This window comes from Streptomyces sp. SX-6 (assembly GCF_059089585.1).
On the sequence record NZ_JBTHHU010000016.1, the window covers coordinates 1 to 114,647 of the forward strand.

The 114,647-nt window shown below is 69.9% G+C and carries 104 protein-coding genes and 3 pseudogenes; 64 read left to right on the forward strand and 43 right to left on the reverse strand.

Annotation, left to right across the window (positions count from 1 at the left end; translation table 11 throughout):
• Positions 1-1,600: 1,600 nt before the first annotated feature.
• Entirely contained in the window at positions 1,601-1,900 is a 300-nt protein-coding gene (locus ACV530_RS20230; RefSeq protein ID WP_494334087.1) for a histone-like nucleoid-structuring protein Lsr2, read from the reverse strand.
• A gap of 12 nt (positions 1,901-1,912) precedes the next feature.
• Positions 1,913-3,142: an IS110 family RNA-guided transposase gene (locus ACV530_RS20235; protein ID WP_494333959.1), complete on the reverse strand. Its 1,230-nt coding sequence runs from the start codon at positions 3,140-3,142 to the stop codon at positions 1,913-1,915.
• A gap of 979 nt (positions 3,143-4,121) precedes the next feature.
• Here ACV530_RS20235 and ACV530_RS20240 point away from each other — a divergent pair.
• Positions 4,122-4,478, forward strand: a complete 357-nt coding sequence (locus ACV530_RS20240; protein ID WP_494333960.1) for a hypothetical protein — start codon at positions 4,122-4,124, stop codon at positions 4,476-4,478.
• Positions 4,479-4,920: 442 nt separating this feature from the next.
• On the opposite strand, the gene ACV530_RS20245 is transcribed toward ACV530_RS20240, so the two are convergent.
• Positions 4,921-5,424 carry a glycine-rich domain-containing protein gene (locus ACV530_RS20245; RefSeq protein WP_494333961.1) on the reverse strand — a complete coding sequence of 168 codons (504 nt, stop codon included), beginning with the start codon at positions 5,422-5,424 and terminating at the stop codon, positions 4,921-4,923.
• A gap of 201 nt (positions 5,425-5,625) precedes the next feature.
• On the opposite strand from ACV530_RS20245, the gene ACV530_RS20250 reads away from it, so the two are divergent.
• On the forward strand, positions 5,626-6,327 hold the full coding sequence (locus tag ACV530_RS20250) for an XRE family transcriptional regulator (protein ID WP_494334088.1): 702 nt from the start codon (positions 5,626-5,628) through the stop codon (positions 6,325-6,327).
• Positions 6,328-6,500: 173 nt separating this feature from the next.
• Here the strand turns inward: ACV530_RS20250 and ACV530_RS20255 are convergent, their stop codons facing one another.
• Positions 6,501-6,710 (reverse strand): DUF397 domain-containing protein, encoded by a 210-nt coding sequence (locus ACV530_RS20255; protein WP_494333962.1) that lies wholly within the window; start codon positions 6,708-6,710, stop codon positions 6,501-6,503.
• Complete coding sequence (locus ACV530_RS20260) at positions 6,707-7,543, reverse strand: helix-turn-helix domain-containing protein (RefSeq protein ID WP_494333963.1); 837 nt, start codon at positions 7,541-7,543, stop codon at positions 6,707-6,709. Before ACV530_RS20260 ends, ACV530_RS20255 begins: the two co-directional genes overlap by 4 nt.
• A 112-nt stretch (positions 7,544-7,655) precedes the next feature.
• On the opposite strand from ACV530_RS20260, the gene ACV530_RS20265 reads away from it, so the two are divergent.
• The 5 genes from ACV530_RS20265 (at position 7,656) to ACV530_RS20285 (ending at position 10,954) form a co-directional block, all read left to right on the forward strand.
• Entirely contained in the window at positions 7,656-8,081 is a 426-nt protein-coding gene (locus ACV530_RS20265; protein ID WP_494333964.1) for a hypothetical protein, read from the forward strand.
• Complete coding sequence (locus ACV530_RS20270) at positions 8,078-8,308, forward strand: hypothetical protein (protein ID WP_494333965.1); 231 nt, start codon at positions 8,078-8,080, stop codon at positions 8,306-8,308. Before ACV530_RS20265 ends, ACV530_RS20270 begins: the two co-directional genes overlap by 4 nt.
• A gap of 451 nt (positions 8,309-8,759) precedes the next feature.
• Positions 8,760-9,323 (forward strand): NUDIX domain-containing protein, encoded by a 564-nt coding sequence (locus ACV530_RS20275; RefSeq protein WP_494333966.1) that lies wholly within the window; start codon positions 8,760-8,762, stop codon positions 9,321-9,323.
• Positions 9,229-10,197, forward strand: coding sequence for a hydroxymethylbilane synthase (gene hemC / locus ACV530_RS20280; protein WP_494333967.1), 969 nt, complete (start codon positions 9,229-9,231; stop codon positions 10,195-10,197). The genes ACV530_RS20275 and hemC overlap by 95 nt, the downstream gene beginning before the upstream one ends.
• Positions 10,198-10,228: 31 nt before the next feature.
• A complete protein-coding gene (locus tag ACV530_RS20285) occupies positions 10,229-10,954 on the forward strand; it encodes a hypothetical protein (RefSeq protein ID WP_494333968.1) in 726 nt (241 codons plus the stop codon).
• A gap of 583 nt (positions 10,955-11,537) precedes the next feature.
• Here the strand turns inward: ACV530_RS20285 and ACV530_RS20290 are convergent.
• Positions 11,538-11,801: a GntR family transcriptional regulator gene (locus ACV530_RS20290; RefSeq protein WP_494333969.1), complete on the reverse strand. Its 264-nt coding sequence runs from the start codon at positions 11,799-11,801 to the stop codon at positions 11,538-11,540.
• A gap of 94 nt (positions 11,802-11,895) precedes the next feature.
• Between ACV530_RS20290 and ACV530_RS20295 the strand changes: the two genes are divergently transcribed.
• The 3 genes from ACV530_RS20295 to ACV530_RS20305 all read left to right on the forward strand — a co-directional run bounded on the left by ACV530_RS20295 (position 11,896) and on the right by ACV530_RS20305 (position 13,657).
• Positions 11,896-12,213: a hypothetical protein gene (locus ACV530_RS20295; RefSeq protein ID WP_494333970.1), complete on the forward strand. Its 318-nt coding sequence runs from the start codon at positions 11,896-11,898 to the stop codon at positions 12,211-12,213.
• Between the two features lie 567 nt (positions 12,214-12,780).
• Positions 12,781-13,119: a hypothetical protein gene (locus ACV530_RS20300; RefSeq protein WP_494333971.1), complete on the forward strand. Its 339-nt coding sequence runs from the start codon at positions 12,781-12,783 to the stop codon at positions 13,117-13,119.
• An 82-nt stretch (positions 13,120-13,201) separates the two neighbouring features.
• Complete coding sequence (locus ACV530_RS20305; RefSeq protein WP_494334089.1) at positions 13,202-13,657, forward strand: hypothetical protein; 456 nt, start codon at positions 13,202-13,204, stop codon at positions 13,655-13,657.
• Positions 13,658-14,214: 557 nt separating this feature from the next.
• Here the strand turns inward: ACV530_RS20305 and ACV530_RS20310 are convergent.
• Complete coding sequence (locus ACV530_RS20310; RefSeq protein WP_494333972.1) at positions 14,215-15,336, reverse strand: TolB-like translocation protein; 1,122 nt, start codon at positions 15,334-15,336, stop codon at positions 14,215-14,217.
• Positions 15,337-15,770: 434 nt separating this feature from the next.
• Between ACV530_RS20310 and ACV530_RS20315 the strand changes: the two genes are divergently transcribed.
• The 5 genes from ACV530_RS20315 (at position 15,771) to ACV530_RS20335 (ending at position 19,615) form a co-directional block, all read left to right on the forward strand.
• The gene (locus ACV530_RS20315) at positions 15,771-16,244 is read left to right on the forward strand and encodes a peptidoglycan-binding domain-containing protein (protein ID WP_494333973.1); all 474 of its coding nucleotides are present in this window, start codon (positions 15,771-15,773) and stop codon (positions 16,242-16,244) included.
• 343 nt (positions 16,245-16,587) lie between these two features.
• Entirely contained in the window at positions 16,588-18,003 is a 1,416-nt protein-coding gene (gene uriT, locus ACV530_RS20320; protein ID WP_494334090.1) for a uridine transporter UriT, read from the forward strand.
• A gap of 262 nt (positions 18,004-18,265) precedes the next feature.
• Positions 18,266-18,481 (forward strand): hypothetical protein, encoded by a 216-nt coding sequence (locus ACV530_RS20325; protein ID WP_494333974.1) that lies wholly within the window; start codon positions 18,266-18,268, stop codon positions 18,479-18,481.
• A 41-nt stretch (positions 18,482-18,522) separates the two neighbouring features.
• Positions 18,523-19,152, forward strand: a complete 630-nt coding sequence (locus ACV530_RS20330) for a restriction endonuclease (RefSeq protein ID WP_494333975.1) — start codon at positions 18,523-18,525, stop codon at positions 19,150-19,152.
• Positions 19,153-19,291: 139 nt separating this feature from the next.
• Positions 19,292-19,615 (forward strand): putative quinol monooxygenase, encoded by a 324-nt coding sequence (locus ACV530_RS20335; protein WP_494333976.1) that lies wholly within the window; start codon positions 19,292-19,294, stop codon positions 19,613-19,615.
• Here the strand turns inward: ACV530_RS20335 and ACV530_RS20340 are convergent.
• From ACV530_RS20340 to ACV530_RS20350, 3 genes are read right to left on the reverse strand one after another with little or no spacing between them, the layout of a single operon-like run.
• Complete coding sequence (locus tag ACV530_RS20340) at positions 19,557-20,759, reverse strand: MFS transporter (protein WP_494333977.1); 1,203 nt, start codon at positions 20,757-20,759, stop codon at positions 19,557-19,559. The two genes, ACV530_RS20335 and ACV530_RS20340, sit on opposite strands and share 59 nt — an antisense overlap.
• Positions 20,760-20,787: 28 nt before the next feature.
• Positions 20,788-21,543: a thioesterase II family protein gene (locus ACV530_RS20345; protein WP_494333978.1), complete on the reverse strand. Its 756-nt coding sequence runs from the start codon at positions 21,541-21,543 to the stop codon at positions 20,788-20,790.
• A complete protein-coding gene (locus ACV530_RS20350) occupies positions 21,540-23,228 on the reverse strand; it encodes a non-ribosomal peptide synthetase (protein ID WP_494333979.1) in 1,689 nt (562 codons plus the stop codon). The genes ACV530_RS20345 and ACV530_RS20350 overlap by 4 nt, the downstream gene beginning before the upstream one ends.
• Before the next feature lie 211 nt (positions 23,229-23,439).
• On the opposite strand from ACV530_RS20350, the gene ACV530_RS20355 reads away from it, so the two are divergent.
• The 4 genes from ACV530_RS20355 to ACV530_RS20370 are packed head-to-tail and all read left to right on the forward strand — an operon-like array spanning position 23,440 to position 32,611.
• Positions 23,440-24,192: a TylF/MycF family methyltransferase gene (locus ACV530_RS20355; protein ID WP_494333980.1), complete on the forward strand. Its 753-nt coding sequence runs from the start codon at positions 23,440-23,442 to the stop codon at positions 24,190-24,192.
• A gap of 14 nt (positions 24,193-24,206) precedes the next feature.
• Positions 24,207-28,868, forward strand: coding sequence for a MupA/Atu3671 family FMN-dependent luciferase-like monooxygenase (locus ACV530_RS20360; RefSeq protein ID WP_494333981.1), 4,662 nt, complete (start codon positions 24,207-24,209; stop codon positions 28,866-28,868).
• A 1-nt stretch (position 28,869) separates the two neighbouring features.
• Positions 28,870-31,863: a beta-ketoacyl synthase N-terminal-like domain-containing protein gene (locus ACV530_RS20365; protein WP_494333982.1), complete on the forward strand. Its 2,994-nt coding sequence runs from the start codon at positions 28,870-28,872 to the stop codon at positions 31,861-31,863.
• Positions 31,864-31,876: 13 nt separating this feature from the next.
• A complete protein-coding gene (locus tag ACV530_RS20370) occupies positions 31,877-32,611 on the forward strand; it encodes a hypothetical protein (RefSeq protein ID WP_494333983.1) in 735 nt (244 codons plus the stop codon).
• Here ACV530_RS20370 and ACV530_RS20375 read toward each other — a convergent pair.
• A complete protein-coding gene (locus ACV530_RS20375) occupies positions 32,601-33,515 on the reverse strand; it encodes an NADP-dependent oxidoreductase (protein ID WP_494333984.1) in 915 nt (304 codons plus the stop codon). The genes ACV530_RS20370 and ACV530_RS20375 overlap by 11 nt on opposite strands.
• A gap of 181 nt (positions 33,516-33,696) precedes the next feature.
• On the opposite strand from ACV530_RS20375, the gene ACV530_RS20380 reads away from it, so the two are divergent.
• Positions 33,697-35,265, forward strand: coding sequence for an FAD-dependent monooxygenase (locus ACV530_RS20380; RefSeq protein ID WP_494333985.1), 1,569 nt, complete (start codon positions 33,697-33,699; stop codon positions 35,263-35,265).
• Here the strand turns inward: ACV530_RS20380 and ACV530_RS20385 are convergent.
• From ACV530_RS20385 to ACV530_RS20400, 4 genes are read right to left on the reverse strand one after another with little or no spacing between them, the layout of a single operon-like run.
• A complete protein-coding gene (locus ACV530_RS20385; RefSeq protein ID WP_494333986.1) occupies positions 35,235-36,458 on the reverse strand; it encodes a cytochrome P450 in 1,224 nt (407 codons plus the stop codon). The genes ACV530_RS20380 and ACV530_RS20385 overlap by 31 nt on opposite strands.
• Positions 36,455-38,056 (reverse strand): FAD-dependent monooxygenase, encoded by a 1,602-nt coding sequence (locus ACV530_RS20390; RefSeq protein ID WP_494333987.1) that lies wholly within the window; start codon positions 38,054-38,056, stop codon positions 36,455-36,457. The genes ACV530_RS20385 and ACV530_RS20390 overlap by 4 nt, the downstream gene beginning before the upstream one ends.
• A 5-nt stretch (positions 38,057-38,061) precedes the next feature.
• The gene (locus tag ACV530_RS20395; RefSeq protein ID WP_494333988.1) at positions 38,062-41,292 is read right to left on the reverse strand and encodes a ferritin-like domain-containing protein; all 3,231 of its coding nucleotides are present in this window, start codon (positions 41,290-41,292) and stop codon (positions 38,062-38,064) included.
• Positions 41,292-42,749: a flavin monoamine oxidase family protein gene (locus ACV530_RS20400; RefSeq protein WP_494333989.1), complete on the reverse strand. Its 1,458-nt coding sequence runs from the start codon at positions 42,747-42,749 to the stop codon at positions 41,292-41,294. Before ACV530_RS20400 ends, ACV530_RS20395 begins: the two co-directional genes overlap by 1 nt.
• A 366-nt stretch (positions 42,750-43,115) precedes the next feature.
• Here ACV530_RS20400 and ACV530_RS20405 point away from each other — a divergent pair, with 366 nt between their 5' ends.
• The 3 genes from ACV530_RS20405 to ACV530_RS20415 all read left to right on the forward strand — a co-directional run bounded on the left by ACV530_RS20405 (position 43,116) and on the right by ACV530_RS20415 (position 46,133).
• A complete protein-coding gene (locus ACV530_RS20405) occupies positions 43,116-44,048 on the forward strand; it encodes a DMT family transporter (protein ID WP_494333990.1) in 933 nt (310 codons plus the stop codon).
• A gap of 95 nt (positions 44,049-44,143) precedes the next feature.
• Positions 44,144-44,626 carry an inorganic diphosphatase gene (locus tag ACV530_RS20410; protein WP_494333991.1) on the forward strand — a complete coding sequence of 161 codons (483 nt, stop codon included), beginning with the start codon at positions 44,144-44,146 and terminating at the stop codon, positions 44,624-44,626.
• Positions 44,627-44,648: 22 nt separating this feature from the next.
• On the forward strand, positions 44,649-46,133 hold the full coding sequence (locus ACV530_RS20415) for a hypothetical protein (protein ID WP_494333992.1): 1,485 nt from the start codon (positions 44,649-44,651) through the stop codon (positions 46,131-46,133).
• Positions 46,134-46,149: 16 nt separating this feature from the next.
• Here ACV530_RS20415 and ssgD read toward each other — a convergent pair whose 3' ends face one another.
• From ssgD to ACV530_RS20430, 3 genes are all read right to left on the reverse strand, one after another.
• The gene (gene ssgD / locus ACV530_RS20420; protein ID WP_494333993.1) at positions 46,150-46,563 is read right to left on the reverse strand and encodes a spore wall synthesis regulator SsgD; all 414 of its coding nucleotides are present in this window, start codon (positions 46,561-46,563) and stop codon (positions 46,150-46,152) included.
• 207 nt (positions 46,564-46,770) lie between these two features.
• Positions 46,771-47,946 carry a sensor histidine kinase gene (locus ACV530_RS20425; protein WP_494333994.1) on the reverse strand — a complete coding sequence of 392 codons (1,176 nt, stop codon included), beginning with the start codon at positions 47,944-47,946 and terminating at the stop codon, positions 46,771-46,773.
• Positions 47,947-48,029: 83 nt separating this feature from the next.
• Positions 48,030-48,332 carry a YciI family protein gene (locus tag ACV530_RS20430; RefSeq protein WP_494333995.1) on the reverse strand — a complete coding sequence of 101 codons (303 nt, stop codon included), beginning with the start codon at positions 48,330-48,332 and terminating at the stop codon, positions 48,030-48,032.
• A 50-nt stretch (positions 48,333-48,382) separates the two neighbouring features.
• Between ACV530_RS20430 and ACV530_RS20435 the strand changes: the two genes are divergently transcribed.
• Genes ACV530_RS20435 through ACV530_RS20445 form a run of 3 tightly spaced genes read left to right on the forward strand, consistent with a single transcriptional unit; the run spans position 48,383 to position 50,449 of the window.
• On the forward strand, positions 48,383-49,081 hold the full coding sequence (locus ACV530_RS20435) for an endonuclease V (protein ID WP_494333996.1): 699 nt from the start codon (positions 48,383-48,385) through the stop codon (positions 49,079-49,081).
• Positions 49,082-49,128: 47 nt separating this feature from the next.
• Complete coding sequence (locus ACV530_RS20440) at positions 49,129-50,055, forward strand: dihydrodipicolinate synthase family protein (protein ID WP_494333997.1); 927 nt, start codon at positions 49,129-49,131, stop codon at positions 50,053-50,055.
• Positions 50,056-50,080: 25 nt separating this feature from the next.
• A complete protein-coding gene (locus ACV530_RS20445) occupies positions 50,081-50,449 on the forward strand; it encodes an MmcQ/YjbR family DNA-binding protein (protein ID WP_494333998.1) in 369 nt (122 codons plus the stop codon).
• Positions 50,450-50,490: 41 nt separating this feature from the next.
• Here ACV530_RS20445 and ACV530_RS20450 read toward each other — a convergent pair whose 3' ends face one another.
• Positions 50,491-51,102 (reverse strand): hypothetical protein, encoded by a 612-nt coding sequence (locus ACV530_RS20450; protein WP_494333999.1) that lies wholly within the window; start codon positions 51,100-51,102, stop codon positions 50,491-50,493.
• Positions 51,103-51,271: 169 nt separating this feature from the next.
• Here ACV530_RS20450 and ACV530_RS20455 point away from each other — a divergent pair, with 169 nt between their 5' ends.
• From ACV530_RS20455 to ACV530_RS20470, 4 genes are read left to right on the forward strand one after another with little or no spacing between them, the layout of a single operon-like run.
• Entirely contained in the window at positions 51,272-52,402 is a 1,131-nt protein-coding gene (locus ACV530_RS20455; protein WP_494334000.1) for a CaiB/BaiF CoA transferase family protein, read from the forward strand.
• Positions 52,403-52,415: 13 nt separating this feature from the next.
• Positions 52,416-53,558 carry an acyl-CoA dehydrogenase family protein gene (locus tag ACV530_RS20460; protein WP_494334001.1) on the forward strand — a complete coding sequence of 381 codons (1,143 nt, stop codon included), beginning with the start codon at positions 52,416-52,418 and terminating at the stop codon, positions 53,556-53,558.
• Positions 53,559-53,595: 37 nt separating this feature from the next.
• Complete coding sequence (locus ACV530_RS20465) at positions 53,596-54,810, forward strand: acetyl-CoA C-acetyltransferase (protein WP_494334002.1); 1,215 nt, start codon at positions 53,596-53,598, stop codon at positions 54,808-54,810.
• 36 nt (positions 54,811-54,846) lie between these two features.
• Positions 54,847-57,054, forward strand: coding sequence for a 3-hydroxyacyl-CoA dehydrogenase NAD-binding domain-containing protein (locus tag ACV530_RS20470; RefSeq protein WP_494334003.1), 2,208 nt, complete (start codon positions 54,847-54,849; stop codon positions 57,052-57,054).
• On the opposite strand, the gene ACV530_RS20475 is transcribed toward ACV530_RS20470, so the two are convergent.
• Together ACV530_RS20475 and ACV530_RS20480 are read right to left on the reverse strand one after the other, a co-directional pair.
• Positions 57,020-57,304: a hypothetical protein gene (locus ACV530_RS20475; RefSeq protein WP_494334004.1), complete on the reverse strand. Its 285-nt coding sequence runs from the start codon at positions 57,302-57,304 to the stop codon at positions 57,020-57,022. The genes ACV530_RS20470 and ACV530_RS20475 overlap by 35 nt on opposite strands.
• A 93-nt stretch (positions 57,305-57,397) precedes the next feature.
• Positions 57,398-58,180: a TetR/AcrR family transcriptional regulator gene (locus ACV530_RS20480; protein WP_494334005.1), complete on the reverse strand. Its 783-nt coding sequence runs from the start codon at positions 58,178-58,180 to the stop codon at positions 57,398-57,400.
• Between the two features lie 126 nt (positions 58,181-58,306).
• On the opposite strand from ACV530_RS20480, the gene ACV530_RS20485 reads away from it, so the two are divergent.
• The 4 genes from ACV530_RS20485 (at position 58,307) to ACV530_RS20500 (ending at position 61,384) form a co-directional block, all read left to right on the forward strand.
• Positions 58,307-59,290 carry an ATP-binding cassette domain-containing protein gene (locus tag ACV530_RS20485; protein ID WP_494334006.1) on the forward strand — a complete coding sequence of 328 codons (984 nt, stop codon included), beginning with the start codon at positions 58,307-58,309 and terminating at the stop codon, positions 59,288-59,290.
• A gap of 20 nt (positions 59,291-59,310) precedes the next feature.
• Positions 59,311-60,138, forward strand: a complete 828-nt coding sequence (locus ACV530_RS20490; protein WP_494334007.1) for an ABC transporter permease — start codon at positions 59,311-59,313, stop codon at positions 60,136-60,138.
• A 165-nt stretch (positions 60,139-60,303) separates the two neighbouring features.
• Entirely contained in the window at positions 60,304-60,900 is a 597-nt protein-coding gene (locus ACV530_RS20495; RefSeq protein WP_494334008.1) for a thioesterase II family protein, read from the forward strand.
• Between the two features lie 85 nt (positions 60,901-60,985).
• Positions 60,986-61,384, forward strand: coding sequence for a nuclear transport factor 2 family protein (locus ACV530_RS20500; RefSeq protein WP_494334009.1), 399 nt, complete (start codon positions 60,986-60,988; stop codon positions 61,382-61,384).
• Here ACV530_RS20500 and ACV530_RS20505 read toward each other — a convergent pair.
• Entirely contained in the window at positions 61,371-62,240 is an 870-nt protein-coding gene (locus ACV530_RS20505; protein WP_494334010.1) for an ArsR/SmtB family transcription factor, read from the reverse strand. The two genes, ACV530_RS20500 and ACV530_RS20505, sit on opposite strands and share 14 nt — an antisense overlap.
• 83 nt (positions 62,241-62,323) lie before the next feature.
• Here ACV530_RS20505 and ACV530_RS20510 point away from each other — a divergent pair, with 83 nt between their 5' ends.
• Together ACV530_RS20510 and ACV530_RS20515 are read left to right on the forward strand one after the other, a co-directional pair.
• Positions 62,324-63,616 (forward strand): MFS transporter, encoded by a 1,293-nt coding sequence (locus ACV530_RS20510; RefSeq protein ID WP_494334011.1) that lies wholly within the window; start codon positions 62,324-62,326, stop codon positions 63,614-63,616.
• Complete coding sequence (locus ACV530_RS20515) at positions 63,613-64,419, forward strand: SAM-dependent methyltransferase (RefSeq protein ID WP_494334012.1); 807 nt, start codon at positions 63,613-63,615, stop codon at positions 64,417-64,419. Before ACV530_RS20510 ends, ACV530_RS20515 begins: the two co-directional genes overlap by 4 nt.
• 3 nt (positions 64,420-64,422) lie before the next feature.
• Here the strand turns inward: ACV530_RS20515 and ACV530_RS20520 are convergent, their stop codons facing one another.
• Entirely contained in the window at positions 64,423-64,968 is a 546-nt protein-coding gene (locus tag ACV530_RS20520) for a GNAT family N-acetyltransferase (RefSeq protein ID WP_494334013.1), read from the reverse strand.
• A 257-nt stretch (positions 64,969-65,225) separates the two neighbouring features.
• Here ACV530_RS20520 and ACV530_RS20525 point away from each other — a divergent pair.
• The 3 genes and pseudogenes from ACV530_RS20525 (at position 65,226) to ACV530_RS20535 (ending at position 66,581) form a co-directional block, all read left to right on the forward strand.
• A pseudogene (locus tag ACV530_RS20525) lies at positions 65,226-65,856 on the forward strand (response regulator transcription factor).
• Between the two features lie 4 nt (positions 65,857-65,860).
• On the forward strand, positions 65,861-66,118 hold the full coding sequence (locus ACV530_RS20530; RefSeq protein WP_494334014.1) for a DUF6059 family protein: 258 nt from the start codon (positions 65,861-65,863) through the stop codon (positions 66,116-66,118).
• 301 nt (positions 66,119-66,419) lie between these two features.
• On the forward strand, positions 66,420-66,581 hold the full coding sequence (locus tag ACV530_RS20535) for a hypothetical protein (RefSeq protein ID WP_494334015.1): 162 nt from the start codon (positions 66,420-66,422) through the stop codon (positions 66,579-66,581).
• Here ACV530_RS20535 and ACV530_RS20540 read toward each other — a convergent pair.
• The 5 genes from ACV530_RS20540 to asnB form a co-directional block, all read right to left on the reverse strand.
• A complete protein-coding gene (locus ACV530_RS20540) occupies positions 66,559-67,614 on the reverse strand; it encodes a methyltransferase (RefSeq protein WP_494334016.1) in 1,056 nt (351 codons plus the stop codon). The genes ACV530_RS20535 and ACV530_RS20540 overlap by 23 nt on opposite strands.
• A 65-nt stretch (positions 67,615-67,679) precedes the next feature.
• On the reverse strand, positions 67,680-68,879 hold the full coding sequence (locus ACV530_RS20545; protein WP_494334017.1) for a cytochrome P450: 1,200 nt from the start codon (positions 68,877-68,879) through the stop codon (positions 67,680-67,682).
• A gap of 704 nt (positions 68,880-69,583) precedes the next feature.
• Positions 69,584-71,140: a right-handed parallel beta-helix repeat-containing protein gene (locus ACV530_RS20550; protein ID WP_494334018.1), complete on the reverse strand. Its 1,557-nt coding sequence runs from the start codon at positions 71,138-71,140 to the stop codon at positions 69,584-69,586.
• A gap of 98 nt (positions 71,141-71,238) precedes the next feature.
• On the reverse strand, positions 71,239-72,447 hold the full coding sequence (locus tag ACV530_RS20555; RefSeq protein ID WP_494334019.1) for a cytochrome P450: 1,209 nt from the start codon (positions 72,445-72,447) through the stop codon (positions 71,239-71,241).
• Between the two features lie 27 nt (positions 72,448-72,474).
• Positions 72,475-74,409, reverse strand: a complete 1,935-nt coding sequence (gene asnB, locus ACV530_RS20560; RefSeq protein ID WP_494334020.1) for an asparagine synthase (glutamine-hydrolyzing) — start codon at positions 74,407-74,409, stop codon at positions 72,475-72,477.
• Between the two features lie 198 nt (positions 74,410-74,607).
• Here asnB and ACV530_RS20565 point away from each other — a divergent pair, with 198 nt between their 5' ends.
• A complete protein-coding gene (locus tag ACV530_RS20565; protein ID WP_494334021.1) occupies positions 74,608-75,675 on the forward strand; it encodes a methyltransferase in 1,068 nt (355 codons plus the stop codon).
• Between the two features lie 7 nt (positions 75,676-75,682).
• Here ACV530_RS20565 and ACV530_RS20570 read toward each other — a convergent pair whose 3' ends face one another.
• Positions 75,683-76,822 carry a nucleotide disphospho-sugar-binding domain-containing protein gene (locus ACV530_RS20570; RefSeq protein ID WP_494334022.1) on the reverse strand — a complete coding sequence of 380 codons (1,140 nt, stop codon included), beginning with the start codon at positions 76,820-76,822 and terminating at the stop codon, positions 75,683-75,685.
• A 199-nt stretch (positions 76,823-77,021) separates the two neighbouring features.
• On the opposite strand from ACV530_RS20570, the gene ACV530_RS20575 reads away from it, so the two are divergent.
• From ACV530_RS20575 to ACV530_RS20625, 11 genes are all read left to right on the forward strand, one after another.
• Positions 77,022-77,705, forward strand: a complete 684-nt coding sequence (locus ACV530_RS20575; RefSeq protein WP_494334023.1) for an SDR family NAD(P)-dependent oxidoreductase — start codon at positions 77,022-77,024, stop codon at positions 77,703-77,705.
• Positions 77,706-77,813: 108 nt separating this feature from the next.
• Positions 77,814-78,149: a TcmI family type II polyketide cyclase gene (locus tag ACV530_RS20580; RefSeq protein WP_494334024.1), complete on the forward strand. Its 336-nt coding sequence runs from the start codon at positions 77,814-77,816 to the stop codon at positions 78,147-78,149.
• On the forward strand, positions 78,146-78,613 hold the full coding sequence (locus ACV530_RS20585; RefSeq protein WP_494334025.1) for a cupin domain-containing protein: 468 nt from the start codon (positions 78,146-78,148) through the stop codon (positions 78,611-78,613). Before ACV530_RS20580 ends, ACV530_RS20585 begins: the two co-directional genes overlap by 4 nt.
• Entirely contained in the window at positions 78,610-79,878 is a 1,269-nt protein-coding gene (locus ACV530_RS20590) for a beta-ketoacyl-[acyl-carrier-protein] synthase family protein (RefSeq protein WP_494334026.1), read from the forward strand. The genes ACV530_RS20585 and ACV530_RS20590 overlap by 4 nt, the downstream gene beginning before the upstream one ends.
• A gap of 157 nt (positions 79,879-80,035) precedes the next feature.
• Positions 80,036-81,277, forward strand: coding sequence for a ketosynthase chain-length factor (locus tag ACV530_RS20595; RefSeq protein WP_494334027.1), 1,242 nt, complete (start codon positions 80,036-80,038; stop codon positions 81,275-81,277).
• A 39-nt stretch (positions 81,278-81,316) separates the two neighbouring features.
• Positions 81,317-81,577 carry an acyl carrier protein gene (locus tag ACV530_RS20600; protein ID WP_494334028.1) on the forward strand — a complete coding sequence of 87 codons (261 nt, stop codon included), beginning with the start codon at positions 81,317-81,319 and terminating at the stop codon, positions 81,575-81,577.
• A gap of 1 nt (position 81,578) precedes the next feature.
• Entirely contained in the window at positions 81,579-82,046 is a 468-nt protein-coding gene (locus ACV530_RS20605) for an SRPBCC family protein (RefSeq protein ID WP_494334029.1), read from the forward strand.
• A gap of 40 nt (positions 82,047-82,086) precedes the next feature.
• A complete protein-coding gene (locus ACV530_RS20610) occupies positions 82,087-82,548 on the forward strand; it encodes an anthrone oxygenase family protein (RefSeq protein ID WP_494334030.1) in 462 nt (153 codons plus the stop codon).
• A gap of 50 nt (positions 82,549-82,598) precedes the next feature.
• Positions 82,599-83,351, forward strand: coding sequence for an SDR family NAD(P)-dependent oxidoreductase (locus tag ACV530_RS20615; protein WP_494334031.1), 753 nt, complete (start codon positions 82,599-82,601; stop codon positions 83,349-83,351).
• Positions 83,348-83,701: an antibiotic biosynthesis monooxygenase family protein gene (locus ACV530_RS20620; protein WP_494334032.1), complete on the forward strand. Its 354-nt coding sequence runs from the start codon at positions 83,348-83,350 to the stop codon at positions 83,699-83,701. Before ACV530_RS20615 ends, ACV530_RS20620 begins: the two co-directional genes overlap by 4 nt.
• A complete protein-coding gene (locus tag ACV530_RS20625; RefSeq protein ID WP_494334033.1) occupies positions 83,698-84,009 on the forward strand; it encodes an antibiotic biosynthesis monooxygenase family protein in 312 nt (103 codons plus the stop codon). The genes ACV530_RS20620 and ACV530_RS20625 overlap by 4 nt, the downstream gene beginning before the upstream one ends.
• 167 nt (positions 84,010-84,176) lie before the next feature.
• Here the strand turns inward: ACV530_RS20625 and ACV530_RS20630 are convergent, their stop codons facing one another.
• From ACV530_RS20630 to ACV530_RS20640, 3 genes are all read right to left on the reverse strand, one after another.
• Positions 84,177-86,132 (reverse strand): AfsR/SARP family transcriptional regulator, encoded by a 1,956-nt coding sequence (locus tag ACV530_RS20630; protein ID WP_494334034.1) that lies wholly within the window; start codon positions 86,130-86,132, stop codon positions 84,177-84,179.
• Between the two features lie 757 nt (positions 86,133-86,889).
• Positions 86,890-88,491 carry an FAD-dependent oxidoreductase gene (locus ACV530_RS20635; RefSeq protein WP_494334035.1) on the reverse strand — a complete coding sequence of 534 codons (1,602 nt, stop codon included), beginning with the start codon at positions 88,489-88,491 and terminating at the stop codon, positions 86,890-86,892.
• Positions 88,492-88,505: 14 nt separating this feature from the next.
• Entirely contained in the window at positions 88,506-89,945 is a 1,440-nt protein-coding gene (locus tag ACV530_RS20640) for an MFS transporter (RefSeq protein WP_494334036.1), read from the reverse strand.
• A 131-nt stretch (positions 89,946-90,076) separates the two neighbouring features.
• On the opposite strand from ACV530_RS20640, the gene ACV530_RS20645 reads away from it, so the two are divergent.
• On the forward strand, positions 90,077-90,784 hold the full coding sequence (locus ACV530_RS20645; RefSeq protein ID WP_494334037.1) for a TetR/AcrR family transcriptional regulator: 708 nt from the start codon (positions 90,077-90,079) through the stop codon (positions 90,782-90,784).
• A 20-nt stretch (positions 90,785-90,804) separates the two neighbouring features.
• Here the strand turns inward: ACV530_RS20645 and ACV530_RS20650 are convergent, their stop codons facing one another.
• The 6 genes from ACV530_RS20650 to ACV530_RS20675 form a co-directional block, all read right to left on the reverse strand.
• Positions 90,805-91,254 carry an anthrone oxygenase family protein gene (locus tag ACV530_RS20650; RefSeq protein WP_494334038.1) on the reverse strand — a complete coding sequence of 150 codons (450 nt, stop codon included), beginning with the start codon at positions 91,252-91,254 and terminating at the stop codon, positions 90,805-90,807.
• A 10-nt stretch (positions 91,255-91,264) separates the two neighbouring features.
• Positions 91,265-92,140, reverse strand: coding sequence for an NAD(P)-dependent oxidoreductase (locus tag ACV530_RS20655; RefSeq protein WP_494334039.1), 876 nt, complete (start codon positions 92,138-92,140; stop codon positions 91,265-91,267).
• A gap of 3 nt (positions 92,141-92,143) precedes the next feature.
• Positions 92,144-92,524: a SchA/CurD-like domain-containing protein gene (locus ACV530_RS20660; protein WP_494334040.1), complete on the reverse strand. Its 381-nt coding sequence runs from the start codon at positions 92,522-92,524 to the stop codon at positions 92,144-92,146.
• Between the two features lie 123 nt (positions 92,525-92,647).
• The gene (locus ACV530_RS20665) at positions 92,648-94,273 is read right to left on the reverse strand and encodes an FAD-dependent monooxygenase (protein WP_494334041.1); all 1,626 of its coding nucleotides are present in this window, start codon (positions 94,271-94,273) and stop codon (positions 92,648-92,650) included.
• A gap of 66 nt (positions 94,274-94,339) precedes the next feature.
• Positions 94,340-95,197 (reverse strand): LLM class flavin-dependent oxidoreductase, encoded by an 858-nt coding sequence (locus tag ACV530_RS20670; RefSeq protein ID WP_494334042.1) that lies wholly within the window; start codon positions 95,195-95,197, stop codon positions 94,340-94,342.
• 49 nt (positions 95,198-95,246) lie between these two features.
• Complete coding sequence (locus ACV530_RS20675) at positions 95,247-95,984, reverse strand: SDR family NAD(P)-dependent oxidoreductase (RefSeq protein WP_494334043.1); 738 nt, start codon at positions 95,982-95,984, stop codon at positions 95,247-95,249.
• Between the two features lie 234 nt (positions 95,985-96,218).
• On the opposite strand from ACV530_RS20675, the gene ACV530_RS20680 reads away from it, so the two are divergent.
• Positions 96,219-97,229: a methyltransferase gene (locus tag ACV530_RS20680; RefSeq protein ID WP_494334044.1), complete on the forward strand. Its 1,011-nt coding sequence runs from the start codon at positions 96,219-96,221 to the stop codon at positions 97,227-97,229.
• 746 nt (positions 97,230-97,975) lie between these two features.
• Here ACV530_RS20680 and ACV530_RS20685 read toward each other — a convergent pair.
• Positions 97,976-99,445: a peptide MFS transporter gene (locus ACV530_RS20685; RefSeq protein WP_494334045.1), complete on the reverse strand. Its 1,470-nt coding sequence runs from the start codon at positions 99,443-99,445 to the stop codon at positions 97,976-97,978.
• 80 nt (positions 99,446-99,525) lie between these two features.
• Positions 99,526-101,064 (reverse strand): M1 family metallopeptidase, encoded by a 1,539-nt coding sequence (locus tag ACV530_RS20690; RefSeq protein WP_494334046.1) that lies wholly within the window; start codon positions 101,062-101,064, stop codon positions 99,526-99,528.
• A 212-nt stretch (positions 101,065-101,276) separates the two neighbouring features.
• On the opposite strand from ACV530_RS20690, the pseudogene ACV530_RS20695 reads away from it, so the two are divergent.
• From ACV530_RS20695 to ACV530_RS20715, 5 genes and pseudogenes are all read left to right on the forward strand, one after another.
• A pseudogene (locus ACV530_RS20695) lies at positions 101,277-103,175 on the forward strand (Xaa-Pro dipeptidyl-peptidase); the annotation flags it as partial.
• Positions 103,176-103,285: 110 nt separating this feature from the next.
• Entirely contained in the window at positions 103,286-105,244 is a 1,959-nt protein-coding gene (locus tag ACV530_RS20700) for a Xaa-Pro dipeptidyl-peptidase (RefSeq protein ID WP_494334047.1), read from the forward strand.
• 93 nt (positions 105,245-105,337) lie between these two features.
• Positions 105,338-106,027: an SDR family NAD(P)-dependent oxidoreductase gene (locus ACV530_RS20705; protein ID WP_494334048.1), complete on the forward strand. Its 690-nt coding sequence runs from the start codon at positions 105,338-105,340 to the stop codon at positions 106,025-106,027.
• Positions 106,028-106,087: 60 nt separating this feature from the next.
• Positions 106,088-107,326, forward strand: a complete 1,239-nt coding sequence (locus tag ACV530_RS20710; RefSeq protein ID WP_494334049.1) for a serine hydrolase domain-containing protein — start codon at positions 106,088-106,090, stop codon at positions 107,324-107,326.
• Complete coding sequence (locus ACV530_RS20715; protein WP_494334050.1) at positions 107,323-108,492, forward strand: serine hydrolase domain-containing protein; 1,170 nt, start codon at positions 107,323-107,325, stop codon at positions 108,490-108,492. Before ACV530_RS20710 ends, ACV530_RS20715 begins: the two co-directional genes overlap by 4 nt.
• Positions 108,493-108,518: 26 nt before the next feature.
• On the opposite strand, the gene arsM is transcribed toward ACV530_RS20715, so the two are convergent.
• A complete protein-coding gene (gene arsM / locus ACV530_RS20720) occupies positions 108,519-109,292 on the reverse strand; it encodes an arsenite methyltransferase (RefSeq protein WP_494334051.1) in 774 nt (257 codons plus the stop codon).
• A gap of 83 nt (positions 109,293-109,375) precedes the next feature.
• On the opposite strand from arsM, the gene ACV530_RS20725 reads away from it, so the two are divergent.
• From ACV530_RS20725 to ACV530_RS20750, 6 genes and pseudogenes are all read left to right on the forward strand, one after another.
• Positions 109,376-109,783 (forward strand): ArsR/SmtB family transcription factor, encoded by a 408-nt coding sequence (locus ACV530_RS20725; RefSeq protein ID WP_494334052.1) that lies wholly within the window; start codon positions 109,376-109,378, stop codon positions 109,781-109,783.
• A complete protein-coding gene (gene arsB, locus ACV530_RS20730; RefSeq protein ID WP_494334053.1) occupies positions 109,780-110,868 on the forward strand; it encodes an ACR3 family arsenite efflux transporter in 1,089 nt (362 codons plus the stop codon). Before ACV530_RS20725 ends, arsB begins: the two co-directional genes overlap by 4 nt.
• Positions 110,861-111,274, forward strand: coding sequence for an arsenate reductase ArsC (locus ACV530_RS20735; RefSeq protein WP_494334054.1), 414 nt, complete (start codon positions 110,861-110,863; stop codon positions 111,272-111,274). The genes arsB and ACV530_RS20735 overlap by 8 nt, the downstream gene beginning before the upstream one ends.
• A gap of 101 nt (positions 111,275-111,375) precedes the next feature.
• Positions 111,376-111,573, forward strand: coding sequence for a hypothetical protein (locus ACV530_RS20740; protein WP_494334055.1), 198 nt, complete (start codon positions 111,376-111,378; stop codon positions 111,571-111,573).
• Positions 111,574-111,589: 16 nt separating this feature from the next.
• Positions 111,590-112,261: a YdcF family protein gene (locus ACV530_RS20745; RefSeq protein WP_494334056.1), complete on the forward strand. Its 672-nt coding sequence runs from the start codon at positions 111,590-111,592 to the stop codon at positions 112,259-112,261.
• Between the two features lie 16 nt (positions 112,262-112,277).
• A pseudogene (locus tag ACV530_RS20750) lies at positions 112,278-112,457 on the forward strand (WbqC family protein); the annotation flags it as partial.
• A 78-nt stretch (positions 112,458-112,535) separates the two neighbouring features.
• Here ACV530_RS20750 and ACV530_RS20755 read toward each other — a convergent pair.
• Positions 112,536-112,949, reverse strand: a complete 414-nt coding sequence (locus ACV530_RS20755; RefSeq protein WP_494334057.1) for a DUF7848 domain-containing protein — start codon at positions 112,947-112,949, stop codon at positions 112,536-112,538.
• Positions 112,950-113,406: 457 nt separating this feature from the next.
• A complete protein-coding gene (locus ACV530_RS20760; RefSeq protein ID WP_494334058.1) occupies positions 113,407-114,615 on the reverse strand; it encodes a helix-turn-helix domain-containing protein in 1,209 nt (402 codons plus the stop codon).
• Between the last annotated feature and the right edge of the window lie 32 nt (positions 114,616-114,647).

Genomic DNA, 114,647 nt, shown 5'->3' on the forward strand with positions numbered 1-114,647 from the left:
ACCGCCCTGCGGACGGGACCTGAACGATGGCAGCAACGGAGCGGCCAGTTCCCACAACCCGTCAGGAACCAGCCGCCGCGAAAGATCAACACTCACAAGCGACCATGATGCCGCACGTCACCACAGCGCCACGTGAGACATCCTCTAAGGAAAGGCTGGCGTCCATGCGCGTCTACGCGGCCTACAAGCAGGACGGAACTATCCTCGCCCTTGCGAAAATCGAAGAGAATCCCACTGGCGGCATTGCCTGCCGACCAGTCCCCGGAGATGGTCGGCTTGTAGCCGATGTAGCCGTACCTGAGCAATTCGTCGACCGTCCCCTGTCTCATCTACTCAAGAGCCTCCGTGTAACGGAGGGGCCAGAGGGCGTGAGGCTCACCTCCCTGTAGCGATTGAGTCCCTGAACAGTGCGCAGGAGAAGGCCTCCAGCCGCACCTGGTCGGGGAGGGACTAACCAACTTCGTTCGACGGCCCGCACTCGCGGGCCTTTTCTCGAGGGAGCGCACAGCCCGTCCGTGAACCCGTCGTTGAACGCATCCACGCTCACGCGCTCAACCGCATGCCGCTTGCCCTGCTCACCCATGGCGAAGCCGACCGTGCCACCACCCAGAGCCAGCACCACGCCAGCCATCACACCGGCCACGAAACGAGCGCGAAGGTTCTTGAACATGTCCACCCCTAGGTATCCAGTCGTCCGCCCTACAGGCGGACAACACAGCCGTTTCGCTGGTGCTGCCACCCACCTGAATGAGGAGCACCCAGTTCGTTAGTTAGACAGCCCCGCAGCATCGTGCCCACGGGACGCACACAGCGGCCCGCCACATTCAATGCGACAAGACCACGATCCATTTCTCTTGCACATTCCAAATCCCGCAATACCCAATTCACTGTGAACCGGATCGCGGACATGCCCGAATAGCCAAAACAGCCACACAATATCCGTGTACAACCATTGATTTATTTCCCCTCCCGTGATACAAATACACCCGGGGGTAATGCCTAGAAAGAAAGAAAAAGGACCCACCGGGGGTGCCTCTTTCCGACCGTGTGCGGGTATCAAACTTTCAGAGCCTCTGAGTGCCCGCCTGGCGGACGAACACCCTGGTCAACCCACACGGGGCCCTCCGGGGCTTAAAAACGCCTCACAGGGGTCTTCCGGGACCTTTTTCGAGGCTTGAAAGCTTCAGTCGGCCTTCTAGCGGTGAATTAGTGGCCTCTCGAGGGTCACAGATGTGCCCTCGGTCACACTTCTAGCCTTCGGCGTGCGGTTTCAAGGCCGATCACACCTACTTAATTAGTGCCGGGGGATATATGCCCCCGGCCCCTGACCTGATCTATCTACCCCTACCCTCCCCCTCCAGGGGGGAGGGTAGGGGTAGTGAGTGAGTGGTGAGGTAGTGAGAGTAGTCCCCCCATAGGGGGAAGGTAATCCTCTTAATTAACCCCTCTACCTCTATTTCCTTGAGGGTAGATATCTCATCACCGGCCCTTGAGGGGCCTATCAAACAAACTCAGAAGCTCTCTGATGCTCATTTACTTGTTGTGCCATAAAGCAGAGAGGCCCCCCATGATGTGGGAGGCCTCTCGGTGTTCAAGTAGGTCAGTGGGCCTTGGTGAAGGCTTCGCGGATCTCGGCCGGCACTCGGCCTCGTTCACTCACGTTGTAACCGCTCTCCTTGGCCCAGGCCCTGATCTTCGCCGTGTCCTCGGAGGGAGGAGCGATGCGACCTGCCGACCGCTTGCCCCTGCCCTGCTTGCGGGCAGCGTTCATGAAGGGGCCCATCGCCTGAAGCATCTGCTCGTACGAGTCAGGGTTCAGGTCAATCTCGTACGCCACACCGTCCAGGGAGAAGGTGTGCGTCTGCGCCTCCTGGGTCTCTTCGCCCGTGAGACACCTCAGGCGCCTTACGTGTCAAGCGGCTGCGATGAGCGGGACGGGGAAGGCGGTGTGTTCTTCGAACAGCTTGCGGTGCTGGAGGCAGTGGTAGAGCTGTCCGAGCATGCGGTTGAAGAGGTTGCGCTGGGCGGCGGCATGCCAGTCTCCATGGTCGTCTCGGCGCCGCCGGTAGTGGGCCTTGGCGCCGGGCGAGGCGGTGATCGCGGCGAAGGCCCAGAGGTAGCCGGTGTGGTTGAGCCGGTCGTTCTTCACCCACCTGCGGGTGATGCTCGACTTCTTTCCGGAGGCTCTGGTGATGGGCGAGGCGCCGGCGTATGCCTTCAGGCCGCGGGCATCCGCGAAGCGGGTCCGGTCGTCCCCGATCTCGGCGAGCACCCGGGCGCCGAGCTGAATGCCGAGGCCGGGGAAACTGAGAATGATCTCAGCGTCCGGGTGCTGAGGGAAAGCCTCTTCGACCGCCTCGGCGAGATCGTCGGTTGCGGTGCAGGCGGCCTCCAACTGGACCAGAAGCGCAAGCATTTGCTTGCCCAGCGCGTCCTCGACCAGCAGTGGCTGGTGGGCCCATTCGCAGCGGAAGACGTCACGGAGCCGCTGGGCCTCGGCCGCGATGCCCCGCTTGCGGCCGGCCCGCTTGAGCACGGCCTCCAGCTGCGTGCGGGTCAGCCGCGCGGCCCGGATCGGCGTCGGGGCCGTCTTCAGGAGTTCTCGGGCCTCCGGTCGGCACAGTCCGTTGCGCCAGGGCTCGAAGGCCGCCAAGGCGGACGGGTAGTACTCCCGCAGCAGTGAACGAAGCTGGTTGGACAGCTGCTGGCGATTCCATAAGGAGTCCTGTTGAGCGCGGGCCAGGACGGCGACAGCCCGGCCCAGGTCACTGTCGTCGGGCAGCGGTCGGTGTGCGTGCATGTCGGTGCGCAGGATGTTCGCGAGCACCAGGGCGTCGCCGGGGTCGGACTTCTTGCGCGAGACCGAGTGCCGGTCGCGATAGCGGGCGGCGGCCATCGGGTTGATCGCGAAGACCTTCCGCTTGCCGGTCCGTAGAACCGCCACGATCAGGCCCCGCGAGGTCTCGATCGCGACCGGGATCGGGTTCGCCTCGCTGTCGCCGTACTCGACAAGCAGGTCCAGCAGGATCTTGTAGCCCGCGGCATCGTCGGTGATGTGCCGCTTGGCCAGTAACCGGCCGCTGTCGTCGACCAGGGCGACGTCGTGTGTACGCTCGGCCCAGTCGATGCCGCAGTAGATCAAGAGTTCCTCCCCATGGTGTAGTTCGCGCAGGTCACGAGCTCATGCGGGCCACGCAGCGACCTAATCCCAGGACTCAGCGCAAGAGCCGGTCCGCCACCTCAGTAGCCGTTCGTGGCACCAGCTCACCCCAGGGGCCTCGGTCTAGCCGGGAGCTCGGACGGCTCGGGCTTCTCAAGAGGTCACCATGCAGCGGGCTCGCACCACCAACACCAACGAGTGATCTCGGTAACGGTGTTGACGCCCGAAGGGGCCGGATGCTGCCGCTCTGTGGAAAGGGCTTCCCGACCAGGCGTTTACTGGGCATCCATCCGGCGCCCACGGGCGCCAACACTCATCACCGCACCGTGGTGAACCGCGCGGGCGCCGGGCGCCGCGCGGTCTGCCTGGAGGTATCAGGGCACTGTCAGCGTCAGGCGTCCGTCCGGCGCCCACGCAGCTCACCACGAAACACAAGCCGACCGGCCACGAAGGCGCCGGGCGCCGCCGCTCTAGCACAAGGCGTCGACGCCGGGTCTAGCAAAGGCATTCGCCCGGCACCCACCCGACCAGCAGCTCGTTTCCGGTGGTGACGACCTCGAAGACACCGAACGGCGCCGCTCTCACGGAAGGCTTGGAGAGCCGAGTCGTATGCGGGCATCCGCTCGACGCCCACGTGGTCGCCACCACAAGCACCAGGACCTCGCACCGCTCTGCAGGAAGGCATGGCCTGCCGGGCTGAAACAAGATGTCAACGCCCCAGTACTCGAACAGATCCGAAGAGCCAGAGCCTCGTCGACCTGCTGCTACTAGGGGATTAGGTCGTCTGTGTAGATAGTGATGATCTTTTGTGCCATGCGGGGAGTCTAGGGGCCCCTGGGCAGGCCATGGGCCCTCGGCAAGCTTGTCCCGGTTGCTGCCTGATGAGCATGCAGGGCCCCCACCCGCCAGCCTGCCGTATGGTGGCTGCGGCAGGCCCTTCCACGAAGGCGGAAGCAGCAGCATGTCAAAGCTTATTTCGCTCTCCGGCGACGTGACGTCGACCGAGTTTGCATGGTTTGCAACGCGTGGCCTGTTCGAGCCCGTCGGGGAGTTCATCCTCCAGCGGATCGAGGACGACGCCCTTCGGGAGGACGTCTATGCCTCGATGATGTCCGGCTACATCTTTGTCGAGGAACTTCCCGACCAGGTGCGGCGCAAGGTTCTGTTGGTGCTTCGGGACGAACTTCCGAAGTTCGTCGACACCGTGCTGTACCCGCCGCCACTGGACGAGAAGAACCTTGAGCCGATCTTCGCCGAGCGAGCGAAGAAACTGGCTCGCATGGCGGCGAGGCAACTGGAGAGCGACGCATCCCACTGATCCGCAGGGTCGCAGCCTCAAACTCACAGTTGCTGCCTGTCCTGGTGATGGTTTTCCTGCCTGCTCGAGCAGGCCAAAGTGTGGGAGTGGGCGCCGGCCATGGGTACGGCGACGACAAACAGGTCCTCGTGACGGAGGAGGATCCGCGGGACTGCCCGCCGGCTTCGAGAAGCTCGTCGTCACCGTCTGATGGACATGAAGGAGCCCCGGCCCGCTGATGGCAGGTCGGGGCTCCGGCCGCTGGCCCAGGAGGGGCCTGCTGGGGTCACTCAGTGCTGTCGTGCTCCGTCGGGACGACGAACCCTCTCACCCGCCGGTCGGTACCTTCGCGAGCGGCGAGAGCTCGGGCTTTCCGCATCGCCTCAACGAGGTCGGCATACCTGGGGTCGATCCATTCCACTGGCCCACTGCCCCTTCCGTTTCGGAGCAGCGTACGCCGCCCTCAGCCCTGGGGCTTGGGGATGATGACGATCGGGCCGCCGTCGTCAGAGTGCTGGCAGTTTGCCGCCACGGCCAGGGCCAGGCCTTCCGTAGGACTGCCCCACAGTTCCGCATCGACCGAGAACCCCGCCTCCTCGATCAGAGCCGTGGTGCGTTCGATGACCGCGACGTCGTAGCGACCTGGGTCGGGACGCTCCGGCGTGTGATGGACGAACAGCCCCAGACGATCGCACAGCGTGCCGTACGTCCGGGTGTGAAGGATCAGGGCGTGCCAGCCCTCGTCCACTGTCCTCGACGGCACGAGGCCCGTGTTGGGGAACCTCGCTGCCGTGGCCATGAACTTCAGGGCCTCGTCGACGACACGGCCCGCGGTCTCTTCCGACATGTCGGAGTTGTTGTCCATGACGGTGGCCCGAACAGCGCCGTACACGTCACCGAGCAGTGTGCGCACATCGGTCACCAGGGCCGGCTCGGAAGCCTGCCCAGGCGTCAAAGGAACAGTCATGTTGCCCCTCTTCCTCGTGGTGGAGTGACTGTGCGATGACAGGTGTACCGAGGCCGAGCGGGCCCGCGCGGCGACCGTCAAGGCGTCATATCGGGGTCAGTGACCGGTCAAATCCACTGCCCCACTGACGCCCGGAGCCGTACTGTCGAAGACGTGGCCGAGCCCAACGCGATCTTTCGTGCTGTCAGGATCAGCCTGCGCATGTCGCAAGACGACCTGGCCCGCGCCATACGCCAGGCCGGGAAGGAGGTTGGCGAACCAAACGACTGTGCAAAGCGCAATGTGCAGCGGTGGGAGTCGGGGGCAGTTCTGTGCCCTCGGCCTGTGTACGCCAGGGCCATAGAGCGCGTCACGGGCCTTCCCGTCGAGGCCCTGGGATTCACGCTGCCTATGCCGGGCAGCCACGGAGCAGCGCAACGAGAGGCGGTAGAGGTGGGAGCCACAACAGCCCCAGGAGGTGCTGTCCCCATGACCAAGCACAACGAACACGGCATCCTGTCGGGCATCTGGCTGTCGCGGTACGAGTACCACTCATCAGGCCGCGGAGCCGACTTCACCGGCGAGCACTTCGTTGTCGTTCTCCAGCACGGCAACAAGCTCACTGCGCGATCTCTCCCGGAGGGGTCCTCCAATCCCAACTCCCCGCTGACCATGGACCTGACCGTGGATGGGAACGTCGTCACCGGAACATGGCGCGAGGAGACGGCCCGGGATGGCTACTACGCTGGCGCTGTCTACCACGGGGCGATTCAGCTGCTGATCGAGCCCACGGGCCGGAAGATGGCGGGGAAGTGGGTCGGCTTCGGCAAGGACTTCGATGTGAACACGGGGCCCTGGGAACTGACCTTCAAGGACGCGTCCACTGCCAAGGCCACCATGGACGCCTACAACCGCAAGCCCTGACCACAGGACGCTCATCGTCACCGTCTGACGGACGTGAAGGAGCCCCGGCCGGCTGATAGCAGGTCGGGGCTCTGTTCGTGCCCTTCGGTCTCTCTGCCTGACATGCCAAACCCGCCGCCCCGAAGGGGGTGGAGCGGCGGGCGTCGTAACGTACTTCGGGTAGTCAGGAGTGGTCAGGCGGTGCCGAACTCTCCGGCTTTGACGCCTGCCACGAAGGAAGAGAACGCGTCCGCGGGGAAGTCCATGACGGGGCTGTTCGGGTCCTTGGAGTCACGGACGGGGACGATACCGCGCGTGGTGACAAGGTTGGTGGCGACCTCGAGGCAGTTGCCGCCGTTGTTGCTGTGGGAAGACTTGAACCAGCGGGGGGAATCGGTCGTCACGGTGTGCCCTTTCGTACCTGCTCGATCATGGCCACAGATGCCGCCTGCGACAGCGCTTCGGCCTGTAGCTGATGGTAGGCCGTCAACATGGGCACTACCGAGGTACCCTCTCGGTCTAGGTTTCCTTGAGCTTGGGACTCGGTGTAACAGATCAAGGACCGGTCCGGCAACGTCAAGAGGTTGACGGGCAGGTCAAACGTACGAAGCTCGCCTATCACATACGGCGCTACCTGTAGCAGCGTGTTCGGTAACTTGGCGAACTCGACCAGACGCGCCAACTGGGCGTCCATGACAGCGATCCCACCGACAGTACGACGGATGCAGCTCTCATCCATCGTCACAAACACCATGGGTGGCTGGGGCCGTACCAGTGATGCTTGTCGCTCCGCCAGGAACGAGACGCGCTCCTCTGCTTGTTCGGGTGTAATGGCGCCCCGCCGCACGGCGCTATCAGCCAGCACCCGCGCGTACTCGGGTGTCTGCAACAAGCCAGGGATGATCCCGATCTCATACAGCCGGATCTCTACGGCCCGGCCCTCGTACTTCACGTACTCCGGGAACCCCTCCAGCAGCGCACCGTGCTTGATCTCGCGGTACTGACGCTCGAATGCGTCTGCTGTGCCCACAAGGCCGAAGGCCTTGTCTGCGCTACGCGAGAATCGAAGAGTCGGAGGCTTCCGACCAGTTTCAACTGCCGAAATATGCACACTGGAATACTCCGTGCGCGCGGCAAGGTCGTCTTGGGTCCAGCCGCGAGACTCCCGCAAGCTGCGTAAACGCGCCCCGTAGGCTGCTTGAGGCGACGCATCTGGGTTCAACTCCTTGCGATTCAAGGGCCGTTCGCCAACCTTTCGTTCTCTTCCAACAGCTTGAAGGGTGCCCTGGCGTGGGTCACGCTGAACCTCCCCGGTAGTAGAAGCGCTACGGAGAGGAGCAGACGTGAGCGTGAACTCACCTGACTGTAAAGGCCGTCGGCGCAACATCGCGAACGCGGCCAGCGGCTTACCTGATCAGGTGCATGTCGTCCTCTACGCCTGCATCGACGACGAGCGAGTCGCCAAAGAGGTGTTGGCGTATCTCTGCGCCGATGCCGAGGCCCGCGGCCGGTTCGTGCGCGCCATGTACTACGACGTGGCACCCCTGACCAGCATCCGGACCGACCGGAGGAACTGGTACAAGGCCGAGCGTCTGCTGAGGACCCAGCAGGTCACGGGGCTCGTTGCCCGGAGCGAGGACGAGATCGCCTACTCGGACCTGGGCAAGCTGCACTTCCGGGAATGGATGCTCGCGCTGCCTGCCTTCACCACTTACGTGGGGGAACCGTCGCCTGAGTCACCGGCCGGGGAGTCCCCGTCGGAGGTCATCCGATGACCTACAGCAGCAGTTTGCCGTCCACGAAGATGACGATGCGGGTGTCGCGGAACAGCGGGCGGACCTGGGGGCCGACCATTCACGTGTCGGCGGCCAAGGAGGCCAAGAACGATCAGGTGAGTTGCCGCTGGTCGCCCTGCAAGTGCGCGCGGTGCGTCGAGGAAGAGGGCAAGGAGCGTCAGGCGTCGAATCGGCCGCTGCGTGCTCTGCCGGGGGGACGCTCATGATTCCCCGGCCTCGGCCGCATACGGGCGGGCCGCGCATCAACTGGGCCGCTCAACCGGCGCTCCCGTGCCCCGTGTGCGGGCGCTTTAGCCGCTTGATCGGTGCTGCCGAGCGGAGGGGCAGCCACGAGGAGGCTGACGAGTACCGCAAGGCGAAGGGCGTCCACCTGGCCGAAGACCACAAGGGGGCGCGGTGACTTGGCATTGGGAGGAAGAGTCAATGGGGGTCTCTGCGGACGAGGAAGCCGCGGCTACTTGGCGCTGGCAAAGGGGCCGGGCGAGGGGCTGGGGGGACAGGGAGGTCGCGGTAACGATCGTGTGGGCCTGTGCCGTCCTGGCGGCTGTCTCTGTCGAGTTCGTCTGGATTCTGGTTGACGCGGTACAGCGGTGGTGACCCGGACCCGGCTCGAACCACACCAACTCACCGGCCAATACGACACCATGGGCAGGGCTCATGACCCCGAAGCCTGCACCGGGGCACCCTGTAAGGTCCTCCGTTCTGATCACCAGCCCCCGGGGCGACGTGCTCGTTGTGACCTCTGCGAAGCAGGATGCTTCATGGATGCTTCCCGGCGGTCTCGTCGAACCGGGTGAGTCCCCTCTCGACGCTGCGCAGCGTGAGGTCCGTGAAGAGCTGAACCTTGACCTCGGTGAGCGCATACACGGACTCGTTGCCGTTGAGTGGCTGCAAGCAACCACTCAAGGCCGCCGCGACCGGCTCACGTTCGTCTTCGCCGGTCCCGAACTCCAGCCGGCCGAGGCGGAACGCATCCTCGTACAACCCGATGAAATTGCCGCTTGGCGCTGGATACCCGTGGGTGATCTTGTGCTCGCGCATCCCAGGATCGCGGCTCGCATCGCAGCGTGGCTCCAGCGCCCGGCGCCACCACCTACCGTGAAACCCGGATCCCGGAAGGAACACCATGACCGACTTCCCTGCCCGCCCCCTGCGTATCGGCACCCGCAGTTCACCCATGGCCCTTGCCCAGGTCGAGCAGGTATCCGCCCTGCTGCGTAAGCACGAGCCCGACCTTGATGTTCAGGTTGTGCCCGTCACCACTGAGGCGGACATGTGGCAGGGCGACCTCGCCAAGCTCGGCGGCAAGGGACTGTTCGTCAAGCAGATTGATCAGATGCTGCAACGCGGTGACGTCGACATGGCTGTGCACTGCGTCAAGGACGTGCCCGGAGATGTCCCCCTGCCGGACGGGTTGATCTTCGCTGCCTACCTTCCCCGCGATGACGTGCGCGATGTCCTTCTCTTCCCCGAAGGATCCGACCGGCGCACCCTTGACGATCTGCCTCCCGGCGCCACCGTCGCCACGTCTGCTGTCCGGCGCAAAGCCCAGATCAACCGCGTACGCCCTGACCTCAGCGTTGTTCGTGTCCGCGGCACTGTCGGCCATCGCGTTGAGAAGCTCGACGGCACACGCAAGATCGATACCAGGCTCGATGCGATGGTGCTCGCCACTTCCGGGCTCGAGCGCCTTGGTATCCCGCATCGCGGTCGGCAGGTCTTCACCGTTGACGAGATGCTGCCCGCCGTTGGTGCTGGCGCCCTCGGCCTCGAGTGCCGTCGTGACGATCACCCTGCCGCCAACCTGCTGGCACGGCTGAACGACGAACGCACGATGACGGAAATCGCCGCTGAGCGCGTCATGCTGCACGGCCTACGAGGCCACTGCAACAGCCCCATCGCCGGGCACTGCGTCACCGAGTCCGACGGCCAACTCTCCTTGCGCGGCATGGTCTTCTCCCGCGACGGCTCCAAGTTCGTCCACGCCCACTACTGGGGTGAAGCCAGCAACGACCCCGGCGTCCTGGGCACCCGCGTCTGCGCCAAACTGCTGCGGCAGGGAGCGCGGGACATCATCGAGGGCATCCCTCACTGACATCCGCAGCTCAAGGAAATGAGAGGACAGCATGCGGATTCGCATGACAGCACGTCTGGCGCTCGTCGTCGCGCTGGGGTTCACGGCCGCGTGTAGCGGCGGGTCATCCGGGAGTTCATCGACCGCGGTGCGGTCGTCCGGTTCGCCGGCCGCTGCTGGACGGACGTTTTCCAAGACTGAGTTAGAGAAGATCGTGCTGACCAAGGACGATGTGAAGGGCTTCCCCGTTGGGCCGCTGTCTGGTGCTGATTCCGGGCCCGGCAAGGAGAAGGCCGATACCGCTGCCTGTCAGCCGCTTGTTGCTGTCATCAACGGTGCGCCGGAGCCCGCAGCGTCTGCGTCCGTCTACCGGAGCATCACGCAGAAGAGCCAGACCGAGGACATCTTCCAGGGCATCACTCTGTTCCTCACTGCCCACACCGACGCGCCTGCCGTCGTCGCCCGCCTCCGCGAGGCGGTGAAGCAGTGCGCGGGCGGTTTCACCTCACACGGTGGCGACGTTGGGCCGTCGAAGTACTCCGCGGTCAAGGAGCTGCCCGCGCCCAAGGCCGGAGACGATTCGCTCGCATATCAGGTCACTGGCCAAGTCGAGGGTGATGCCGTCCCGTTGGTGTTCCGGGTTGTACGGTCCGGGTCGATCGTTGCGACGTTCTACGCGCCGAACTTCGCCGGCCGCGGCAAGGCCTCCGAGGTACCGGAGGCCGTCGTCACCGCGCAGCTCGGGAAGATGTCGAACGCGCGTCGGGTGGCCCCATAGACCCCTGCCCCTCTGTCTGAGCCCTGCAACAGCGGCTCGTTGTGGTGCCCTTGCCCCCGCAGAGAGGCAGGACTGCCCGCCCGGGCGGTCCCCCTGCGACGGTCAGCGGCCGGGCGGGTGCACCACTGCTCTTCCGGCGGGCCTCTCGTACAACCGGAAGGCTCTAAGATCCCGCTCAGTCGGATGGGCGGGTGCCACGTCCAGAAGGGAAACACCAACATGGGCGACACGCCGTGTCCTGCCTGTAACGGCACCGGGTACGTGACCAAAGATGGGTTGCAGCACCAATGCGACGGCTGCAACGGAACAGGGCGCATCGAACACAGCTAGGAGGGGTCGAAATGTGCGGCACGTGCAATGGGGTGGGCTACATCACCGAGGAGCTATCGAACGGCACGAAGCTTGTGCACGCGTGCCCCAAGTGTGATGGGACCGGCCAGATGGGCGGCCCGGACAGTCGGCGCGACGACCCGCGCAGGACGCGCAGCTGACCTCGATCCGGCCCCGCTCGTGCGCTTCCCCCCGAGGCGCCGGGCGGGACTCTCGCACCAGATGTCCAGGCTGTAGCGACGGCACAGCCCTTCTACGTTGGGCCGTCCACCTTGCCCCGGTCTCGTACATATGTGCCGCGCTGCGGGACGGTGTAGACGTAGTCCTCTTCCCGGAGGAAGCGCACAGCGTTCCGGGCGGTGTTCCGCGCGACCCCGTACGTCTGCATCAAAGATGCCTCTGAGGGCACCGGGCGGTCAGCCGCGAGTGCACCCGACTGGATGTCACGGATCAGGTCGGCCGCAATCTGCCGATAGGGCGGGACCGGGGAGTCGTAGTCGATGACGCTCGCTGCCATGAGGGCGAGCCTAGACAACTGAGATTCAGCCCGCGCGTCTGAGAACGTACCTGTACGTACCTATAGGAGTTCGCTCGATCGTATCCTCTGCACCTTGGACCGGTTGCTACGGCTGCTGCTGCCCAGCACCCGCCGACACGCCACCATCCCGACCACCACCAAGACGACGACACCCCTGCCCACCCCGGAACCCGTTCCCCTCTCTCCCTGGCTCAGGGGCTGGAGCACTCCGAGTAGCGCTGAGGTCCGCGCGATCTTCAACGCCGAGGAGGACCAGGGCCTCAGCCTGGAGCAGCGGCAGCATCGTTGGGCCGCACGGTTCGCCGCCATCGGCATTGACTACCTGGTGAGGTACGACGGGGACCACTTCGAGCAGTACGCCCGCCGCGCCGGTAGAGGGGTGTCCGCGTGAGCCTTGCCGACTGGATTCCCGTGACCGAGGTCGCTCTCCACCCACCCGTGGCCTGCCACAGTTGTGGCACCTTCACCGTCGCATGGACCATCGTCGGCCACACCCCCGGTATCAGCGGCCCCGGCCGCACTCTCTACGCCTGCCCCCTATGCGTGGCAGGTTCCAGCGACGAGGGGCATGACGTGTAGCTCCTGAGAGCAAGAACCGCCCCGTTCGGCTGCTGCCAGGCGGGGCTTTCTGCTGTCATGACCGCCATGGAGACGGCAGCAGGGCCCTACGTGACCATCCTCGGCGAGGTCACGGAGTGCGAGAGCGGAACCCTGCATGAGGGTCAGTTCGACAGCCCCACGCACGGGAGGGTGGAAGCGGCATGAGACGCCGCTCTTAGCGAGAGGAACCCAGGTAACTCCATCGGGTGAAACGGTCAGTTGTGTGCCGTGAGGAATCCTATGATCGGTCGCCATGACTGATGAGCAAGGCCTTTTGAGCAGCCAGCCTCCATGGGACCAACCCACCCGGCCGCGGCCACATCCGTCCCCGGCACGACCTCCGCAAGAACATCCCACTATGCGTCTGCTGGGGGTGGCGGTCGCCTGCATCGGCTTCATCGTCACTCTGGCGTTACTCCTACTCCCCCTGCCGCCTGTGGAAGCCTTCGGCATGACCGTGGCAACCTGCGGGCCCGGAGCCTCCTCCGACAACGCCGTACAGGTTGAGCTTGACCCCAGCGTGGTCAACCAGGGCAGCGGCGGTAGCGCCCACGAGCAGAAGACCCTGGAACAGGTGTGCACAGGGGAAGCGGACACGCGCATCCAGGAAGGCACCGTCGCTTCCGGGTGCGGACTGCTGATCGGCCTCGGCATTCCCTGGGTACTGCGCCGTGTCAGCACTCGACCGCGTGTCTGACTGCCCGAGAGCTGCCCATTGGGTCACGGTGCGCCCCGTGATCGGCGCGGTGCGCCACTACCCGTGAGGCATGATCGAGATCATGAAGCATCCGCATCTGCCGAGCACCGAGGCTGCTGTCATGGCGATACGTGAGATAGCGCAGGAGCACGGCCTGGAGCTGACCGTCACCGACGACATCGGCGCAGACCAGACGTCCCGTCGCACCTCGGCTGGGGCATTCGCAGTCCTCGACCCGGACGGCTCGCTGCCACACGAGGCATTCCTTGAGCTGGGGGGCTCGCCCGCCGTAACTGTCCGGATCTTCCCAGAGGACGACGCGAAAATCACTCTCGACGGCGTGGACTTCGAAGACGTTCCCCGGGACTCCGTCCCGGCGTTCCTGCGGTCCGTCTACGGCGGTCTGGCCTTCGTCAAGACGAGATTCTTCCCGCCGGGTCAGTGGCTGGTTGTCCCCTTGCCCGGCGATGAGACCTACAAAGAACTGATCCTGCGCAACATGCTCAGCCCCTGGCTCGCCCGTAACGTCCGCAGCTAGGACTCCCGCTGTCCGTAGCGGAGGCTGCGCACGGCCTGGAGCGCCATTGGAGACAAGGCAGTCACGGTCTCTCGTCGACGTCGTGTAGCAGCACCCAGCCCAACCCGCTGCGCGAGAGGACCTCGAGGCGAGCGTCGTACCCCGTGGCCGCAGACAGCTCGTTGACCGAGGGAGTGTTCCCGGCGTCCAGTTGGTCAACGGGCACGAAGAGGAAGGACCTTGTTCCTCCGCTGTGCTCCTGAAGTCCAACCCTCCACTGTGCGCGCCCGCTTCAGAGTCAACACTCTGCCCAGGTCATCAGCGGTGAGCGGTGGCATGACCCTATGACCAACGCGTGACCAACAGCGGTCAGCAACACCCGGAAACCCGCAGGAAAGCCCAGATACGACTGGGCGGCCCCAAGGGCCTCAACGCTGGCGTTTCCGCAGGTCAGGATCCCTTTGGGCCGGTGCCCGAGGCGAGAGTTCAAGTCCCCCCTCGGACACCGACGAAAGACCCCAGCTGAGCTGGGGTCTTTCTGCATTTCCGGGCCTTGTCCGGGCCGGGTGCCCGGGTGGTCAGGAGAAGTGGCGGACGTAGATGTGCGATTTGCCGTTGGTGTTGCCGGGCACGATGTCGGCGGCCGTGGACTGGAAGATCACGTCGTGCCCGTCGGCGCTGACCGCGTTGGTCCCGGCCGAGGCGGGCTGGTTCGAGACGGTCTCGTCGGTGCCTGTTTGCAGGTCGTGCAGTGTGAGCGACGACGGTCCGTTCGTGCCGTTCGGGGCGTACAGCAGATAACGGCCGGTGGGATCGATGGCCACGCCCCGTACGTTCGGCACCAGTTGGTCGGTGCCCGAGCGCACGTCGTAGACGTAGGTGTCGGAGCCCGAGAGGTAGACGACCTTGCTGCCGTCGTTGCTGAGCTGGACCAGTTCCGCCCCCGCGGACGAGTCCTCGATCGGGCCGGAGGTGGTGCCGGTGGTCCGGTCCCACACGAAGACGTCCCCCGCCTCGCTGTCCTGGTAGGCGACGTAGCGGCCGTCACCGCTGATGGACGGACGGGACGGGGAGGTGTGGCCGAGTTCGGCGACGGTCACCTTGACGCCGCCGGTTTTCGCGTCCTGAATCTCGATGCGCTGGTGCTCGGGCGACGACGGTCGCTTGATAAGGATGGCCAGGGCCATGGAATGGCCGTCCGCGTTCAGCGAAGGCTGGTTGCAGCTGTAAGCCTCGCAGTCGGTGGAAACCGTCCATCCCGTGCTCACCTGATACTGGCGAATCCGTATGTTTCTCATCCACTTCACTGGATAGGCGGCGTATTCCCCGTCACCGCTGATCACCGGGGGCTGGAGCGGGGCCAGGTCCCCCATCCGCTTGATCTGCCCCGTCCTCTGGTCGCGGACGTACGCCCTGTCGCCCCCCGTCGTGCCGCCGGGTGTGAGGTTCTTCGCCGACGACGAGAAGATGATGTGGCGGCCGTCGGGCGTGATCGAGGCGCCGGCGGAGTTGTCGTCGGCCAGGGTGCCGTCGGCCGCGACACTGATCCTCTCGACACCGGCTCCGAGGCCGCCGGCCGCGGCTGTGGGTACGGCCGATGCGGCTGTGGGCAGCACCGCCGTGACCGCGCAGACCGCGACCGCCGTGCTCAGGGCGGCCCGCACACGTCTGGTGATGCTTCGGTTCGTGGTTCTCCTCATATTCCCCCCAGGAAGGACACGGTCCCTCCTCCAGTTCACTACCGGAGGAGCGCAAGGATCCAACCGCGACAGGGTTGTGGGGGTCAATGCGTACATGGCATGTCGAGAGGCGCATTCCGGCCAATGCGCTGCACGCGGTGCTGGTGGTCTGACCGCCCGTTTGGTCGGTCGGTCTGCGCACACGGGCGGGCTCAGCCGCCGCGCCTCCAGCGATCGAAACGGACGGCACCGCACAAGAACAGCCAGAGGAGGCCGGTCGTCTCGCCGGATCGTCAGGGCGGGCGGTTTCTTTGCTGGCCGGTACGTGGGACGTCCCACGAGTGCGTCATTTCCGGGGCAGTTGTGGTGGCCGGTGCCGTCTGCCGCGCACTCTCGTGTCGCCACCTGAGCGGCAGTCACGGCAGGTGGCGTCCTACGACCCGAGAGGGAAACGTATGCGATCGAACACCTTGGCCAGAACGCTCGTCAGTGTCACCGCCGCCGTCGGGATCGCGGCCGGGAGTCTGGCGGGTGCGAGTGCGGGCTTCGCGGCGTCCCAGCCGGCCGGCAAGCCGGCGGTGAGTGTTCAGGACGTCTCCGTCCTCGCGGTGAACAACCTTGGCTTGAGCACGCAGCAGGCCAAGAACACCCAGTGCTTCCTGAGGGGAGCCCCCGCGAGCTACACGGGCGCCATCGACGGACTGCTGGGCACCAACAGTTGGAAGGCGATGCAGCGCTGGCTCGCCAAGTACTGGAACTACACCGACCGGATCGACGGAATCGTCGGACGTCACACCATCGAGGCGCTCCAGCGCATGCTGGCGTTCGGCTGGGGCTACAGCGGTGCCAACGACGGGATCGCCGGATCGGGGACCAAGGCCGCGTTCAAGCGGTTCGCCAATGACATGAGCGCCTTCTACCCCTGCTGAGCCGGATCCTCGCACCGCGAACCGAAGACCGCGGCCCGCTCCCTAGTGGGCCGCGGTACCCACCAGTCGTAGTGGATCGGATGCGGAGGGTAGTGGTACGTGCGTTTGTGACCCCCGCCGCAGAGGCGATTTGACAGCAGCCGGTACCTTTGTCCCCGGATCACTGGCGCGTCGGGAAAACCGGCATTCGCCCCGCCGGAGACATACGCACCCGGCGCACCCCCTCGAGGAGCTGCCCTGGGCCGCGCTCCGCGGGATCCTCCGCACCACCGTTTGCTGAGCAAGTAGGGGCTCTTCGTTGGCCGAAAAGATCATTCTTGACCGTGCCGCCGCGCGCGATGACATCGCCGAGGGCGGCAGCGGCAACCGTGCCGTCCGCGTGGGCGTGCTGGTCACCGCGCTGCTCACGGCGTGCATCGCCTTCCAGCTGAATGCGAGCATGCTGAGCCCCGCGCTCAAGAGCATTCAGGACGACCTGGGGGCCAGTGCCGCCGAGGTCGGGCTGTCCCAGACCGCGTTCTTCACGTCCGCGGCTCTCTTCTCGCTGTTCCTGCCGCGGCTCGGTGACCTCATCGGCCGCCGCAAGGTGCTGGTCGGGATGCTGGCCCTGATGGCTGTCGGGTGTGTGGTCGCCGCGCTGGCGACGAGCGTGCCCATGCTGTTCGTGGGCCGTATCCTCCAGGGCGCGTCCGGGCCGACCGTGCCGCTGTGCCTGATCATGCTGCGGGTCGAGGTGACCGAGCCCAAGCGCTACGGCACCCTGCTCGGCATGATCACCGCCGTCAACGGCGGTGTCGCCGGTGTCGACTCGCTCGCCGGTGGTTTCCTCGCCGACAAGCACGGCTTCCAGGCCGTGTTCTGGGCGATGGCCGTCGTGGCCGCCATCGCCACCGCCATGGCCGCCGTCATGACCCCGGAGAGCAAGGTCGAGGGCGCCGGGCGGATGGACTGGCCGGGTGTGGTGCTGCTCGTCGTGTCCGTCGGGTCGCTGCTGACCGCGCTCAACGAGGCCGGGAAGCTGGCCGCCGCGAACTGGGGCCTGGTCGGCGGGCTCACGGTCGTCGCCGCGATCGCGTTCGGGCTGTTCTGGCGGACCGAGGGCCGCAGCGGGCATCCGCTCGTCGCCATCCGGCATCTGAAGCAGCGCTCGACCTGGGCGACCCTGCTGACCACCGTGCTCACCATGACCGGTGTGTTCGCCGTCATGAACGGGCTGATCCCGGCCTTCGCGCAGGACGCCAAGGCCGGTCTCGGAATGAGCGCCGAGCAGTCCGCGTGGTGGACGCTCACCCCGTACGCGCTCGCCGGTCTCGCCATGGGCCCGCTCGCCGGCCGGCTCGCCGCGACCTATGGCTACGGCCGCGTGCTGCGGCTGGGGCTCGTCGGGGCCGTGGGCTCGGTGGTGTTGATGATCGTCACGCTCCCCGCCCACTCGCAGGCGATGCTGCTGCTGGGCTCGATCCTCGTGGGCATCACGTACGCCGGTGTGGCGAACATCGTCCTCAACGGGCTCGGCATCGTGCACTCCCCGAGCGACAACCCGGGCTTCTTGCCCGGCCTCAACGCCGGTGCGTTCAACCTGGGGGCGGGGCTCAGCTTCGCGCTGCTGTACGCGGTGAACACCGCCGCTCTGCCCTCCGACGCGACCTCGCCGGACGGGTACACGGCCAGCATGATCGCCGGTGTGGTCATCCTGGGCGCGGCCATCGCGACGTCCTTCCTGATCCCGAAGCCGGTCTCGGCGGAGGCGCAGGCGTAGGCATAGGCATAGGCACAGGTGTGAAGGGACTCCGGCCCGGTGGCCGGGGTCCCTTCTTTGCGTACGGCCTTGGCACGCAGGTGAAATCCGTACATGGGGAAGGGGATTCCGGACAACTTCCGCTGCACACGTGTCACGTCAGCATGCTGGGGTCACCTTCAACCTCCTGCGTTGCACGGCGCGTTGGAGGCCCGGTCGGGATTGTCAGTGGGGCCTGCTACTTCTCTTTGCACGGACCGAGTCGGGAGAAGGGGGAGGGCACATGGGCGATCAGGTTCCGGAGGGGTATCACAAGGTTCGCGCGCACATCAGGCGTAACCCCACGCGGCGGCGCAGGCAGGCCAGCGGGTGGGTCATCGTGGCCGTCATCGCGGTCATGCTGTGGCTGTGGGCCAAGGGGAACGACGGTTCCGCGAGCGGTGACACGGTCCCGTCGCCGTCAGTGAAGCCGTCGCTGTCCGCGACGGCGGGGCGGTGATGCGGGTGCGGATGCGGGTGCGCGCGCTCCCGCGGCCTCGGATGCCGCGCGACAGGCCCGAGCGGGCCGCCGCCGCGGTCGTCGTGGTCGTTCTGCTGCTGTCGGGCGTCGAGATGGCGCGGGCGGCCGGGCGGTTTGCGCTGCGGGTGTGGCCGTTGTGGGTGGCGCTTGCCGTGCTCGCGGCGGTGGGCGGGGTGGTGGCGTGGCAGTACGGGCGCGTTCGTACGAGGGACAGGGCTGCCCGCGCCGACCGGCTCCGTTACGGCCTGGCCGAGCTGGACGCGATGTCGGACCACGAATTCGAGCTGGCGGTACGGGACTTGCTGCTGCGCGACGGCCTCGCGGCCCGGCACGTGGGACAGCGGGGCGACCAGGCGGCGGACGTCATAGGCGAGGACCGGCTGCGCGGCCGGACGGTGATCCAGTGCAAGCACACGACGGTGGGCGGCAAGGTGGGCTCGTCGGTGATGTACGAGGTGAACGGCACCGCCGGTCCCGTCCACGGCGCGGATCATGCGGTGGTGGTCACGAACGGGGGTTTCACCCGCGACGCCCGGGGCTGGGGCGACCGCCACGGAGTGCACTGGGTGGACCGGGAGCGGCTGCGGCGCTGGGCCGCGGAAGGGCTCGCGCTGCACGAGGTCATACGTCTGCGGGGCGGCGGAGGGTGACGACTGGGGCCCTTATCGGCGCGCTTTCCGGCGGAGCCGGAATCGGGAGCGGTTGCGTTCGCGTGCCCGGGGGCGGGGCGGACACGATGGATGCGGCCCGGTGAGCGGGCCGTATCCAGGACGCAGGCAGGAGCAAGCCATGATCTTCATCGCTGTACGGTTCACGGTCCGCCCCGAGCGCAGTGACGAGTGGCTGGACCTCGTCGAGGACTTCACCCGGGCCACCCGGAACGAGCCCGGCAACCTCTTCTACGACTGGTCCCGCAGCGTGGACGACCCGAACATGTTCGTGCTGCTGGAGGCGTTCGCGGATGCCGATGCCGGAGCGGTGCATGTGAATTCGGAGCACTTCAAGACGGCCATGGCGTGGATGCCCGACGTGATCGCGGCCACGCCGGAGATCATCAACGTCGAGGTTCCCGGCACCGGTTGGTCGGCGATGGCGGAGCTGTCTCCGCGCTAGCCGGCGGGGCCGCGCGGCGGAAGAGGAGCTCGGCGGCGACGGCCAGGGCACAGACGGCCGCGGCCGGCAGGGTGAGCCACCGGTCCGGCACGTGGGGGAGCAGCAGGCCCCCGGCCGCGCCGCCGAGCGCGCCTCCGACGTAGATGACGGAGCTGTTCATGGACACCGCCAGCGACCCGGCGGGACCGGCCAGGCGCAGCAGGCGGTGCTGCTGCGGTGCCGCGTACATCCAGCCCACGACACCCCACAGCGCCATGCAGACCACCGCACCCGCGTAGGACGTGCCGAGCACCGGGCAGGCGAGGAAGACGAGGGCCATGCCGGTGACGGAGACGAGGACGAGGTGGCGGCCGGCTGGGCGGTCCATGTACGCCCCGGCGATGCCGTTGCCGGCGAGGCCTCCGACGCCGAAGGCGAACAGCAGGCCCGCGAGCAGCTTGCCGTCTCCGCCGGTGGCCCCGGCGAACACGGCACCGGCGTAGGTGAGGACGGTGTACTCGGCGGTCACGGCCAGGACGGTGATGAGCAGGACGGTGCCGATCAGCGGTCCGCGGAGGGCGGCGACGCGTTCGCGCGCGCTGCCGAGCCGTTCCGCGGAGGCGACTTGGCGCAGGCCCGCGGCGAGTCCGGCGGCGACGGCCACGGTCCCGAGGGCCAGTACCACGAGGGCGGTCCGCCAGCCGACGGCGGAGCCTGCCCAGGTGCCGGCCGGGACGCCAGCCACCGAGCCCGCCACCAGGCCGGTGGTGACCACGGCCAGTGCCCGGCCCTGCCGTTCCCGGGGGGCGAGGGACGCCGCGAGGGACACGGCGCGCGGGGTGAACTGGCAGGCCCCGGCGGCGACCAGGACCCGCCCGGCGAGGGCGACCGCCGGCGAATGCGCCTCCGCGCACACCAGGTTGCCCAGCGCCACGGTGCCGAGCGCGGCGGCCAGTGCCCTGGCCGGTGACCAGCGGGCGAGGGGGCCCGACAGCAGGGGGCCGAGGACGGCGTAGGCGACGGAGAAGGCGGTCATGAGCTGCCCCGCCACCGCCATGGAGACCCCGAGGGAGTCCGCGATCTCCGGGAGCAGCCCGGCGATGACGAACACATCGGTTCCGATGAAGAACGCCCCGGCGGCCATGAGCAGGAGCCGTGTGGACATGGTCATGTTCCTTTCGGGGACAGGACGTTCAGGCGCGACGTGTGCGGAGTGCCCGGAGTGTCTCGGTGCGGACGGCGTTCGTCACCTCGGGTGGGAAGCCGTTCAGGTAGAAGTGGCCGCCGGGGAAGGTCCGCAGGGAGAAGGCCGACGACGTGTGATCGGCCCAGCGGCGTACGTCCTCGGGGTCGACCAGGTGGTCGGCCCGTCCCGTGAAGGCCGTGACGGGGCAGGACAGTACGGCGTCGGGCCGGTAGCTCTCGACCGACCGGTAGTCGTTGCGCAGGACCGTCAGGATCATGTCGCGCAGCTCCTCGTTCCGGAGGATCGAGGGGTCGGTCCCCTCGAGTTCGAGGAGCTCGGCGAGGATGGCCTCGTCGTCGCCCGCCCCGGTGAGCGGGTGGCGCCGGGACGGGGCCTGCATGCCCGAGACGATGAGTCCGGCGGGCGGGACGCCGTGGTCCTGTTCCAGGCGCCGGGCGGTCTCGAAGGCGAGCAGCGCTCCCATGCTGTGGCCGAAGAGGACGCAGGGCGCGTCCTGGCGGAGGAGGGCGGCGACCGCCTCGGCGAGGACGCCCAGGTCCTGGGCCGCCGGTTCCGCGGACCGGTCCTGCCGTCCCGGGTACTGCACGCCCAGCACCGGCACCGTGGGGGCGAGCACCTCCGACAGCGGGTAGAAGTACCCGGCGGACGCCCCGGCGTGCGGGAAGCAGATCAGACGGCGGGCCGAGTCCGGTGCCGGGTGGAAGGCGCGGAGCCAGGAGGAGCGGCTGCGGGAGAGGGTCACGATGCCGCCCTTTCGGCGATCAGCGCGGCGACGGCGCCGACGGTCGGTTCCTGCAGGAGCTCCTCGATGCCGATCCGGACCCGGAACCGCGCATGGAGCCGTGTGACGATGACGGCGGCGGACAGGGAGGTGCCGCCGAGATCCATGAGGTGCTGGTCGGCCGCGATGCCGCCGACGCCCAGCACTTCCGACCAGATCGCGGCGACGCCCTGTGCCACGTCGCCCCCGTGGTTGTCGGGAGGCGGCGCGAGGGCCGGGCCCGCCAGACGCCGGCGGTCGATCTTCCCGTTGGGCGAGAGCGGCAGAGCCTTCGCGGCGATGAAGTGGTGCGGCACCATGAACTCGGGCAATCTGCCCGCCAGATGGGCCCTGAGCTCCGTCGCCGGTGCCTCGGTGACGACGTGGGCCACGAGGCGCAGCCCGTCGCCGTCCGCGGGGGCCCACGGCACCACGGCGCACTCGCGCACGGCGGGGTGCCGGGCGAGCTCGGCCTCGACCTCGGCGGGCTCGACGCGATAGCCGCGGATCTTGACCTGGTCGTCGAGGCGGCCCATGAACTCCAGGAGGCCGTCCGCGCGTTGCGCCACCAGATCGCCGGTGCGGTACATCCGGGTCCGGCGGCCGTCCGTGTCCACGACGGGGAACCGTTCCGCCGTGAGCTGCGGCTCGTGGGCGTACCCGAGAGCGAGCCCCACGCCCGACAGCCACAGTTCACCCTCCGGTGCGCGCACATGGGCCTCGAGCCCGGGGATGGTCCGGCCGATGGGAGGGCGGTCCGGCCAGTCCTCCGGCGGTCCCGACAGGGTGTGCGCCACCGCGACATGGGTCTCGGCGGGACCGTAGTGGTTGTGCAGTCTGCACCGCGGCAGCCGCCGGAAGAACTCCCGGACGCGGGGCGTGATGCGCAGCGCCTCACCGGCGACGGCGACCTCCCGCAGATCCTCGGGGTAGGTGCCGAACTCGCCGGCCAGATCGGCCAGCCGGGCCAGGGCCACGGGCGACAGGAAGAGGCGCTCGATGCGCCATGAGGCGATCAGTTCGAGGACGCGCTCCAGGTTCCGGCGTTCGTCGTCGGACGGCATGTACAGACAGCCGCCGCTGCCCCAGGCGGTGAACACCTCCTGGAGGAGGACGTCGAACCCCAGGGGAGCGAACATCAGCGTGCGCAGGGGGCCGGGCGACGTGCTCGCGAGGGTCCAGGTGACGACGTTGTCCAGGCAGCGGTGCGGCACCGTGATCGCCTTGGGCCCGCCGGTGGAGCCGGAGGTGAATACCATGTACGCGGGGTCCTCGCCGCCGGGGGCGGGGAGGGGAGCCGCGTCTTCCTTATAGACGTCGTCGAGCTTCAACACCCGTAATCCGGCCACTGGTTCTGGCTGATCGGCCGTCGTCAGGGCGAAGCGCGCTCCGCTGCGCCGCCAGATGTGGCGGATGCGTTCCCCGGGGTAGCGGGGGTCCACGGTGCAGAGCACGCCACCCGCCTTGAACACCCCCAACACGGCGATTCCCAGCGCGAGTCCACGGGGCGCCTGCACGATCACGACGTCGCCGGGTCGTACACCCTCGCGGGCGAGGCGTCCTCCGAGAGCGGACGCACGGTGGTCGAGCTCGGCATGGGTGAGCTGTCCGTCCGGAGCGACGAGCGCGGGGGCATCCGGACGGTGCTGTGCCTGAAAGGTGATCAACTCCGCAATGCGACAGGACATTTCGGCCGCCTGTACGTCTCAAGGTTCCCTTTGGACATTCTTGGCAAGTGGTGCTGCATGCGCTGCGCATGCTTCATGGAATCTTGCGCATCTTGACACCTGTCACACTCGCCACACAAGATAAGGGCCTTCAACGTGGTAACACTCGCAACAGGCTCCGATAACTCGCCCCTCTCACAGGACGGTTGTTGTGCCCACAACTGCGCAGCTGTACCTGGACCTCATGAAGAAGGTCCTGACCAACACCATTTACGAAGACGCCCCCATTCCGGCGAGCTGGGCACCGGCGGGCCAATACGACGAACTCAACCGCCGCCTGGGAGTCGACTGGCCCAGCATTGCGCACACCATGGTCGGGCAGCGCCGGCTCGACAATGTGGAGAGCTGCGTCGAAACAGTCCTGAAGGACGATGTTCCGGGCGACTTCATCGAGACCGGTGTCTGGCGCGGTGGTACATGCATTTTCATGCGCGCCGTCCTCAAGGCGCACGGGGTCGGGAACAGGCGGGTCTGGGTGGCGGATTCCTTCCAGGGAATGCCGCCCTCGGACGCCTCGGCGCACGAGGGGGACCGCGAACTCGCGAGTGACCGCTACAACCATTTCATGGCCACCGACCAGGCGACCGTACGCGCGAACTTCGAGAAGTACGGGCTCCTGGACGAACAAGTGGTCTTTCTGCCCGGCTGGTTCAAGGACACGCTGCCGACCGCGCCGGTCGAGCAGCTCGCCCTATTACGGCTCGACAGCGACCTTTACGAATCGACCATGGACACTCTCGTCCATCTCTATCCCAAGCTGTCGCCCGGCGGCTTTGTGATCGTCGACGACTATCACATTCCGGTGTGCCGGGAAGCCGTCCACGACTGGCGGGAGAAGTCCGGAGTCGACGACCCCATCGAGGACATCGACGGACTCGGTGCCTTCTGGCGGCGCCGCGGATGAGCGGGGAGCGTGCAGTGTCGGTAAACGCGGGCCGGGTGCTGGCGGTTGTGGCGGAGTCGCTCGGCATCGGGACGGACCGGCTCGACCCCGGGAAGACCTTCGTCGCCTCCGGCGCGGACTCCCTGGCGCTCATGGGCCTGGCCAAGAACCTGCGGACACGCCTGGGCATACAGGTGACCGTCAAGTCCCTGATGACGGAGACGGATACGCCGGGCAAGCTCGCCGACGCGGTGTCCGCGCGGAGGGAGCCGGACCCCGGGCCCTCCGAGCCCGCGCCCGTGCCGGTGTTGCCGCCGACCGGCGCGGACGAGTCGGTTCTCTCCGTGCTCAGCAGCCAACTGCGGCTGGCCGAGGACATGATGACCCGTTTCTCGGAACTCGCCACCGAGCAGCTGCGGGTGCTGGGAGGAGGAGTCACCCGGACCGCGACTGCGACCGCGACCGCGCCCGCCCCGGTCGTCGGGGACGTGGCGCTGCCGCGCGGCTGGGGGGATCCGCAGCGCAGCCGGACCCCGGACTTCAGCCTCTACTTCTTCGGCGACTATCCGCACGGGAACGCGGCCGACAACTACGGCCATCTTCTCGAGGCCGCGAAGTTCGCCGACGAGAAGGGATTCCACGCCGTCTGGCTTCCCGAACGGCACTTCCACTCCTTCGGCGCCCTCTTTCCCAATCCCTCCGTACTCGCGGCCTCTCTGGCCTCCTGTACCTCGCGGATCCGTCTCAACGCCGGATCCGTGGTACTCCCGCTGCACCATCCCATTCGCGTCGCCGAGGAATGGTCGGTCGTCGACAATCTCTCGGGCGGCCGGGTCGGCCTGAGTTTCGCCAGCGGATGGCACTCCAACGACTTCGTCCTCGCGCCGCAGCACTACGGGCGCCAGCGGGACGTCATGTACGAACACCTCGATGTCTTCCGGAGGTTGTGGTCGGGCGAGTCCGTGCCCGCCACCTCGGGAAGCGGCGACCGGGTGGAGGTGGCGCTGCACCCGCGTCCCGTCCAGGACGCTCCTCCGGTCTTCACCGCCGTGCTGTCCAATCCGGAGAGTTACGAAAAGGCCGCCAGGGCCGGTCTGGGAATCGTCACCAATCTCATGACCCAGTCCGTCGAGGACCTGCGGGACAACATCGCCCTTTACCGCCGCACCCGCGCCCTGCACGGCCTTCCTCCCGAGGGCGGTCGTGTCGTCGTGCTCGTGCACACCTATCTCGGCAGCGATGCCGCTGTCGCGTCACAGGAGGCCCGTAAGCCTTTCTGCGACTACCTGGCCTCCTCGCTCGGCCTCTTCAGCAACGTCGCCAACAGCCTGGGCATCGACGTCGACGTGGACCAAGTCGGGGCGGAGGACCTGGCGTTCGTCCTTGACCAGGCGTACGACCGCTACCGCGCGACGCGCGCCCTGATCGGCAGCGCCGACAGCGTCCGTCCCGTGCTCGACTCCCTGCTCGAGGCGGGCGCGAACGAGATCGGCTGCTTCATCGACTTCGGCGTGGACCCCGCCCTGATGCTCGCCGCCCTCCCGGAGCTGGACGCCCTCCGCCGGGCGTATGCCACGCCCGGGGCGCCGGTCGCGGCACCGGCCGTGGTGCCCGCGACGCCCCTCCAGCGCAGGATGTGGCTCCTGGACCGGATGTATCCCGGCCGGCACACCTACTACGAGCCCAAGGCCGTCCTCCTCCAAGGCCCGCTCGACACCGGCGCCCTGCAAGGGGCACTGCGGCGCGTCGTCGAACGGCACCCCCAACTCCGCACGGTCTTCCGCGAGAACGACGGCGCCCTCGAGCAGGTCACGCTGCCGTCGGTGCCGGCCGACTGCCCCGTCGTCGACCTCACCGGCCGCACGGTCGACGAGGCCCTCCTGGAACTCCGCGACACCGCCGACCGGTTCGACTTCGACCTCGCCACCGGCCCCCTGTTCCGCGCCTGGATCGGCACGCTCGGTGACGACCGCCATCTGCTCCACCTCGTGGCCCACCACATCGTCTTCGACGCCCTCTCGACCCGGATCCTCCTCGACGACCTCGCCGCCTGCTATGCGGGCGAACCCGGGCAACGCCCTGCCGTCCGGCCGCTGTCGGGCGGCGCCGTGGACGCCGGACACCTCACCGAGGGCCTCGAGTTCTGGAAGCGCGAGCTGGCCGGCGCCCCGCGGCCCGCCCTGGCCACGGACCGTCCCCGGGCGGCCGGAGCCGCTGTCGAGGTCGAGGGGGCCAGTCTGGTGCACCACCTGGACGCGGCCCTGACCGAGGAGATCCGTGCCTTCGGCCGGGCCCGCGGGCACACGCTGTTCATGACGCTCCTCGGCGCGATCGGCTCCGTGGTGGGCCGCTTCTCCGGGCAGGACGACCTGGTGCTGGGAACGGGCGTCACCCACCGCCCGGCAGGCACCGAGAACGTGATCGGCATGTTCGTCGAGACGGTCGCCCTGCGGCTCGACCTGTCGGGCGACCCCGCCCTCGACGAGCTCGCCGAGCGCGTGAGGACGCGCATCACACAGGCCCTGGAGTATGTGGACATCCCCTTCGACCAGGTCGTCGACGCGGTCAACCCGGACCGTGTGCCGGGGGAGAACCCGCTGTTCCGGGTCGCGGTCGAGTTCGAGGAGCAGCAGCGCCTGCACCTGGACGGCGCCGGCCTGACGGCCGAACTCGTCGACGTCCCGAGGCAGCAGACCCCCTTCGACCTCACGCTCTACCTCGCCGCCGGCGAGAACGGCATCCGCTGCACCGCCGAGTACGACGCCGCGCTCCTCGACGGGACCACCGTCCTGCGCATGCTGGAGTACGTCGAGGACCTGCTGCGCAACGCCGTACGCGCCCCCGCAACCCCCGTGTCCCGCCTGCCCGCTCTGACCGGGCGGGACGAGCGGGCCGTGGCCCGATGGCAGGGCGAGCGCACCGACGCGGCACCGGCCTGCCTGCACGAACTCGTCGAGGAACAGGCCCGCACGGCCCCGGAGTCCCTCGCGACGACCGGTGCCGGCGATCCGATGACGTACGGCGAACTCGACGCCGCCGCCAACCGTCTCGCGCATCAGCTCGCGGCACGGGGCGTGGCCCGGCACGGGACGGTCGGTATCCTCCTGCCCCGTGGCCCGGAGTTCGTCGCCGCCGTGCTCGCCGTGCTCAAGTGCGGGGCCGCCTACGTGCCCGTCGACCGCTCGCTGCCCGACGAGCGCCGCCGCTGTCTGCTGGCCGACAGCGGGGCGGAACTGGTCGTCACGGACCGCGGCGAGACGGCGGAACTCCCATGTCCCGTCCAGTGGTTCGACGACATCGCCCCCGGCACACCGGACACCCCACCGGGCGTGACCGTGCACCCGGACGACACGGCGTACTACATCTACACCTCCGGATCGACCGGGCGGCCCAAGGCCGTGGCCGTGCCGCACCGCGGACCCGTGAACCTCGTGCGCTGGCAGCAGCGCACGCTCGGAGCGGCGCGCACGGCACAGTGGGCCTCGCCCGGTTTCGACGTCAGCGTCCAGGAGATCTTCACCACCCTCGCCTCCGGCGCCACTCTGGTCTTCCTCGACGACGCGACCCGCTACGACCCAGCCGCTGTCGCCGAGCACCTGCGCAAGTACGCCGTCGAGCGCCTGAGCGTGCCGCCCACCCCGCTCCAGCATCTGGCGCACGAGCTCGGAAAGGTGCCCTCACTGCGGCAGTTGCTCATCGGCGGCGAGAAGCTCACCCTGACCCCAGTGTTGCGCCGCCTGGCCGCGGACCGTCCCGGCCTCGCGATCCACAACCAGTACGGGCCCACCGAGACGTCGATCATGGTCACCTCGCACCGCGTGGACCCGGAAGGCGAACCGGCACCGCCCATCGGTACGCCCGTCGACAACGTCACCCTGCGCGTGGTGGACCGTACCGGGCGGCCCGTGCCCGTCGGAGTCGTCGGCGAACTCCTCATCGGCGGCGTCGCGGTGGCGCACGGATACCACGACCGGCCCGAGCTCACGGCGCGGAGCTTCATCGCGGACCCCCTCGGCTCTCCCGCGCGCTTCTACCGCTCCGGGGACCTGGTGCGCCTGCGGCCGGACGGAGCGCTCGAACACCACGGGCGCACCGACGACCAGGTGAAGATCCGCGGGTACCGAGTGGAGCCCGCCGAGGCCCAGTTCGCCCTCGCCGGGCTGCCCGGGGTCCGCGAGGCGGCCGTCCTCGCCCGGCCCGATGCGGCGGGCGAGACCGAACTGGCCGCGTACGTCGTGCTCGACGGGACGGGGGAGCAAGGGACGGGGGAGCAGGGGAGCGAGTGGAGCACACCGCTGCGGCAGCAACTGGCCGCCGCCCTGCCGCATTACCTGGTGCCGCAGACGTGGATCCGCTGCGACCGGCTCCCCTCCGGGCCCAGCGGCAAACTCGACCGCGAGCTGCTGACAGCTTGCAGCGAAGAACCAGGACTCTCCGGCCCCGAACTCTCAGAACCCGAGCTCGCCCTGCGCAAGGTGTGGGCCCTCGAACTGGGGCGGGACGACATCCCGCCGGACCGGTCCTTCTTCGAGGTGGGCGGCAACTCCCTGTCGGCGGTGCGGCTTCTGGAACGGGTCCGTACGGAGTTCGGGCAGAAGATCCCGGTCACCGAGTTCTTCGCCGCGCCGACGCTCCGCGCACTGGCCGCGAAGCTGGCCGGGCAGTCGGCCGGGCAACCGGCCGAGCGGGGGCTGTGACATGACGGCCTTCACCGAACAGGACCTCGCCCGGCGTATCGAGCAAGCCGTCGCGGAGGTGCTCGGCAGCACACCGGACCACCGGACGTCATTCCTCGACCTGGGACTCACCTCCCTCGCCCTGACCCGGGCCCGGCACCGCCTCGAGCGCGACCTGGGCATCGGCCTCGCCCCGCACGTACTGTTCGAGCACCCGAGCGTGGCGGCCCTCGCACGCCACCTGGCGTCCGACGGCGAGGCCACCGCTGCTGCTGCCCCGGAGCAACAGCCGACGGACGACCGGCGGATCGCGGTCGTCGGCATGGCGGCCCGCCTTCCCGGGGCCGGGGACATCGACGCGTTCTGGGAGAATCTGCGCACGGGCGTCTGCGCCGTACGCACCTTCGCGGCGGAGCCCGGCCGCCCCGGACACCGCGCCGTGGCCGGGGTGCTGGACGACGTCGAGGGCTTCGACGCCGCTGCCTTCGGGATGACCCCGCACGAGGCCGCGCTCACCGACCCGGCCCACCGGCTCTTCCTGGAGTGCTGCGCGCACGCCCTGGACCACGCCGGGTACGCGGGCCCCGGGCACGGCCGTATCGGCGTCTACGCGGGCGGCGGGATGAACCTCTACGGCCCGCGACTGCCCTACTACGCCCGGCACATGGGCGCCGCGCAGCCGATGCAGGCGCTGATCGGCGGCCAGTACGACTTCCTGGCCACCCGCGTCGCCTACCGGCTCGGCCTCACCGGCGCGGCCGTCGGCGTCCAGACCGCGTGCTCCACGGGCCTGGTGGCCGTCCACCTCGCCGTTCAGTCCCTGCTCTCAGGGGAGAACGACCTCGCCCTCGCCGGGGCCGCCGCCGTGCACCTGCCCCAGGAGGCGGGATACACCTACGAACCGGACTCCATCCTCTCCCGCACCGGAGTGTGCCGGGCCTTCGACGCCGCGTCCGACGGCACCGTCGGCGGCAACGGGGTCGCGGCCGTCGTCCTCAAGCGGCTCGACCGGGCACTGGCCGACGGCGACGACATCCATGCCGTGATCCTCGGGTCCGCGGTGAACAACGACGGTGACGCGAAAGCCGGTTTCACCGCCCCCGGCGTACGGGGCCACACCGAGGCCGCCCGGCAGGCGCTCGAACGGGCCGGGATCACCCCCGATGCCGTCGGCCATGTGGAGGCCCACGGGACGGGCACCGCCCTGGGCGACGCGGTGGAGTTCGAGGCCCTGTCCCGGGCGTACCGGTCCGCCGACGGCCGCACCGGTTTCTGCGGCCTCGGGTCGGTCAAGCCGGGCGTGGGCCACCTCGACACCTGCGCGGGGATGGCGGGGCTGCTGAAGACCGTGCTCATGCTGCGGCACCGGACGATCGTCCCGACCGTCAACGCCACCCGCCCCGACCCCCGACTCCCGTGGCACGACAGCCCGTTCCGCCTCGCCACCGAGGCCCGGGCATGGCGGAACGAGGACGGCACGCCGCTGCGCGCGGGCGTCAGCGCACTCGGCTTCGGCGGCACCAACGCCCATGTGGTGCTGGGGGAGGCGCCGCCGCGTCCCGCCTCCCCGCCCGAGGCGGACGCGGTGCCGGTGCCCGTCAGCGCCCGGGACCCCGAGTCGCTCCGCGTCTGGGCGGGGCGGCTGCGCGACCACCTGGCCGGCCTGCCGGACACGTCCGCCGCCGACGTGCAGTACAGCCTCGCCCACGGCCGCCCGCACCTCGGGCACCGCATCCTGGTGCACGGCCGTACGACCGCGGAACTGGCCGCGGAACTGGACCAGTTCCTGCGCTCGCCACAGGAGACCGGCGCTCCCCGCGGCGGTCCGCTCGCCTTCGCGTTCTCGGGACAGGGCAGGGCCGCGTCCGGGATGGCCCGTGAGCTGTACGCCCGGTATCCCGCCGTCCGCGAGGCGCTCGACGCGTGCGAGGAGGCCTACCGCCGGGAGGAGCGGGGCAGCCTGCTCGATCTCCTGCTGCACCGGCAGCAGGAGAATCTTCCGGCGGCCGTGGCCCAACCCGCCCTGTTCGCCCTCCAGATGGCGCAGGCCGGGCTGTGGCGCTCGTACGGCATCGAGCCCGCGTTCACGGTCGGGCACAGCCTGGGCGAGATCGCCGCCCTCTGCACGGCGGGAGCCTTCTCCCTCGCCGACGGGATGCGGTTCACGATCGTCCGGGGCCGGCTCATGGCCGAGACCCCGCCGGGGCGGATGCTCGCCGTCGCCGCGGACGCCGGCACCGTGCACCGCGTGTGCCGGGCCGTCGGCGTCGAGCAGGCTGCCGTCAACGGGCCACGCGCCCACGTCGTTTCGGGCGCCGAGGACCGTATCGAGGAGGCCCGGCGGATCCTCGCCGCCGAGGGCGTGCCGTGCCGGATGCTGGGCGTCGGCCGGGCATTCCACTCCGCCCTGATCGACCCCGTGCTGCCCCGACTGCGCGAAGCCGCCGCGGCGATCGACTTCTCGCCGCTGTCGGTCGCCTGCGCCGACGGGGCGGCGGGAGACGTCCTGGCGGCAGGGACCGTCCTGGACGCGGACCACTTCGTGCGCCAGGCCCGGCAACCCGTGCTGTTCCACCGGGCCCTGTCCGCGCTCCGGGCGCTCGGCTGCGAGGACTTCCTGGAGCTGGGCCCCTCCGACACCCTGACCGGCATCGGACGCGCCGCGTCCGAGCGGGCGTGGTGGGCCGCGACCCAGGTGCGGGACACGGGGAGCGAGGCGGCCGTACGCGACGCCCTGGGCGCGCTCCACCGCCGCGGCGCCGCCCTGGACTGGGCCGCGATCGCCGCACGGGGAAGGCGCGTCGCTCTGCCGGGACGCCCGTTCCGGCGCGACCGGTACGCCGTGCCCGTACCGGCCGAGGAGCGGCCCGGGAAAGCCGAGGAGCGGTCCAAGACATCCGCCGCCCGGCTCGCCCACGACCAGTTGGCGGCCATGGGACGGCTGTTCGACGGGGTGTCCGCTCTCATGACGGCCCAGCTGCGGGTGCTGCCCGCACGGGCCGAAGGCGACCGGTGAAGGGAACGCTCGTATGCAACCGCTGCTGCTCACGCTCGACTACCCCGGCTACCGCAAGGAGGCACGGGTCGCCGACCTCCGGCTGGAGGACCACGGCGTACAGGTCGTCCCGCTGCTCCGGCACCCGCTGCCGCGGGTGACCGACGGCGCCGACTACGCCGGGCGCCTCCTGTCCCACGCCCCGGCGGGCGACGGCCGCGTCACCGCCATCGCCGCCTACTGCGCGTCCGCGCCCCTGGCGTTCGAGGTCGCCGCCCTCACCGCCGGAGCGCGGGGGGAGCCGCCCCTCGTCGTCCTCTTCGACGCCGAGGCCGCCACCCCGGCCTCCATCACGGCCGGCCACCGGGACGCCCTCGCCCGCCTGGGCGGGCAGCCGCCGTACGACGTCGACGCCGCGCTCCTCGCCCGCGCGCCCGGCGACTGGGTCGCCGCACGCGCCGACGACCTCGAACGGGCGGCGGTGGCCGCACTGGAGGCCATGGGCAGCAGCCCGCAGGAGACCGCCGAGAGCGCCCGGCAGATGGCCGACTCCCACATGGACTGGCTCTGTCACCTGGTGGCCGCCCACCGGTGCGACAGCGCACCGTTTCAGGGCGACGTCCTGCACATCGTCTCGGAGAAGGGACCGGACGACGCCTGCGCCCGCCCCGCCCGCACCTGGCGGGAACTGCGGATGCCGTGCGAGCGGGCGGAGCTGCTGCGCCACGGTACGACGCGCTCGGCGGTCCTCGCCGCGCTCACCGCATGACGAGCGCGATCTTGCCCCGCACGTGTCCCGTCTCCGACTCGCGGTGCGCCTCGGCGGCCCGGGCGAGCGGGAAGGTCCGGGCGATCTCCACCCGCAGCGCACCCTGCTCGTAGAGCGCCGTCAGATCCGCCAGGCGCGCGGTGGAGCGCCGGCTGCGGAGCATGCGCACGCCCAGCCGCTCGGCGCGCTCGGGGTCGACGATCGTCACGATCCGCCCCTTGTCCGCGACGAGTTCGACCGACACGTCGAGTGCCTCGCCGCCCGCCCCGTCGAGCGCCGCCGTGACGCCGCCCGGTGCCAGCTCCCGCACCCGTTCCGCGAGCCCTTCGCCGTACGCCACCGGAATCGCGCCCAGCGCGCGGAGGTAGTCGTGGTTGCGCGGGCTCGCGGTGCCGATGACGGTGGCGCCGTACGCCCTGGCCAGCTGCACGGCCACGGTCCCGACACCGCCCGCCGCCGCGTGCACGAGGAGCGTGTCGTCCGCGCCGACTCCGAGGGCCTCGAGGGCGGTGTGCGCGGTCTGGGCGGAGGCCGGGAACGCCCCGGCCTCCGCCCAGGGCATGGCCGCGGGCCTGGCCACGATCTGGTCGACGGGCACGGCGACGTACTCGGCATGGCAGGACAGCGCGGACCAGCCGAGGACCTCGCCGCCGACGGCGAATTCCGTGACCCCCGCGCCCACCTGGTCCACGACGCCCGCGAATTCGTTGCCCAGCAGCTGGGGGAACGTCTCGCCCGTGCCCGGAACCTTCATCTGGCCGCGCCGGAACGCGGTGTCGAAGGGCTGGATCCCGGCCGCCTCCACCCGGACCCGGACCTGCCCGGGCCCGGCCTCGGGGGTGTCGACGTCGAGGAGTTCCACGACCTCGGGGCCGCCGAAGGAGTTGATCGCCGCTGCCTTCATGGGTGGACCTTTCCTGGGGAGCGGGGAAGCGAAGTGCGCGGCCATCCTGCGACCTCAAGTCCGCTCGAGGTCAATGGCAGGCAGAAGATCGCGCTCCGGATCAGCCGTAAAGGCCCCATTGAGGGCCGGGCTTCTCTTCCCTCACAATCTGGGCAAAGGTTCCTAGGGGGGAGACACGCCAGTGAGCGCCTGCCGGGAAGAGCGGGACGTGGTGATCGTCGGGGGCGGGCCCGTCGGCCTGCTGCTGGGCATCGCCCTGCGCCACTACGACCTGGACACGCTGATCGTCGAGAAGGAGACCACCTCCAAGCGCGAGCCCAGAGCCTGCGTGATCTGGCAGCGAGCCCTCGAGGGCCTGCGCGACCTGGGCTGTACCGACGCCTTCCTCGCCGAAGGACTCCCGCTGCGCCGGGCCGAACTCCACCTGTGCGGGCGCCCCGTCGGCGTGTTCGAGATGGGGATGCCCGACACCGCCTTCCCCGGCCCGCTCTCCATCGAGCAGGACGCCATCGAACGCCTGCTGCGCGACCGGTACGCCGAACTCGGGCCCGACGTCGAGTGGTCCACCGAGGCGAAGGCCGTCCGGGCGGAGCACGACGGCGCCCACGTGACGCTCCGCGGCCCCGACGGGCGTATGCGGACGGTCGGTTGCCGGTGGGTGGTCGGCTGCGAAGGGTCGCACAGCATCGTGCGCAAGTCGCAGTGCATCGCCTTCGAAGGCGAGCGCCGGGCGAACCTCCAGAGCCTGCAGATCAACGCCGAGCCCGACTGGAGCCACCCCTACGCGCCCGATGTCTCCCGCATCTTCGTCAACCGCGGCGTCTCGATGATCGCCAGCCCCGTTCCGGGCGGCGGCTACCGCTTCTTCGCCTTCTGTCCCGACCCCGACCCCGACCTCGACGGACCGCCGGGCGTCGACGAGATGCGGGACCTCGTCGCCGCCGCCACCGGCGATGCCGCCGTCCGCCTGGCTCCCACGAGCCCGTCCTGGATCAACCGGGCCCGCTTCCACGACCGCATCGCGGCCGAGCTGCGCCGCGACAGCGCGCTCCTCGCCGGGGACAGCGCCCATGTGTGGGCGCCCGTCGGCGGACACGGCCTCAACACCGGCCTGCGCGGCGCGCACAACCTGGGCTGGAAGCTCGCGGCCGTCCACCGGGGCCGGGCCGCCGACGCCCTGCTGGACACCTACTCCACGGAACAGCGCCGCACGGCACGGCAGGTCCTCAAGGAGATGCGCCGCAACCGCCTCGAACTCCCGCCCGGCCGCACGGCACTCGCCGCGATGCGCCTGCTGCTGCCCGCCATGATGGCCAGCGAACGAGGACAGCGCCAAGGGCGCATCCTGCTCAGCGACTTCGGGAAGAACCACCGCGGCAGCGCGCTGTCCGCCGACGCGGGCGGCCGCGGGTCGCTGCGCGCCGGTGACCGCATGCCCGATCTCGCGGTCGTCGCCGACCGGGGCCCCTGTCACCTCCACGACCTGCTGTCCTACTGGCGGTGGACCCTGCTGCTGGTCCCCGGGGAGAACGGCGGCGAGGCCGAGGCGGGCGACGCCCGGCGCCTGGCCGGCCGGTTCGCCATCCCGGTCGCGGTGCACCGGATCCGGCCGCAGCCCGGCCGGCACGACGTGCTGCCCGGCGGCACGATGCTGCTCGTCCGTCCCGACGGCCACCTCGGCCTGCGGGCACGGGCGGACGACCGGCAGGCGCTGGACACCTACCTGCGCACGTGGTTCGTGCCGACCTGACGGGCCGTACGGACCATCATCCGCTCCGGCCCGTGGAAGACCAAGTCCTCGGCGTACCGCACCGGTTCGTCACCGGAACCGGACACCGTGATCCCTGGAAGGCCGCACACGAGCTCTGTCAGGGCGATCTCCGCCTCCACGCGCGCCAGCGGGGCGCCGACGCAGTAGTGGATGCCCATGCCGAAGCCGCAGTGACGGCGGGGGTCGCGGCGCACGTCGAGCCGGTCGGGGTCGGGGAAGCGGGCGGGGTCGCGGTTGGCCGAGCCGAGTACCAGGACGACCTTGTCGCCCCGCCGGATCCGCCGTCCGCCCACGACCGCGTCCGCGTGCGCCCAGCGGCTGATCATCTGCACCGGCCCGTCGTAGCGGATGAGCTCCTCCACGGCATCCGGCATCAGCCGCGGCCGTTCGCGCAGCAGGGCGAGCTGGCACGGGTGGGCGAGGAGGGCCAGCAGCCCCTTGCCCACCAGATTGGTGGTGGTCTCGTGGCCGGCCGTCAGCAGGTGGATGCAGGTGCCCGTCAACACGTCATCGCCCAGCGGCTGCTGAGCGGACGCGCGCAGCAGGGCGGCGATCAGGTCGTCCCCGTCGGGGGTGCGCCGGGCCAGCTCGGCCCGGAAGTACGCGTCCAAGTCCCGCGCCGCGGCCTCCGCCACCGCGAACGCGTCGGGGCGCCGTGCGACGCGTGAGCTGGTGGCCTGCTGGAGGTCCACCGCGCGGGCGCGGAACCACGGCCGGTCCGCCGCCCGGACACCGAGCAGCTCGCTGATGACCAGGATGGGAAAGGGCGCCGCGAACCTCTCGACGAGGTCCGCCTCCGGCTCCTCGCACAGGCCCCCGGCCAGCTCGCCCGCGATCCGGCGGATGCGCGGGCGCAGTTCCTCCACCATGCGCGGCGTGAAGGCCTTGGCCACCAGCGCGCGGATCCGGGTGTGCTCCGGAGGGTCCATGAAGACCATCCAGTTGGCGACGGTCCCGCGCAGGTGCGGGCAGTCGGCGGGGAGGCGGGAGGGCAGCGCGCCCCGGCCGAAGGTGCGGTCGGCGAGCACCCGGGACACGTCCTCGTGCCGGAACAGGTACCAGGCGCCGTCGGCGGCCAGGTGCACCGGATCGCTCTCGCGGTAGCGGCGGTAGAACGGGTACGGGTCGCGGACGGGAACGTCCGCCGTACGGAAGGGAGTCGGCCGCGTCATCGCGCACCCCGTACCGTGTCGGCCAGCGGCCCCGGGTTCGCCGGGAGCCCGCCGCCGCGCCAGGCGACGTGGCCGTCCGGGCGGACCAGGACGTACGGCCTGCCGTAGAGCCCGGCCAGGCGCGGGTCGTGGCACCGGGCCGTCCGCAGCGGTACGCGCCGCTCCGCGAACGCCGCCTCGAAACCGGCGAGTCGGCCGGAATCCTCGAAGTACAGCAGCCGGAACGCGGGGCCGAAGAGGTCGAGCACGGACGTCCCGCCGCTCAGCCACGCGTGCGGGGCCCGGCCGCCCGGCAGGGCGTCCGTACGCCAGTCGCCGTCGCCGGGGCCGTCGTCGGGGACGATCACCGGCGAGGTGTAGCGGAAGCCGAAGTGCACGTCCGGGTCGTCGAACTCGCGGCGTACGCCGGTGCGTTCCAGCTCCACGGCCAGCTCGTCCCGGGCCTTCCGCCCTGCCGCCGTGTCGAGCAGGATCTCGTCGGGGATCTCGCGGCGCAGCGTCCGCTGAAGGTTGACGTTGGCCGCCTCCAGGCTGCGGACGGCGACGGGGCGGCGCTCGGTGTCGTAGGAGTCGAGGAGCCCGGGGCCCGCCCAGCCCGCCAGGTCGGCGGCGAGCTTCCAGCCCAGGTCGGCGGCGTCGCAGATGCCGGTGTTCATGCCGAACCCTCCGGTGGGGGACAGGGTGTGCGCGGCGTCGCCGGCGAGCAGCACCCGGCCGGAGCGGAAGCGCTCGGCGACGCGGTGGGTCAGGTGCCACACCTGCTCGGAGCACAGCTCGAGCTCGGTGTCGAGCGCGACGGCCGTACGGACGAGGGCCATCGCGTCCTGGTGCCCGGGCCCGTCCGCGCCCGCCGTGAGCCGGTACAGCCCGCGGCCGTCCATCGCGCGCAGCGGGTAGCGCAGCGCGGCGGGCCGGGTGAGGAAGTACACCAGGGCGTCGCGCGAACCGAGTTGCTCCCGCAGCCGGGGCGCGCGGAAGAGGATGTTGCGGAAGACCCGCGTCCTGTGGAACGCGGGGGCCTCGATGCCGGCCGCCTTGCGCACGGTGGACGAGGCGCCGTCGCAGCCGACGAGATAGCGTGCGCGGATCGTCAGCGGGCGCCCGTCGGTGAGGTCGGTGGCCGCGGCGGTGACCCCGTCGTCGTCCTGGACGAAGCCGTCGAACCCGCAGCGCTGCCGCAGCGGCCCGTCGGGGTGGACGCCCACGGCGCGGGCCAGCAGCGGGTTGAGCCAGTGATGGGGGCAGACCTGTTCCGGCTCGGGGGTGTGGGACAGGGGCGGGCGGGTGTCCGCCGTGCCGAAGTCCAGGCGGTGGATCTCGTGTCCGCCGAGCGCGGTCACCCACGCGATGTCCAGCGGGTGGTCGCCCGGCCAGCCGGCGGTGCGGATGGCGTGGGAGACGCCCCAGCGGCGGAACAGCTCCATCGAACGGGGCCCGACCGTGCCCACTTTCGGATGCGGGACCGCGCCGTCCGAAGCCTCCAGCACGAGGAAGCGCACGCCCCGCTGGGCGAGGTCCAGGGCCAGCGCCAGGCCGACGGGGCCGGCGCCCACGATCAGTACGTCCGTCTCGGCGGTGGTCATGTCGGCAGTGGTCATGGGAGTCATAAGAGTCCTCCTCCACGGCGGAAGAAGTCCGCGAAGAACGTCATCAACTCGGCGACATGCACGGGCACGACGGGACAGGAGCGGGCCGCGGCCGACAGATGCTCGAAGCGCAGCGCGAACGCGCGGCGGGCCACGTCGGGCCGGGGTATGGGGGCGGGTATCTCCTCGAGCTCGAAGGTCGGCCCCGCCGTCCGGCCGCGCCTGCCCGACTCCATCGTCACGAGCAGCTCCGCCAGCGGGCGCATCATGCCCGTCATGACGTCGATGGACGCGTTCATCAGCTTCGAGCGGCGCAGGCTCCCGTCCGGGTTCTCCCCGAAGTGCTGCACCATCAACTGCAGCATCAGCTGGTACGAGCGGTTGAACAGCTGTGCCACGGACCGTGCTTCGGGGTCGCGGACGGTGTCCTTCGCCGCGTCCGCCGTGCCCAGGGTCGGGTTGCGCAGCACCGGGTAGGCCGGGCTCCAGGGCAGCATCCTCCCGTACGGCCCGGGGACCCGCTCGGTGGTCAGCAGCTCGCCGATCCGCAGGAAGGTCCGGAAGTGGGACGACTCCGTACCCTCGGTGTCGTCCGCTGTTCCTCCCTCGCCCTGCTCGGTGATGAAGTCGACGGCGAACAGAGCGCTGGGCAGATCGTCGACCTCCAACTGGTAGTCGGGGTGCGCGGTGTTGACCGACTCCCGGGCGAAGAGGTGGTGTTCGCCGCCGCCGCGCCCCTTGTCCACCAGGAACAGGCCGGGGATGCGCTGGAGCCCCTCGCGTATCGCCGCGTACAGCTCGCTGACCGATCCCCACGGGGCGTCGCCCGTACCGCTCGTACCGCCTGTACCGTCCGGCCGGAGTTCGGGGGTGAGGCGGGCGGGCTGCTCGATGGCGATGTAGCGCTGCACGCTGCCGATGCTCAGCCCCTCGAGTGCGAAGTCGAGCGGGACGGGCAACTGCGCGCCCAGCGTGGCGAAGTCGATCGCGGGGACGTGGAACGGTTCGCCCACGGCCGTGATGATGTTGTTCACCACCAGGAAGTGGATCATCTCCTCGCGGGCCACGGTCAGCAGGCTGCCGCGGATCCCGTCGTCGAGGGTCTCGCCGCCCTGTCCGCAGGCGAGTTCCAGCTGCCGCGGTGTCCACAGCCCGCGCCGTACGTACTGCCGGCCCGCGCCGTGGGTGGGCACCGAGAAGGCGGCGTACAAGTACTGGAGCATCACCGCCAGTTCGAGGGTGGCCGCCTGCCGGAGCAGGGCGCACAGCTCGCCGCGGGTGGTGACGGCGGGCGGTGCCGCGGCCGGTGCGGGCGCGGGCAGTGGCGGGCGTATCCGGCTCTGGCAGTTGCGCAGATAGGCCAGCAGCAGGCGGGCCTTGGGGTCGGTCAGGTCGCGGGTGGGCGGCATGTAGTACGTCGCGGGCTTGTTGCCCGGATCGCACATCTGCCAGATCAGCTCGGCGTACGTCTCGACCTTGCACCGGTCGGCGAGGCTGAAGACCTCGGAGCTCATGAAGGTGGAGACGAGCTCGTAGTAGGCGAACACCTCGCGGTGGAGCAGCGCGAAGTCGACTTCTTCGCGCGGTATTTGATCGAGGTGCCAGTCGTCCGGCAGGACGCGGACGGCGAGGGAGCCGGTGCCGGCCCAGTCGTGGTCGTAGGCCGCCTGTGCGTCGGCCACAGGCTCCTCGTCGGAGGAGGCGAGGACGACGCGGCAGGTGCCCGCCCGTTCTCCGCGCAGGGTCAGGACGCCGTGCCCGCGCTCGTCGGTCCGCACGGTGCACGTACGGGCGTAGGCGCTGCCGTCCGCCGCCCGCAGGCCGAGCACCGTCGTGGCGTCCGCCCGCGCCCCGGGCGCGCCCGCGACGGGATCGGCGGGCAGCGCACGGGGGTTGAAGCGCTGGCGCACGTGCACCGTCACGGCGGCCGGACGGCCGCGTACGCGGGCGTGCAGCGGGACGTCGACGGCGTGGTCCTCGCCGCGGGCGTGGTCGGGGTGGTGCAGGACGAGGAGCGCCTCGTCGCTCTCGACGACGGTCTCGTGCTCGGTCAGCAGCGTCACCCGCCGGCCGTCGGGCGTGGTGCCGGTCAGGAGGAGCGGCTGCCGCTCCGCGGCCCGGGCACCGGGCGTGGCCGGCACGGTGACGATCCCGGAGGTCGCGTCGCCCGGGTACGCGCCCGCGGGCAGCCGGGCCACGAGCGTGTCGTCGCCGGCCGTGCGCAGCTCCAGGTCGCCCGCGTCGACGGGCGGGCCGAGGCGGTGCAGCGGGCCCGGACCGGCGTGCCGCGCGCGGCGGGTGAGCGGCACGGCCGTGATCAGGTCGAAGGCCGCCCGCCCGGCCGCCACGTCCACGCTGAGGTGGCGCAGCGGCGAGCCCGGGCACGGGACGAGCAGCCGCCCCGCGGGACAGGTGCGCGGCTCGTCCGCGTGCCAGGGCGCGACGGTTCCGCGCACACGCCAGTGGCTCGGGGTGTCCGGGGCCACCGGCGAGGCCATGTTGTCCAGCGCGAACCGGACGACGAGGCCGTCCGCCCCCTCGGCCACGGCCCGCCGCAGTGCGGCGGTCGCGGGGGAGAGGCGGACGTCCGGCAGCCACGCGGCGTCGTCGGAGGCGACCACGAACTGGTGCACCGCGCTGTAGCGCAGCTGGTCGGCCAGGACGTGCTCGCCGACGTCGACGATGCGGTCGAAGCCGGCCCAGCGCGGCGGTTGCAGGCCCGTGACGCCGCCGGTGAACAGGTAGCCGTCGTCGTGCGAGCGGCCCCGGCGGCCGAAGCCGAACCGGCCCGCCATCAGGGCCGTGGTCCAGCGGGAGGCCGGGTCGAGGTCCAGGATCCGGGCGCGGTTGACGGTGGTGCGCAAGTAGGGGTTGTAGTGGCCCCAGACGTCCACGCAACTGCCCACGACCGGATCCGAGTCGTCCGTCCGCCCGTCCGGGCCCTCCACGGCGGTGATCGCGGCGTCGAACCAGAAGTGGCCGTTGCCGTCGAAGTTCCAGCCCTTCGCGGCGCTGAACACGCCGTCGGGGCACGGCTGTCCGGCGCCGTCGAAGCGGGGGCCGCGCCGCTGGAGCCAGGCGTGGTACCCGGCGGCGGGGCGCTCCGCCGGGTACGGGGCGGGCACGCCGTCGTCGTCGGTGAGCACCGTCTGGGTGGCCAGGTCGACCAGCCCGCTGCGCGGGCCGGTCGGCAGCTTGGTCACCGCGATGCCGGTGAAGTGCAGTCTGGGCAGGTCGAAGACGCTCATCACCGCACCCCCGCGGGGGTGGCGCGCACGGTGTTCCCGACGCCGGCCTCGACGCATGCGACGGCGTGCAGGGCGGACTCGATCGCCCCCTCGATCCAGGCGGGGGCGGTGGAGCAGTGCTCGCCCGCGAAGAACAGCCGCCCCGAGGGCCGGGCCGCGCGTATCCGCTCCTCCTCGCACGCGGCCGGTGACTTGCCCCAGCGCGTGGCACAGCCCGCGCTCCACGGCTCGTGGCCCCAGGCCGTGCTCACCGCGCTCCGCACCATGCCCGGCCGCAGCAGCTGCGGGTGCACGGCGCCGAGCTCTTCGATGACGGCGCGGTGCCGCCGGCGCACCGGCAGCCGGCCCAGGCGCTCGGCCTCGTCCCCGATCGTGTAACTGGCCAGCAGCGCGGCCCCCTTGCCCGGGGCGCCGTCGACCGGCGGGTAATAGGTCTGGCGGATGAGCCCTCCGGTGAAGGACGCCCCGCCCCGGATGCCCTCCTCGAGCCAGAAGGGCTCCCGGCAGTGCAGGGCGACCTTGGTGGCCGGGCAGTAGACGACCTCGCGCAGCACGGCCCGCTTGTCGGCGTCAAGGCCGGTCAGGCGCATGCCGCGCAGCGCGGCGAAGGGCACGGCGCAGATGGCGACATCGGCGCTCTTGACGGTCGTACGGGCACCGGTGCGCACGTGGACGCGGACCTCCTTCTCTCCGGCGTCGATCCCCACGACCCGGCACCCGCGGGACACCTCCCGCCGCAGGCTCCCGGCGAGCCGCAGGGGGAGCTGGTCCAGGCCGCCCTCGAGCCGGAGCAGCGCGGGGCTGGTCTCGGTGAGGATGTCGTCGAGGAAGCTGTTGAGGCGGCTGCTGCACCCGGCGCGGATGCCCGGGTGGGCCGAGAACAGCGCGTGCAGGTCGATCCGGTCGCGGGCCGCGCCGCGCAGATGGGGCGTGAGGTCGACGAGCCCGACCAGGTCGAGCAGCCGGCCGCGCAGGTCCTCCCGGAGCTCCCCGCGCAGGTCGGGCGGGGCGATGGCGTCGACGACGGCGGTGAGCCAGGCGCCGAAGACCACGACCGCGTCGTCGTGGCGTCGGCCGTGGTGGCAGGCGGCCAGCTCCCGGCGGAAGCTCTCGAGCAGCGGCCCGGAGGCGTCCCGGACACGGGTGAAGCCGCCGGCGGGGCCCGGCAGAAAGGCATTCTCCTCCGCCAGAAGAGTGGTGAACGGGCGCAGTTTGCTCCCCAGCCCCATGAGTTCTATGTATTCCAGCGTCCGCAGATGACGGTCCGGAATGCGCATGGCCCCGAGCTCCACGGACGGAGCGCCGGGGCCGGTTCCGAAACGGTGGGTGTGTATGCGCCCGCCGATACGGGTGTTTCCCTCGAGGACCTCGACGCGATAAGCGCGCTTCTCCAGTTCGTGGGCCGCGACCAGCCCCGCCATGCCGGCGCCTATGACGATCGCGTGTCGCCCGCGCACCCGTGCCCTTAAGGTGCGGGATGGTCCCAGGTGGAGCGTGTCGGACATGGAAGATTCCCCCCGTAAACGCTGATCTATTCCATGTATGAGGCTTCATGGAGATTTCGTGTGATCCTTGCGAAAGGCAATGCTATTTCAGGACACGCAAAATCCGGTGCGCACAGTTGGGCGAACCAGGAAAAATACGCAGAGCGTTGTCGTCGGCCGGTCGGCCCGGCTCATGACGCGTGATCCCTCCGTCCATTAGGGGACCCGTACTCCAACGGGAGTAGGAAGCACCCCGTACTCAGGGACGACGACTAAAGCGCCGGTGCGAGGCATGGTGGAAGGTATGGACGAAGACGGTACGGACCGCAGAGGCGAGTCGTGAGCGCACTCGTGGTGTCGGTGCTGCTCTGCCTGGTGTCCGCCGCCTGCTACGCGGCGGCGGCCATCGTGCAGGAGCGGGTTGCCGCCACGGACGGCGAGGGTGCCTGTGCCCCGCTGCGCCGCCCCGCCTGGTGGGGGGCCGTGGCCCTGACCGGGCTCGGAGCGGGGCTGCACGTGGTGGCGCTGGCGTACGGGCCGTTGAGCCTGGTGCAGCCGCTGGGCGCGCTGACGATCGTGTTCGCCCTGCCGATGGCCGCACTCCTCGTCCACCGTCCTGTCGGGGCGGCCGGCAGGCGGGGGGCGTTCCTGGCCACCGCGGGGCTGGCCGGGCTGCTCACCCTGACCGGACCGCCGCGCACCGAGCACCTCCCCGGTTCCGAGCGCCCCGCGCTCACGGCGGTGGTGCTCGGCGCCGTGGCCCTGCTGCTGCTCGTCGCGCGGCACACGCGCCGGACCGTCGTCCGCGGCGTGGTGCTGGCCACCGCCGCCGGGGCCGCCTTCGGCATGGCCTCGGTCTTCACCAAGGCCGCCGCCGAGGACCTCGCCGCGCACGAGACCGGGCCCCTGCTGCCGTGCATGGGCGTCATAGCGCTCCTCGCCTCGGCCGGCATGCTGATCTCCCAGGCCTCCTACCGCGGCGCCGGCCTCGCCGCCCCGCTCGCGACCGTCACCGTCGTCAACCCGGTGGTGGCCGCCGCCGTCGGGATAGCGGTGCTCGGCGAGGCGTTCCGCTACGGCCTGACCGGGGAGCTGCTGGCCGCCCTGGCCGGCTCCGTCGCCGCCGTCGGCGTGATCGTCCTGACCTTCCAGGGCGCCGAACGCGAGCCCGTGGCCGTCCCGGAGCCGGTCGCGTCCGGAGGGCCGGAGGCGGTGCTGCCCGCGGCCCGCTCCCACGACTGCCTCGCCCGTTCCGGGCCGAACTCCGGCTGAATCGTTTCGGGTTGTGAAGGCCGCCCTGCGCCCCGTGGCGCGGGGCCGCGCCCCCGCGCCACCATGGTGCTCCGCCACCATCCGAGGAGCGCCCCGTGGACTTCGACGTCGTCGTGGAGATCCCCCAAGGCAGCCGGAACAAATACGAGATGGACCACGAGCGCGGGCGCATCCGGCTCGACCGGCTGCTGTTCACCTCCACCCGCTATCCCGCCGACTACGGCTACGTCGACGGCACGCTCGGCGCCGACGGCGAACCCCTCGACGCCCTCGTGCTCACGAACGAACCCACCTTCCCCGGCGTGGTGATCCGCTGTCGGGCGATCGGCATGTTCCGCATGCGCGACGAACAGGGCGAGGACGACAAGGTGTTGTGCGTCCCCGCCGCCGACCCACGCTGTGAACACCTGCGCGATCTGCGTCATCTGCCCGAGTTCGACAAGCTGGAGATCCAGCACTTCTTCGAGGTCTACAAAGTGCTCGAACCCGGCAAGTCGGTGGAGAACGCCTGCTGGTCGGACCGTGCCGCGGCCGAGGCCGAGATCACCGCATCCCGTACCCGCGCTGCCCGCGCATGACGTGAATGCGGTACAACGGGCCATGGCCACCATCGACCGGCGAGCCGTGTCCCTCGCGTTCCCCGCTCTCCGCCCCGTCACCGCGCCCCGCCGCGACCTGCGCCTCGCGGCCGTCGCCCTCGCCTTCGCGGTGTTGCAACTGTGCTACTCCGTAGTGCACATGGACCTCGGCTGGGACGAGACCGTCTACCTCTCGCAGGTCGACCCCCACGCACCCGCGGCCTACTTCAGCGCCCCCCGCTCGCGCGGCGTCAGCTTCCTCGTCGCCCCCTTCATCGCCGTCACCACCTCCGTCCCCGCCCTGCGCATCGCCCTCGTGCTGCTCTCCGCCGCGGCCCTGTACGCCGCGTTCGCGGTGTGGCAGCCCCTGCTCACCCGGGGCCGCGCGGCCCTCGCCGCCCTGCTCTTCGGCACGCTGTGGATCACCGTGCTCAGCGGCCCCGAGGTGATGCCCAACCTCTGGGTCGCCCTCTCCGCCGTCGCCGCCACGGGCTGGCTCCTCCGCAGCCGCGAACCCGCCGGCCGTACGAAAGCCCTCACAGCGCTCGCCGCCACCCTCGCCGCCGCCACCCTCTTCCGCGCCCACGACGGCGTCTGGCTCGCCCTGCCGATGCTCGCCGCGTGCGCGACCGTACGCGGCCTTCGGCGCCCGCGCACCGTCGCCGCGGTCCTCGGCGGGCTCGCGCTGGGCGGCGTCCAGTGGGGAGTCGAGGCGTACGTCCGCTTCGGCGGCGTCGCCCAGCGGCTCGCCGACTCCAGCGACACCGAAGGCGGCATGGGTGCCCGCCTCGGCGCCGGGCTGAGCGCCGCCTACCGCAGTCTCAACGGCCCCCAGCTCTGCCGCCCCTGCCACATCGCCGCGCCGCCGCTCACCCACTCCCTGTGGTGGCTGCTGCTGCCCGCCCTCGCCCTCGCCGCCTGCGCCCTCGCGGTGCGCCGCCGCGCGTCCGCCGCCGTCATCCTGCTGCCCGTCGCCTGCGCGCTCTGTCTCGCCGCGCCCTACCTGCTGCTGCTCGACTACTCCGCGCCGCGCTTCCTGCTCCCCGCCTACGCGCTGCTCGCCCTGCCCGTCGCCGACCTCGCCGCCCGGGCCGTCCACGGCGTGACCGCCACCCGCGCCAGGGCCGTGACCGCCGCCCTGCTGTGCGCCGTGTTCGCCGCCCATCTCGCCGTACAGATCAAGGAACTTCGGGTCAACACGGCGGACGCCCGCGACACCACCGTCCGCTACCGGCGCGCCGCCCACGAGCTGGGACGGCTCGGCCTGCGCGCCCCCTGCCTCGTCACCGGCCCGCGTGCCCAGCCCATCGGCTACGAGGCGGGCTGCGCCTCGGCACAGACCATGGGCAACAACCGCAACGCCACCACCGCCGACATCCTGCGCACCGCCGAGGCGGAGCCCACCGCCGTTCTCTTCGACCCGGTCGACGGATATCTGCCGCCGTACGCCCGCGGCTGGCACCCGCACCCGATCCCGGGCACGGACTGGACCGCGTACGTCCCCTGAACCCTTTGAACCCCTCTCACGCCTGGCCCAGCAGGGCGGCGACGTCGCTGTCGACGTCGAGGAGCGCACCCTCGCTGCCGACCGGCACCAGCGCGTACGAGCGGGCGAGGAAGAGGCGCAGCTCGTCGGTGTCGATCTGCACCATGGCCACGCCCTCGGGCGCGTGGAACTCGAGCACGGTGCGGTGCGGCCCGCACGGCCACACCCGTACGTCCCCGCGGCCGGTGGGGGTCAGCAGGCCGCTCGCGAGCAGCTCACGGGCGAAGGTCCAGCTGACCTCCGCACCGTCGAGCGAGGCCACGGGCGGGAAGGCGATGTGCACGGCGAAGGGGTCGTGGCACACGTAGTGCAGACGGGCGGGAACCTGACGGGGACGGGTGGCGGAGGCGATGAGCCGTGCCTGGACGGCCTGGTCGATGACGGTGGACAACGCCTGCTCCCTTGCGGTTGGTTGGCTTCCGGTCATGGGGCCGTGGCTCCACGCAGGGTGAGACGGCGGATGGATCGGCGTAGTGCTGGATTCGAGCGTGATATACGTCACTGCCCTTTGATGGTGGAGGCATATTCCGCTTGTTCCCGTGGAGTTGAAGCCTATGCCCATCCGCCCCGCCGGCCACGCCAGTTGCCGGTTCCGGCGTCAGTTCCGCACCGGCAGCACCGCCAGTACTTCCCAGCCCCCGCCGGGCACCGGGCCCGCCGTCAGCGAACCGCCGATCGCCTCCGCGCGCTCGCCGATCCCGACGAGCCCCAGCCCGCCGCTGTCGTCCGGGCGCGCGGCGCGGCGCGGCAACTGGTGCGGTGTGCCGCCCTCGTTGCGCACCGACACGAAGAGCCGGTCGCCCAGGTGCCGCAGCGTGACGTCCACGGCCCAGGCCCCGGGGCTGTGCCGGGCGACGTTGGCCAGTGCCTCGCCGACGATCCGGTGCACCGAGGCCGCCAGTTCCGGGGCGAGCCCGGCGCCGAAGCGGGGATCGACACGGAGTTCGGCGCGCGTCCCCGGCTGTGCGTGCCGGAAGGCGTCCACGAGTTCGGCGACCCGGTCGAGACCGGGCAGCGGCCTGCGGTACGGGTGGTCCTGCTGCAGCACCCTGAGCAGCCGCCGGGCGGTCGTCATCGCCTCGTCCCCGGCCGTCTGGATGTCGCGCAGCGAGGCGGCGACCCGTTCGTCCCGCGCCAGTTCGCCCGTCGCCTTCGCCATCAGTGTCATCGCCGCCACCTGATGGGCGACGAAGTCGTGCAACTCGCCCGCCACTTCGAGCCGTTCGGCGTCGCGCGCCGCCGCGACCGCCTTCGCCCGCTCCTCGTCCCGGTGACGCAGGCACAGGCCCACCGCCGCCACTCCCGCCACGACGAGCGCGTGCGCCACAACGGTCCCGCCCAGGACGTTCGCGTCACGTACCGGTGCCGCCAGCACCCCGGCCGCCAGGGCGACCCCCAGCGGAACCGCGGCCCGTACCGGCATCCGCCAGGCGACCAGGCCCAGCAGCACCAGCAGTGCGGCGCTCTCGGTCAGCCCCCACGCCGGAACGTGCTCCCCCACCGCCAGCAGGTAACCCGTCGCCGTCCACGACACCCCCACCGCGGCCAGTGCCCGCGTCGCCAGCTGCGCCCACGGCAGCACGCACGCCGCGACCAGCAGCCCGGCGGCCCACACGACGAGATGCGCGTGGTGGCTCCCGTAGGACGCCGCCCTGCCGAGCAGCCGTCCCTCGAACACCCACAGTGAGCAGAAGCCCGCCACCAGCCAGCCGCGTGTACGGGATCGTGTACGGGACACGGGGTGGACGGGTGACGGGAGGGAGAACAGGGCCATGCGTCCACGCTAGGCAGACACACCCGGTGCGGGTATCGACCGGGCGGCCAGGGGCCACCGGCCAAAAGGACGACTTTTACTTACTAACGCGTAGGCATCTGCTGCCGGTACGACTCCAGCGCCGGGGCGGTCTTCGTCGCCACGAACTCGGTGATCGAGTACTCGCACACCCCCGCCACGGTGAACGGGTCGCTCCGGGTGATCTCCTCGATCTTCTCCCGGTCGTCGCCCACCGCCAGGATCACCCCGCCGTCCCGCGGCACCTTGCGGCCCGAGGCGACGAAGACGCCGGACGCGTAGTGCGCGTCCAGCCAGGCCACATGCTCCGCGTGCGCGGCTTCCACGCGCTCGAGGGGCGCGATGTAGGTCAGCTCCAGTACGAACATGATCGACAGGCTACGTGGCCGCCCGGCCCCGTCCCGTAACGTGCCGCGTTATGAATGACAAGTCCGACGATCTGCCCCCCGACTGGCCCACCACCGAGGCCGCCGCCCGCGCCGTCCAGGACGAGCTGCGCGGCCGCGTCGTGCTCGACGAGCCGGGCCCGCCGCCGGGCGCGCCCCTGGTGGCGGTGGGCGTGGACGTCGCCTACGACGACGCCCGCGACGTCGTGGCGGCGGCGGCCGTCGCGCTGGACGCGGCCACGCTCGAGGTCGTCGGGGAGGCGACGGCGGTCGGCACGGTCGCCTTCCCCTATGTCCCGGGCCTGCTGGCCTTCCGCGAGCTCCCCACGGTCCTCGCCGCCCTCGAGCGGCTGCCCGTGCCGCCCGGGCTCGTCCTCTGCGACGGCTACGGGCTCGCGCACCCGCGCCGCTTCGGACTGGCGAGCCACCTGGGTGTCCTGACCGGCCTGCCCACCGTCGGGGTGGCCAAGAACCCCTTCACCTTCCGCTACGAGCAGCCGGGCCCGGAGCGCGGCGCCGGCTCGCCCCTGCTCGACGGCGACGAGGAGGTCGGCCGCGCCCTGCGCACCCGCACCGGGGTCAAGCCGGTGTTCGTGTCGGTCGGCCACCGGGTGAACCTCGAAACCGCCTGCGCGCACGTCCTGTCCCTGACCCGGGGCTTCCGCCTGCCGGAAACGACCCGGCTGGCGGACTCCCTGTGCCGACGCGCCCTGGCGGGGGCGGTGCGCTGAGCCGTACGGTGCCGCGGCACCGCACGTCCCGACCGAGAGGTGACCCGATGCTCCAGCTCGCCGGCGTGATCCCGCCCCTGTGCACCCCCCTCGCCCCGGACGGCGACGTCGACACGCGCTCCCTCGCCGCCCTCGTCGGGCACGTGCTCGACGCGGGGGCGTCCGCCGTCTTCGCCCTCGGCACCAGCGGCGAGACCGCGTACCTCACCGACGCCCAGCGCGGCACGGTGCTGGACACCGTCGTCGGGGCGGTGGCGGGGCGGGTGCCGGTGCTGGCGGGGGTCATCGACACGACCACGCCCCGGGTCGCCGCCCGGGCCCGGGCCGCCCGGGACGTCGGCGTCGACGGCCTCGTCGCCACCGTCCCCTATTACGCCTCCACCCACCCGGCCGAGGTCGCCGACCACTTCCGGCGCATCCGTGCCGCCGTGGACCTGCCGCTGCTCGGCTACGACATCCCGTCCGCGGTGCACACCAAGCTGCCGGCGGCCACCGTGCTCGCGCTCGCGGAGGACCGTACGCTCGCCGGGCTCAAGGACAGCAGCGGCGATCTCAACGCCCTGCGCCGTCTGCTCGTGGCGCTGCGCGAGCGCGGCGCGGCGGAGGACTTCTCCGTGCTGACCGGCTCCGAGCTGACGGTCGACGCGGCGCTGCTGGCCGGCGCCCAGGGGGTGGTGCCCGGGCTGGGCAACGTCGACCCCGCCGGGTACGTGCGCCTGTACGGGCACGCGCGGGCGCACCGCTGGGACCGGGCCGCCGCCGAACAGGACCGCCTGGCGGCCCTGTTCGCACTGGTCGACGCGGGCGACCCGGCACAGATGAGCGGAGGTGCCGCCGCGCTCGGGGGCTTCAAGGCCGCCCTGCGCCTGCTCGGCGTCATCGACTGCGCCGCCACCGCCGCCCCCCAACGGCCGCTGTCCGACGCCGCCGTGGAGCGGGTGCGTGGACACCTCGTGGCGGCCGGACTGCTCTGACAGTGGTCCGGTCTAGCGTGGGGGCATGTCCACACCTGTGAAGACCCGGTCCGAAATCCGTGAGTTCGCGCTCTCGCTCCCAGGAGCCGTCGAGGAGTTCCCTTGGGAGGAGGACGCGGTTGTCAAGGTCAACAAGAAGATCTTCGTGTTCCTGGGCGCCGAGGACAATGCCGAGACGCCGCGCATCAGCGTCAAACTGAAGGACGAGGAGGCACACGGCCACGCGCTCGCCGTGCCCGGCGCGGCCCCCACCGGGTACGGGCTGGGGAGGGCCGGGTGGGTCACCATTCCGCTGACGGGGGAGAGCGCCCCCGTCGAGCTGCTCTGCGACTGGGTCGAGGAGAGCTACCGCACCATCGCGCCCAAGCGGCTCATCGCCGAGCTCGACGGATAGGGGCAGGGCGAGCGTTTGGCCGCTCACCGGTTCGGTCGGGGTCATTTCCTGGCGGGGAACGCCTCATCGAGTGTGGGGACGGCGAGGTGGCCGGACGTCAGCGCCTTCCGGGCGTGGTCGACCGGCAGGTACCGTCCCTGCTGGATCGTCGGCGTGATCTTGTTGATCGTGCCGGCTTCGCTGAGGCAGAAGACGGTCCACGGCTTGCGCGACGCCTCCAGCGTCTCCCCATCGCGCATGATGCTCCTGCTGGTCGACGTCAACGCCCTGGTTCCGGGAACCTGTTGGTTGATGGTCTCCACCGCGGTGACGTCGAAGACCAGGCCCTGGCCGCCCGGCCGGTACATCACGAGGAGCCGGGGGCGGGCGAGCCCGACGTGGTTGCTGCTGAGCGGGCACAAGTACGCGCCATACGCGGCGAGTTCATCCAAGGCCAGTTCATTCGCGGGCACGATCACGGCGTGCTCGTGCAGCGTGCGGAACCAGCCCACCGCGGACTTCTCCTCCCATACGAGCTTCCCGCGGTTGCGGTAGGCCGGATCGGCGATCAGCCCACGGCCGGCCATCAGCTCGACGCTGCGGGGCTCGCGCCCCACCATCGAGGCGAAGTCGGACCGCGTCAGGACCTCCGGCAGACTCTCGAACCACGACATGCGACTTCCCACCCACGAAGCGACGTTGATGAAATCCTGCAGAGAGTAGCGCCTCGCCAACAGCGGTCGCCCCGGAGGGGCTTGTGAAAAACTGAAACACGTTCTTATTATCTCGAGTGTTACAGCGGTTTTGTCATAGGACTGTTTCGTCGGAAGGCCGGGGGACCGCATGGCGGGAGCAGCGACACAGCACGGCCCGCTCGCCGGAGTGCGCGTGGTCGAGCTCGCGGGGATCGGGCCGGGCCCGTTCGCCGCGATGTGCCTCGCCGACCTCGGCGCCGACGTGGTGCGCGTCGACCGTCCCGGCGGGCCCGGGCTGCACATCGACCCCCGCCGTGACATCACCAACCGCAACAAGCGCTCGGTGCTCGTCGACCTCAAGTCCGAACACGGGCCGCGGACCGTGCTCGACCTCGTCGAGCGGGCCGACGTGCTGCTCGAGGGCTACCGGCCCGGTGTCGCCGAGCGCCTCGGCGTCGGCCCTGACGCCTGCCTCGCCCGCAACCCCCGCCTGGTGTACGGCCGGATGACCGGATGGGGCCAGCAAGGACCGCTCGCGCACACCGCCGGGCACGACATCGGCTACATCGCCGTCACCGGCGCGCTGGGGCTCACCGGCGCCGCCGACGGGCCGCCGTACGCCCCGGCCAACCTCCTCGGCGACTACGCGGGCGGTTCGCTCTACCTGGTCATCGGCGTGCTCGCCGCACTCCAGCACGCCCGGACCACCGGCACCGGACAGGTCGTCGACGCCGCCATCGTCGACGGCACCGCCCACCTGACCGCCATGCTGCACGGCATGATGGCGGCCGGCGGCTGGCAGGACCGCCGCGGGGCCAACCTCCTCGACGGCGGCGCGCCCTTCTACGGCACGTACGAGACCTCCGACGGCGGCCACATGGCCGTGGGCGCGCTGGAGCCGCGGTTCTACGCCGAGTTCGTCCGCCGGCTCGGCATCGAAGAGGCGGCCGGCACCCGCGACGACCCCGCCCGCTGGGGCGAGCTGCGCACCGCCATCGCCGCGCGCTTCCGGCAGCGCACCCGCGCCGAGTGGACGGAGGTCTTCGCGGACTCGGACGCGTGCGTCGCGCCCGTCCTGTCCCTGCGCGAGGCGCCGGAGCACCCGCACCTCGCCGCGCGCGGCACCTTCGCCGACCACGACGGCATCACCCAGCCCGCCCCCGCACCACGCTTCTCCGCCACACCCGGCTCCCTGCGCCGCCCGCCCGCGCAGCCGGGCGCCGACACCGCCGAGGTCGCCCGCGACTGGGGCGTCGACTCCCTGGAGGACCAGTCATGAAACAGGACCAGTCATGAAACGCCGGCTCTTCGCCCCGGAGCACGAGACCTTCCGTGAGACCGTGCGGACCTTCCTGGCCAAGGAGGTCACCCCGCACTACGCGCAGTGGGAGAAGGACGGCATCGTCTCGCGCGACGCCTGGCTCGCGGCCGGCCGCCAGGGCCTGCTCGGCCCGGCCGTCCCCGAGGAGTACGGCGGCGGGGGCAACGCCGACTTCCGCTACGCCGCCGTGCTCACCGAGGAGTTCGTGCGCGCCGGAGCCGCGGGCTTCGCCGTCGGGCTGCACAACGACATCATCGGCCCCTACCTCACCTCGCTCGCCACCGAGGAGCAGAAGCGCCGCTGGCTGCCCGGCTTCTGCACCGGCGAGCGCATCACCGCCATCGCCATGACCGAGCCGGGTGCGGGCTCCGACCTCCAGGGCATCCGCACCACGGCCACGGACCGCGGCGACCACTGGGTGCTCAACGGCTCGAAGACCTTCATCTCCAACGGCATCCTCGCCGATCTCGTCATCGTCGTGGCGCGCACGACGCCGGAGGGCGGGGCGAAGGGGCTGAGCCTGTTCGTCGTCGAGCGGGGCACGCCGGGCTTCGAGCGGGGCCGCAACCTCGACAAGATCGGCCAGAAGTCCCAGGACACCGCCGAGTTGTTCTTCGACGACGTGCGCGTGCCCCGCGAGAACCTGCTCGGCGAGCTGAACGGCGCGTTCGTCCACCTGATGAACAACCTCCCGCAGGAGCGGCTGAGCATCGCCGTCGGCGCCATCGCGGCCGCGGAGCACCTGCTGGAGATCACCACGCAGTACGTGAAGGAGCGCGAGGCGTTCGGCCGGCCGCTGGCCAAGCTCCAGCACATCCGCTTCGAGATCGCCGAAATGGCCACCGAGTGCACGGTCACCCGCACCTTCCTCGACCGCTGCATCGAGGACCACTCCCGGGGCGAACTCGACGCCGTGCACGCCTCGATGGCCAAGTGGTGGGCGACCGAGCTCCAGAAGCGGGTGACGGACCGCTGCCTGCAACTCCACGGCGGCTACGGCTACATGACCGAGTACCGCGTGGCCAGGGCCTTCACCGACGGACGCATCCAGACCATCTACGGCGGCACGACCGAGATCATGAAAGAGATCATCGGCCGTTCCCTCCTTGCGTGAAACCGAGCGTGAAACCCACCTTGAAAGGCTTTTGACCTTGAGCACCGAAGCGTACGTATACGAGGCGATCCGCACCCCGCGCGGGCGCGGCAAGGCCAACGGCGCCCTGCACGGCACCAAGCCCATCGACCTGGTCACCGGCCTGATCCACGAGCTCCGCCGCCGCCACCCGGACCTCGACCCCGCGGCGATCGACGACATCGTGCTCGGCGTCGTCAGCCCGGTCGGCGAGCAGGGCTCGGACATCGCGAGGATCTCCGCCATCGCGGCCGGGCTGCCGGACACCGTCGCGGGCGTCCAGGAGAACCGCTTCTGTGCCTCGGGCCTGGAGGCCGTCAACATGGCCGCCGCCAAGGTCCGTTCGGGCTGGGAGGACCTGGTCCTCGCGGGCGGCGTCGAGTCGATGTCCCGGGTGCCCATGGCCTCCGACGGCGGCGCCTGGTTCGGCGACCCCATGACCAACCTCGACACCGGCTTCGTCCCCCAGGGCATCAGCGCCGACCTGATCGCCACCATCGGCGGCTACTCCCGCCACGACGTCGACTCCTTCGCCGCCCGGTCGCAGGAACTCGCCGCCGCCGCATGGAAGGACGGCCGCTTCGACCGCTCCGTCGTCCCCGTCCGCGACCGCAGCGGCCTCGTCGTCCTCGACCGCGACGAGCACCTGCGCCCCGGCACCACCGCCGAGACGCTCGCCTCCCTCAAGCCCTCCTTCGCGGCCATCGGCGACGCGGGCGGCTTCGACGCGGTGGCGCTGCAGACGTACCACTGGGTCGAGAAGATCGACCACGTCCACCACGCCGGCAACTCCTCCGGCATCGTCGACGGCGCCGCGCTCGTCGCCATCGGCAGCCGCGAGATCGGCGAGCGCTACGGACTCGTGCCCCGCGCCCGCATCGTCTCCGCCGCCGTCTCCGGCTCCGAGCCCACCATCATGCTCACCGGCCCGGCCCCCGCGACCCGCAAGGCCCTCGCCAAGGCCGGGCTCACCATCGACGACATCGACCTCATCGAGATCAACGAGGCGTTCGCCGCCGTCGTGCTGCACTTCGCGGCCGAGATGGGCATCGGCCTGGACCGGATCAACGTCAACGGCGGCGCCATCGCCCTGGGCCACCCGCTGGGCGCCACCGGCGCGATGCTCCTGGGCACCGTCGTCGACGAACTCGAGCGGCAGGACAAGCGCTACGGCCTGATCACCCTGTGCGTGGGCGGCGGCATGGGCATCGCCACCGTCGTCGAGCGCGTCTGACCCGGCAGCCACCAATCCTCCATGGAGACCCCCGACATGAGCGAGAGCAGCACCATCCGCTGGGAGCAGGACGGCGAGGGCATCGTCACCCTCGTCCTCGACGACCCCGCACAGTCCGCCAACACCATGAACCGCGACTTCCAGAAGTCCCTGGCGGCCGTCGCCGACCGCCTGGAGGCCGAGCTGGGCGCCGATAAGGACTCTGTGCGCGGCGTCGTCGTCACCTCCGCCAAGAAGACCTTCTTCGCCGGCGGAGACCTGCGCGAGCTCATCGCCATCACCCCCGAGCACGCCGAGGCCGCCTTCGCCTCCAGCATGGCGATCAAGCGCGACCTGCGCCGCATCGAGACCCTCGGCGTGCCCGTCGTCGCGGCCGTCAACGGCTCGGCGCTCGGCGGCGGTTACGAGATCGCCCTCGCCTGCCACCACCGCATCGCCCTCGACGCCCCCGGCTCGAAGATCGGCCTGCCCGAGGTCACCCTCGGCCTGCTGCCCGGCGGCGGAGGCGTCACCCGCACCGTGCGGCTCCTCGGCATCACCGACGCGCTGCTCAAGGTGCTGCTCCAGGGCACCCAGTACGACCCGCGCCGCGCCCTGGAGGCCGGGCTCGTCCACGAAGTCGCCGCCACGCCCGAGGAGATGCTCTCCAAGGCCCGCGCCTTCATCGACGCCCACCCCGAGTCCCGCCAGCCCTGGGACACCGACGGCTACAAGATCCCCGGCGGTACGCCCGCCAACCCGCGCTTCGCGGCCAACCTCCCGGCCTTCCCGGCCAACCTGAGGAAGCAGACCGCCGGCGCCCCCTACCCGGCCCCGCGCAACATCCTGGCCGCCGCGGTCGAGGGCTCCCTCGTCGACTTCGAGACCGCGCAGACCATCGAGGCCCGCTACTTCGTGGACCTGGCCACCGGCCAGACCGCCAAGAACATGATCCAGGCCTTCTTCTTCGACCTCCAGGCCGTCAACGCGGGCCGCAGCCGCCCCTCGGGCACCGAGCCGCGCCCCGTGCGCAAGGTGGCCGTCCTCGGCGCGGGCATGATGGGCGCGGGCATCGCCTACACCTGCGCGCGGGCCGGCATCGAGGTCGTCCTCAAGGACGTGTCCCTCGACAACGCCCGCAAGGGCAAGGCCTACTCGGAGGGCCTCCTCGCCAAGGCCCTGGCCAAGGGCCGTACGACCGAGGACAGGCGCGACGCCCTGCTCGCCCGCATCACCCCGACCGCCGACGCGGCCGACCTGGCCGGCTGCGACGCGGTCATCGAGGCCGTCTTCGAGGACCCGGCCCTCAAGCACAAGGTCTTCCAGGAGATCCAGCACGTGGTGGCCCCGGACGCCCTGCTGTGCTCCAACACCTCCACCCTCCCGATCACGATGCTCGCCGAAGGCGTCGAGCGTGCCGGGGACTTCGTGGGCCTGCACTTCTTCTCGCCCGTCGACAAGATGCCGCTCGTCGAGATCATCAAGGGCGAGCGGACGGGCGACGCGGCCCTGGCCCGCGCCTTCGACCTCGTCCGGCAGATCCGCAAGACGCCGATCGTCGTCAACGACTCGCGCGGCTTCTTCACTTCGCGCGTCATCGGCCGCTTCATCAACGAGGGCGTCGCCATGGTCGGCGAGGGCGTGCCCGCCGCGTCCGTGGAACAGGCCGCCGCCCAGGCCGGCTACCCGGCCAAGGTGCTGTCCCTGATGGACGAGCTGACCCTGGCCCTCCCGCGCCGGATCCGCGACGAGACGAAGCGCGCGGTCGAGGCGGCGGGCGGCACCTGGCAGTCCCACCCCGCCGACACCGTCCTCGACCGCATGGTCGACGAGTTCGGCCGCACGGGCCGCGGCGGCGGCGCCGGCTTCTACGACTACGCGGAGGACGGCAGCCGCACCGGTCTGTGGCCGGGCCTGGCCGAGCACTTCGGCGCGACGGAAGCCGCCGTTCCGTTCCGGGACATGCAGGAGCGGATGCTCTTCGCCGAGGCCCTCGACACGGTCCGCTGCCTCGAGGAGAACGTCCTCACCTCGGTCGCCGACGCCAACATCGGCTCGATCCTGGGCATCGGCTTCCCCGGCTGGACGGGCGGCGCACTGCAGTACATCAACGGATACGAGGGCGGTCTGCCCGGATTCGTCGCCCGCGCCCGCGAGTTGGCGGCGGCCTACGGCGAGCGCTTCGAGCCGCCCGCGCTGCTGCTGGCGAAGGCGGAGAAGGGGGAGACGTTCACCGACCATGGCCTCGGCCGGCGCCACCAGTAGGCCGAGCACCCTCGGTCCGCCGGAGGGTCCCGACGGCGGGCCGTGGCCGGACGATGTCCCTGAAGACCTCGACGGCCGCCACGTCCCGGCCGACCGGAGCGGCGGGGAGCCCGGTACGGAGGACGGCACGGGTGAGTTCCGGCTGGCTCGCCACCAGCACCTCGTGTCCCGCGGCCCGGCAAGCCCAGGCGACCGGGGTCATCGCACACGGATGTGAAGGCCACGCCCAGGCAGTGAAGAGTATCCGCATCCGCCCATAGCAGCACCGGCCGCTGGCCGGCCGCTCCAGCGCTGCTCGAGGGCCGGGCGGGAGCGGGACCTCACGGGGCCGGTTGTGAGCCGGTTATGAAGTGCCGCCCTCCGCCGGGGACTTGGCGTACGTCTGCAGCCCGCGCAGCATCAAGTCGATGCCGAAGTCGAAGCGGTCGTCGGGCCGGGGGCCGAAGAGCAGCCCGAACACCCGGTGGATGTGCGGGTACTTCTCGGAGGGCAGCGAGCTCATGTACTCGTGGAACATGGTCATGAGCTCGTCCGGCGACTGCTCCTCGCCGGTGGGCGAGGCGACACCGAGGCTCTCCTCGAAGGCATAGGCCCCGATGTACAGCCCGAAGAGATCGCCGAGGCAGGCGATCGTACGGTCCGGGATGCCGACCGGCGTCAGGAGCTCGAAGAGCCACTCCGTGTAGCGGGCGATGGTCGGCCCGGAGGGCAGGCGGCCCATCGAGATCCGGGCGATGTCGCGGTGCTGGTGCATGTTGGACCGCATCCGCCGGGCCAGGTCCATGAGCTGTTCCATCCACCGCGAGGGATCGGGCTCCGGCAGCTCGACATCCCCGCTGACCCGCTCGTAGATCAGCTGGAGCAGCTCGTCCTTGTTGCGGACGTGCCAGTAGATGGAGGCGGCGCCGGTCTTGAGCTCCTCGCTCACCCGGCGCATCGACAGGCCCTCGAGCCCTTCACGGTCCAGTACTCGCAGAGCGGCTTCGACGATCGCCTCTTGCGAGAGGGGCACCCGAGGTGCTCTGGCGGGGCGGGACTCCGCGCGCCAGACGGGCTCCGCGCCGCCGTCCGTCTCGGGGACAGCGCCGGGAGCAGCGGATTCGTGCTGGGAAGCGGGCTCACTCACGTCCTCAGGATACCTCCGGTCGAACAGCGTTCAAGGGTTGAGCAGCCCACCTTGACTCGAAGAGCGATCGGGTTCCAGAATGGCATTCGAGTCAGGAACACCGTTCGAGAAGGGATGGGCAAACCTATGGCGCCCACGATCGAGGCTCGGGGGCTGACCAAGCGGTTCGGCCGTACGACCGCGCTCGACGGGCTCGACCTCCAGGTCGAGCCCGGTCAGGTGGTGGCGGTGCTCGGCCCCAACGGCGCGGGGAAGACGACCTTCGTCCGCGCCGTGGCGACGCTGCTCAAGCCCGACTCCGGAGAGCTTCGGGTGGTGGGCCACGACGCGGTCCGCGAACCGGAGGCGGTACGCCGGCTGATCGGCCTGGCCGGCCAGTTCGCGGCGGTGGAGCCCGCGATGACCGGCCGGGAGAACCTGGAGCTGGTCGCCCGGCTCTACGGCCAGAGCGCCCGCACGGCGCGTGCCAACGCCACCCGGGTCCTGGAGCAGTTCGGCCTGGTGGAGGCCGCGGGCCGGCTGGTACGGACGTACTCGGGCGGCATGCGGCGCAAGCTGGACCTCGGCGCCAGCCTGGTCAGCGCACCGCACCTGCTGCTGCTCGACGAGCCCACCACGGGGCTCGACCCCCGCAGCCGGATGGATCTGTGGGATTCCATCGAGACACTGGTCGGACAGGGCACCGACGTGCTGCTGACCACCCAGTACCTGGACGAGGCCGACCGCCTCGCCAGCCACCTCGTGATCATCGACCAGGGGCGCGCCGTCGCCTCCGGGGAGCCCGCCGAACTCAAGCAGCGGGTGGGCGGCAATGTGCTCGAGGTGGAGCTGCGCGACCGCGCCGACATCCCGAGGGTCGCCGAGGTCCTCTACCACCACGCCGGGCAGCGGCCGCAGATAGACGAGGGGACCCGGCGGGTGAGCGTCGGCGCGGGCACCGAGGCCGCGACGAGTCAACTGGTCATGGGAGTACGGGCACTCGAGGAGCGAGGTGTGGGACTCGTCGGCATCAGTGTGCGCCAGCCCAAGCTCGACGAGGTGTTCCTCGCGCTGACCGGACACCAGGCGGCGGACCGCACGGCCGGTACGCCCGACAAGGCATCCCACTGAGACCAGGACAGGAGAACACTGTGACCGCCGCCGCTGCTGCCGTCGCTCCCGCGATCACCGAGAAGCGCAGGTCCACGCTTCCCACGAGCACCCTGCTCGTGGCGAAGCGGGCGCTGCTGAACTTTGTACGGACCCCCCAGCTCGTGGTGCTCAGCACCACACAGATGGCCGTCTTCCTGCTCGGCTTCCGCTATGTCTTCGGCGGCGCCATCGGGCACAGTACCGGCGTGCCCTATGTCGACTACGCCGTCCCCGGCTTCGTCACCGCGGGCATCCTCTACAGCATGCTCGGCACCGCGGTCGCCATGGCCGAGGACCTCGGCAACGGCCTCATCGACCGCATGCGCTCCCTGCCGATGCCGCGTGCCGCGGTGCTGACCGGACGCATGCTGGCCGACATGACCGTGCTCGCCTGGAGCCTCGCGTTCACCACCGGCGTCGGCTTCGCCATCGGCTTCCGCCTGCACGGCACGGCCCTGGAGGGGCTCGCCGCCTTCGGCATGTGCCTGGTGTTCGGCCTGGCCTTCGTCTGGGTGTTCATCGCGATCGGCCTGTTCACCGCCGACCCCAAGGCGGCCCAGGCGTTCATGATGGTGGTCTTCATCATGACCTTCGTCTCCAGCGCCTATGTGCCGTCGGAGACCATGCCCGACTGGCTCCGCTCGGTGGCCGACAACCAGCCGCTCACCGTGATGGTCGACGCCGTCCGCGCCCTGACGCTGGGCGACCACGCCCAGGCGATCCTGGGGCACAGCGCCTCGTACTACATTCCGCGCTCCCTCGCCTGGACCGCGGGCCTCGTGGCCGTCTTCGCCCCGCTGTCGGTGTCGATCTACCGCAAGCGCTAGGTGTATTGATCACGAGCAGTTCGGACAGATGCCCGGCCGGGGCTTCCCGGCCGGGCATCTGCCGTCCTGACAAGGCGTCCTCGAGGGGAGGTTCAGCGGGCGTCCAGTGTTCCTGTAGGGCCGCTGGCGACCATCGCCGGGCACCGCTGCGAAGAGGGGGCTCGCATGAACCGTTACGTCGCATCCCGGCCGCGGTCCGGGGCACCGCTCAGGCTCTTCTGTTTCCACCACGCCGGTGCCGGAGCACTGGCCTTCGCCGGCTGGGCGGCCGCCGTCGGACCGCGGGTGTCGGTGCTGCCCGTCCGGCTGCCCGGCCGTGAGAGCCGGCTCGGCGAGGAGCCGATCACCGAGGACCACCTCCTGCTGGCGGAGCTGGACGAACACCTCGGGCCCCTGCTGGAGGAGGGGCCGTACGCCCTGTACGGGCACAGCCTCGGCGCCCTGGTGGCGCACCGGTTCGCGGAGCACCGGATCCGGTCCGGCGGGCGGGCGCCGGCCGGTGTGGTGGTGGGGGCCTGCATGGCCCCGCACCTGCCCGCACCGCGCATCGTCTCCGAGGGCCTGACCGACACCGAACTCCTGGGCATTCTCCGGGACCTGGGCGGCCTGCCCGGTGAACTGCTCGCCCGCCCGGACCTGTTGCGGTCCGTACTGGCCACGACCCGCGCCGACCTGGAGCTGGGCCGCCGGCTGCGCGACGGGGCCCGGGACCCGCTGCCCTGCCCGCTGTGGGCCTTCGCCGGACGGCAGGACCGCGTCTGACGGGACTGGCGGGGCTGAGGAATGTTCCGGCCGCCGTCGATGCTGTCGGTCTCGCATCATTCGTTGAATCATGAATGGAATCCCTGTGAGTGAGACCCGTGCAGTCGTCGACGAGTTCTTCCGCCGCGTAGGCGAGGGCGACATCGACGGTGTGGCCGAACTGGTCGCAGACGAGATCGACTTCGACGTCTACGGTGCGGAAGAGGTGCCGTGGACCGGGCGGCGCACCACTCGTGCCGAGGTCGCCGAGTTCATCCGGACCCTTCCCGATCACCTGGACCGGGAGGAGCTCAACGTCTCGCACGTGCTGGTGGACGGAGCCCATGCGGTGGCCCTCGGCCATATGCGGCAGACCGTGAAGGCGACGGGCAAGGTCTTCGACTCGCCCTTCGCCTTCCACCTCACGGTCGAGGGCGGCAAGGTCGTCCGCTATATCACCTTCGAGGACAGCCTTGCCCTCGCGCGGGCGTTCAACGCGGTGTGAGCAGGGCCGTTCCGAGGTCGCTGACCGTGTAGGCGACCTCGCGCCGGTAGCGGTGGCTCGTCACCGGCCCGGCGTCCCGCAGGACGGCGAGGTGCTGGGAGACCGCGCCCGGGCTCAGCCCCGCACGGGCCGCGAGCTGGGTCGTCGTGCTCGGCGAACAGACCTGGGCGAGGAGCCCGGCCCGGCTGCGGCCCAGCAGACGGGCCAGCCGGTCGTCGGCGGTGGCGCGCCTCTCCCACAGCGTGCCCACGGCCCGCGAGGGATAGACGGCGGCGGGTGCCGTCGTGCTGTCGCCGGGCAGGAGGCGGCAGCGGGTCGCGAACGCGGTCGGCGTCAACGTGATGCCGGCGCCGCCCAGTTCGAGCCCGCCCAGCGGCAGGTCCGGTGAGACCAGGTGGTCGCCCGTCCACCGCAGCGTCGGATGGAGGCGGGCGAACACCTGCTGGATGCCGTCCTCGGCGAGCAGTCGGGCCCGGTGCGCGATGTCCGCCTCCAGGACCGCGCGGATGCGCGGCCAGTACGGCTCGACCGCAGCCTGCCACCACGCACGCAGCGCACCCGCCGGCTCCGGCCGCGCCTCCACGAGGGCGAGCTCCTCCTCGAACTCGGCCAGCGGGCAGCGCGGGGGAGGCGTCAGGGAGGCGGGCAGCATGCCGTTGTGGACGAGGCCGTGCAACGGCGTGGTCCGTGCCGCGAGTTCACGGTCCCGCAGCAGGGCCCGTGCCTCCTTGATCCAGGGCAGGTGGACCGCATGCCGCCCGGGATCGAGCACGGCCTCGAACGCCGCGACGGTCTCCCACAACGGCGATATCGCAAAACGGACGTTGACGACGTCCTCCACCCCGAACCGCAACATGCCCATACCGTCAGCCCCCGTTGATGTTTTCGCCCAGACTAAAACAATGGTGGCAGCACGCCGCGGATGGTGGGCTGCCTGCCATGACACCGCCGCATCCGCCTCAACAGGCCCGTTCGGGTCTGTTCTTCCACCCCGACTTCCGCAAGTTCTGGGCCGCCGATTCGGTGAGCCAGGCCGGAGCGGCCGTGACCCTTGTCGCGCTCCCCCTGGTCGCCCTCGGCGCCCTGGACGCCACGCCCTTCCAGACCGGCCTGCTCGTCATGTTCGAGTACCTGGCCTTCCTGCTCATCGGCCTGCCGGCCGGTGCCTGGGTGGATCGCGTCCGTTCCCGTCCCGTGCTGATCGCCGGTGCGCTGTGCCGGGCCGCCCTGCTCGGGTCGGTCCCGGTGGCGTACTGGCTGGACGCCCTGACGCTGCCTCAGCTGTACGCCGTCGCCTTCGGCGTCTCCGTGTGCACGGTGTTCTTCGACGTGGCCTACCAGAGCTTCCTGCCGCGCCTCGTGCCCGACAAGCGGCTCGTGGAGGCCAACGTCAAGCTGGAGACCACCCGCAACATCGCCCAGGTCGGCGGGCCGGGCGTCGGCGGCGCACTGGTCGGCGCGCTGACGGCCCCCGTGGCGCTGCTCGTCGACGCCGCCGGGTTCGTGGCCTGCGCGCTCCTTCTGACGCGCGTCCGTCACCCGGAGACCAGGCCGCAGGGGGCGCTGGAGGTGACGCTGCGGTCCGAGATCGCCGAGGGGCTGCGCTTCGTCTTCGGCAACCCCCTGCTGCGCGCGATCACGCTCACCGCCGCGATCTCCAACATGTGCGCCACGATCGGCTCTTCGATGCTGATGGTGCTGCTGGGCCGGGATCTCGGGCTCTCGCCCTTCCTGTGCGGCCTGGTGTTCGTCGCGGAGGCCGTGGGCGGACTGCTCGGCAGCCTGCTCACCGTGCGGATCGCCGCCCGGGTCGGCCAGGGCCGGGCCATGTGCGCCTCGATGATCCTCAGCGGTGTGCTGTGGGTGCTGGCGATTCCGCTGTACCAGGCCGACTGGAGGTTCGGCGTCGCCGTCGCTCTCCAGGGCCTGGGAATGGTCGTGTTCGCGACCTTCAAAATCAACTCGGTGGCCTTCCGTCAACGGCTGTGCCCGAAGCCGCTGCTGGGCCGGATGACCGCCACGGTCCGGTTCGTGATCTGGGGTGCGATGCCGGTCGGCGCGTTCGTCGGCAGCGCGCTCGGCCAGGCGGTCGGTGCCCGTCCCACCATGCTGATCGGCGCGGCGGCCGAACTCCTCGCCGTGCTCCCCGTCTTCCTCTCGCCGCTGCGCACCATGCGCGAGCTGCCCGCCGCGCCGGTGCAAACGGGCACGCCGTACGCTGAGGCTTCATGACGACGACCCCCGAGCCGCTGAACCCCGTCAGCCGTACGGCACTTGCCGTCGCCCGCGTCCGGGCGCGGGAGAACGAGCAGCCCGACGGCCTCTTCACCGACCCGTACGCCGCGGCGTTCACCGAGGCCGCCGGTTACGCCACCGCCCGGGTGTCCGGGCCGTACGCCACGAAGCTCGCCTTCCAGACCGTGATCCGCACCCGCTTCTACGACGACAGCCTGCTCGCCGCCTGTGCGGAGGGGCGGCGCCAAGTGGTGGTGCTCGCCTCGGGCCTGGACGCCCGCGCCTTCCGCCTGCCGTGGCCGGAGGGGATACGCCTGTACGAGCTGGACCTGCTCCCGGTGCTGGACTTCAAGGAGCGCGTACTCGCCGCACAGGGCGCCCAACCGCAGTGCGAACGCACCGTGTTGGCCGCCGACCTGCTCGGCGACGACTGGCCCGGCCTGCTGACCGGCGCGGGCTTCGACCCGGCCGCGCCGACGGTGTGGCTGGCCGAAGGGCTGCTGATGTACCTCACCGCCGAGCAGTCCGCCGCACTCCTCGGCACGGTGGCGGAGCTCTCCGCCCCCGGCAGCCGTCTCTGCCTCGAGCGCGGCCGGCCCGTACCGCCGGCCACCGCCGACCCCAGCGTCGCGCAGCTCGTCTCACTCTGGAAGGGCGGCCTCGGTCTCGGCACCGGCGACTGGCTCTCCGAGCACGGCTGGAGCGTCGAGGACCATCCGATCGACCGGGTGGCCGCCCACTACGGCCGCCCCGGCACCGGCCCGACCCACGGCGGCTTCCTCCGTGCGACCCGGACCTGAACCTCACAGCGGGGACAGGGCCATGAGCACCTCGTCGCGGTCCTCCCCGGGAGCGAACCGCAGCACGCCGGACCTGCGGCCGATCTCCCGCCAGCCCAGCCGGGCGTAGAAGTCCTCCAGCCCCATCCCGCCGCGGGCCGCGAGGTGGAGCTGCTCGAGCCCCATCTCCTCACGGGCGATCTCCCGGACCCGGCGCATGAGGGCGGCCCCGACTCCCTTGCCGCGCACGCGGGTTCGGGCCTGTACGTGATGGATCGTGCCCCAGTGGCGTATGAGCGGGCTGGGGTCGCGGCGTACGACGAGCCACCCGGCGAGGCCGCCGTCGTCGGCCGCGACCAGCAGCCGGCTGCTCTCCGGGTCGAGTCCCGCGATGATCCGGCCGGCCGCCGGGGCGACCTGCGCGGCGTCGACGGGCGGGAACGGGAATCCGGCGGCGCCGCCCGCGTTGGTGACCTCGGCCCAGCAGTCGATCAGTGCGTGCCGGAGGTCGTCGGTGACCTCCGGGGGAGCGGTCAGCTGGGAGAAGGTCACGGTCGCGGTGCTGGTCATGGGCGCAGTCTGACATGCCCGTGCACGGGGCATCCTCCGGAGGCCCAGGTAAAAGTCACGCATCCAAAGTGCCGCCGTCGTGCCGTGAGCGACGGCGGAGTGGATCGACTGATGTGAGAAATTCGTGGAAACGACCGAATCTGTTGCTGTGCCCTCGAGATTCGATCGGCTTTGCTCCCTGAGACGCCACTTGAGTACTGCTGGTACGGACAGTCGGGGATGTTTCCGTGACCATCAGGGTCTTGCCGGCCGAAGACATGCACATGCTGCGAGGTGCCCTGGTGGCACTGCTCGGGTTCGAAGGAGGCATCGAGGTCATAGCGGAACTCTCCAAAGGTACGGACATTGTCCCGAAGGCCCTGGAACACCTCCCGGACGTGGCGGTCATCGACGCGGACCTGCCGGACATCGACGGACTCACCGCGGCGGCCCGGCTGCAGGAGGTGCTGCCCGAGTGCAACACGATCATCCTGGTGAGCCTCGGACGTCCAGGAACGTTTCGCCGGGCGGTGACGGCCGGGGTGCGCGGGTTCCTCGTGAAGGACGCACCGCCACGTCAACTTGCCCAGGCCATAAGGCGAGTTGCCCATTGCGGCCGGGTCGCCGACCCGGAGCTCGTGGTGGCCGCATGGGAGAACGGTGACAACCCGCTGACTATGCGAGACCGACGTACTGCGGTTGGCGGCCGGCGGGGCGGAGGCGGCCGAGATCGCTGGCAGCCTCTGTCTGTCGGTGGGCACGGTGCGCAACTACCTGACCTCCGCCGTGTCCAAGCTCAACGCGCGCGACCGGCTGGACGCGGTGCGCATCGCCCGTGAGGCGGGCTGGTTCCGAGGGTCCTCCTCGACCGGCCTTCCAGCCTTCCACGAGGCGGCTGCCCGAGTGTGACCGCATGCGCGGCAGAGGAGAGTGGCGAGCCGCCGTCCGGCGGTTCCTGAGCGGCGTGTCCCAGGCGCTGGCCGTTTACGGCACCATGCACGGGCTCATGGTGCACCCGGAGGCGGTACGGCAGTTCGCGGGTCCGGCCCCGCCCCCGACCGGCCGTCCGTCGGCCGCGCACCCCGAACGGCTGAGGCCCGATCTCCCGCTCAGCGACGTCGAGTCGGTCCTGGAGCGCGAGCTCGGCCACCGATGGTCACACGAGCCTTGAGCCTCCTTCGGGCGAGGAGCCGGAAGACGCTGACTTCACGGATCTGCTGCTCAGGCGCGGCGAGGAACTGGCGGGCCGCGAGGCCTTCTGTTTCGTGCGGGAGACCGGCGTCACCGGCGTGAGCTACGGAGAACTGGACCGCTCGGCGAAAGCCGTTGCCTCGTGGCTGCTGGTCGCTTCCGGGCTGTCGCGGGTCGTGTGCTTCGCAACCGACCGCTCGGGCCCCGGAGTTGCCGGGGACTGGAATTGGCCCCCGGCACGCCTCGGTGAACCGGCTGTACTGCAGTACACCTTGGGCTCGGTGAGCGAGCCTAAGGGCATCGTCGTCGCCCACGCCAATGTGCCGGCCAAGCGGCGGGCGATCCAGCGGTCCCTCGGCACCACGGAGTACTCGCGGCTCGGCGACTGGCTGCTCCCCCGCTCCGTCGCCCCGGACGGTGTCAGCCTGCTTTCCGGGCGATGATCGCGGTCTCCAGGCCGTCGAACAACGGCAGCGTCGCAGTCGGGACGAATCCGGCCGCACTCAAGTACCGTCGGCAGTCGGCCACGGTGTACTCCGCACCGCCCGGTGTCACCACCAGCAGGTTCAGGCAGCCGAGCAGGCCGATGGCGTTCACCCGGCGGTCGTCGTCGATCATCCGGTCGTAGATCACCACCAGACCACCGCGATTCACCGCCTCGTAGGCCCTGTGCGCGAGCTCGGCCCGCTGTCCGTCGTCCCAGTCGTGCAGGACGTGCCCGAAGACGAGCACATCGGCGGAGGGCAGGGGGTCGGCGAAGAAGTCCCCGGTCACGAAACGGACTTGACCCGATGTTCCCCTGCGTCGCATGTGCTCGTCGAAGAGATCGGTGATCTCGGGCCTGTCGAAGACGGTTCCACGCAGGTGTGGATGCGCCCTGACGAGCACCGCGGGCAGGTTGCCCCGGGCGCCGCCGACATCGACGAACGTACGGTACGCGCTCCAGTCGATGCCGTCGGACAGCTCCGTGGCGATGTGCGTCGTCCAGGCGTCCATCGCCGCGATGAAGCTGCGCCGTTCCTCCGGGTCTTCGTAGAGGCGCTCGAAATAGTCCTGGCTGTCCCAGCCGATGTACGGCTTGCCGGTGCGCAGGCTCTCCGTCAGGCCGCCCCATGCCCTGAACAGGTGCTTGCCGGCCTGCCGCATCCACCCGCCGAGGTAGGTTTCTTTGTTCTCGTCGAGGAAGTGCCCGGTCGCGGCCGTGTTGCGGTACTGCCCGTTCTCCCGCTCCAACATGTCGAGTGCGACCAGGGAGTCCAGGAAGTCCCGCGCCGACCTGGGGTGCAGGCCCAGCCGTTCCCGCAGGCGTTCCTCGTCCGCCGGCCCGGGACCGAGTTCGGTGAACAGCCCGATCTCGACGGCGGTCAGCAGGGCCTTCGCGGCCCAGAACGCCGTTCCCAGCTCGATGATCGGCCGTGCGCTGGGGGCACTCCGTGCTTCCGGGGCAGTCGTCGTGTTCTTGCCGGTGGTGGTCATGATGGCGGTCCTTCCTGGGCACCGTCGGTCGGGGGAGATGGTTCGGCCGGTATCGGAAAGCGTTCTCACCACTGCAGCGGCAGGGTCTCCGGCCTGGTGAAGGCCCGTTCGGGCTGCCACACGAGTTCCTCGGCCGGGACGGCGAGCCGGAACGCGCCGAGGTGGTCGAGCAACCGGTCCAGCGCGACGGCGAGTTCCACCCGGCCGAGATGCGCCCCCAGACAGCGGTGTATTCCGTGTCCGAAGGCGACGTGCGGGTTCGGCTTCCTGGCCAGGTCCAGCTCACCGGCGTCGGTGAAGACGTTTTCGTCGCGGTTCGCCGAGTTGATGCACGGCAGCACTGCCTCGCCCGCCTTGATCACGACCTCGCCGACCTCCACGTCCTCCAGGGCGATACGGATGGGGCCGACGCCGCCGCCGGCCTGCGAGTAGCGCAGCAGCTCCTCCACAGCCGCCGGGAGTTCGTCCCGGTGCCGTATCAACCGCTGTACGGCGGCGGGGCGTTCGGCCAGGGCCAGTACGCTGTGCGCGATCTCCGACGTGGTCGCGTGGTAGCCGGCCATCAGCATGGTCTCGGCGAACGCCAGCAGTTCCTCGTCGCTGAGTGATCCGTCCTCGTCGCGTGCGCTGATCAGCACGGCGAGGAGATCGTCGGCGGGGGACCGGCGTTTCGCCTCGATCAGTCCGGTCAGGTATCCGCGCAGTCGGCCGGCGGCGTCAACCACCTCGGCCGAGGAGTGCGTGCCGACGCTCAGCATCACATCCGTCCACTCCGAGAACAGCCGCTGATCCTGCTGGGGGACGCCGAGCATGTCGCAGATCACCGTCAGGGGCAGGGGCTGCGCCAGGTGGGCGACGAGGTCGGCCGGCGGTCCCTGGGCCACCATACGGGACACCATCCCGTCGGCCAGCCGCTCGACGCCCGGTCGCAGACCCTCCACCTGCCGGGTGGTGAAGGCCATGCCCACCAGCCTGCGCAGCCTCGTGTGCTCGGGCGGGTCCATCACGAAGATCGACTTGGATCCCGCGGCAACCGGCAGCAGCCGTGGGGCGTCCGGCAGGGTGATGGCCTTCCGGCTCAGGCGCGGGTCGGCCAGCACCTTGCGCACATCGGCGTGCCTGGTCACCAGCCAGACGGCATGCCCGTTGGTCAATCTCGCCCGGGCGACCGGCTGCTCGGCCCGCAGCCGGGCGTACTCGTCGGGCGGCAGAAGCGGATGTTCTGTGGTGAACGGGAATTGCAGGGATCCTTCAGCGTGTGTCATGCGAAAACCTCCCGAGTCCCGATGCCCGCCCGGTCCCCACGGCGCGGGTGGCTGCCCGCCCGGGAGCCGCGGAGGACGACGGGCCGGGTTCGCCGACGGCGTACTCGCCGTCGTGGTTCCTCGATACCGTTCCTGGACCGCACGGTCGCATCGTCCACTCGGGCCCGGCTTGACGGCCGGTCGACGACGAGCCGGGCCTCCGCGGCGGCCCGGCTTCGGAGGCGGCAGCATGGCCTCACCGGGACGCCCAGTGCAGCGAATCCGATGCCCTTCTCCCGTCCAGCGACAGGATTGCCGCCAGCATGGAGGTCAGCGGCACAAGACCGCGCTCCAGCAGCTCTCGCCGGTCCCCTTCCTCCCCACCCGGTGCCGCGAACGGACCCGCGGTCTCGGGATCGGACGGGTCCGTGGCGGTCGCGCGTCGAGTTGCCGTTCCCGTCCGTACTCCGCGCCTCATGGCGGTCTTCGTCCTCGGTGATGACATCTCGCCGCGCCTCCGATCGGGCCGAAAGCCTTGGGAGAACCGACAGGTGGCTGTTGCAGCCGCTCCCGGCGCCCGGTGGCCGAACCCGATGGTGGACACCGGACTTGGACGACAACTGGAAATGCGCTGGACTCCCGGACGACCTGATGCGCCGTCTGCGACTCCTGTTCCCGGGCAGCCGGAGTCTCCAGTCGCCCGGGAGTTCGCCGGAGTGCCGACGTCAGTTCCCCGTGACGCCGGCCCCTTGGTAAGCCCCCTCGTTCGGGGCGAACGGGGGCAGGAGGTTGCCGTAGAAGTCGTGCCAGCCCGGGTTCGTCAGGGAGGCGCCGGTACCCAGAGCCGGTGATCCCCAACGCAGCCGGTAGCCCTGTGCGTCGGCGGGTCCGGTGGCGGTGCCGGGTGCGACGAGGAGGGGGTCACCGGTCACCGGGTGCTGGTCACCGGTCGGGATGGCGGGGACGGAGCAGTAGAGGTTGTTGCGGTAGACCCCGTGGGAGTCGTTGATGGCCGAGCCACCGGATCTTCCGACGAAGATGTTGTCGGAGAACTCGACCGATACGGTACCCGGCGCGGCGATCAGCCGGTCGCTCTTGGTCGTGTAGAAGGTGTTGCCGTAGACCGCGATGTTCCCGGCCGGACCGCACGGCAGGAAGATGACACCGAACCCGTTCCGGTTGGCGTACCCGTCGTTCTGGCTGATGTTGAACCGGAAGAGGTTGCGGTCGGCCTTCTCACCGGGCGCGTTGCACTCGAACAGGGCCCCGCCGTTGTTGTCGCGGCTGAAGTTGTACTGGAACACCGCTCCGTTGCTCGCATGGTCGATGTCGTAGGCGATGCTGGGGAGGCGGCCGTGCGCGTCGGTGACGGAGTTGGACTCCACTATGGTGTCGTCCGCGTTGACCGATGCGACGCCGGAGCGGTACAACGCGGTGTCGGCTCCGAAGTTCCGTACGACGTTGAACGCGACATGCGCACCGGACGTGTTGAACGCCAGGATCCCGTCTCCCGCGACCGTGTCAACGGTGTTGCCGAGGATCTGTACATGGGTCAGCGGGACGTACCGTGTGCCTTTGCCGCGGGGGTACTCGGGCCGGTGCTGCCAGTCCGACTGCGTGGCGATCCCTTCGGGTCCCACCCGGCTGACGGTGTTGCTCCGGATCAGTACGTCGTCAACCGCAGTCGGGGCCGTACTCCCGGCCGCCTGCACCGCGATGCCGGCGCTGCTGACCGTTGTGTGCCGCTCCTGGCAGTCGCATCCATTGACGTCGTGCACGGAGACGTTCTCGACGACATAGTGGTGGCCGGTCCCGTAGTCCTCCAACTGCACCAGCACGCCGTAGCGTTGCACGTCGGGACCCGGAGGCGGCCCCTGGTTCGAGACGTCGAGGTTCCGTATCTCCCAGCCCTCGACATTGCGGAGAAGGACGGTGGCCAAGGCTCCGCCTCCCACGATCCTCGGCTTCGCACCGGAACCGTAGGCGTCCACGGTGACGGGGGCCACGGCCATGCCCGAGCCCTTCGGGGCGAACGTGCCCGTGCACGTGGTCCCGCTCCGGAACAGGATGCGGTCGCGTGCCTGGTAGGTCATCGTCGATGCGCGTGCCGGGGTGCGCCAGGGGTGGGTTTCGTCGGTTCCCGACGCGCTGTCGTCGCCCTGTGCGCAATCGATGTAGTACGTCTGGAACATCACGGGTCCCGCTGCGGCGAGGGGGACCGGGAGGCACCCCATGAGCAGTGCCGCGACGAGGACCAACAGGGCTCTGACGGGGACCTTCACCGCGTGGCTCCAATCGCCTGGTTCTTGGCACGGGGGACACGGTGCCCGCTTCCCGGCCTGCTCCGGGCGGCGGAACACCACGGCGGAACGTGGAGCCGCTACCAGGTGACCGGAATCTCATGTGCGCCATATATCTGCATGTCGGAACGCATCGGCACGTCCTCGGCCGGGACGGCCAGACGGAGGTCCGGGAAGCGCCGGGCCAGCTTGCCGAACGCGATCTGCATCTCCATCCGGGCGAGTTGCTGACCGAGGCACTGGTGGGCACCGTAGGCGAAGGCGACATGCCGTTTGGGTTTCCGTGCTACGTCGAAGACGTCCGGCGCGTCGAACTGCGCGGGGTCCCGGTTTGCCGACTCTATCGACAGAACGATCGGGTCCCCTGCCCGGATCCGCTGTCCGCCGATCTCGAAGTCGGCCTGCGCGGTGCGCGGCAGCCCGAACGGTGCGACCGACAGATAGCGCAGGATCTCCTCGACACCCTGCTCGACGAGCTCCGGACGGTCGCGCAGTGCCTCCCACTGCGTCCGGTGCGTCAGCAGGGCAAGGGCGCCCATACCGAGCATGTTGGCGGTGGTCGCGTACCCCGCGATCACCAACAGATTGCCGATCGCCACCAGCTCGTCATCGGTCAGCGGTATGCCGTCGGCGGGCTCCGCCCGGATGAGGCCACTGATCATCCGGCCGTCCGGATGCCTGCGTTTCTCCTGCACGAGGGCGCGCATGCAGGTGGCCATGCCGGTCATCGCCGCCAGCAGCTCCTCCTTGGTCCGCTCGAGTCGCTGCATCACGTCCGCGTGCTGTTGGAACCATTTGCCTTCGGAGTACGGCATCCCGAGCAGCTCGCAGATCACCAGTGACGGGACAGGCGTCGCGAAGTCCCGCACGAGGTCGGCCGGTGGGCCGGCGGCGGCCATCATGTCCAGGCGTTCGTCCACGATCTTCTCGATCCTCGGGGCCAGCGCACTGAGCCGACGGACCGTGAACTCTCCTGTCAGCAAACGGCGATAGCGGGTGTGCTCGGGCGGGTCCATCCCGATGAACGAGGTACCGAAACCGGAGGCCTCCCATTCATCGGCGGTGAGGGTGACCGACGAGATGTTGGTCTGGAATTTCCGCTGGGCGCTCACCGCAGGGCTGGTCAGCGCTTCCGTCACCTCCGCGAAGCGGGTGACCAGCCAGCCGGTGTTTCCGTCCGGCAACGCCAGTGGGCTGACCGGGCATTCGGCACGGAGGCCGGCGTACTCGGTCGGCGGATCCAGTGGGCACTTCCGGTCCAGCGGCAGAGGTCGCGGGCTCTGGGTCATCACGGTCTCCCTGGGAAAGTCACACCGTTACAGGACGAGTTCGACGTCGTACCTTCGGAGCCAGAGGTCGAGTTGGAGTACGAGCTCGATGTTCATGCGGCTGAACCAGCGGTACGCCTCGTCGGAGGTGTCGGCCGCCGCCCGGCGGGCGTTGCCGACATCGATCAGCGGCAGCACGGGGGCGTCTGAGCGCGCCAGCAGCTCGATGAGCTCGTGGTGCAGGGCATGAGTGTAGGCGGGGTCCTGGGTCACCGGCCATGGGCTCTTCGGCCGGTACAGTACGCGCCGGGGCAATCGGTCGGCCACCGCCGCTCGCAGCAGGCTCTTCTCCCTGCCGTCATAGATCTTCATTGACCATGGAACGTTGTACAGATACTCCACCAGCCGGTGGTCGCAGAACGGGACACGGGCCTCGAGCCCGGAGGCCATGCTGAGCCGGTCGTCGCGGTCCAGCAGCATCGGCAGCCAACGTGTCAGGTGGAGATAGCACAGTTCGCGCATGCGGTGCTCGCCGGCGTCCTCCCCGTCCTGATGGGGAGCCTCCGCGCACGCCTGCCGGTACGTTTCCGCGTAGTGGTCCGGCATGTCGATCTTCGCGAGCAGCCCCGGTGCGAGGAGGCCACGCCCCAGACCCGCCGGCCGGCAACCGCCGTACAGGTCGTCCATCGCCACCCACGGGAACGTCCGGGCGCGGACGAACTCGTCCCGGTGCAGCCAGATGTAGCCGCCGAAGATCTCGTCCGCGCCTTCGCCGATGAGCGCGACGGTGGAGTGCTCCTTGATGCGGCGGAACGTGTGGAACAGAGAAGCATCCATGTCCCCGTACGGCGTGGGCATGTCCTGGGCGCACACCCCCGAGAGCCGGGTGGTTCCGTCCGTGAGATCCGCTGTGCTCAGCACGATGTCCCGGTGTTCGCTACCGGTCCTGCGTACCACCTCGGCCGCGAACGGGGCGTCCGGCGTAGTGCGGTTGTCGTCCGGGCGGAAGTGGTCGCTGTAGCCCTCGAAGGTGGTGGTGACCGTCCGTCCCCGGTAACCGCCCTGATCCGCCAGGGCATCGGCGGCGAGCGCCGCGAGCGCGCTGGAGTCCAGGCCGCCGGACAGCGCCGTGCACAGCGGGACGTCCGATACGAGCTCACGGCGGACGATGTCCTCCAGCAGACCGCGTACTGTGGCGACCGTCGTGTCCAGGTCGTCGGTGTGGGGCGCGGTGCGCAGTTCCCAGTATCCGGTCTCGAGGACGCCCCGGCGGCCGGCCACCGCGACGTGCCCCGGCGGCAGCTCGCGCATGTCGCGGAAGACCGACCGCCCCGGTGTCTTGGCCGTGGACAGCAGCTCGCACAGACCGTCCCGGTCGACCCGAGGACGCATCAGCGGGTTCGTCAGCAAGGCCTTGGGTTCGGAGCCGAACAGGAGGCCTTCGGGCAGCCGGGCGTAGAACAGGGGCTTCACCCCGAGCCGGTCGCGGATCAGCGACAGTTCCTCGCGGTGCGGGTCCCACACCGCGAAAGCGAACATGCCCTCCAGGTGCTGCGCGCAGTCCCGGCCCCACTCCAGGAAGGCGCGCAACACCACTTCCGTGTCACTGCGGGTGCGGAAGCGGTGCCCGCCACGCCGCAGCCGGTCGCGCAGCTCACCGGCGTTGTAGACCTCGCCGCTGTAGGTGAGCACCGCCCGGGTCCGGCCGTCTTCCCGGGCCACCATCGGCTGTGCACCACCGGCCGGGTCGATCACGGCGGTCCGGGTGTGCCCCAGCGCGGCGTGCCGGTCGAGCCACACTCCTTCGCCGTCCGGGCCGCGGTTGCCGAGCGCCTGGGTCATCGACTCCACGGTCGAGCGCGCGGCGGTCAAGTCCCGTGAGAAATCCACCCAGCCGGTGATGCCGCACATACAGCCCTCCAGGTCCAGCATGTCCGCGGTGATGAACAGGCCACTGGGATCGTGGGCGCCGACGCTCGACACAGGCTTGACAGCTTCTCGACAGCGCGGACGGACCGGGCGTGCTGCCGGGCCGGCGACCGTCACTGCCGTCGTCCGGAACGCGGGTTGCCATCCGGTGGCGGCTGCGCCACGATCGTCAGTTGTAACCTCCCGCGTTGTGCCGGTGGTTGAGAAGTTCCGCGGCGCGTTCGGTCACATGGGCTCGGAGAGGCGGACTCGATGGACGAACAGGGCAACCCGCGTCAGGATCATGAGGAAGCCGGCCTGTTCGAACGAGATCTGCCTCCGGAGCGTCAGGTGCTCGGCCTGCTCCAGGGCAAGTGGGTCCTCGGAGCGCTCCGTGCCCTGGTCGACCTCAAGGTGCCCGATGTGCTCGCTGGCCGGCCGCGGACCGCGGCGGAGATCGCGGCCGAGACGGACACCCAGGCCGACGCCCTCTATCGTGTGCTGCGCGCGGTCGCGGCAGCCGGAGTCCTAGAGGAGCGGGCCGACGGCCGCTTCGCGCTGACGCCCCTGTCCACGGGCCTGACCTCCGACTCCCGTAACGGCATTCGCGACATGCTCCTGCTCGCCTCCGACCCGATGTTCTGGCGCCCGTACGAGGACCTGGCGCACACCCTCCGCACAGGCCGGACGGCGCTCTCCCACACCTTCGGCATGTCGTTCTACGAGTACCTCAGGGCCAATCCGGCCACCTGGGAGCTGTTCAACCGGGCGATGCTCCAGAACCGCTGGCCGGCATCCGACCGGATCCTCGCCGAGTTCGGCTTCGGTCGCTTCCGCTGCATCGCGGACATCGGCGGCGGCCGGGGCCAGTTCCTCGCAGAGATCCTGCGCCGGCACCCGGCGTGCACCGGCGTGCTCGCCGACCAGCCCCACACTGTGGCCGGGGCCGAGGAGACCCTCGAGAACGCCGGTGTCGCGGACCGGGTCACGGTCGTGCCGACCGATTTCTTCACCCGGGTGCCGACGGGGTGTGACGCCTATTTCGTCAAGCACACCTTGCACAACTGGGATGACGACAAGGCCGAGCTGATCCTGCGCCGGATCAGGGAAGCCATGGGGAACGACGAGGCGGCTCGGTTGCTGATCGTCGATCTGCTGCTGCGGGGCCCTGGGGAGTGGGACGTCGGCAAACTGATCGACGTGGAAGCGCTCGCCGTGATCGGCGGCAGGGAGCGCGCTCGCGAGGACTGGAACCGCATCGCCGCGGCGGCCGGCTTCGAGCCCGCCAACGAACCGGAACCGGGCGATCTCGCCCTCCTCGAATACCGCCCCGTCCGGTGACGGCGGTTCACCGGACGAAGGACTCCAGCGCGGCGACCACGCTTGCCAGGGACGGCTGCTCGCGCATCTCCGCGGCGACCGCGCGAGCGGCCGCCCGCTCCTCGGCGCCGTCGGCGATCAGACGGGCCATCCGGTCCCGAAGGATCGCGGGTTCGGCCTCACAGGCGTCCAGCACCAGGCCAGCGCCGCGCGCGGCCACCCGCGCCGAGTGGCCGGCGTGATCCGGCAACTGCGGTACCAGCAGCATCGGTACGCCGGCTCGCAGGGCGGTGAGGATGCCGGCGGCACCACCGTGGCCGACCAGCAGGTCGCAGTCGGCCAGGACGTCCTGGAGAGGCGTGTCGACCAGGACCCGGACGGTGTCCGGCAGCGGGCCGAGCAGCGCGCATTGCGCGGCCGAGACGGCCAGTACGACCTCGGCATCCAGGCCCGTGGCCGCGGCAGCGACCCGGTCGGCCAGGAACCGTTTCGGCTCGACCCGGGCGATGGTGTGTCCCCAGCTCACACAGATCCGGGGGCGGCCGCGGTCCGGAGGAAGGCCGGTCGGCCTCATGCCGGAGTCGTTGAACGGCACGTACCGCATGGGCAGTCGGTGATGTTCCCCGATCACCTGCACGCTGGCCGGCACCGGGTCCACGGTGGCGGCCCCGAACGGCTCGAACGCCAAGGCGCCGCACCGGTCGGCCAGGGGGGCGAATGCCTCGGTGAGCACCGGGCCCATCCGCGACAGAAGGTCGGCCCCGTAGAGGTGTCGCACAGCGGGAACGCCGGCGGTCGCGGCCGCCAGCGGGCCGGCCAGTGCGGTCGGGTCGTAGACCACCAGGTCGGCTGCCCAATCGCGGACCAGGCCGGCGAGGTCGTCGACCATGGACTCGGCATGGGCGAGCAGCATACGGACGGCGCGGGGGCGGCCACCGCCGGCTGAGCCGCCGGGCGCAGCCGGCAGGAGGTACTCGCGCACCATGCCGACGGTGTCGATGTCCGTGCCGGCCACCGCGGCCGGCAGCCCCGTACGCAGGATGTCGTCGAACAGCCCGGGCTCACCGGCGAACACCACCTGGTGTCCTGCCGCCCGGCACGCCCGGGCGAGCGGCGCGAGCGCGTACAGATGTGTGGGCCACGCCCACGCCGTGAACAGGACCCGCATGACCGGTACCTCCTCAGCCGTCCTCCGCCACCGGCGGACCGCCGATGGAGACCCTGGCAAACCGCGCTCAAGCCCGGCTCGACGACGTCCCGGCCCATGGCATCGGAAAGGCCGGGGACACGCCCGTCCACCAGTACGGGTCGAGCCGGTCCGGCGACCATGGACGCGCACCGCACCCTGGCCGACGAAGGGGGACACCGTGACCGGACCACGCACCGCACTGATCACCGGGGCCAACCGGGGACTCGGGCTCGCCGTCGCCGCCGAACTCGCCCACCGGGGCCTGCGGGTGATCGTGACCGCGCGCGACGAGGCGTCCGCCGGGCGGGCCGCCGCCGGGATCGGACCGGACGTCCGAGCGCACCGGTTGGACGTGACCGACCCGGTCGGCCCGAGGCAGGCGGCCGGTGAACTACCCGGTGTGGACGTCCTCGTGTGCAATGCTGGTGTGCTGCTCGACAGCGGCCACGACCCGCTCACAGTTCCCCTGGACCTCGTGGAGCGCACGCTGGCGGTGAACCTGCTCGGGGGGTGGCGAGTCGCCCAGGCGTTCGTGCCCGGGATGGTGCGACGCGGTTGGGGCCGCGTCGTGTTCGTCTCGAGCGGCACCGGGTCGTTCCACCTCGGGCTGTGGGCCGGCGCACCGGCCTATTCGCTGTCCAAGACCGGGGTCAACGGCCTGACCACCCTGCTCGCGCAGCAGACCAGGGGCACCGGGGTCCTGGTGAACGCGGTCAATCCCGGTCAGGTGCGGACGAGGATGGTACCGACCGCGGTCCGGCTCGCCGAGGACGCGGCCGTGGACGTCGCGGACGCGGCGGTTCTCCCGGACGACGGTCCGACGGGGGCGTTTCTGAGGGGCGGACAACTCGTCGAGTGGTGACCGCGAGTGCCCGCCCACAGCCGGTGTGGAGGCGGGATCGAGCCGGTCTCCATCACGGACAGCGAGCATGAACGGGCCCGTTCGATCCCCTGTGGAGAAGGAGAGACCGTGCACCGTACTTTGATCGTCGCCAGGCTCAGGACCGAGGACCCCCAGCGGATCGCGGACGTCTTCGCCGAGTCCGACGCCACGGATCTGCCGCACATGGTCGGGGTGTCCCGGCGGACCCTGTTCAGCTTCCACGACTTGTACTTCCATCTGGTCGAGGCGGACCGGGACATCGCCCCCGACCTCTACAAAGCGCGGAGCCACCCGCTGTACCAGGACGTCAACACCAAGCTCGCCGGGCTCGTCCTGCCGTACGACCCCGACTGGCGGGAGCCGAAGGACGCGATGGCGTCACCGTTCTACACATGGACGGCCGGGGAGGGGCGGGTGCGATGACGTCCGCAGCGGAGGAAGGCGCGTCGGTGCCGGCCGCTCGTGCGCGGAAGCGGAAGGTGAACGCCGGGGACGTGGTACCGAACCGCCGCCGGGGCGGCGACATCAGGATCACGCTGAGCCCCAGGACGGTCGGTTCCACTTCCGGTTTCGGCGGCTTCCTCTTCCTGGAGCCCGGCGAGTTCGTCACCGAGCACTACCACCCCTACTCCGAGGAGTTCCTGCACGTCGTCACCGGTGACCTGGAGATGACGGTGGACAATGTGCCGATCCGGCTCGGCCCGGGCGACTCGCTGATCGTCCCGACCGGCCTCCGGCACCGGCTGGTGAACACCGGTACATCAACGGCACAGACCGTCTTCCACCTGTCCCCGCTGGCACCGAGTCCCGAACTCGGCCATGTCGATACCGAGTCGCCGCGGCAGCCGGACGCGCCGGACCCGGTGGTCGGGGAAGGTGCTCCATGAGCAGGACGGCCGTCATCACGGGAATCGGTGTCGTGGCGCCGGGCGGGGTCGGCCGGGAACGGTTCTGGGAGCTGCTGACCGCGGGGCGGACGGCCACTCGCCGGATCACCTTGTTCGACCCCGGCGAGTTCCGCTCGCAGATCGCGGCCGAAGTCGACTTCTGCCCGAAGGAGGCCGGCCTCTCCGCCCGGCAGGTCCGGCGGATGGACCGGGCCGCCCAGTTCGCCATGGTCTGCACCCGGGAGGCGGTGGCCGACAGCGGTGTCGACTTCGGAGGGCTCGACCCGGGACGCGTGGCGGTGAGTATCGGCAGCGCCGTCGGCTGCACCATGGGCCTGGAGGAGGAGTACGCCGTGCTCGCCGACGAGGGCCGGCACTGGTTGGTCGACCACACCTTGGGCGTGCCGCACCTGTACGGCTACATGGTGCCGAGTACCCTCGCCGCGGAAGTCGCCTGGGAGGTGGCCGCGGAGGGGCCGGCGGCGCTGATCTCCACCGGGTGTACCTCCGGGCTCGACGCGGTGGGCCACGGCACCGCGCTGATCGAGGAAGGGTCCGCCGACGTCGTGATCGCCGGTGCGACGGAGGCGCCGCTGTCCCCGATCACCTCGGCGTGCTTCGACGCGATCCGGGCGACCTCGCCCAACAACGGCGACGCCGAACACGCCTCCCGGCCCTTCGACGCCCGGCGCGACGGGTTCGTTCTCGGTGAGGGAGCCGCGGTCCTGGTGCTGGAGGAGGCCGAGGCCGTCCGCCGGCGTGGCGCCCGCGCGTACGCGCATGTCGTCGGGTTCGCCAGCCGCAGCAACGCTTTTCACATGACCGGCCTGAAACCGGACGGGCGCGAGATGGCCGAGGCCATCCGCGTCGCGCTGGACCGGGCCCGGATCGACCCGGCCGATGTGGACTACGTCAACGCGCATGGCTCCGGCACCAAGCAGAACGACCGGCACGAGACGGCAGCGTTCAAACGCGGCCTCGGCCGGCGCGCCCATGAGATTCCGGTCAGCTCGATCAAATCGATGATCGGTCACTCGCTGGGCGCCATCGGCTCGTTGGAGGTCGCCGCCTGCGCGCTCGCCCTCGAACGTCAGGTCGTTCCCCCGACCGCGAACCTGCACCATCCCGATCCTCAGTGCGACCTCGACTACGTCCCGCTCACCGCACGCGAGCATGCCATGGACGTCGTGCTGACCGTGGGCAGCGGTTTCGGTGGTTTCCAGACCGCGATGCTGCTCGCCCGCCCGGAAGCGGCGGGGACCTGATGCCCTGCCCGGGTGGTGTGACGACCGGCCCGGCAGGGGCTGTCGAGTGCGGCTCGAGGTGGCTACCAACCACGGTGGCCAGTGTGAACGACACGATCAGGAAGCCCCGTACCGAAGATCTGTCCCCAACCTTGGGTCACTCGCGTGGAGGGCACGGATGAGCACGGAAAACGCGGTCACGGGCCCCGTCGTGACGGGAATCGGCGTGTGCGCGCCGACGGGGATCGGCATCGAGGGGCACTGGCAGTCGGTGCTGGCGGGGAAATCGGGAATCCGCAGGATCGATCGCTTCGACCCGACGCCGTATCCCGTCCGGTACGCGGGGCAGGTTCCCGGGTTCTCGGCGAAGGAACGGATCCCTCCCAGGCTCATCCCGCAGACCGACCATGGAACCCATCTCGGCCTGGAGGCAGCTTCGTTGGCACTCGCCGACGCCGGCGTCGATCCGTCCGGCGTACCCGAGTACGAGATGGCGGTGGTCACGTCGAGTTCGTCCGGCGGGACGGAGTTCGGACAGCGCGAAATGACACGGCTGTACCTGAACGGCCCGTCATGGGTGGGTGCCTACCAGTCGATCGCGTGGTTCTACGCGGCGACCACCGGTCAGATCTCGATCCGGCACGGCATGCGTGGACCGTGCGGGGTGCTGTGCAGTGAGCAGGCGGGCGGGCTGGACGTGCTCGGGCAGGCACGTCGCCTGATCCGGCGCGGTTCGCGCCTGGTGGTCAGCGGTGGCACGGACGCCTCGCTGTGCCCGTACGGCCTGGCCGCCCAACTGGCCGGCCAGCGACTGTCCGTCGTCGACGATCCGGCCCGGGCCTACATCCCGTTCGACGCCGAGGCGTCGGGACATCTGCCCGGCGAGGGCGGGGCCGTCCTGATCGTGGAGAGCGCCGGCGCTGCCCGTGACCGTGGTGCCGGACAGGGGTACGGGGCCATCGTCGGCTATGCCGCGGGCTTCGACCCGCCGCCCGGGTCGCCCCGGCCTCCGGTGCTGCGCCGCACCATCGAACAGGCCTTGTCCGACGCGGGAGTCGCGCCGTCGGATGTGGACGTCGTCTTCGCCGACGCGAGCGGAGTGCGTGAGGACGACCTGGCCGAGGCCCGAGCGCTTGTCGGCATCTTCGGACCGTGGGCGGTACCTGTCACCGCACCGAAGACGCTGACGGGCCGGCTTTACGGCGGCGGTGCGGCGCTGGATGCCGCAACCGCGTTGCTGGCGCTGCGGGACGGTGTTGTCCCGCACACGGTCGGTACGGAGCGGCCGGCGCCGGACTGCGACATCGACCTGGTGACCGGGCAGCCCCGCGAGGCGGAACTGCGGACCGCGCTCGTGGTGGCCCGGGGGCACGGGGGGTTCAACGCCGCGCTTGTACTGCGGCGGCCGGAGCCGGGCTGACGGTGCCCGGGACCACTGGAGAAGGCAAGGAGAGAACGAATGAACGAGTTCACCCTGGTGGAGTTGAAAGAGATCATGTCGGCCGGCGCCGGTGGCGACGGGGGGTTCGAGCTGGACGGCGAGGCCGCCGACGCGTCGTTCGCCGAACTCGGTATCGACTCGCTGGCGGTCCTGGACCTGTGCGGGCAAGTGGAGCGCCGGTACGGGGTGTCCGTCGCGGACGACGCCGTCGCGCAGATGCTGACACCGGTCGAGGCCGTCGCGTACATCAACGCACTGCTCGCGAGGACAAGGGTGTGAGATGGCAGGACACACGGACAACGAGATCGTTATCGACGCGCCGCACGACCTGGTCTGGACGATGACCAACGACATCGCCGCGTGGCCGCGTCTGTTCAGCGAGTACTCCGAGGCGACTGTCCTGTCCGAACGGGACGGCACCATCGTCTTCCGCCTCTCGCTGCACCCGGACGAGAACGGAACGGTGTGGAGCTGGGTATCCGCGCGTACCCCGGACAGGGCGACCGGAACGGTGCGGTCGCAGCGGATCGAGACCGGCCCGTTCAAGTACATGTGGATCTTCTGGGAGTACGTCCCGGCCGGGCGGGGGGTCCGGATGCGGTGGGTGCAGGACTTCGAGATGAAGCCGGCGGCACCGGTCGACGACGCGGCGATGCAGCAACGGCTCGACCGCAACACCGCCGTCCAGATGCGTCTTGTCAAGGAAAAGGTGGAAGCGGCGGCCCGGAACAGGACCCCGGGAGGCTAGGTGCCCGGCGACCGGGACCGCCCGCGATGGGAGGTACAGCGTGCGTGAAGTCCTCGTCCCCCTCGTGGTGCTGGCCAACGGCCTCGCCGCCGGGGTGCTGGTCGGCACTCAGCTCGGCGGCTGGCCTCTGCTCCGCAGCCTGCCGCCGGACCGGTATGTGCACGCGCATGCGTTCTTCGCCACCCGCTACGACCCGTTCATGCCGATCTGCCTGGTGGTGACGGTGCTCGGTGACCTGGTGCTCGGGGTGCTCGTGAACGGATCGGTGATCCGTGCCCTGTTCCTCGTGGCCGCCGCGCTGGCCCTGGGGACCGTCGCCGTCTCGCTCACCAAGAACGTACCGGTCAACAAGTGGGTGCGCACGCTCGACCCGGACCGTCTGCCCCCCGATTTCGCCGAGCGCGATCCGCGCCGGCACTGGGGCGGCTGGAACCGGACCAGGACCGTGCTGTCGGTGCACGCGCTGTTGGCCAATTGCCTTGCCGTCGGCTTCTCGTTGTGAGCGAGCCGCAGGCGGGGCGGACCAGTCACGAAGACAGGGAGGGCCATCGGATGAATCTCGACCTGGAAGGCAAGAAGGCGCTGGTGACCGGCGGCACCCGGGGTATCGGCCGGGGCATCGTGCGGACGCTGGCCCGCAACGGGGTGGATGTGATCACCTGTTACCGGCAGGACGGTTCGGCCGCGGCCTCGCTGGAACAGGAGCTGAAGGACATCGGCGGGCAGCACCATGTGATATGCGCCGATCTGACCGATCCGGACCAGGTCGGCGTTCTGACCGGTGCGTGCGCTTCGCGCTTCGGCCGGCTCGACCTGGTCGTCAACAACGCCGCCTTCATCAACCACGTCCCCTACGATCAGCTGTCGTTCGCCGACTGGCAGCGTACGGTCGGTACCAATCTCACCGCGGCGCATCTGGTGATCCAGGGAGCACTGCCGATCCTGCACGCCGGCAGCTCGGTGGTGAGTATCAGCTCAAAGTCCGTCGACGTCGGCATTCCGCTGCGCGGGCACTACACGGCGACCAAGGCCGCCGTCCATGGGCTGAACCGCACTCTTGCACGGGAGTACGGCGGCAGGGGCATCCGGTTCAACGTGCTCTTGCTCGGCATGATCCATACCGAGGCTGTCGACGCGCTGCCCCCTGACCAACGGGAGGCCATGATCAAGCGCTACTCGGAGAAGACCTCCCTGGGTCGGTTCGGCACGCCCGAGGAGGTCGCCCACGCCGTGCTGTGGCTGGCCAGCGACCTGTCCCGCTATGTGACCGGCGCGGTCGTCCCGGTCGACGGGGGCATCGCATGACGGCGGCGCGGGGGCCGTTCCGGGTCCTCCTCCAGATGCGGATCAAGCCTGGGGCGGAGAACGAGTTCGAGCGGGTATGGCGGGAGATCGGCGACGCGGTGACCTCGCACCCGGCCAACCTCGGCCAGTGGCTGGCACGCGGCAGCGACGGCGTCTACTACATCATCAGCGACTGGACCGACGAGCCGGCGTTCCGCGAGTTCGAGACGAGCGAACGGCACCTGACACACCGCCGGAAGCTGCATCCGTACCGCTCAGGGGGATCGATGGCCACGATGACGGTGGTCGCGTACCTGCCGGGCACATCCGGAGACGGCCGTACGCACCGACGGTGGGAGGAGGCCGGGTGAGCGGCGGACTGCGAGTCGTGCTGTACCACGTGACGGAGGACGCCCCCGGCCTTGAGTCGGCCTACCACGAGGCGAGTACGCGGCTGGCCGGCGTTCCCGGTCTGCTCGGCAACGAACTGCTGCGCTCGGTGCACGACCCGAACGGGTTCGTGGTCGTCAGCTCGTGGCGGGACATGGCCGCGTTCCAGGAGTGGGAGCGGTGCGCCGAACACCGGGTCCAGACAGCACCGTTGCGTCCCTACCGGGACCTGTCGATGAGCCGGCCGTTCGGTGTGTACAGGGTCACCGCGGCCTATCCGGCGTCGTAAGTCCGGCGGCAGGGTGTCCGCGCCGCGGCCGCCGATGGGCCACCATCACGACGAGCGGCTTCGTGCCTCGTAGTGGTCCATCGGGCCCCGCTTGCCGGTTTCGCCGGAGGCGGCGGACGGCATCGTTCTTCGACGCCGGGGATCGTCGCGGCCACCTCCGCGGGACCTCATGTGACGTTCTCCACCCAGGTCAGCCGGTTGTCCGCGGCCGTACCGGCCATGTGCAACAGGTCATCGACCGGCACGCCTCCCCCCTGGCGCCCGGCAAGGATGCCGGCCAGCCTCTCGCGGGCGTAGACCCGGGCCAGTTCGGGGAACGCGTAGTGAACGGTCTCGCTCTCCGAGGGGACGATGCTGATCAGGTGCCGGTCGACATAGCGCTGCAGGAACTCCTCCACCGTCTTGCTGTCGCTGCCCAGGAGCTCGACCACCCCCTCGGTGGCGAATTCTTTCTGCGGGAGCAGGCTGAGCAGCCGGAAAACGCTCTGTTCCCCTCGGCTCAGCCGCTCGTAACTGGAATCGTAAGAGGATCGCACGTCCAGTTCGCCGAGCCGGAGCTCGTCCAGCAGCCTGCCGGACCGCATCAATTGCTCGAGCAGCCCCGTCAGGGGAAGTTCAGGACTCCTGCTGAGTCGGCCACCAATACAGCGCACAGCCAGCGGGAGACCGCCGACCAATTCCACCAGCCGGTTCGCTGCATCGGGTTCTCTGTTCACTCGCGCGGGACCGATGATTCGGGCAAGGAGTTCTTTTCCCGCCACGAGGTCCATGGCGTCGAGGCTGATATTCCAGGCGCCGCCCAGACCGTACAGGCGGCCACGGCTGGTGACGATCACCGCACATTGCGGGCCGCCGGGGAGCAGGAGCCGTACATCGGCCAGTGACGAGGCGTCGTCCAGTACCAGCAGCAGCTTGCGGCCGACGGTCGTGGACCGGAATAGCTTGCAGCGCTCCTCCAGGTCGTCGGGTATCTGCGGTTCGACGAGGCCGAGGGCGCGCAGAAAGCCGTGCAGTACATTCACGGGATCCTGTGCGGTTCCGGTCGAGCCGTGCAGGTCCGCGTACAGTTGCCCGTCCTCGAATTGCGACCGCACCGTGTGTGCCATGTGCACTGCCAGCGCGGTCTTTCCTGCTCCCGGCATCCCCGTGATGACGGCCACGGGTGTGGCGGTACGGCAGGCCATGCCCCCCGTACGCGGCGCCAGGGTGAGCGAGGCCTGGCCGACAAGGGATGCCCGCCCTGTGAAGTCGGCGAGGTCCGGGGGGAGTTGCGCGGGCATCGGAACGCGCACCGGGGCGGGACGGGGGGCGGTGGCTCCCTTTCCGCCGGCCGATACCATCACGGCCCGGCGCTGCTCGTACGGCGGGCTCACCGCATCCTCCGAGTCCTCTGTCAACAGGGCCTGGTGAAGCGTCTTGAGCCGCTGGCCCGGTTCGAGCCCAAGGTTGTCGATCATGCTGCGCCTCAGTTGCTGGAAGACTTCGAGCGCTTCGTGGCGCCGTCCGGAACGGTGGAGCGCGATCATCAGCGAAGCGTGGACGTGTTCGTGCAGCGGCCGGCTGACCACCAGTGACTTCAGTTCGCTGACGAGCTCCTGGTGGCGCCCCAATTGCAGGTCGGCCTCGATCCGCAGATCGAGGGTGCGGTCCCGGAATTCCTCGAGCCGTGTGGTGTAGGAGGACAGGCGCACTCCGGACACCACGTCGACGAGCGCGGATCCGCGCCACAGCTCCAGGGCTCGGCGCAGCGCCTCCGTCGCCCCCAGAGGATCCTTGCTCTCCAGGAGGGCTTTTCCCTTGCCGGCCTCGTCCTCGAATCGATGGAGGTCGACACGGGAGTCCGGTACCATGAGGGTGTAGCCGCCCGGCCGGGTGCAGATAATTCCCTTTCTGCCGTGCGCGACAAGGACTTTGCGAAGCTTGTAGATGTATGTCTGCAGCGTGGTCATCGCGCTTATGGGAGGGTCCTCCTCCCATAACTCGTCGATGAGTTCAGAGGTTTGCACCAGGGTGTTTCTCCGCATGAGCAGGAGGGCGATCACCTGGCGAGGCTTGGATGCAGTCGGTGCGATGTTGTGAGTGCCGTCGAGAATCTCTAATGGTCCGAGTACTCGGAATTCCATCCAACTTCCCCCATACTCAACGGTGTTGCAGAGCTGCACAAGGCTATCCCCCGCCCCAGGAACTTTCAAGGTTCATCGCACACTTACCGTGTGGTGGCCTAACTGATTGGGTACGGTTTTGAGCGGCTGGTACCTGTGCCTGGGATAATAGATGTGGGCTGTGAAAGAAAAGTAAAATAACTAGCGAGTGCGGCGTCGACAGGACGCTCCGACTCGTTCAGTTACGGAGAGAACGGGAAAGACGAACGCCGGGCCATGGGGCAGGACGCCCTCCGGAGCGAGGCGGAAAGAAGAGCAGCGGCACGGTTCTTCGCCGGGCTGGCGGTACCGAGGCCGTCCGGACGGGCCCGGTGGCGCGTCCGCTGTCGAAGCAGTCTGCCCAGCATGCTCGCACCATGGCCCAGCCGATTCCTGTCCGACGGCGGATGACGACTCCCCGTGGAGGTCAACGGCGCCGTCATGGCTGGCAGTATGGGGGCAGGGCCTCGAAGCCAGGTCGACTCCTCCTCACGCATGCCGGTGGGGTCGCGCCGTCGGACGGCGCGACCATAAGGCCTGATGCAACGTCAACTGCCCTCGATCTGGAAGTTCGAGGGGGAATCCAGCGCAACGGCCGGGTGAATCGGGCAACGGTGCGTGCGCCCGGAGCTCGCCGGAGTCGCCGGCGGCACTCCGGAGCTCCCGGCGGAAAAGTGGGCCCCACTGCCGGGCACATCGTGCCGAGCGGTGGGGCCCGCCGTCGGGAGTGCCCGTCCCGTCAGGAACGGGCGAGGATGCGGGTCAGCGCCTGCTGCAGCTCGTGCTCAGGTCGTGCGGGCAGGCCGATGGCGCGCCATGCGACGAATCCGTCGGGCCGGACGAGGGTGGCTCCTGTACCGGTGATGCCGTAGGCGTCGAGGAAGCGGTGGCCGGGATCGTGGAGTCCGCCGCCGATGTGGTGGGTGTTCAGCGTGACGTGGAGCGATGCCGCCACGGACTTGGCCGCCGCGATCCAGTCGGTGCCTTCCGGGCCGGCGAGCAGGGTGAACCCATCGGTGAACAGGTCGATGGTGGACAGCCTGGTCCCGGCCCGGTCCAGCCAGATGTGCGGCGCGCGCAGGCCCGGGCGCCCGACGGGGGTGCGGGGATCCTCGACCGGTGTGTCCGGAGCGTCGGCCTCGGCGAGGATGGCCGAGGAGCAGTACTTGTACCCGAAGATCATGGAGATCTCGTCGATGTTCTCCAGGTCCTCGGCAGTTCCCTCACGGCGGTTCCGCAACAGCCGCATGGCGTGTTCCAGCGTGGCCCGGGCAACCGGGAGGCGCTCGTCGTGATAGGTGTCCAGGAGCGCCCCACCCGCCTCGCCCTTGACCACCGCGGCGAGTTTCCAGGCCAGGTTGTGCGCGTCCGCGATGCAGGTGTTGGCGCCGTAGGAGCCTGTGGGCGGTACGGCATGAGCCGCGTCACCGGCGAAGAACACCCGTCCGGAGCGGTATTGTCGCGCGACCCACCCACCGATGGTGCTGGTGGAGACCTTCTGGCTCCACCCGGGCACCGGGGGGACGAGGGTGAGCTGGAGGTCGGCAATGCCGGTGGCCAGACGGACCAGTTCGACGCAGCGCTCTTCGGTGAAGTCGTTGGGGGTCTGGCCCAGGTCGGGGCGGTAGGGCACCCCGAGCATCCACCGTCCGAACTCCCGCAGCGGTACCAGGGCCGAGCCCTGGACGGGCCGGTCGAGGTAGGCGAGCAGGAACCGACGGTCGCGCAGGACGGGTGTGAGGTCAGCCTCGAAGACGAAGAACACGCTGGGGAACAGGACCCCGGGCCCGTCCGTGCCGACCCCGAGCCGGTGGCGGATTTCCGCGCGATGGCCGTCCGCGGCGACCAGGTAGTCCGCATGAATGTGCTCTTCAGCGCCGGTGCCGAGCTCGCGCACAGTGGCCGTCACACCGTCGGCGTCGGTGGTGAGGGAGACCAGTTCGGTGCCGAACCGCACGTCGGCGCCGGAGTGTTCGGCGTTGGCACGCACGATGCGCTCCAGCTCGTCCTGGTCGATCATCGCCCAGTCGGTGGGGCTGACGGCTGCCGGCGGTCGGCTGAGAGCGAGCAGGTCGACGCGGAAGCGTTCCTTGTCGGCGAGTGTCTCCGCGCCGATCATCTCGGGGAACGCGGCGAGCATCGACGTGTGTCCGCGGATCTCGTCCTCCAGGCGCAGGGAGCGGTAGATCTCCAGCGAGCGCGGGTTGAACGCCCGTGCCTGCGGCAGCATCGCGATGGAGGGGTGTCGTTCGACCAGGATCGGGCGGATGCCCTGCCGGGCCAGAAACAGGGCTGTGGACAGTCCGGTGATACCTCCTCCCACGATGAGGACTGCGGTCATGCGGTTGCGATCGGTCACTGTCCAGCCACTCCCGTCATCACTCCGTTTCCATCGACCGACGAGTCGTCCGTGGGCCGGGACCGCGGCAGTGCGGCCGTCAGCGCCAGCGCCACGACGAGAACCCCCACACTCACCGCAGTCGTCTGCGCCGTCGCGGTGGCGAACCCGCTGTGCTGCAGTCGGCTGAAGAAGACCGTGCCGAACAGCGCGATTCCGGTGGCGGAGGCCAGCTGCATGGTGGTGGTTACCACTCCCGACGCGGCCCCCGCCTGCTCCGGGCCGACCTCCGACATCGATGTGTTGATCAGTGAATTCAGCGCCGCCCCCATGCCCATGCCGAACCCCAGCGCGGGCAGGAGCAGTGCCCACGTGCTCAGCCGGGTGTCCAGCCGCGCGACGAGAAGCGCCATCGCTCCCAGGCTCACCAGCAGCACGCCGATCGCGCCGGCGGTCAGCAGTCGTCCGAGCCGTGGTGCCGTCTGGATGGCGAGCCCGTTGCCCATGATGATGCCCAGGGTCGCGGGCAGGAAGGCCATGGCCGCCCGCAGCGGCGAGAACCCGAGGCCGAGCTGCAGGTGCAGAGTGAGGACAAAGAACACCCCGATCGCCGTCTGGACGGCGAACGTGACCGCCTGGGCTGCCACCAGGCTGCGGTACCGCAGCAGTTGCGGGGGGATCAGCGGTTCGCCGCCGCGGCGGCCATGGGCACGCTGCTGGAAGGCGAACAGTGCGAACAACGGCAGGGCTGCCACCATCATGACGATCGACCACCAGGGCCAGCCCAGCTCGCGCCCCTGCACCAGGGGGTAGAAGAGGGCGAACAGCCCGGCGGTCAGCAGGGCGAGCCCTCCCGGGTCGACATGCTGCCGGTCGGTGCGCGGCCGGATCGGCAGGGTCACCAGGGCGCCGACCGATGCGAGTACCCCGATGGGCAGGTTGACCAGGAAGATTGCCCTCCAGCCGGAGCCCAGCAGATCGGCCTGTGTGAGCACCCCGCCCAGCAGCGGACCGGCCAGCCCTCCGAGGGGGAAGGCGGCCGAGTAGTAGGCCATTGCCTTCGGGCGCTCGTCCTCGTCGAACTCGGCCTGGATGAAGGACAGGACCTGCGGCACCATCAGCCCGGAGCCGATGCCCTGTGCCACCCGCGCCGCGATCAGGATCCCCACGTTGGGGGCGAGTCCGGCCAGCAGGGAGGCGGCGGTGAAGTCGGCCATCCCCAGCAGGAACAGCCGTTTGTGGCCGTAGCGGTCGCCCAGCCGGCCGCCGGTGATCAGGGTGAGCGCGAACCCCAGCGCGTAACCGGCCGAGATCCACTGCAGTGATGCCTCGCCGGTATGGAGCCGGTGCTGGATGCTCGGCAACGCCACCGTCACGATCTGGTTGTCCACCATGTCCACCAGGACAGCCATGACCATTACCGCGAGCGCCCACCACCTGAGCGGGCTTTTCTCCACCGTGCCCTCCTTTGCCTACGGCGACTGACTTCGACGAGGCCATAGTCAACCGAATAAACGGCACTGTCAACCAGTTTCTTGATTAGTGCATCCTAGTGCTTGAATCTGTCGATTGCGTGTATAGTCGCTTCATGTCCCCGTCGAAACCCCGTAGGTCGCCCAGACCACAGGAACGGCAGCGCGATCCGGAGCGCACCCGCAAGCTCATCCTTGATGCGGCTGTGGCCGAGTTCGCCGCGCACGGGTACGCGGGTACGCGGATCGCCGCGATCGCCGCCAGGGCTGGTGTCAACCAGCAGTTGATTTCGTACTATTTCGAGGGGAAAGAAGGCCTTTACCAGGCCATCTCGGAGCGCTGGCGGGAGCGGCAGAGCGAGCTCATGGCGTCGGGTACGCCGTTGCCCGAGCAGATCCGCAGGTACGCGCTGGAGGCCCTGAACTACCCTGACGGTGTCCGGCTGTTGGCGTGGAGCGGCCTGGAGTACGCCGGTCCGGACACGGACCCCGACCGCGCACCCCGCTCCGAGCGGATGCAGGGGGACATCGACGAGTTCCGTGCCCTCCAGGAAGCGGGTCGGCTGCCGGCCGAGGTGGACCCCGCCTGCCTCACGATCATGCTCATGGCCGCAGCGATGGCCACCACCACGCTCCCGCACGTCATCGAAGGTGTTTGCGGGGTCGATCCCCGCTCTCCCGAGTTCCTCCACCACTACGCGGACCAGCTCGCCGTCGTGGCCCGCCTGCTCAAGCTCGATCCCGCCGAGCACGACACGGAGGCCGGCGGGTCCGCTGACTCCGGAGCCGATTCCGGCCTGGATCGGCCCGTCGGCCGGCGCTGAGCCGTCGGCCGTACGGGTCGTCAGGCGTGGACGACTGCGACCGCGTTGACGGTGACCGAGAGCAACGCCAGTGCTGTGCGCAGCAGATGCCATCGTCGCCACAGCGGCCGGGGATCGTGCCAGTCGGCCGGAACGCGGTCCGGGTCGAGTGACTTGACGACGCGGTTGATGGGCACGTTGCAGAAGTGGGAGATCACGGACACCGCGAGCAGCAGCACCGCGGCGGTCACGAACAACGCGGTGCCGGAGCCGGCCAGGACGGCGAGGGCGATGTCGGTGCCGGCCGACGTCAGCACGATGACCGGCATGACAGGGTCCCACCCGCGGCCGATCAGCTGATGCGCGTATACATACCGGTCCGCCGGCATCGCGAAGAGGGCGGGCAGCACACTGAGCGCCACCGCGAACAGGACCCCCGCCACGACCCCGCTGCCGACGAGCACCTCGACCGAGAGCAGCGCAGCGATCATGACGCTACGGTCACCTGTCCCTCGACGGCCGGGGCAGCTCGACGACCACGGCCGCGTCGTCGTCGGCGCGCCCGGTGTCCAGTACGGCTGCGAACTGGTCCGAGGCACAGCCGGTCACCGGCAGTCCGATACCATGCCCACGTGCCTCCCGCGCGGCCAACAGGAGGTCCTTGTGCATCAAGGAAGCGCGGAACGCCGGGGGCCGGTAGGCCCGCCTGCGCATGAAGTCCGCTCGGAAGGCGAGTACGGGGGACCGCCAGCCGCTGTCGTCGAACGTGTCCAGCAGCAGCTCGCGTTCCACACCCATCGCCTCGACGAACGCGACGGCCTCGGCGAGGCCGGCGGTCTGCACACCCAACAGGAGGTTGAGGGCGAGTTTCAGGACGCCGGCGGCCCCGGGGCCGCCCACGAACCGTGTGTCCCGGCCGAGCGCGTCCAGTACGTCGGACACCGAGTTCACCGCGACCCGGTCACCGGCCGCCAGGACGCGCAGCTTGCCGGCCGCGGCCATCACCGGATTCCCGATCACGCACGCCTCCACCCGGCGTACCCCGAGACCGGCGAGCCGCCCGGTGATGTCCCGGGCGAACGTCGGAGAAACGGTCGAGGTGTCCACCACGGTCAGGTCCGGGCTCAGCGCCCGGCCCAGCCCGGAGAGGACCTGTTCGACGGCGGTCTCGTCGGTGAGGCTCAGAACGGCCACGTCCGCGCCCGCCAGCGCCTCGGCGGGGGAGGGCGCGATGGCCGCGCCCGCGCGGGCGAGGGGTTCTGTCCTCGGAGCGGAGCGGTTGTAGGCGGTCACGGCGAACCCCCTGGCCAGCAGGGCGTGTGTCATCCCGGCTCCCATCGCGCCGAGCCCGATCACGGCGATCGGTGATGTCCTCACTGCTCACCCCTCGGCCGGATGCGTGTCGACGGACAGTTGGGAGACGCAGCGCATGGTGGCGCTGCTGAAGTACTCGGCGAAGCCTTCGGGGCTGCCGGTGTCTCGGGGCCGGGCCAGATAGGCCGCGAGGCGCTCCTCGACGAGGTGCACTCCGCGCTGCGTGGCCATGTGGCGTGAGATCGCGGCGAAGTCGCCCTCGTAGTGGATGATCCGCACCATGACGTCGTCCTTGATGAACACCGCGGTGCCGAGGAGCCGTCCGGCCGGTTCGCCGTTCTCGTCGCGGAACGTGGGCGTGTCTACCCGCTGGAAGTCTGCGAAGATCTCGGCGATCTCGTCCTCGTGCCCCGGTTCGACGTCGTAGGTGATGGCTGCGTAGGGCATGACGTTGGTCCTTTCCCATCCGGATCAGGGATCATGTGAGCTCAGGCGCTGTACCGGGGGCGGGCGGACCGTCGACGGCCAGTGCATGGCCCAGTCGGCGGCGGACCGAGAGCTGCGATGCAGTCACCCCCGCCCCTCCCTCGGCGGCAGTCCGAAGGCCCGGGCGAGCACGTCGGTGAGAGTGCGCTCGGGGTCGGCCATCGGTCCGGGAGCGCGCCAGGCCACGAACGCGTCCGGGCGCACGAGCACCGCGCCGTTTTCGCGAATCCCGTAGGCGGCGGCCCAGTCGCGGTCCACCGGGGCGAGGCCTCCGTCACCGATGATGTGGCTGCGCAACGGCACCGACAGTTTCCTGGCGGCCTGTTCGGCGGCTTCCGCCCAGCCGTTGCGGCTCGAAGGGGTGAGGAGTACGAACGCGTCCCAGAACAGGTCGATCGTGGACAGCCTTTCGCCGCCCCGGTCGAGCCACACATGGGGTGCTCGGGTGCCCGGTTCGCCGGTCAGCTCGAGCGGTGCGCAGAGCACCGGTGCGTCGGGCCTTCCACCGGTGATCGCAGCCGAACGGTAACGGTATCCGAGGGTGATGACGATGTCGTCGATGAGCGAGGCGCGGGTCTCCGGGTCGGCGTAGCCGTGCCGGATGCGGTTACGGACCATCGCCTGCCGGGCCATCGCGGCACCGACGCCCCGCCGTTCGGCGTCATAGCTGTCCAGCAATGCGTCGCCGGCCTGCCCGTCCAGCACGGCGGCGAGCTTCCACGCCAGGTTGTGCGCGTCATGGATCCCGGTGTTGGCGCCGAAGCCGCCGGCCGGCGGATGCACATGGGCCGCGTCGCCCGCCAGGAAGACCCGGCCGCGCCGGAACGTCTCGGCCACGAGTTGCGCACCCTGCCACGGCACCTTGGAAACGATCTCCACCTGCATGCCGGGCCTGCCCGCTGCCGTGCGTACGATCTCGACACAGCGCTCGTCCGGGTAGTCGTCGGGTGTCTCGCCCTTGTCCGGGTAGTACAACGGGGCGGCCAGCCACGGGTCGCAGCCGTGCAGTCGGGACAGCCCCATCAGCGTGCCGGGTGCGGCGGTGGCGTAACAGAGAATGAACTTGCGGTCCTTGAGCAGGGCGGTCAGCTCGGGCGCGCGGAAGTAGATGCTCAGTGCGTTGAAGACCGTGCCGATGCCGGAGCGTTGCACGCCGAGTGCCTGCCGGACACGACTGCCTGCGCCGTCCGCACCGACCAGGTACGCGGCTCTGACCGTGGTCTCCGTGCCGGAGTCGCGGTTCTTGACCACCGCGGTGACGCCTTCGTCGTCCTGGGTGAAGGAGATCAGCCGGGTGGCGAACCGCACGTCGGCCCCGGCCTCGGTCGCCAGCTCGGCCAGTACCCGTTCGTAACGGTCCTGGCCGCAGCCCATGACCCGCTCAGGACTGATCGTCGGGCCGTCCAGGGAGGGAGCCTCCAGCACCACCGCGTCGTCGATCTCGGCGAATGTGGGGACTTGGATGATCCCTCCTTCGAAGTAGGGGTGCGAATCGCCCACTTCGAGCGAACGGATCTCCCGGTGCACACCGGCCGACCGGAACAGCTCCATGGTGCGTGCCTGGAGGCCGGGCGCGCGCGGCAGCGTCGATGTGCCGGCACGCTGTTCCACCAGCAGGGTTCTGACCCCGTGCCGGCCGAGGAAAAGCGCGGTCGAGATACCGACCGGTCCGGCGCCCACGATGAGTACCGGCACTGTGAGTTCAGCCATGCGACTCTTCCTTAGGTTGATGCCCGCCGGCCCCGGGCGCGTGCCGGGGCCGGGCTGCCGGTGGCTTCAGCGGAAGCACGCCTCGGCCAGCCGGTCGAGCCGGCCGACGTCGGCTGTGCAGGGGAAGAGCAGTAACTCGTCGCAGCCGGCCGCGGCGTAGGCGTCGATCGTCTCCCGCAGCCGGGCTTCGTCCACGATCACCCTGGACGCGAGGGTGTGTGCCTTCTTCCCCAAGTAGGAGTAGTAGTCGAGCAGGTAGCGTCCGCCCTGCCGCTTCGGGCCGTCGCCGAGCGCGACATAGGCCAGCGCGCCCAGCCGCGGGGTGTCCGTACGGCCGGCCCGTGTCCACGCGGTACGCGCCTCCTGTACCTGCCCGGGGTAGCGGGCCACCGGGGTGCCACCGGAGATCCAGCCGATTCCGTGCCGGGCGGCACGTGACAGCGCGGCCGGTGAGTTGCCTCCGACCCACAGCGGTATGGTCCCGTTGACCGGCTCCGGGCCGATGCCGGGCACCTTTCCACCGCCTGACCACACCTGTTGCATCTCCTCGAGCAGTCCGTCCAACCATCGGCCCCGCCCGCGGTAGTCGATACCGGTGGCCCGGAAGTCGTCCTCCCGGCCGCCGGCGGCCACGCCGACCACCAACCGGCCGCTGGCGATCCGGTCGACGCTGGCGAGCTGCTTGGCCAGTAGCGCGGGGCTCGGCCAGTAGCCGGCCAACAGGATCGTGGGAGCCAGCGTGATGCGCGTCGTCACCGCCGCGGCCGCGGCCAGCGTCACCATGGCGTCGTAGCTGTCGTAGACCAGCCGGTCGAGCACGGCGAGTGTGCTGAAACCCAGGGCGTCGGCGCGGGCGGCGAAGGCGACCAGCTGCCGGCCGTCGGTTCCGGGGACGGTGTTCGGCAGTCCCACTCCGATATCCATCAGTTCCTCCTGTCCGGGAGCGCGTCATCCCGGTCCGGACCATGCCGGATCACACACCGCCGTCGACGTTGAGCGTGACCCCGCTGATGTAGCGCGAGGTGTCACCGGCGAGGAACAGCACGGCACCGGCGACGTCCTCGGGTTGGCAGATACGGCCCAGCGCGGTCATACCGACGATGCGTCCGACGACCTGCGGAGGCAGTCCCGCGCCGGGTTCGGTCTCGGTCAGCCCGGGAGCCACCGTGTTCACGCGGATTCCGCGCGGGCCGAGTTCCTTGCAAAGCCCCCTGGTGAAACCGACCAGGGCGGCTTTGGACGCGGTGTAGTGGACGCCGTTGACCCGCCCGCGCAGGGCGACCGAAGAGCCGACATTGACCACGGACGCGCCGTCCGCCAGCAGCTTCAGCATGGACTGCGTGACCAGGTAGGCCGCTGTGACGTTGTGGTCCATCAACCGGTGCCACTCGTGGTCGGTCATCTCGGCGAACGACACACCGCCGTCCACCCCGACGTTGTTGACCAGGACGTCGAGCCCGCCCGCCGCCTCGTGCACGACGCCCGCCAGCCTCTCCACCTCGCGCCGACCGGTCACGTCGGCCCGCACCACCCGGTGCCGGTCCCCGAGGTCCTTCAGCTCGCGGGAGAGAGTCTCCGCCGCCTCGTCGCCGCTGTGGTGGCAGACCAGTACCTGTGCTCCGGCGCGGGCGAACGCGAGCGCCGTGACCCGCCCGATCCCCTTGGTACCACCGGTCACCAGCACTCGTTTGCCGCGCAGTCCCTGATCCACCGGATGCCACCTCTCTCGGCCGGCCGACCTTCCGTGTGATGGAGTGCCGATGCTGGCAGAGGCCGCTTAACCACCGCTCGAAACCGGGTGGAGAGGACCTCCGGGACGCCTGATGCCGCCGGTGCGGCCTCCTCCAATGGGTCTCAAGTCCCGCTCCACCCCGCTCTGGAACTGTTGGACGCGGTCCGGCACGGTGTCAGGGCCACCGGTGTTCCGACCCAGGGAGGCGAGCACATGACGAGTACCACTCCGGACGTCAGTACTCCGGGAGGGATCCTCAGGCTCTGCAATTCCTTCTGCGATGCCAAGGCCTTGCACACTGCGGTTGAACTCGACCTGTTCACCCTTCTGTGCCCGGGGCCGCTGGCCGAGGAGGAGATCCGGCAGAGGCTGGAGCTGCACGGCCGGGGCCTACGGGACTTCCTGCACCTGCTGGTCGCCCTCGGCCTGTTGGAGAAGAAGGACGACCAGTACCGCAACGCCTCCGGGACGGACCGTTACCTCGTCCGGGACCGGCCGGAGTTCGTCGGAGGGTTCATCCTCCGCGCCAACGACAACCTCTACCCGGCCTGGGGCGGACTCACCGCAGCGCTGCGTACCGGTCAGCCGCAGGTGACCGGAGGTTTCGAAAGGGTCGTCAACGACCCGTTGGTGCTCGGTCAGTTCACACGGATGATGGACGCGCTGACTCAGATGCTCGTCCCGCGGGTCATCGCAGCGTTCGAGTGGTCCGAGTATCGGACGGTGCTGGACGTCGGCGGCTGCCGGGGCAACATGCTCGGCCAGATCGTCGCGGCGTCCCCGGGGCTGACCGGCCATGTCTTCGATCTGCCGCAGCTGGAGCCGCACTTCACCGAGCACATGGCCGGGCTCGGCCTCACCGGCCGGACGGAGTTCCACGGCGGCAACTTCTTCCACGATCCGCTGCCGTCGGCCGACGTGGTGATCCTCGGCCATGTGCTGCACGACTTCGACCGCGAACAGCGCAGGTTCCTGATGCACAAGGCGTGCCGGGCGGTCAACCCCGGTGGCGCGCTGCTGGTGTACGACAGGATGCTCGACGGCGAATCCCGCCATGTGGAGAACCTGGTCATCAGCCTGGACATGCTGCTGGTCAGCGAGGGCGGTTCGGAGTATCCGGCGAGCGAGATCCACGAGCACGCCGGAGCTGTCGGCTTCACCTCCTGCGAGGACGCACCGCTCGGTGATGACGACACGCTGGTCATCTGCCGGCGTGGCGACTGAGCGGGGGGCCTGTTGAGTCGGCACGGAGCGCGGTGTCGGTGTTGCCACCGGTCCGTTTCTCCGTGCCGCTCGCCGAACCCGTCCGACATGTGGACTACCTGTGTTTTGGCCTCGGAGAGGCGAAGGCAGAGCGGTTGCAGCACATCGGCGATGTCCTTGCGTAGCGTCTGGGCGTCGTCGCGCTAGCCGTCACCGAGCGCCGACAGGGCGGTGTTCGCCGGGAGCAATGGACAACTCGGGGACATGTCACCTCCGTTGTGGCGTTGGGGGATGTCGGCGGCGCGCTGGTTATCTCCCCGGTATTCGCGTGATAGCCGGCCGCCGGCAGGGTGTGTCCGAAGGCGAGCAACTCCTCCTCGGAGAGCGCGTCGTCGTCCTTGCGCGCCTGGATCAGTACGGTCAGCAGGTCGTCGGCCGGCGCACCGCGCTTGACCGCGATCAGGTCTGCAAGTCCCCGGCGCCCCGGGGGCGCAGCCCCAGCTTCTCCCGCGGGGCGGACTCCGTGGCCGGGCCGGCCTGAGCCGTCATCCCTTGCCGTCCTTTCGGGCTTTGTTTCTCGGGCTCAGGCATGGTCGGCAACGGGCCTCGAGGAGCCCCGGAGGCGGGTGGTCCGCGAGTTCGAGCACAGCGAGGCCCACGTCGAGCACCGGCGCCGGCTGCGGCCGTACCGCACCGGCGGTTGGATGGTCCTCACCCGCGTCGTCCGCGAACTGACCTGACCGGCTGCGTCTCAACGGATCGACGGATCAACGGGCCGGCGCGGGTTCCGTGGCGGCCGGCCTGTCCGCCGTGTCGGCCGTGAGGCCGCGGGCCACCGTGGCCCGGCGCAGCGCCAGGGCCGTGCCGAAGGCCAGGGCGGCCAGGCCGAGCGCGAGGTAGTAGACGGGCTCCGGGACGACCCCGATCAGCCGGACCAGCTGGCTGCCCGCGCCGCCGAGCGCGGCGAACAGCCAGAGCAGGCCCAGCGCCTGGGAGACGAACGCCTTGGGCAGTACCTCGGTCACGGCCGCGACTCCCACGGCCGCGACGATCAGTTCGCCGCACGCGTGCAGTCCGTACACCACCAGCAGCCAGAGCGGTGAGACCCGGTGCCCGCCGGAGGCCAGGGCCGCCGCCACCGCCATCAGCACGAAGCTGAAGCCCGCCAGCAGCAGCCCGGCCGAGAACTTCAGCGGTGCACCGGCCGGGCCCCGGCCGAACCGGGGCAGCGCCCAGGCGAAGACGGGTGCCAGGACGAGGATGAACAGCGGGGTCATGGCCTGGAGCCAGCTCACCGGAACGGTGTGGCCGAGGACTTGGCGGTCCGTGGAGTCGCGGGCGAACAGCGTCAGCGCCGAGCCGGTCTGCGAGATCAGCAGCCAGAACAGCGTGGAGCCGAGGAAGAGCCAGAGGGACGACCGCAGCCGGCGCCGGTCGCCGTCCGTCAGCTGCCGGTTGCGGTACAGCGTCAGATAGCCGGCCACCGGCAGCAGCACGCTGCACGCCCCCACGAACCGGATCGCGACGCCGGGGCGCAGCCCGCCGCTCGCCACCGCGCCCACCAGCAGCAGGACCGGCACGGCGACGACCACGCCGGTCCGCGCGGCCCGGCGTGCGGAAGCCGCTTCGAACGGGCGGCCGGGCCGCTCGCCCCGGCCCTCGAAGTGCCGTGTGCCGAAGGCGGCCTGGGCGGTGCCGAGCGCCATGGCGAGGCCGGACAGGGCGAAGCCGAGGTGCCAGTTCACGCGCTCGCCGAGGAAGCCGGTGGCCAGTGGCGCGACGAGTGCACTGAACTGGGTGCCGATGTAGATCAGCGAGATCGCGGACTCCAGCCGGTGCCGCCCGGCACCGTACATCTGGCTGAGCAGCGCCTGGTAGTTGGGCTTGTACAGGCCCGTTCCCGCGGCGAGCAGGACGAGCCCCACCGGGACGAGCCACAGCGCGGGCACGGCGAGCGCCAGATAGCCGAGCACCACCAGCCCGGACCCCAGCAACAGCGCTCGCCGCGTACCGAGGAGACGGTCCGCCAGCAGCCCACCGGGCAGGCAGAGCATGAAGGACAGGCCGATCCAGGCGCCGAAGAGCGCGGCGGCGTCGGACTCGGGCAGGCCGAGCCCTCCCTCGTGGCGCGGGGCCGCCGCGTACAGCACCAGGATCGCCTGCATCCCGTAGAAGCCGAACCGTTCCAGAAGGTCGTTCAGGAACAGGATCCGAAACCACGCGGGACGTCGGCGCACGGGTTGGTCTCCATCGTGTGAGGGGCTGACCCGCACACGATGGAGGAGACACCCGGAGCCGGGCTCGAATCGCGCTGGACTCAGTTGCGGTGCGAGGCCAGAGCCGCGTGGATCTGCTTCCAGGACTTCGGCTCGGCCGGCTTGGCGGCGGCCAGACCCCGGGCACCCTTGGCGCCCTTCGCCGCCTTGGGCGGCAGACCGATGCCGTACGCCGCGGCCTCGGCGGCGGTCGGCTTCGAGGTGGTGAACAGCCAGGTGTCGAACAGCTTCTTCAGCGGCTTGCCCGACGTCTCCTCGGCGAAGGACACGAAGTCCCCGACCGAGGCGTCGCCGTAGCGGTTCTTCTCCGTCCAGCCCTTGAGGATCTCGAAGAAGACCCGGTCGCCCACCCGGTTGCGCAGCGCCTGCAGCGCGATCGGGCCGCGCTCGTAGACGGCGGAGTCGAACTGCTTGTCCGCGCCCGGGTCGCCCGGCTTGACCGTCCAGAACTTGTCGTCGGCCGCGTAGCGCGCGTAGGTGTAGTCGGCCAGCTGCTGCGCGGTGCCCTCGTTCTCCTTCTCGGACCACAGCCACTGCGCGTAGGACGCGAAGCCCTCGTTGATCCAGATGTCACGCCAGTCGTGCACCGAGACACTGTCGCCGAACCACTGGTGCGCCAGCTCGTGCACGACGACCGACACGTTCGCGCCGTTGGCGAACTGCGCGGGGCTGTAGAACGGCCGGGTCTGGGTCTCCAGCGCGAAGTGCGTGGGGACGTTGGGCACATAGCCGCCGACCGCGGTGAAGGGGTACGGGCCGAAGACCGTGCTCTCCCAGTCGATGACCTCCGCGGTGCGCTCGACGCTGGCCTTCGCCGAGTCGAGGTTGTCGCCCAGGTCCTTGCTGTAGGCGTTGACGACGGGCAGGCCGTTGGAGGTGGTGTCGGTGGTGATGTCGAACTTGCCGACGGCGAGCGTGGTCAGGTACGGCGCCTGCGGCTTGGTGGAACGCCAGTTGTAGCGCGTCCAGCCCAGCTTGGAGCTCTTGGAGGCGAGCACGCCGTTGCTGATCGCCTGGACGTCGTCGGGCACCGACACCGAGATGTCGTACGTGGCCTTGTCCCGCGGGTGGTCGTTGCTCGGGAACCACCAGGCCGCCGACTCCGGCTCCTGGGCCGCGACCGCGCCGTCCGGGGTGTGCTGCCAGGCGGAGAAGCCGTTCACCTTCACCGCCGAGGGCGTGCCGCTGTAGCGGACGACCACGGAGATCTGCTTGCCCTGGGGGAGGGCCGAGGCCGGGGTGATCTCCAGCTTGTGGACGCCCGTCTTGGCGAACGCCGCCTTCTTCCCGTTGACCAGCACCTCGTTGACGTCCAGCAGGAAGTCGAGGTCGAAGCGGGACAGGTCCTGGGTGGTGGTCGCGGTGAGCGTCGCCGTGCCGTCGAGCCGGTCCGTCTTCGGCTGGTACTTCAGCCGGAGGTCGTAGTGGGAGACGTGATAACCGCCGTTGCCGGCCTCCGGGTAGTAGGAGTCGCCGATGCTCGGCGCACCCGGCTTGGCGTCGGCCGCGGAGGCGGGAACGGCCACCAGCAGGAAGGCGGCGGCAGCGGCAGCGCTCGGGACGAGGAGTCTGTGACGCACGAGACACTCCAACTCGTAGGGGGAAGAAGATCGTTAGCTGGACTGACCGCAGCCTATGTACTCATCTGGGGCAGGGGTATGTCCATGGCGCATCCCGACATGTGATCGACATGCCCCCGTCATCGGTGCGCTATTGGTGCGCTATTGGTGCGCTCTCAACATCTCTCAATATCGAGTTTTTTCTCAGGAGTTGACTGACGTACCTTGCCGCGGTGCTGAATCCAGTGCGGAACACCCGCATCCGTTTGATCACACTCGTCATGACGGCCATGGCAGCGCTGCTTGCCGTCCTCACCTCACCACCGGGTACGGCCGGAGCCGCGTCCGCCACCGCGAAACGGCCGCTCGCCGAGAGCACCGAGAGCACCCCCGTCTACTCCTACGACAACGCGATACGCGAGTCGGTGTGGGTGGAGGCCAAGACCGGTGAGAACCGCACCGACCGGGTGGCGGTGGACATCATCCGGCCCCGGGAAGCCGCCGAACAGGGGCTCAAGGTGCCGGTCATCATGGACGCCAGCCCCTACTACGCGCTCGCCGACGCGGGGCGGGGCCCCGAGAAGCAGCTGAAGACCTACGACGCCCAGGGCAGGCCCGTCCAGTTCCCCCTCTTCTACGACAACTACTTCGTGCCCCGCGGCTACGCCGTGGCGCTGGTCGACATCACCGGGACCAACCGGTCCGACGGCTGCGAAGACGTCGGCGGGCGGTCCGAGATCCAGTCCGCGAAGGCGGCCGTCGACTGGTTCAACGGCCGTGCGCGTGCCTTCGATTCACGTACCGGCGGCTCCGAGGTCGGCGCCGACTGGAGCACCGGCAATGTGGGCATGCTCGGCAAGAGCTGGGACGCGGCCGTCGCCAACGGGGTGGCCGCCACCGGGGTCGACGGCCTGAAGACCATCGTCCCGATGTCGGGCGTCAGCTCCTGGTACGGCTACTTCTTCTACAACGGTGCCCGTCACAACACCGAGGGCCCCGACGGACAGGCCCGCTACGTCGAGACGCCCGAGCGGGTGGCCCAGTGCCAGGACGTGCACCGCAAGCTCGTCGAGGGCGCGCCGAGCGACGGCAGATGGAACGACTTCTGGTCCGAGCGGGACTTCGTGAAGGACGCGGGCAGGATCAAGGCCAGCGTCTTCCAGGTGGCCGGGCTCCAGGACCTCAACGTGCGCACCCATCACCTGAACAAGTGGTGGGACGCGCTCGCCGCCAACGGCGTGGAGCGCAAGATCTGGCTGTCGACGGCCGGGCACACCGACCCGTTCGAGTTCCGCCGCGCGGAGTGGGTGTCGACCCTGCACCGCTGGTTCGACCACTACCTGATGGACTACGACAACGGCATCGACCAGGAGCCGATGGCCGACATCGAGCGCGCTCCCGACCAGTGGACCACCGACGCCGTCTGGCCGCCCAACAGCACCAGGCCGGCCACGCTGCGACCCGCGCCCGGCTCCGTCGCGGGGGTCGGCAAGCTGGGCGTCGGGCCCGCATCGTCCGGTGCCACCGCCGAGTTCACCGACGACCCCAAGCTGGGGGAGAAGGACTGGGCTGCGCGGAACGACCAGCCGACACCGAACAAGGTCTCCTTCACCACCCAGCCGCTCACCAAGGACCTGCGGGTGTCCGGCCACGGCTCGGTGACGGTGCGGGTCACCCCCTCCACCAACTCGGCGACCCTGTCGGCCGTACTCGTCGACCTCGGCCCGGCCACCATCCGCAACTACTCGTCCGGCGGCGGCGTCACCATGCTCGACGAGAAGGACTGCTGGGGCAGCGGCAACGCCGGTGACACCGGCTGCTTCAAGAAGGCGGTCGCCAACACGGCCAAGGTGGACTACACCATCTTCAGCCGCGGTTGGGCCGACCTCGGCCACTACGCCGGCGACCACGACCCGCGCGAGGTGACCCCGGGGCAGCCGTACACCATCACGCTCGACCTCGGTACGGCCGACCATGTGATTCCGGCCGGTCACCGGCTGGGCCTGATCGTGGCCGGTACGGACAGCCCGCTCGTCGAGCCCGCGTCCACGACGCCGAAGCTGACGGTCGACCTGGCCGGAACCTCGGCGAACGTGCCGTTCGTCGGCGGCTACCAGGCCCTCACGCGTGCACTGAAGTGACGGCCGGGGGCGGTCTCCGTCTCCTCTTGTCTCCCCGGAGTCTCACCGGAGGCCGCCCCTAACCCTTTCTGTGCGGGAGTTGACGCGCGTACTCTCCGGCCGTGCTGAAACCATTGCGGAACACCCGCTTCTCCTGGATCGCCGTCGCCCTGACGGCCGTGGCAGCGCTGCTGTCCGTGTTCGCCGCACCACCGGGTGCGGCCCATGCGACGCCCGTCAGGAGCCGGGGCGGTGAGAGCAGACCGGTCTACTCCTACGACAAGGCCATACGCGAGTCGGTGTGGGTGGACGCCCGCACGGCCGCCGGCCGCACCGACCGCGTCGCCGTCGACATCATCAGGCCGCGCGAAGCCGCCGAACAGGGCCGCCGGGTACCGGTCATCATGGACGCCAGCCCCTACTACTCCTGCTGCGGGCGCGGCAACGAGAGCCAGAAAAAGACCTACGACGCCCAGGGCAGGCCCGTCCAGTTCCCCCTCTTCTACGACAACTACTTCGTGCCCCGCGGCTACGCCGTGGTGCTCGTCGACCTCGCCGGAACCAACCGCTCCGACGGCTGCGTCGACGTCGGCGGACGCTCCGACGTCCAGTCGGCCAAGGCGGTCGTCGACTGGCTCAACGGCCGGGCGCGTGCGTACAGTTCCCGCACCGGCCACACCGCCGTCCCGGCACGCTGGACCACCGGCGCCGTCGGGATGATCGGCAAAAGCTGGGATGGCACGATCGCCAACGGGGTCGCCGCCACCGGTGTCCGGGGCCTGAAGACCATCGTGCCGATCAGCGCCATCAGCTCCTGGTACGACTACTACTTCGCCAAGGGCGCCGCCCTCCAGGACGGCGGACCCGACTGGCTGTCCAACTACGTCGAGAGCCCCGAGGCCCGCGGCCGCTGCCAGGACGTCCAGAGCGCCCTCGTCAAGGGCGCGCCGCGCAACGGCGACTGGACCCGGCTGTGGAGCGGGCGCGACTACGTCGCCGACGCGGGCAAGGTACGCGCCAGCGTCTTCGCCGTCCACGGCATGCAGGACCTCAACGTCCGTACCAAGCACCTCGGCCAGTGGTGGGACGCGCTCGCCGCGCACGGCGTGCAGCGCAAGATCTGGCTGTCGCAGACCGGGCACGTCGACCCGTTCGACTTCCGCCGCGAGGCGTGGGTGCCCACGCTGCACCGCTGGTTCGACCACTACCTGCTCGGCTACGACAACGGCATCGAGCGCGAGCCGATGGCCGACATCGAGCGCTCGCCCGACCAGTGGTCGACCGACCACGTCTGGCCGCCGCGCGCGACCCGGACGACCACGCTGCACCCGTCCGCCGGCCCGGTCGCGGGCGTCGGCACGCTCGGCCTCAAGCCCGCACCGCGCGGTACGACGGCCGACTTCAGCGACGACCCCAAGCACTCGGAGAGTGACTGGTTGGCGCGCATCGACCAACCGACGCCGGACAAGGCCGGGTTCGTCACCCGGCCTCTGAGTCATGACCTGCGCCTGTCGGGCTCCTCGAAGGTCACGCTCCGGGCGTCATCGTCGACTGCGTCGGCTCACCTGTCGGCAGTCCTCGTCGACCTCGGCCCGGCCGTCATCCGTAACTACGCCGCGGACGCCGAAGGCATCACCACACTGCCGGACAGCAACTGCTGGGGGAGCGGAAACTCCGGTGACACCGGCTGCTTCCGGCGGACCGCCGCGGACAAGGAGAACGTCGACTACACGGTCTTCAGCCGAGGCTGGGCCGATCTCGGCCACTACGCCGGTGACGCGCGCGAGGTGATCCCGGGTCGGCCGTACACCATCACCCTCGACCTGGCGGCCACGGACCATGTCGTCCCCGCGGGGCACCGGTTGGCCCTGATCGTCGCCGGCACGGACGCGGGCCTGATCCAGCCGGCCGCGACGACACCGAAGCTGACGCTCGACCTGCGGCGCACGGCGGCGGCGTTGCCGCTCGTCGGGGGTCACGCGGCCTTCGTACGGGCCACGCAGGGCAGCGCACCGCCGGTTCCGGGTACGGGCCGCGCGTTGCGGGGCCTGGGCACACCGTCGGTGACGCGGGTGCCGTGATGTGGGGGGCGGGGGCGGGGAGTTGTGCATTGTGTCCCGGTCCCGCCCTAAATCACTGGCCGATCGCGTCACCGCGGGGAGAAGCTGTGCCCCATGACGACAATCTTGATCACCGGGGCCAACAAGGGCCTCGGCCATGAGACCGCCCGCCGCCTGATCGCCGCGGGTCACACCGTCTATTTAGGGGCGCGCAGCACGGAGCGGGGCACGGCAGCCGCGGCCGGGCTCGGCGCCCGGTTCGTGCAGCTCGATGTCACCGATGACGCGTCGGTCGCCGCTGCGGTGGCTGTCATTGAGGCCGACGGCGGCCTGGACGTCTTGGTCAACAACGCCGGAATCGAGGTGCGTTCACCGGGAGGTGACATCATCGGCGCCGCAGAGCTGACCGCCGATGTGATGCGGGAGGTGTTCGAAACCAACGTCTTCGGCCTGGTCCGGGTGACCCATGCCTTCCTGCCGCTGCTGGAACGCTCCGCCGCCCCGGTCGTGGTCAACATCAGCAGCGGCACGGCCTCGCTGGCCCAGGCAGGCAAGGGGTACCCGGGGGTCGCCTACCCGGCGTCCAAGACCGCGGTCAACATGCTTACTGTGCAGTTCGCCAAGGCGTTCCCGCAGATGCGGATCAACGCCGTGGAGCCCGGCTACACCGCGACGGACCTGAACCGGCACGAGGGCACGCAGACCGTCGAACAGGGCGCCGAGATCATCGTTCGGATGGCCCAGCTGGGGCCGGACGGCCCGACCGGCGGCTACTTCGGCGCGGCGGGCCCTCTGCCCTGGTAGGCAACTGTACACAGTGCAACGGGTGTTGGAGCATCGGTCTTTCCGGAAGGAAGGGGCTCGATGATGATCGAAGTGTTGGTTCTGGCCAGACGCTGTCGAAGGAAAGTCGCCCTGGTGGCCGGTGTGGCGGCCGTCATCTCCATCGGGGCGTTACCGCCCGCGGCCGCCGCCCGCCCGTCCCGCGACTATGACCAGGTCGTGCTGCAGCACGACCTGGACGAGTTACATGACCGGGGCGTCACCGGGGTGCTGGGCGAGGTACGGGACGGGCCGCGGCGCTTGACCGGGCGAAGCGGGGTCGCCGATGTGAGCACCGGTCGGCCCGTGCCTTACGGCGGATACTTCCGGATGGGGAGCAACGCCAAGACGTTCACCGCGGTGGTCGTGCTGCAACTGGTCGGCGAGGGCAGGCTTTCGCTGGACGACTCCGTGGCGAAGTGGCTGCCGGGGGTGGTCGCCGGGAACGGCAACGACGGCCGGGAGATCACCTTGCGCAACCTCCTGCAGCACACGAGCGGTCTGTACGACTACGCCGACGACCTCGCTGTTCTGACCTCCGCCGAGGAGTACGCCAAGCACCGGTTCGACACCTACCGGCCCGGGCAACTGGTGGCGATGGCGATGCGGCACCGGCCCGGCTGGGTGCCGAAGCCCGGTGAACAACGCTGGCGATACTCGAACACGAACTACGCCCTCGCCGGGATGATCATCGAGAAGGCCACAGGCCGGTCATGGGCAGGAGAGATCCGGGACCGGATTCTCCGCCCGCTGGGGCTGCGTCACACATTTTCGCCCGGCACCCGGCCGTATCTGCCGACTCCCCATGCCGAGGGCTACACCCAGTTCACCAAAGGTGGCCCGCTGGTCGACACCACGGTCCTCAACCCCAGCCTGACCGGCGGGGCGGGCGATCTGGTCACCACAACCAGTGACCTGATGCGTTTCTGGCAGGCGCTGCTGGGCGGGCGGCTGCTGCGTCCGGACGAGCTGTCCTTGATGAAGGGGACCGTGGATGCCGTACCGCTGCACAAGCGCTGGCCGGGTGCCCGCGACGGCTTGGGGATCATGAGGTTCCGGCTCACCTGCGGTGGAAAGGCCAGCGGCTGGTACTGGACCCACGACGGCGGCATTCCCGGCTACTCGACCCGTAACGGCTTCAGCGAAGACGGGCGGCGGGGCATCGTGCTCTCGCTGTCCACGGTGCTGAGGGGTGACCCCGCGGGCAAGGCCGGTGACCTCGCCGTCGCACATGCGCTGTGCGACGGCGATGAGCACGGCAGGAAGGGGCAGCGGGCGTGAAGCGGCTCTTCCACACGGTGCTGGCCACCGTCATGCTCGGCACGGCCGTGGCGTTCTCGGGAGGGTCGGCGCCGAGCGCGGCATCGACCGGGGCAAGTGACGTCGTACGGGCGTTGGACAAGCTGACCCATGACGACGGCCTGCCCGGCGCCGTGGCCAGAGTGACCGACCGGTCCAGGGGGACATCGACGTTCACCAGCGGGGTCGGCGACACGGAGACCCAGAGCCCGATGCCGCGCGACGGCCACCTCCGGATGGCCAGCAACATCAAGTCGATGGTCGCGACCGTGATTCTTCAACTGACGGGCGAGGGGCGGCTCTCGCTGGACACACCGGTGGCGACCTGCCTTCCGGGCGTGGTGCCACCGAGCGCCGGCGACGCGAACAGGATCACCATCCGGCAGCTCCTGCAGCACACCAGCGGCCTGCACGAATACTCCGAAGGCATACCGGATCACTGGGAGTTCGCGCCGTTCGCGCATTACACCCGGGACGATCTGCTCCGTCGCGCCTTCGCCAAGGGACCCGACTTCCCGCCCGGTGCGAAGTGGAAGTACTCCAACACCGGCTACATCCTGCTGGGCTTGGTGATCGAAAAGGTCACCGGCCATCCGTGGCGCAACGAGGTCACCACACGGGTCTTCGACCGCGCCGAGATGCGCGACAGCTACTTCCCGAACGAGTACGAATACGGTCTCCGCGGTTCACACGCCCACGGCTACCTCCAACTCCCGGCCACGGGCACCAAGATGACGGAGGCGGACGTCACCCACCTCGACCCCTCACGCGGTGACGCCAACGGCGACGGCATCTCCACCCCGGGAGACCTCACCCGGTTCTACACCGCACTGCTCGGCGGCCGGCTGCTCCGGCCCGACCTGCTCGCCGAGATGAAGAAGGTGATCGCCACACCGCCCACTCCCGGATCCCCGGAACTCGCCTACGGGCTGGGACTGGGGCGCTTCACACTGCCGTGCGGCGGCTACGCGTGGGGCAACGCCGGTACCACCCAGGGCTTCCAGACCATCTCCGGCATCACCCTCGACAGCCGAGGCAAGGTCGAGCGGGCCACGGTCATCGAGGTCAACTCCACCATGGGCCCCCGCCTCACGACCGCGACCCACTTCTTCGACGCCCTGTCCTCCGGGCTGTGCGCGCGGCCTTGAGCTGAGGGGGCTGGGCGCTTTGGCGCTCAGCTTTGGCAGCCGCAACCGGGCTCGGTCTTGGTGGCGCGAACGATGGCGGAGTGCATGCCGTCGGCAACCTGATGAGTCGGAGTGATCTCGACATCGGTGAACCCGGCGGCTTCGAGGCCCTGGCGGTATTCGGTGAAGGACAGGGCGCCGGCGATGCAGCCGACGTAGTCGCCGCGCTCGGCCCGCTGCTCGGGAGTGAGGGCGTCGTCGGCGACAACGTCGTAGATCCCGATGCGGCCACCGGGCTTGAGGACGCGATGGGTATCGGCGAAGACGGCCGCCTTGTCGGTGGACAGGTTGATCACGCAGTTGGAGATCACGACGTCGATCGAGTTCGCCGGGAGGGGGATGGCTTCGATGGGGCCCTTGAGGAACTCGACGTTCGTGGCGCCGGCCTTCTTCGCGTTGGCCAATGCCAGGGCGAGCATTTCCTCGGTCATGTCCAGTCCGTACGCCTTGCCGGTGGGGCCCACCCTGCGGGCGGAAAGGAGGACGTCGATGCCGCCGCCGGAGCCGAGGTCGAGAACCCTTTCGCCTTCGTGGAGGTCGGCGACGGCTGCGGGGTTGCCGCAGCCGAGGGAGGCGGCGATGGCTTCGGCGGGCAGTTCGTCGCGGTCGGTGGCGCCATAGAGGGCGGAGCCGAAGTTGTCGTCGTCGATCTCGATGGCCTGTGGTCCGCAGCAGGGGGCGCCGCATTCGGTGACCTGGACGGCGGCCGCGGCATAGCGGCGGCGGACGGTCTCCCGCAGGTCGGCAGGCTGCTCGCTCATGATCGTGCCCTTCGTCGGCCGACTGTATCGACGTTCTTGAATACAAGGTTGCGCCCTGAATCGAAGAACGTCAACATAAAAGAATGTCGAAACAAGAGCTTGTGGTGCTCGGCCAGGACGACAGCACGGGCGGATGCTGCCCGACGCTGCTGGCCGCCCCGCTGGATGAGGACCAGGCCGTCGAGCTGGCGAAGGTCTTCAAGGCCCTGGGCGACCCGGTGCGGCTGCGGCTGCTGTCGATGATCGCCTCCCGCCGGGGCGGGGAGATCTGCGTCTGCGACCTCACGCCCGCGTTCGATCTGTCCCAGCCGACGATCTCCCACCACCTCAAGCTGCTGAAGCAGGCTGGCCTGATCGCCTCCGAGCGACGCGGGACATGGGTGTACTACCGGCTCCTGCCCGCCATGACGGACAAGCTCGCCGCTGTGCTCACCCGTCCCGGAAACGAGGCCCCCGACGAGGCGGCCGAACCCGCCGGGGCTGTCTTGTGAGCGGGGCGGTGGCGGGGCGGCTGTCCTTCCTGGACCGTTTCCTGGCCGTATGGATCGTTCTCGCTATGGGCATCGGCCTGGGCCTGGGGCGTCTCGTCCCGGGCCTGGGCGACGCGCTGGCGAAGGTGACCGTCACCGGGGTCTCGCTGCCGATCGCGCTGGGGCTGCTGGTGATGATGTATCCGGTCCTGGCCAAGGTCCGCTACGACCGCCTGGACACGGTCACCCGCGACCGACGCCTGCTCGTGCCCTCCCTGGTCCTGAACTGGGTCCTGGGCCCGGCGGTGATGTTCGCTCTCGCCTGGCTGTTCCTTCCGGACCTGCCGGAATACCGGACCGGGCTGATCGTCGTGGGTCTGGCCCGCTGCATCGCCATGGTGATCATCTGGAACGATCTGGCCTGCGGCGACCGCGAGGCCGCCGCCGTCCTCGTCGCGTTGAACTCGGTGTTCCAGGTGATCGCGTTCTCCGCCCTGGGCTGGTTCTACCTCTCCGTCCTGCCCGGCTGGCTCGGCCTGGAGACCACCGGGTTGAACGTGTCGGTGTGGGAGATCGCCCGCAGCGTGCTGATCTTCCTCGGCATCCCGCTCGCCGCAGGGTTCCTGACGCGCCGTCTGGGCGAGAAGGCCCGCGGCCGGACCTGGTACGAGAACGAACTGATCCCCCGCATCGGCCCGTTCGCCCTGTGGGGCCTGCTGTTCACCATCGTCGTGCTGTTCGCCCTCCAGGGCGACGCGATCATCTCCAAGCCCCTGGACGTGGCCCGGATCGCGCTGCCCCTACTGGTGTACTTCGCCGTGATGTGGGCCGGCTCGATGGCCCTGGGCCGGGTCGTCGGCCTGGACTATCCGCGCGCGACGACGCTGGCGTTCACCGCCGCGGGCAACAACTTCGAGCTGGCCATCGCGGTCGCCATCGCAACGTTCGGTGCTTCTTCCGGGCAGGCCCTGGCCGGGGTCGTCGGCCCCCTCATCGAGGTCCCAGTGCTGATCGCCCTGGTCCATGTCGCCCTCGCGGCTCGCCGTCACTTCCCCCGTTCACCCGCAACCGTGGCCGCCCCAGCGGAAGGATCTGCCCGTGCCTGACACCCCTTCGAAGCCGTCGGTGCTGTTCGTATGCGTCCATAACGCCGGACGCTCGCAAATGGCTGCCGCCTTCCTCACCCACCTCGGCGCCGACCGCGTCGAGGTCCGCTCGGCCGGCTCCGCCCCCGCCGAGACCGTGAACCCGGCTGTCGTCGAGGCCATGGCCGAGTCCGGCATCGACGTCTCCGCCCAGACCCCGAAGATCCTGACGAAGGAGGCGGTACAGGCCTCCGACGTCGTGATCACCATGGGCTGCGGTGACGCCTGCCCCGTCTTCCCCGGCAAGCAGTACGTGGACTGGAAGCTCGACGACCCCGCAGGGCAGGGCCTGGAGGCCGTCCGCCCGATCCGCGACACGATCGAAGCCCGTGTCCGTGACCTGCTGGCTGAACTGCTGCCTGCGTGAGCGCGTAGGACTGATCCGGGACGGGATGGCGAATGAGCCCCGGTCACGTCGACCGGGGCTCAGGGCGCTGCTGGCGTTCAGCGAAGGGCTGACGCGACGCGGTGTCGCAGACGTTCATCGGCGATGGTGTTCGGGTCGCGCCATACGGCTCGGTGACCTCCCCTGCCACCCGGGATGATGGCCTTTCGGCCCTCGATCAGGCCGCGAAGCTGGTGGCCCAATACGGCATGAGCCACCAACTGGCCAGCATCGAGGGCATCCGGAAGACCGCAGGGACGGACAGCCCCGGGCGGCGGTGACCAGGGAGAGACGCCAGTGACAACGGACACCCAGCGGGGCGTCACCGACGACCAGCGCCAGCGGGCCAAGCTGATCTGGGACTACCACCAGATGGGCCATCAACTGCGGCCCGCGGACGCTGCGATCGGCTTGGGCAGCCACGACCTGGGCGTCCCCGCGTTCTGTGCCGAGTTGTACCGAGCCGGTCTCTTCCCCACCCTCGTCTTCTCTGGCGGACCCAACCCCACCCGCCCAGGACGCTTCCCTCGGGGTGAGGCCGTGCACTTTCGCGAGCACGCGCTCGCCCTAGGCGTCCCGGATGAAGCGGTTCTGCTGGAGCCCAAGGCCAGGAACACCGGCCAGAACATCACCTTCTCCCGCGATGTCCTGGCCGCCGCCGGGATCGCGGTGAAGACCGTGCTGCTGGTTTCCATGCCTTATATGGAGCGACGCGCGTTCGCCACTGCCCGCAAGGTCTGGCCCGAGGTGGAGGTGGTCTGTGCCTCGGCGTCACTGAAGTTCGACGACTACTTGAAGACGATCGGTGACGAGAAGCTCGTCGTCGATCAGCTCGTTGGTGATCTGCAGCGGGTGATCGAGTATCCGAAGCTCGGCTTCGCCATCGAGCAGGACGTCCCGGAGGACGTGCATGCCGCGTACGAATCTCTCCTCGAGGACGGCTTCGACAGCCGCCTGCTCAACCTTTGAAGCGCCGCCGGACGGGCTGTGTGCGATCCACCAGCCCAACTTCTTCCCCCGGCTCTCGACGCTGGCCAAGCTGTTCGCGGCGGACTGCTGGATCGTCCTGGACGACGTCCAGTTCGCCCGCCGCGACTACCAGCACCGAACCCGCCTCGCTGTCCTGGACAACCCGGCCGACCTCCGATGGCTGTCCATCCCCACTCGTGCACTTGCCTGTTGAGCGTTGCCCAGGCCCCGCTCCCGCCCTTTCGCCGTTTCTTCCGGGGCGTGGTGGTGCCCGTCACCTCATGGGCGTTGCTCTCCAGAACCGGTGAATGATCTCGCGGTAGCCGGTGTGGGAGGGGCTGCGGCCTACGTGGTTGAAAGCCCAGTTGCGTACCACCTCGAAGTCCTCACTGGCTTCGGATGTGGCGTGGCAGGTGGTGCATTGCAGTTCGTGGATGATCTTCGGGGCTTCCGGCGCGGTCTCGGGGCTGATCGTCCAGTCGGCGATACGCATCAGGGCCATCCCCTTGCCCGACCTGTCACCGGTGTTGGCGATCTGGACTTTGGCCCTGAGCTTTTCGGCGTCCGTTGCGGGCCGGATGTGGTTGGGCCGGGCTTCCCACTCCTTGCCACCTCGTGGCGGGCGTAGCTGGTAGCAGGGTCCTTCGCGGCCCATGACTTGGCCGATCTCGTCACGGAAGGTGTCCATGACGAACGAGCCTGTTTCGTGGGCTTGTTGGGTGCTGCGGCGTGGGAGTGGGGTAGTCATCGGCCTGCCGTCCCACTACGGGCCTGGCGGGTGCGGATGTCGATGCCGTGGGCGGTGACCCAGAGCATGGGCCTGCCTGCATTGCCGCGCGTGGGAACGGTGAGTTGGTGACAGCCGCATCGGGGTTTGGGGGCCGGGATGGGGGCGGTGAGTGGGGTGTGTGGGGCCGGTGCGGGGGTGTTGGCGGGCTGGTGCTGCTTGCTGGCTTGGCGGAGCCAGCGGCGGATACGGTGGACCATGTCGGCGCTCCTTCTCAGCGTTGGCCACGCCCCGGGACCGCTAGCACGGTCGCCGGGGTCTGTGCTGGGCCAGGTTCGACTTGTCCTCCCCAGCCTGCCGACGCTGGAAGGCTCCAGTGTTCCCGATTCGGGAACACTGGAGCCGTAACCATGGTCTTCTACATGCCCACCCACGCGGCGAGCGACGCGAGTCCCTGTGGTGCTCGGCGCTGGCGGCGGACGAGCACAGCGATCGTCTCCCGCATGAGGGGGTGGTACCGGGCTTGTTGAGGGGCGATTTCTCTCGCTTGGTGCAGTGATTTTTCTGCCGCTTCGGCTTTACCCATTTGCGAGTACGCTCGCGCCATCTCGATGTGATACCGACCGATGCGCATTTTGGGGTGACCCGGAGGAAAGCGTAGTGTCTTTGCGGACTTCATGGCCGCCCCAAGCTTTCCAAGCTCCACGGCGGTTGCAACATCGTAGTGAGTAACGTTTGTCAGGCCGAACGAAGCCCAGTAGACGCGGGGAACGTCGCGACCGATTTGCTTGGCAGCCTTACGTGCCAGCTCAAGATTTCCGTCTACGGCGTCCGAGTTCTTTGCCTGGGCAGCGGCGATGGCTCCTGCCAGATGCAGGGTGCCCGTTACGGCCAAGGCGGGAGTGGAGCATGATTCGCCGTATTGCGACACCAAGCGGTGCCCCCGGTCCAGCACTTTGAGTGCCATCTGGTTATTGCCCCGACGTAGCAGCATGCTGCTACGCTTACCGAGTCTTATGGCCATAAGGAGCGGATCCTGAGCTTGTTCCGCCATCCATCCCATACGTTCAAGAGCGATCGCCGCTAGCTGGTGATATCCCAGACGATAGGCGAACTCGTAAGCTACCCAGTAGCACCAGCTTAGGTGCGCCGTAGCTTCACGCTGATCTGTAGAACTCTCGGGAGCCAGGCTCACAGCCGTGTTCAACTCGCTCAACAGGCCGGGGAGTTTTGCTCCGACGCCCTTGTATTCTGTGGCGCAAGCGCTCGCGCAGAGTTGTTCAACTTCGGAGGCGATTTCACTCACTGGCCGTGGAGTGATGTCCAGGTCTGGGCCCAGGTCGTACATATCCAGAGCCTCGGACAGAGGCGCGATCAGGCGGTCAAGCTTGTCCTGTTGCATTTCCGAGATGTAAGGCTGCCCGTTGAGGACAGTGACATCAACTTCCAGCACCCGGGCAACGGCAGCCACAACGGCGGGAGTTGCGGGAGTCAGCCCGGCTTCAACCTTGGCGATCGTCCCTCGGGCCACGTAGGCGCGTTGCGCTAGGCCGGATTGCGTAAGTTGACGTAGTTTACGGTAATCCGCGATCCGAGCGCCGATATGGTCGTCCACGTTATGCGTCATGCTGAACTCCGTTCTGACCCAGACACTCGGAA

Coding starts and splice junctions, on each gene's coding strand:
- ACV530_RS20240 (WP_494333960.1), top strand. CDS start 4,122: ATGTCAAAGCTTATTTCGCTCTCCGGCGACGTGACGTCGACCGAGTTT.
- ACV530_RS20245 (WP_494333961.1), bottom strand. CDS start 5,424: ATGACTGTTCCTTTGACGCCTGGGCAGGCTTCCGAGCCGGCCCTGGTG.
- ACV530_RS20250 (WP_494334088.1), top strand. CDS start 5,626: ATGTCGCAAGACGACCTGGCCCGCGCCATACGCCAGGCCGGGAAGGAG.
- ACV530_RS20270 (WP_494333965.1), top strand. CDS start 8,078: ATGACCTACAGCAGCAGTTTGCCGTCCACGAAGATGACGATGCGGGTG.
- ACV530_RS20275 (WP_494333966.1), top strand. CDS start 8,760: ATGACCCCGAAGCCTGCACCGGGGCACCCTGTAAGGTCCTCCGTTCTG.
- hemC (WP_494333967.1), top strand. CDS start 9,229: ATGACCGACTTCCCTGCCCGCCCCCTGCGTATCGGCACCCGCAGTTCA.
- ACV530_RS20285 (WP_494333968.1), top strand. CDS start 10,229: ATGCGGATTCGCATGACAGCACGTCTGGCGCTCGTCGTCGCGCTGGGG.
- ACV530_RS20290 (WP_494333969.1), bottom strand. CDS start 11,801: ATGGCAGCGAGCGTCATCGACTACGACTCCCCGGTCCCGCCCTATCGG.
- ACV530_RS20300 (WP_494333971.1), top strand. CDS start 12,781: ATGCGTCTGCTGGGGGTGGCGGTCGCCTGCATCGGCTTCATCGTCACT.
- ACV530_RS20305 (WP_494334089.1), top strand. CDS start 13,202: ATGAAGCATCCGCATCTGCCGAGCACCGAGGCTGCTGTCATGGCGATA.
- ACV530_RS20310 (WP_494333972.1), bottom strand. CDS start 15,336: ATGAGGAGAACCACGAACCGAAGCATCACCAGACGTGTGCGGGCCGCC.
- ACV530_RS20315 (WP_494333973.1), top strand. CDS start 15,771: ATGCGATCGAACACCTTGGCCAGAACGCTCGTCAGTGTCACCGCCGCC.
- ACV530_RS20325 (WP_494333974.1), top strand. CDS start 18,266: ATGGGCGATCAGGTTCCGGAGGGGTATCACAAGGTTCGCGCGCACATC.
- ACV530_RS20330 (WP_494333975.1), top strand. CDS start 18,523: ATGCCGCGCGACAGGCCCGAGCGGGCCGCCGCCGCGGTCGTCGTGGTC.
- ACV530_RS20335 (WP_494333976.1), top strand. CDS start 19,292: ATGATCTTCATCGCTGTACGGTTCACGGTCCGCCCCGAGCGCAGTGAC.
- ACV530_RS20340 (WP_494333977.1), bottom strand. CDS start 20,759: ATGTCCACACGGCTCCTGCTCATGGCCGCCGGGGCGTTCTTCATCGGA.
- ACV530_RS20365 (WP_494333982.1), top strand. CDS start 28,870: ATGACGGCCTTCACCGAACAGGACCTCGCCCGGCGTATCGAGCAAGCC.
- ACV530_RS20370 (WP_494333983.1), top strand. CDS start 31,877: ATGCAACCGCTGCTGCTCACGCTCGACTACCCCGGCTACCGCAAGGAG.
- ACV530_RS20375 (WP_494333984.1), bottom strand. CDS start 33,515: ATGAAGGCAGCGGCGATCAACTCCTTCGGCGGCCCCGAGGTCGTGGAA.
- ACV530_RS20385 (WP_494333986.1), bottom strand. CDS start 36,458: ATGACGCGGCCGACTCCCTTCCGTACGGCGGACGTTCCCGTCCGCGAC.
- ACV530_RS20390 (WP_494333987.1), bottom strand. CDS start 38,056: ATGACCACTGCCGACATGACCACCGCCGAGACGGACGTACTGATCGTG.
- ACV530_RS20395 (WP_494333988.1), bottom strand. CDS start 41,292: ATGAGCGTCTTCGACCTGCCCAGACTGCACTTCACCGGCATCGCGGTG.
- ACV530_RS20415 (WP_494333992.1), top strand. CDS start 44,649: ATGGCCACCATCGACCGGCGAGCCGTGTCCCTCGCGTTCCCCGCTCTC.
- ACV530_RS20425 (WP_494333994.1), bottom strand. CDS start 47,946: ATGGCCCTGTTCTCCCTCCCGTCACCCGTCCACCCCGTGTCCCGTACA.
- ACV530_RS20430 (WP_494333995.1), bottom strand. CDS start 48,332: ATGTTCGTACTGGAGCTGACCTACATCGCGCCCCTCGAGCGCGTGGAA.
- ACV530_RS20435 (WP_494333996.1), top strand. CDS start 48,383: ATGAATGACAAGTCCGACGATCTGCCCCCCGACTGGCCCACCACCGAG.
- ACV530_RS20440 (WP_494333997.1), top strand. CDS start 49,129: ATGCTCCAGCTCGCCGGCGTGATCCCGCCCCTGTGCACCCCCCTCGCC.
- ACV530_RS20445 (WP_494333998.1), top strand. CDS start 50,081: ATGTCCACACCTGTGAAGACCCGGTCCGAAATCCGTGAGTTCGCGCTC.
- ACV530_RS20450 (WP_494333999.1), bottom strand. CDS start 51,102: ATGTCGTGGTTCGAGAGTCTGCCGGAGGTCCTGACGCGGTCCGACTTC.
- ACV530_RS20455 (WP_494334000.1), top strand. CDS start 51,272: ATGGCGGGAGCAGCGACACAGCACGGCCCGCTCGCCGGAGTGCGCGTG.
- ACV530_RS20460 (WP_494334001.1), top strand. CDS start 52,416: ATGAAACGCCGGCTCTTCGCCCCGGAGCACGAGACCTTCCGTGAGACC.
- ACV530_RS20470 (WP_494334003.1), top strand. CDS start 54,847: ATGAGCGAGAGCAGCACCATCCGCTGGGAGCAGGACGGCGAGGGCATC.
- ACV530_RS20475 (WP_494334004.1), bottom strand. CDS start 57,304: ATGCGGATACTCTTCACTGCCTGGGCGTGGCCTTCACATCCGTGTGCG.
- ACV530_RS20485 (WP_494334006.1), top strand. CDS start 58,307: ATGGCGCCCACGATCGAGGCTCGGGGGCTGACCAAGCGGTTCGGCCGT.
- ACV530_RS20495 (WP_494334008.1), top strand. CDS start 60,304: ATGAACCGTTACGTCGCATCCCGGCCGCGGTCCGGGGCACCGCTCAGG.
- ACV530_RS20505 (WP_494334010.1), bottom strand. CDS start 62,240: ATGTTGCGGTTCGGGGTGGAGGACGTCGTCAACGTCCGTTTTGCGATA.
- ACV530_RS20510 (WP_494334011.1), top strand. CDS start 62,324: ATGACACCGCCGCATCCGCCTCAACAGGCCCGTTCGGGTCTGTTCTTC.
- ACV530_RS20515 (WP_494334012.1), top strand. CDS start 63,613: ATGACGACGACCCCCGAGCCGCTGAACCCCGTCAGCCGTACGGCACTT.
- ACV530_RS20520 (WP_494334013.1), bottom strand. CDS start 64,968: ATGACCAGCACCGCGACCGTGACCTTCTCCCAGCTGACCGCTCCCCCG.
- ACV530_RS20530 (WP_494334014.1), top strand. CDS start 65,861: ATGCGCGGCAGAGGAGAGTGGCGAGCCGCCGTCCGGCGGTTCCTGAGC.
- ACV530_RS20540 (WP_494334016.1), bottom strand. CDS start 67,614: ATGACCACCACCGGCAAGAACACGACGACTGCCCCGGAAGCACGGAGT.
- ACV530_RS20545 (WP_494334017.1), bottom strand. CDS start 68,879: ATGACACACGCTGAAGGATCCCTGCAATTCCCGTTCACCACAGAACAT.
- ACV530_RS20555 (WP_494334019.1), bottom strand. CDS start 72,447: ATGACCCAGAGCCCGCGACCTCTGCCGCTGGACCGGAAGTGCCCACTG.
- ACV530_RS20565 (WP_494334021.1), top strand. CDS start 74,608: ATGGACGAACAGGGCAACCCGCGTCAGGATCATGAGGAAGCCGGCCTG.
- ACV530_RS20570 (WP_494334022.1), bottom strand. CDS start 76,822: ATGCGGGTCCTGTTCACGGCGTGGGCGTGGCCCACACATCTGTACGCG.
- ACV530_RS20585 (WP_494334025.1), top strand. CDS start 78,146: ATGACGTCCGCAGCGGAGGAAGGCGCGTCGGTGCCGGCCGCTCGTGCG.
- ACV530_RS20590 (WP_494334026.1), top strand. CDS start 78,610: ATGAGCAGGACGGCCGTCATCACGGGAATCGGTGTCGTGGCGCCGGGC.
- ACV530_RS20595 (WP_494334027.1), top strand. CDS start 80,036: ATGAGCACGGAAAACGCGGTCACGGGCCCCGTCGTGACGGGAATCGGC.
- ACV530_RS20600 (WP_494334028.1), top strand. CDS start 81,317: ATGAACGAGTTCACCCTGGTGGAGTTGAAAGAGATCATGTCGGCCGGC.
- ACV530_RS20605 (WP_494334029.1), top strand. CDS start 81,579: ATGGCAGGACACACGGACAACGAGATCGTTATCGACGCGCCGCACGAC.
- ACV530_RS20615 (WP_494334031.1), top strand. CDS start 82,599: ATGAATCTCGACCTGGAAGGCAAGAAGGCGCTGGTGACCGGCGGCACC.
- ACV530_RS20620 (WP_494334032.1), top strand. CDS start 83,348: ATGACGGCGGCGCGGGGGCCGTTCCGGGTCCTCCTCCAGATGCGGATC.
- ACV530_RS20630 (WP_494334034.1), bottom strand. CDS start 86,132: ATGGAATTCCGAGTACTCGGACCATTAGAGATTCTCGACGGCACTCAC.
- ACV530_RS20635 (WP_494334035.1), bottom strand. CDS start 88,491: ATGACCGCAGTCCTCATCGTGGGAGGAGGTATCACCGGACTGTCCACA.
- ACV530_RS20645 (WP_494334037.1), top strand. CDS start 90,077: ATGTCCCCGTCGAAACCCCGTAGGTCGCCCAGACCACAGGAACGGCAG.
- ACV530_RS20650 (WP_494334038.1), bottom strand. CDS start 91,254: ATGATCGCTGCGCTGCTCTCGGTCGAGGTGCTCGTCGGCAGCGGGGTC.
- ACV530_RS20660 (WP_494334040.1), bottom strand. CDS start 92,524: ATGCCCTACGCAGCCATCACCTACGACGTCGAACCGGGGCACGAGGAC.
- ACV530_RS20665 (WP_494334041.1), bottom strand. CDS start 94,273: ATGGCTGAACTCACAGTGCCGGTACTCATCGTGGGCGCCGGACCGGTC.
- ACV530_RS20670 (WP_494334042.1), bottom strand. CDS start 95,197: ATGGATATCGGAGTGGGACTGCCGAACACCGTCCCCGGAACCGACGGC.
- ACV530_RS20680 (WP_494334044.1), top strand. CDS start 96,219: ATGACGAGTACCACTCCGGACGTCAGTACTCCGGGAGGGATCCTCAGG.
- ACV530_RS20705 (WP_494334048.1), top strand. CDS start 105,338: ATGACGACAATCTTGATCACCGGGGCCAACAAGGGCCTCGGCCATGAG.
- ACV530_RS20710 (WP_494334049.1), top strand. CDS start 106,088: ATGATGATCGAAGTGTTGGTTCTGGCCAGACGCTGTCGAAGGAAAGTC.
- arsM (WP_494334051.1), bottom strand. CDS start 109,292: ATGAGCGAGCAGCCTGCCGACCTGCGGGAGACCGTCCGCCGCCGCTAT.
- ACV530_RS20725 (WP_494334052.1), top strand. CDS start 109,376: ATGTCGAAACAAGAGCTTGTGGTGCTCGGCCAGGACGACAGCACGGGC.
- ACV530_RS20755 (WP_494334057.1), bottom strand. CDS start 112,949: ATGGACACCTTCCGTGACGAGATCGGCCAAGTCATGGGCCGCGAAGGA.
- ACV530_RS20760 (WP_494334058.1), bottom strand. CDS start 114,615: ATGACGCATAACGTGGACGACCATATCGGCGCTCGGATCGCGGATTAC.